Annotated in this window: 115 protein-coding genes and 2 pseudogenes (2 of these 117 only partly in view); 53 read left to right on the top strand and 64 right to left on the bottom strand. The window is 46.5% G+C overall.

Annotation, left to right across the window (positions count from 1 at the left end; genetic code table 11):
* From QMG91_RS20955 to QMG91_RS20940, 4 genes are all read right to left on the bottom strand, one after another.
* On the bottom strand, positions 1 to 268 hold the beginning of the coding sequence (locus tag QMG91_RS20955) for an ABC transporter ATP-binding protein (protein WP_281831928.1). 683 nt of this gene lie to the left of the window's left edge; only the first 268 of its 951 coding nucleotides appear in the window; its start codon is at positions 266 to 268; its stop codon lies beyond the left edge, outside the window.
* Positions 265 to 2,145: a dipeptide/oligopeptide/nickel ABC transporter permease/ATP-binding protein gene (locus tag QMG91_RS20950; protein WP_281831927.1), complete on the bottom strand. Its 1,881-nt coding sequence runs from the start codon at positions 2,143 to 2,145 to the stop codon at positions 265 to 267. Before QMG91_RS20950 ends, QMG91_RS20955 begins: the two co-directional genes overlap by 4 nt.
* Positions 2,142 to 3,089, bottom strand: a complete 948-nt coding sequence (locus QMG91_RS20945) for an ABC transporter permease (protein WP_281831926.1) — start codon at positions 3,087 to 3,089, stop codon at positions 2,142 to 2,144. The genes QMG91_RS20950 and QMG91_RS20945 overlap by 4 nt, the downstream gene beginning before the upstream one ends.
* 90 nt (positions 3,090 to 3,179) lie before the next feature.
* On the bottom strand, positions 3,180 to 4,736 hold the full coding sequence (locus QMG91_RS20940; protein ID WP_281831924.1) for an ABC transporter substrate-binding protein: 1,557 nt from the start codon (positions 4,734 to 4,736) through the stop codon (positions 3,180 to 3,182).
* A 157-nt stretch (positions 4,737 to 4,893) separates the two neighbouring features.
* Here QMG91_RS20940 and QMG91_RS20935 point away from each other — a divergent pair, with 157 nt between their 5' ends.
* From QMG91_RS20935 to QMG91_RS20910, 6 genes are all read left to right on the top strand, one after another.
* Entirely contained in the window at positions 4,894 to 5,553 is a 660-nt protein-coding gene (locus QMG91_RS20935) for a DUF1028 domain-containing protein (protein WP_281831923.1), read from the top strand.
* Positions 5,550 to 6,782: a M20 family metallo-hydrolase gene (locus QMG91_RS20930; protein ID WP_281831922.1), complete on the top strand. Its 1,233-nt coding sequence runs from the start codon at positions 5,550 to 5,552 to the stop codon at positions 6,780 to 6,782. Before QMG91_RS20935 ends, QMG91_RS20930 begins: the two co-directional genes overlap by 4 nt.
* A gap of 761 nt (positions 6,783 to 7,543) precedes the next feature.
* The gene (locus tag QMG91_RS20925) at positions 7,544 to 7,996 is read left to right on the top strand and encodes a hypothetical protein (RefSeq protein ID WP_281831920.1); all 453 of its coding nucleotides are present in this window, start codon (positions 7,544 to 7,546) and stop codon (positions 7,994 to 7,996) included.
* Between the two features lie 149 nt (positions 7,997 to 8,145).
* Positions 8,146 to 8,544: a hypothetical protein gene (locus tag QMG91_RS20920; protein WP_281831919.1), complete on the top strand. Its 399-nt coding sequence runs from the start codon at positions 8,146 to 8,148 to the stop codon at positions 8,542 to 8,544.
* A 133-nt stretch (positions 8,545 to 8,677) separates the two neighbouring features.
* A complete protein-coding gene (locus tag QMG91_RS20915) occupies positions 8,678 to 9,070 on the top strand; it encodes a hypothetical protein (RefSeq protein ID WP_281831918.1) in 393 nt (130 codons plus the stop codon).
* A gap of 179 nt (positions 9,071 to 9,249) precedes the next feature.
* A complete protein-coding gene (locus QMG91_RS20910) occupies positions 9,250 to 11,277 on the top strand; it encodes a hypothetical protein (RefSeq protein ID WP_281870338.1) in 2,028 nt (675 codons plus the stop codon).
* A 260-nt stretch (positions 11,278 to 11,537) separates the two neighbouring features.
* Here the strand turns inward: QMG91_RS20910 and QMG91_RS20905 are convergent.
* Positions 11,538 to 11,688: pseudogene (locus QMG91_RS20905) on the bottom strand (IS110 family transposase); the annotation flags it as partial.
* 75 nt (positions 11,689 to 11,763) lie between these two features.
* Here QMG91_RS20905 and QMG91_RS20900 point away from each other — a divergent pair.
* The 6 genes from QMG91_RS20900 (at position 11,764) to QMG91_RS20865 (ending at position 16,967) form a co-directional block, all read left to right on the top strand.
* On the top strand, positions 11,764 to 12,231 hold the full coding sequence (locus QMG91_RS20900; RefSeq protein ID WP_281831914.1) for a GNAT family N-acetyltransferase: 468 nt from the start codon (positions 11,764 to 11,766) through the stop codon (positions 12,229 to 12,231).
* Between the two features lie 505 nt (positions 12,232 to 12,736).
* A complete protein-coding gene (locus QMG91_RS20895) occupies positions 12,737 to 13,060 on the top strand; it encodes a hypothetical protein (RefSeq protein ID WP_281831912.1) in 324 nt (107 codons plus the stop codon).
* A 154-nt stretch (positions 13,061 to 13,214) separates the two neighbouring features.
* A complete protein-coding gene (locus QMG91_RS20890; protein ID WP_281831910.1) occupies positions 13,215 to 13,538 on the top strand; it encodes a hypothetical protein in 324 nt (107 codons plus the stop codon).
* 254 nt (positions 13,539 to 13,792) lie between these two features.
* Positions 13,793 to 13,999, top strand: coding sequence for a hypothetical protein (locus QMG91_RS20880; protein WP_281870336.1), 207 nt, complete (start codon positions 13,793 to 13,795; stop codon positions 13,997 to 13,999).
* Between the two features lie 368 nt (positions 14,000 to 14,367).
* A complete protein-coding gene (locus QMG91_RS20870; protein WP_022591001.1) occupies positions 14,368 to 14,703 on the top strand; it encodes a hypothetical protein in 336 nt (111 codons plus the stop codon).
* Positions 14,704 to 15,392: 689 nt separating this feature from the next.
* The gene (locus tag QMG91_RS20865) at positions 15,393 to 16,967 is read left to right on the top strand and encodes a hypothetical protein (protein ID WP_281831906.1); all 1,575 of its coding nucleotides are present in this window, start codon (positions 15,393 to 15,395) and stop codon (positions 16,965 to 16,967) included.
* 31 nt (positions 16,968 to 16,998) lie between these two features.
* Here QMG91_RS20865 and QMG91_RS20860 read toward each other — a convergent pair whose 3' ends face one another.
* The 4 genes from QMG91_RS20860 to QMG91_RS20845 form a co-directional block, all read right to left on the bottom strand.
* The gene (locus QMG91_RS20860; protein ID WP_281831904.1) at positions 16,999 to 17,706 is read right to left on the bottom strand and encodes an SDR family oxidoreductase; all 708 of its coding nucleotides are present in this window, start codon (positions 17,704 to 17,706) and stop codon (positions 16,999 to 17,001) included.
* A 1-nt stretch (position 17,707) separates the two neighbouring features.
* A complete protein-coding gene (locus QMG91_RS20855; RefSeq protein WP_281831903.1) occupies positions 17,708 to 19,258 on the bottom strand; it encodes a cryptochrome/photolyase family protein in 1,551 nt (516 codons plus the stop codon).
* Positions 19,259 to 19,384: 126 nt separating this feature from the next.
* Positions 19,385 to 20,068: a hypothetical protein gene (locus QMG91_RS20850; protein WP_281831901.1), complete on the bottom strand. Its 684-nt coding sequence runs from the start codon at positions 20,066 to 20,068 to the stop codon at positions 19,385 to 19,387.
* Between the two features lie 95 nt (positions 20,069 to 20,163).
* Positions 20,164 to 20,616 (bottom strand): c-type cytochrome, encoded by a 453-nt coding sequence (locus QMG91_RS20845; RefSeq protein WP_281831899.1) that lies wholly within the window; start codon positions 20,614 to 20,616, stop codon positions 20,164 to 20,166.
* Between the two features lie 113 nt (positions 20,617 to 20,729).
* On the opposite strand from QMG91_RS20845, the gene QMG91_RS20840 reads away from it, so the two are divergent.
* The 3 genes from QMG91_RS20840 (at position 20,730) to QMG91_RS20830 (ending at position 22,304) form a co-directional block, all read left to right on the top strand.
* Positions 20,730 to 21,353 carry a cytochrome b/b6 domain-containing protein gene (locus QMG91_RS20840; RefSeq protein ID WP_281831897.1) on the top strand — a complete coding sequence of 208 codons (624 nt, stop codon included), beginning with the start codon at positions 20,730 to 20,732 and terminating at the stop codon, positions 21,351 to 21,353.
* Between the two features lie 9 nt (positions 21,354 to 21,362).
* On the top strand, positions 21,363 to 21,800 hold the full coding sequence (locus QMG91_RS20835) for a MarR family winged helix-turn-helix transcriptional regulator (protein ID WP_281831895.1): 438 nt from the start codon (positions 21,363 to 21,365) through the stop codon (positions 21,798 to 21,800).
* A 78-nt stretch (positions 21,801 to 21,878) separates the two neighbouring features.
* Positions 21,879 to 22,304 (top strand): VF530 family protein, encoded by a 426-nt coding sequence (locus QMG91_RS20830; protein WP_022560976.1) that lies wholly within the window; start codon positions 21,879 to 21,881, stop codon positions 22,302 to 22,304.
* A 52-nt stretch (positions 22,305 to 22,356) separates the two neighbouring features.
* On the opposite strand, the gene QMG91_RS20825 is transcribed toward QMG91_RS20830, so the two are convergent.
* The 5 genes from QMG91_RS20825 to QMG91_RS20805 form a co-directional block, all read right to left on the bottom strand.
* Entirely contained in the window at positions 22,357 to 22,800 is a 444-nt protein-coding gene (locus QMG91_RS20825; protein ID WP_022590993.1) for an acyl-CoA thioesterase, read from the bottom strand.
* A 141-nt stretch (positions 22,801 to 22,941) separates the two neighbouring features.
* On the bottom strand, positions 22,942 to 23,289 hold the full coding sequence (locus tag QMG91_RS20820; protein ID WP_038142979.1) for a RidA family protein: 348 nt from the start codon (positions 23,287 to 23,289) through the stop codon (positions 22,942 to 22,944).
* A 114-nt stretch (positions 23,290 to 23,403) separates the two neighbouring features.
* Positions 23,404 to 24,945, bottom strand: a complete 1,542-nt coding sequence (locus QMG91_RS20815; protein WP_281831890.1) for a glutamate synthase-related protein — start codon at positions 24,943 to 24,945, stop codon at positions 23,404 to 23,406.
* Positions 24,946 to 25,214: 269 nt separating this feature from the next.
* The gene (locus QMG91_RS20810; RefSeq protein ID WP_281831888.1) at positions 25,215 to 26,120 is read right to left on the bottom strand and encodes a zinc-dependent metalloprotease family protein; all 906 of its coding nucleotides are present in this window, start codon (positions 26,118 to 26,120) and stop codon (positions 25,215 to 25,217) included.
* Between the two features lie 309 nt (positions 26,121 to 26,429).
* A complete protein-coding gene (locus QMG91_RS20805) occupies positions 26,430 to 27,074 on the bottom strand; it encodes a hypothetical protein (RefSeq protein WP_004406969.1) in 645 nt (214 codons plus the stop codon).
* A gap of 341 nt (positions 27,075 to 27,415) precedes the next feature.
* On the opposite strand from QMG91_RS20805, the gene QMG91_RS20800 reads away from it, so the two are divergent.
* Together QMG91_RS20800 and QMG91_RS20795 are read left to right on the top strand one after the other, a co-directional pair.
* Positions 27,416 to 28,225, top strand: coding sequence for a hypothetical protein (locus tag QMG91_RS20800; RefSeq protein WP_281831886.1), 810 nt, complete (start codon positions 27,416 to 27,418; stop codon positions 28,223 to 28,225).
* A 79-nt stretch (positions 28,226 to 28,304) separates the two neighbouring features.
* Positions 28,305 to 28,778 carry a peroxiredoxin gene (locus QMG91_RS20795; RefSeq protein WP_022560969.1) on the top strand — a complete coding sequence of 158 codons (474 nt, stop codon included), beginning with the start codon at positions 28,305 to 28,307 and terminating at the stop codon, positions 28,776 to 28,778.
* Positions 28,779 to 28,819: 41 nt separating this feature from the next.
* Here QMG91_RS20795 and QMG91_RS20790 read toward each other — a convergent pair whose 3' ends face one another.
* Both QMG91_RS20790 and QMG91_RS20785 read right to left on the bottom strand, forming a co-directional pair.
* A complete protein-coding gene (locus QMG91_RS20790) occupies positions 28,820 to 29,272 on the bottom strand; it encodes a GNAT family N-acetyltransferase (protein ID WP_281831884.1) in 453 nt (150 codons plus the stop codon).
* A 40-nt stretch (positions 29,273 to 29,312) separates the two neighbouring features.
* Complete coding sequence (locus QMG91_RS20785) at positions 29,313 to 30,578, bottom strand: ROK family transcriptional regulator (protein ID WP_281831883.1); 1,266 nt, start codon at positions 30,576 to 30,578, stop codon at positions 29,313 to 29,315.
* A gap of 226 nt (positions 30,579 to 30,804) precedes the next feature.
* Here QMG91_RS20785 and QMG91_RS20780 point away from each other — a divergent pair.
* The 10 genes and pseudogenes from QMG91_RS20780 (at position 30,805) to QMG91_RS20735 (ending at position 40,737) form a co-directional block, all read left to right on the top strand.
* Positions 30,805 to 32,069, top strand: a pseudogene (locus QMG91_RS20780) (ABC transporter substrate-binding protein).
* A 78-nt stretch (positions 32,070 to 32,147) separates the two neighbouring features.
* Positions 32,148 to 33,266 carry a Gfo/Idh/MocA family protein gene (locus QMG91_RS20775; protein WP_281831881.1) on the top strand — a complete coding sequence of 373 codons (1,119 nt, stop codon included), beginning with the start codon at positions 32,148 to 32,150 and terminating at the stop codon, positions 33,264 to 33,266.
* Positions 33,263 to 34,150: a sugar phosphate isomerase/epimerase family protein gene (locus tag QMG91_RS20770; RefSeq protein ID WP_281831879.1), complete on the top strand. Its 888-nt coding sequence runs from the start codon at positions 33,263 to 33,265 to the stop codon at positions 34,148 to 34,150. The genes QMG91_RS20775 and QMG91_RS20770 overlap by 4 nt, the downstream gene beginning before the upstream one ends.
* On the top strand, positions 34,147 to 35,091 hold the full coding sequence (locus QMG91_RS20765; protein WP_281831877.1) for an ROK family protein: 945 nt from the start codon (positions 34,147 to 34,149) through the stop codon (positions 35,089 to 35,091). Before QMG91_RS20770 ends, QMG91_RS20765 begins: the two co-directional genes overlap by 4 nt.
* A gap of 21 nt (positions 35,092 to 35,112) precedes the next feature.
* The gene (locus QMG91_RS20760) at positions 35,113 to 36,186 is read left to right on the top strand and encodes an ABC transporter ATP-binding protein (protein WP_281831874.1); all 1,074 of its coding nucleotides are present in this window, start codon (positions 35,113 to 35,115) and stop codon (positions 36,184 to 36,186) included.
* Complete coding sequence (locus QMG91_RS20755) at positions 36,183 to 37,106, top strand: carbohydrate ABC transporter permease (protein ID WP_281831872.1); 924 nt, start codon at positions 36,183 to 36,185, stop codon at positions 37,104 to 37,106. Before QMG91_RS20760 ends, QMG91_RS20755 begins: the two co-directional genes overlap by 4 nt.
* Complete coding sequence (locus QMG91_RS20750; protein WP_281831870.1) at positions 37,103 to 37,939, top strand: carbohydrate ABC transporter permease; 837 nt, start codon at positions 37,103 to 37,105, stop codon at positions 37,937 to 37,939. The genes QMG91_RS20755 and QMG91_RS20750 overlap by 4 nt, the downstream gene beginning before the upstream one ends.
* A 3-nt stretch (positions 37,940 to 37,942) precedes the next feature.
* Positions 37,943 to 38,653, top strand: a complete 711-nt coding sequence (locus QMG91_RS20745; protein WP_281831869.1) for a 6-phosphogluconolactonase — start codon at positions 37,943 to 37,945, stop codon at positions 38,651 to 38,653.
* A 164-nt stretch (positions 38,654 to 38,817) separates the two neighbouring features.
* Positions 38,818 to 39,438, top strand: a complete 621-nt coding sequence (locus QMG91_RS20740) for a LysE family translocator (protein ID WP_281831868.1) — start codon at positions 38,818 to 38,820, stop codon at positions 39,436 to 39,438.
* Between the two features lie 195 nt (positions 39,439 to 39,633).
* Positions 39,634 to 40,737, top strand: a complete 1,104-nt coding sequence (locus QMG91_RS20735) for a hypothetical protein (RefSeq protein ID WP_281831867.1) — start codon at positions 39,634 to 39,636, stop codon at positions 40,735 to 40,737.
* A 163-nt stretch (positions 40,738 to 40,900) separates the two neighbouring features.
* On the opposite strand, the gene QMG91_RS20730 is transcribed toward QMG91_RS20735, so the two are convergent.
* Both QMG91_RS20730 and QMG91_RS20725 read right to left on the bottom strand, forming a co-directional pair.
* Positions 40,901 to 41,734, bottom strand: a complete 834-nt coding sequence (locus tag QMG91_RS20730; protein ID WP_022590975.1) for a phosphosulfolactate synthase — start codon at positions 41,732 to 41,734, stop codon at positions 40,901 to 40,903.
* A gap of 19 nt (positions 41,735 to 41,753) precedes the next feature.
* Positions 41,754 to 43,127, bottom strand: a complete 1,374-nt coding sequence (locus tag QMG91_RS20725; RefSeq protein WP_281831866.1) for an MmgE/PrpD family protein — start codon at positions 43,125 to 43,127, stop codon at positions 41,754 to 41,756.
* A gap of 209 nt (positions 43,128 to 43,336) precedes the next feature.
* On the opposite strand from QMG91_RS20725, the gene QMG91_RS20720 reads away from it, so the two are divergent.
* Together QMG91_RS20720 and QMG91_RS20715 are read left to right on the top strand one after the other, a co-directional pair.
* A complete protein-coding gene (locus tag QMG91_RS20720; RefSeq protein ID WP_004401648.1) occupies positions 43,337 to 44,284 on the top strand; it encodes a LysR substrate-binding domain-containing protein in 948 nt (315 codons plus the stop codon).
* An 83-nt stretch (positions 44,285 to 44,367) separates the two neighbouring features.
* Positions 44,368 to 45,618 (top strand): DEAD/DEAH box helicase, encoded by a 1,251-nt coding sequence (locus QMG91_RS20715; protein ID WP_281831864.1) that lies wholly within the window; start codon positions 44,368 to 44,370, stop codon positions 45,616 to 45,618.
* A gap of 11 nt (positions 45,619 to 45,629) precedes the next feature.
* Here the strand turns inward: QMG91_RS20715 and cobD are convergent, their stop codons facing one another.
* The 4 genes from cobD to QMG91_RS20695 all read right to left on the bottom strand — a co-directional run bounded on the left by cobD (position 45,630) and on the right by QMG91_RS20695 (position 48,945).
* Complete coding sequence (cobD, locus tag QMG91_RS20710; protein WP_281831862.1) at positions 45,630 to 46,649, bottom strand: threonine-phosphate decarboxylase CobD; 1,020 nt, start codon at positions 46,647 to 46,649, stop codon at positions 45,630 to 45,632.
* Positions 46,646 to 47,599, bottom strand: a complete 954-nt coding sequence (gene cbiB, locus QMG91_RS20705) for an adenosylcobinamide-phosphate synthase CbiB (protein WP_281831861.1) — start codon at positions 47,597 to 47,599, stop codon at positions 46,646 to 46,648. Before cbiB ends, cobD begins: the two co-directional genes overlap by 4 nt.
* Complete coding sequence (locus QMG91_RS20700) at positions 47,596 to 48,195, bottom strand: histidine phosphatase family protein (protein WP_281831860.1); 600 nt, start codon at positions 48,193 to 48,195, stop codon at positions 47,596 to 47,598. The genes cbiB and QMG91_RS20700 overlap by 4 nt, the downstream gene beginning before the upstream one ends.
* 75 nt (positions 48,196 to 48,270) lie before the next feature.
* The gene (locus QMG91_RS20695; RefSeq protein ID WP_281831859.1) at positions 48,271 to 48,945 is read right to left on the bottom strand and encodes an ArsR/SmtB family transcription factor; all 675 of its coding nucleotides are present in this window, start codon (positions 48,943 to 48,945) and stop codon (positions 48,271 to 48,273) included.
* A 149-nt stretch (positions 48,946 to 49,094) separates the two neighbouring features.
* On the opposite strand from QMG91_RS20695, the gene QMG91_RS20690 reads away from it, so the two are divergent.
* Genes QMG91_RS20690 through gcvA form a run of 3 tightly spaced genes read left to right on the top strand, consistent with a single transcriptional unit; the run spans position 49,095 to position 50,750 of the window.
* The gene (locus QMG91_RS20690) at positions 49,095 to 49,442 is read left to right on the top strand and encodes an NIPSNAP family protein (protein WP_004402716.1); all 348 of its coding nucleotides are present in this window, start codon (positions 49,095 to 49,097) and stop codon (positions 49,440 to 49,442) included.
* A complete protein-coding gene (locus QMG91_RS20685) occupies positions 49,439 to 49,783 on the top strand; it encodes an antibiotic biosynthesis monooxygenase family protein (RefSeq protein WP_281831858.1) in 345 nt (114 codons plus the stop codon). Before QMG91_RS20690 ends, QMG91_RS20685 begins: the two co-directional genes overlap by 4 nt.
* Before the next feature lie 58 nt (positions 49,784 to 49,841).
* The gene (gene gcvA / locus QMG91_RS20680; RefSeq protein ID WP_281831856.1) at positions 49,842 to 50,750 is read left to right on the top strand and encodes a transcriptional regulator GcvA; all 909 of its coding nucleotides are present in this window, start codon (positions 49,842 to 49,844) and stop codon (positions 50,748 to 50,750) included.
* 6 nt (positions 50,751 to 50,756) lie between these two features.
* On the opposite strand, the gene QMG91_RS20675 is transcribed toward gcvA, so the two are convergent.
* From QMG91_RS20675 to QMG91_RS20650, 6 genes are all read right to left on the bottom strand, one after another.
* Entirely contained in the window at positions 50,757 to 51,395 is a 639-nt protein-coding gene (locus tag QMG91_RS20675) for a glutathione S-transferase family protein (protein WP_281831854.1), read from the bottom strand.
* 60 nt (positions 51,396 to 51,455) lie between these two features.
* Positions 51,456 to 52,157 carry a cupin domain-containing protein gene (locus QMG91_RS20670; RefSeq protein WP_281831852.1) on the bottom strand — a complete coding sequence of 234 codons (702 nt, stop codon included), beginning with the start codon at positions 52,155 to 52,157 and terminating at the stop codon, positions 51,456 to 51,458.
* Positions 52,158 to 52,253: 96 nt separating this feature from the next.
* A complete protein-coding gene (gene dsdC, locus QMG91_RS20665) occupies positions 52,254 to 53,198 on the bottom strand; it encodes a DNA-binding transcriptional regulator DsdC (protein WP_281831850.1) in 945 nt (314 codons plus the stop codon).
* Between the two features lie 105 nt (positions 53,199 to 53,303).
* Entirely contained in the window at positions 53,304 to 53,936 is a 633-nt protein-coding gene (locus QMG91_RS20660; protein WP_281831849.1) for a hypothetical protein, read from the bottom strand.
* Positions 53,937 to 54,144: 208 nt separating this feature from the next.
* Positions 54,145 to 55,857 carry a glycerophosphodiester phosphodiesterase family protein gene (locus tag QMG91_RS20655; protein WP_281831847.1) on the bottom strand — a complete coding sequence of 571 codons (1,713 nt, stop codon included), beginning with the start codon at positions 55,855 to 55,857 and terminating at the stop codon, positions 54,145 to 54,147.
* A gap of 443 nt (positions 55,858 to 56,300) precedes the next feature.
* Positions 56,301 to 56,930, bottom strand: coding sequence for a class I SAM-dependent methyltransferase (locus QMG91_RS20650; RefSeq protein WP_281831846.1), 630 nt, complete (start codon positions 56,928 to 56,930; stop codon positions 56,301 to 56,303).
* A 167-nt stretch (positions 56,931 to 57,097) separates the two neighbouring features.
* Between QMG91_RS20650 and dsdA the strand changes: the two genes are divergently transcribed.
* On the top strand, positions 57,098 to 58,417 hold the full coding sequence (gene dsdA / locus QMG91_RS20645) for a D-serine ammonia-lyase (protein ID WP_281831844.1): 1,320 nt from the start codon (positions 57,098 to 57,100) through the stop codon (positions 58,415 to 58,417).
* A 33-nt stretch (positions 58,418 to 58,450) separates the two neighbouring features.
* Here the strand turns inward: dsdA and QMG91_RS20640 are convergent, their stop codons facing one another.
* Together QMG91_RS20640 and QMG91_RS20635 are read right to left on the bottom strand one after the other, a co-directional pair.
* Positions 58,451 to 58,876: an RNA-binding S4 domain-containing protein gene (locus QMG91_RS20640; protein ID WP_022590961.1), complete on the bottom strand. Its 426-nt coding sequence runs from the start codon at positions 58,874 to 58,876 to the stop codon at positions 58,451 to 58,453.
* Positions 58,877 to 58,936: 60 nt separating this feature from the next.
* Positions 58,937 to 59,596: an HAD family hydrolase gene (locus tag QMG91_RS20635; protein ID WP_281870333.1), complete on the bottom strand. Its 660-nt coding sequence runs from the start codon at positions 59,594 to 59,596 to the stop codon at positions 58,937 to 58,939.
* Positions 59,597 to 59,771: 175 nt separating this feature from the next.
* Between QMG91_RS20635 and QMG91_RS20630 the strand changes: the two genes are divergently transcribed.
* Positions 59,772 to 60,389 (top strand): LysE family translocator, encoded by a 618-nt coding sequence (locus QMG91_RS20630; protein WP_281831842.1) that lies wholly within the window; start codon positions 59,772 to 59,774, stop codon positions 60,387 to 60,389.
* A 42-nt stretch (positions 60,390 to 60,431) separates the two neighbouring features.
* Here QMG91_RS20630 and QMG91_RS20625 read toward each other — a convergent pair whose 3' ends face one another.
* Both QMG91_RS20625 and QMG91_RS20620 read right to left on the bottom strand, forming a co-directional pair.
* Complete coding sequence (locus QMG91_RS20625) at positions 60,432 to 60,920, bottom strand: GNAT family N-acetyltransferase (RefSeq protein ID WP_281831841.1); 489 nt, start codon at positions 60,918 to 60,920, stop codon at positions 60,432 to 60,434.
* Between the two features lie 18 nt (positions 60,921 to 60,938).
* Positions 60,939 to 62,063 (bottom strand): hybrid sensor histidine kinase/response regulator, encoded by a 1,125-nt coding sequence (locus QMG91_RS20620; protein ID WP_022590958.1) that lies wholly within the window; start codon positions 62,061 to 62,063, stop codon positions 60,939 to 60,941.
* A gap of 165 nt (positions 62,064 to 62,228) precedes the next feature.
* Between QMG91_RS20620 and QMG91_RS20615 the strand changes: the two genes are divergently transcribed.
* Positions 62,229 to 66,197 carry a response regulator gene (locus QMG91_RS20615; RefSeq protein WP_281831840.1) on the top strand — a complete coding sequence of 1,323 codons (3,969 nt, stop codon included), beginning with the start codon at positions 62,229 to 62,231 and terminating at the stop codon, positions 66,195 to 66,197.
* A 180-nt stretch (positions 66,198 to 66,377) separates the two neighbouring features.
* On the top strand, positions 66,378 to 66,734 hold the full coding sequence (locus QMG91_RS20610) for a YibL family ribosome-associated protein (RefSeq protein WP_022560933.1): 357 nt from the start codon (positions 66,378 to 66,380) through the stop codon (positions 66,732 to 66,734).
* 45 nt (positions 66,735 to 66,779) lie between these two features.
* Here QMG91_RS20610 and map read toward each other — a convergent pair whose 3' ends face one another.
* From map to QMG91_RS20560, 10 genes are all read right to left on the bottom strand, one after another.
* The gene (gene map, locus QMG91_RS20605; RefSeq protein ID WP_022590955.1) at positions 66,780 to 67,550 is read right to left on the bottom strand and encodes a type I methionyl aminopeptidase; all 771 of its coding nucleotides are present in this window, start codon (positions 67,548 to 67,550) and stop codon (positions 66,780 to 66,782) included.
* On the bottom strand, positions 67,543 to 67,749 hold the full coding sequence (locus QMG91_RS20600) for a ParD-like family protein (protein ID WP_004407380.1): 207 nt from the start codon (positions 67,747 to 67,749) through the stop codon (positions 67,543 to 67,545). Before QMG91_RS20600 ends, map begins: the two co-directional genes overlap by 8 nt.
* Positions 67,750 to 67,881: 132 nt before the next feature.
* A complete protein-coding gene (locus QMG91_RS20595) occupies positions 67,882 to 68,322 on the bottom strand; it encodes a bifunctional diaminohydroxyphosphoribosylaminopyrimidine deaminase/5-amino-6-(5-phosphoribosylamino)uracil reductase RibD (protein WP_281831837.1) in 441 nt (146 codons plus the stop codon).
* A complete protein-coding gene (locus tag QMG91_RS20590; RefSeq protein ID WP_281831835.1) occupies positions 68,319 to 68,729 on the bottom strand; it encodes a GNAT family N-acetyltransferase in 411 nt (136 codons plus the stop codon). Before QMG91_RS20590 ends, QMG91_RS20595 begins: the two co-directional genes overlap by 4 nt.
* A 72-nt stretch (positions 68,730 to 68,801) precedes the next feature.
* Positions 68,802 to 69,683, bottom strand: a complete 882-nt coding sequence (locus QMG91_RS20585; RefSeq protein ID WP_022560929.1) for a DMT family transporter — start codon at positions 69,681 to 69,683, stop codon at positions 68,802 to 68,804.
* An 11-nt stretch (positions 69,684 to 69,694) separates the two neighbouring features.
* Positions 69,695 to 70,981 (bottom strand): opine metallophore biosynthesis dehydrogenase, encoded by a 1,287-nt coding sequence (locus QMG91_RS20580; protein ID WP_281831833.1) that lies wholly within the window; start codon positions 70,979 to 70,981, stop codon positions 69,695 to 69,697.
* Positions 70,981 to 71,766 carry a nicotianamine synthase family protein gene (locus QMG91_RS20575; protein ID WP_022560927.1) on the bottom strand — a complete coding sequence of 262 codons (786 nt, stop codon included), beginning with the start codon at positions 71,764 to 71,766 and terminating at the stop codon, positions 70,981 to 70,983. The genes QMG91_RS20580 and QMG91_RS20575 overlap by 1 nt, the downstream gene beginning before the upstream one ends.
* Positions 71,767 to 71,784: 18 nt before the next feature.
* On the bottom strand, positions 71,785 to 72,552 hold the full coding sequence (locus QMG91_RS20570) for an ABC transporter ATP-binding protein (RefSeq protein WP_022596056.1): 768 nt from the start codon (positions 72,550 to 72,552) through the stop codon (positions 71,785 to 71,787).
* Positions 72,552 to 73,619 (bottom strand): FecCD family ABC transporter permease, encoded by a 1,068-nt coding sequence (locus QMG91_RS20565; protein ID WP_281831829.1) that lies wholly within the window; start codon positions 73,617 to 73,619, stop codon positions 72,552 to 72,554. The genes QMG91_RS20570 and QMG91_RS20565 overlap by 1 nt, the downstream gene beginning before the upstream one ends.
* Before the next feature lie 3 nt (positions 73,620 to 73,622).
* Positions 73,623 to 74,732, bottom strand: a complete 1,110-nt coding sequence (locus QMG91_RS20560) for an ABC transporter substrate-binding protein (RefSeq protein WP_004407399.1) — start codon at positions 74,730 to 74,732, stop codon at positions 73,623 to 73,625.
* A gap of 165 nt (positions 74,733 to 74,897) precedes the next feature.
* Between QMG91_RS20560 and QMG91_RS20555 the strand changes: the two genes are divergently transcribed.
* Positions 74,898 to 75,827, top strand: a complete 930-nt coding sequence (locus QMG91_RS20555; RefSeq protein ID WP_281831828.1) for a DUF3179 domain-containing protein — start codon at positions 74,898 to 74,900, stop codon at positions 75,825 to 75,827.
* Between the two features lie 70 nt (positions 75,828 to 75,897).
* Here the strand turns inward: QMG91_RS20555 and QMG91_RS20550 are convergent, their stop codons facing one another.
* Positions 75,898 to 76,698, bottom strand: a complete 801-nt coding sequence (locus QMG91_RS20550; protein ID WP_281831827.1) for a class I SAM-dependent methyltransferase — start codon at positions 76,696 to 76,698, stop codon at positions 75,898 to 75,900.
* A gap of 188 nt (positions 76,699 to 76,886) precedes the next feature.
* Here QMG91_RS20550 and QMG91_RS20545 point away from each other — a divergent pair, with 188 nt between their 5' ends.
* Positions 76,887 to 77,597, top strand: a complete 711-nt coding sequence (locus QMG91_RS20545; protein WP_004407403.1) for a Crp/Fnr family transcriptional regulator — start codon at positions 76,887 to 76,889, stop codon at positions 77,595 to 77,597.
* On the opposite strand, the gene QMG91_RS20540 is transcribed toward QMG91_RS20545, so the two are convergent.
* Together QMG91_RS20540 and QMG91_RS20535 are read right to left on the bottom strand one after the other, a co-directional pair.
* Positions 77,594 to 78,214, bottom strand: coding sequence for a hypothetical protein (locus QMG91_RS20540; protein WP_022612698.1), 621 nt, complete (start codon positions 78,212 to 78,214; stop codon positions 77,594 to 77,596). The two genes, QMG91_RS20545 and QMG91_RS20540, sit on opposite strands and share 4 nt — an antisense overlap.
* Positions 78,215 to 78,249: 35 nt before the next feature.
* Entirely contained in the window at positions 78,250 to 79,023 is a 774-nt protein-coding gene (locus tag QMG91_RS20535) for a ferredoxin--NADP reductase (RefSeq protein WP_022590943.1), read from the bottom strand.
* A gap of 158 nt (positions 79,024 to 79,181) precedes the next feature.
* Here QMG91_RS20535 and QMG91_RS20530 point away from each other — a divergent pair, with 158 nt between their 5' ends.
* Entirely contained in the window at positions 79,182 to 79,937 is a 756-nt protein-coding gene (locus tag QMG91_RS20530; protein WP_281831822.1) for a substrate-binding periplasmic protein, read from the top strand.
* A gap of 9 nt (positions 79,938 to 79,946) precedes the next feature.
* Here QMG91_RS20530 and QMG91_RS20525 read toward each other — a convergent pair whose 3' ends face one another.
* The 5 genes from QMG91_RS20525 to QMG91_RS20505 form a co-directional block, all read right to left on the bottom strand.
* Positions 79,947 to 80,678, bottom strand: coding sequence for a substrate-binding periplasmic protein (locus QMG91_RS20525; protein ID WP_281831821.1), 732 nt, complete (start codon positions 80,676 to 80,678; stop codon positions 79,947 to 79,949).
* A 125-nt stretch (positions 80,679 to 80,803) separates the two neighbouring features.
* Positions 80,804 to 81,271, bottom strand: coding sequence for a MarR family winged helix-turn-helix transcriptional regulator (locus tag QMG91_RS20520; protein ID WP_281831820.1), 468 nt, complete (start codon positions 81,269 to 81,271; stop codon positions 80,804 to 80,806).
* Positions 81,272 to 81,287: 16 nt separating this feature from the next.
* The gene (locus tag QMG91_RS20515; protein ID WP_022590939.1) at positions 81,288 to 82,592 is read right to left on the bottom strand and encodes a TRAP transporter large permease; all 1,305 of its coding nucleotides are present in this window, start codon (positions 82,590 to 82,592) and stop codon (positions 81,288 to 81,290) included.
* Complete coding sequence (locus QMG91_RS20510) at positions 82,589 to 83,107, bottom strand: TRAP transporter small permease (RefSeq protein ID WP_004402461.1); 519 nt, start codon at positions 83,105 to 83,107, stop codon at positions 82,589 to 82,591. The genes QMG91_RS20515 and QMG91_RS20510 overlap by 4 nt, the downstream gene beginning before the upstream one ends.
* Positions 83,107 to 84,138, bottom strand: a complete 1,032-nt coding sequence (locus QMG91_RS20505; RefSeq protein WP_281831819.1) for a TRAP transporter substrate-binding protein — start codon at positions 84,136 to 84,138, stop codon at positions 83,107 to 83,109. The genes QMG91_RS20510 and QMG91_RS20505 overlap by 1 nt, the downstream gene beginning before the upstream one ends.
* 269 nt (positions 84,139 to 84,407) lie before the next feature.
* On the opposite strand from QMG91_RS20505, the gene QMG91_RS20500 reads away from it, so the two are divergent.
* The 5 genes from QMG91_RS20500 (at position 84,408) to QMG91_RS20480 (ending at position 88,721) form a co-directional block, all read left to right on the top strand.
* On the top strand, positions 84,408 to 85,541 hold the full coding sequence (locus QMG91_RS20500; RefSeq protein ID WP_281831818.1) for a homogentisate 1,2-dioxygenase: 1,134 nt from the start codon (positions 84,408 to 84,410) through the stop codon (positions 85,539 to 85,541).
* Positions 85,542 to 85,581: 40 nt separating this feature from the next.
* Positions 85,582 to 86,568 carry a fumarylacetoacetate hydrolase family protein gene (locus QMG91_RS20495; protein ID WP_281831817.1) on the top strand — a complete coding sequence of 329 codons (987 nt, stop codon included), beginning with the start codon at positions 85,582 to 85,584 and terminating at the stop codon, positions 86,566 to 86,568.
* Between the two features lie 9 nt (positions 86,569 to 86,577).
* A complete protein-coding gene (maiA, locus tag QMG91_RS20490; protein WP_045965751.1) occupies positions 86,578 to 87,192 on the top strand; it encodes a maleylacetoacetate isomerase in 615 nt (204 codons plus the stop codon).
* 110 nt (positions 87,193 to 87,302) lie between these two features.
* On the top strand, positions 87,303 to 87,713 hold the full coding sequence (locus QMG91_RS20485; RefSeq protein WP_281831815.1) for a hypothetical protein: 411 nt from the start codon (positions 87,303 to 87,305) through the stop codon (positions 87,711 to 87,713).
* A gap of 126 nt (positions 87,714 to 87,839) precedes the next feature.
* Positions 87,840 to 88,721: a LysR family transcriptional regulator gene (locus QMG91_RS20480; protein ID WP_281831813.1), complete on the top strand. Its 882-nt coding sequence runs from the start codon at positions 87,840 to 87,842 to the stop codon at positions 88,719 to 88,721.
* A gap of 5 nt (positions 88,722 to 88,726) precedes the next feature.
* Here QMG91_RS20480 and QMG91_RS20475 read toward each other — a convergent pair whose 3' ends face one another.
* Positions 88,727 to 89,881: a winged helix-turn-helix domain-containing protein gene (locus QMG91_RS20475; RefSeq protein ID WP_281832683.1), complete on the bottom strand. Its 1,155-nt coding sequence runs from the start codon at positions 89,879 to 89,881 to the stop codon at positions 88,727 to 88,729.
* Positions 89,882 to 90,075: 194 nt separating this feature from the next.
* Here QMG91_RS20475 and QMG91_RS20470 point away from each other — a divergent pair, with 194 nt between their 5' ends.
* From QMG91_RS20470 to QMG91_RS20450, 5 genes are all read left to right on the top strand, one after another.
* Positions 90,076 to 91,284, top strand: a complete 1,209-nt coding sequence (locus tag QMG91_RS20470) for an acetyl-CoA C-acetyltransferase (RefSeq protein ID WP_281831811.1) — start codon at positions 90,076 to 90,078, stop codon at positions 91,282 to 91,284.
* 4 nt (positions 91,285 to 91,288) lie between these two features.
* Positions 91,289 to 91,945 carry a CoA transferase subunit A gene (locus QMG91_RS20465; protein ID WP_281831810.1) on the top strand — a complete coding sequence of 219 codons (657 nt, stop codon included), beginning with the start codon at positions 91,289 to 91,291 and terminating at the stop codon, positions 91,943 to 91,945.
* Positions 91,945 to 92,610, top strand: a complete 666-nt coding sequence (locus QMG91_RS20460; RefSeq protein ID WP_281831809.1) for a 3-oxoacid CoA-transferase subunit B — start codon at positions 91,945 to 91,947, stop codon at positions 92,608 to 92,610. Before QMG91_RS20465 ends, QMG91_RS20460 begins: the two co-directional genes overlap by 1 nt.
* A gap of 141 nt (positions 92,611 to 92,751) precedes the next feature.
* Positions 92,752 to 93,531 (top strand): SDR family NAD(P)-dependent oxidoreductase, encoded by a 780-nt coding sequence (locus QMG91_RS20455; protein WP_281831808.1) that lies wholly within the window; start codon positions 92,752 to 92,754, stop codon positions 93,529 to 93,531.
* Between the two features lie 32 nt (positions 93,532 to 93,563).
* On the top strand, positions 93,564 to 94,559 hold the full coding sequence (locus QMG91_RS20450; RefSeq protein WP_281831806.1) for an AraC family transcriptional regulator: 996 nt from the start codon (positions 93,564 to 93,566) through the stop codon (positions 94,557 to 94,559).
* Here QMG91_RS20450 and QMG91_RS20445 read toward each other — a convergent pair.
* The 8 genes from QMG91_RS20445 to QMG91_RS20410 all read right to left on the bottom strand — a co-directional run bounded on the left by QMG91_RS20445 (position 94,556) and on the right by QMG91_RS20410 (position 103,299).
* On the bottom strand, positions 94,556 to 95,065 hold the full coding sequence (locus QMG91_RS20445; protein ID WP_281831805.1) for a MerR family transcriptional regulator: 510 nt from the start codon (positions 95,063 to 95,065) through the stop codon (positions 94,556 to 94,558). The genes QMG91_RS20450 and QMG91_RS20445 overlap by 4 nt on opposite strands.
* A 121-nt stretch (positions 95,066 to 95,186) precedes the next feature.
* A complete protein-coding gene (locus tag QMG91_RS20440; protein ID WP_022590925.1) occupies positions 95,187 to 96,200 on the bottom strand; it encodes an ABC transporter permease in 1,014 nt (337 codons plus the stop codon).
* Between the two features lie 9 nt (positions 96,201 to 96,209).
* Positions 96,210 to 97,712, bottom strand: a complete 1,503-nt coding sequence (locus tag QMG91_RS20435; protein ID WP_022605036.1) for a sugar ABC transporter ATP-binding protein — start codon at positions 97,710 to 97,712, stop codon at positions 96,210 to 96,212.
* A gap of 9 nt (positions 97,713 to 97,721) precedes the next feature.
* A complete protein-coding gene (locus QMG91_RS20430) occupies positions 97,722 to 98,684 on the bottom strand; it encodes an ABC transporter permease (protein ID WP_022560898.1) in 963 nt (320 codons plus the stop codon).
* Between the two features lie 56 nt (positions 98,685 to 98,740).
* The gene (locus QMG91_RS20425; protein ID WP_004400721.1) at positions 98,741 to 99,856 is read right to left on the bottom strand and encodes a sugar ABC transporter substrate-binding protein; all 1,116 of its coding nucleotides are present in this window, start codon (positions 99,854 to 99,856) and stop codon (positions 98,741 to 98,743) included.
* A gap of 177 nt (positions 99,857 to 100,033) precedes the next feature.
* A complete protein-coding gene (locus QMG91_RS20420) occupies positions 100,034 to 100,966 on the bottom strand; it encodes an electron transfer flavoprotein subunit alpha/FixB family protein (protein ID WP_281831801.1) in 933 nt (310 codons plus the stop codon).
* A gap of 9 nt (positions 100,967 to 100,975) precedes the next feature.
* The gene (locus tag QMG91_RS20415) at positions 100,976 to 101,725 is read right to left on the bottom strand and encodes an electron transfer flavoprotein subunit beta/FixA family protein (protein WP_004400723.1); all 750 of its coding nucleotides are present in this window, start codon (positions 101,723 to 101,725) and stop codon (positions 100,976 to 100,978) included.
* 80 nt (positions 101,726 to 101,805) lie between these two features.
* Complete coding sequence (locus QMG91_RS20410; protein WP_281831798.1) at positions 101,806 to 103,299, bottom strand: aldehyde dehydrogenase family protein; 1,494 nt, start codon at positions 103,297 to 103,299, stop codon at positions 101,806 to 101,808.
* Between the two features lie 162 nt (positions 103,300 to 103,461).
* Here QMG91_RS20410 and QMG91_RS20405 point away from each other — a divergent pair, with 162 nt between their 5' ends.
* The 4 genes from QMG91_RS20405 to QMG91_RS20390 are packed head-to-tail and all read left to right on the top strand — an operon-like array spanning position 103,462 to position 108,217.
* On the top strand, positions 103,462 to 104,622 hold the full coding sequence (locus tag QMG91_RS20405; protein WP_281831796.1) for an acyl-CoA dehydrogenase family protein: 1,161 nt from the start codon (positions 103,462 to 103,464) through the stop codon (positions 104,620 to 104,622).
* Positions 104,619 to 105,386 carry a 3-ketoacyl-ACP reductase gene (locus QMG91_RS20400; RefSeq protein ID WP_281831794.1) on the top strand — a complete coding sequence of 256 codons (768 nt, stop codon included), beginning with the start codon at positions 104,619 to 104,621 and terminating at the stop codon, positions 105,384 to 105,386. Before QMG91_RS20405 ends, QMG91_RS20400 begins: the two co-directional genes overlap by 4 nt.
* A gap of 11 nt (positions 105,387 to 105,397) precedes the next feature.
* On the top strand, positions 105,398 to 106,567 hold the full coding sequence (locus QMG91_RS20395; RefSeq protein ID WP_281831792.1) for a dihydrodipicolinate synthase family protein: 1,170 nt from the start codon (positions 105,398 to 105,400) through the stop codon (positions 106,565 to 106,567).
* Between the two features lie 9 nt (positions 106,568 to 106,576).
* A complete protein-coding gene (locus QMG91_RS20390) occupies positions 106,577 to 108,217 on the top strand; it encodes an electron transfer flavoprotein-ubiquinone oxidoreductase (RefSeq protein WP_281831790.1) in 1,641 nt (546 codons plus the stop codon).
* A 55-nt stretch (positions 108,218 to 108,272) separates the two neighbouring features.
* On the opposite strand, the gene QMG91_RS20385 is transcribed toward QMG91_RS20390, so the two are convergent.
* From QMG91_RS20385 to QMG91_RS20365, 5 genes are all read right to left on the bottom strand, one after another.
* Positions 108,273 to 108,638 (bottom strand): VOC family protein, encoded by a 366-nt coding sequence (locus QMG91_RS20385; RefSeq protein ID WP_281831788.1) that lies wholly within the window; start codon positions 108,636 to 108,638, stop codon positions 108,273 to 108,275.
* 93 nt (positions 108,639 to 108,731) lie between these two features.
* The gene (locus QMG91_RS20380) at positions 108,732 to 109,475 is read right to left on the bottom strand and encodes a hypothetical protein (protein ID WP_281831786.1); all 744 of its coding nucleotides are present in this window, start codon (positions 109,473 to 109,475) and stop codon (positions 108,732 to 108,734) included.
* Between the two features lie 322 nt (positions 109,476 to 109,797).
* A complete protein-coding gene (locus tag QMG91_RS20375; RefSeq protein WP_281831784.1) occupies positions 109,798 to 110,652 on the bottom strand; it encodes a sugar phosphate isomerase/epimerase family protein in 855 nt (284 codons plus the stop codon).
* The gene (locus QMG91_RS20370) at positions 110,645 to 112,171 is read right to left on the bottom strand and encodes a CoA-transferase (RefSeq protein WP_281831782.1); all 1,527 of its coding nucleotides are present in this window, start codon (positions 112,169 to 112,171) and stop codon (positions 110,645 to 110,647) included. Before QMG91_RS20370 ends, QMG91_RS20375 begins: the two co-directional genes overlap by 8 nt.
* 60 nt (positions 112,172 to 112,231) lie before the next feature.
* Positions 112,232 to 113,503, bottom strand: the 3' portion of a protein-coding gene (locus tag QMG91_RS20365; RefSeq protein WP_281831780.1) for a GMC family oxidoreductase. Its footprint extends 324 nt past the window's final position; only the last 1,272 of its 1,596 coding nucleotides appear in the window; its start codon lies off the right edge, out of view; its stop codon occupies positions 112,232 to 112,234.

Genomic DNA, 113,503 nt, shown 5'->3' with positions numbered 1-113,503 from the left:
GAATGTGCTGCCCGAGCTGACCACCCGAGTTCGACGGTTCATTTTCAAACGAGAGTTGCCCTTCACTCGGCTCCAGTAACCCCACCAGCATTCTGGCGAGGGTCGATTTCCCGCAACCAGACTCGCCGACGATCCCTAATGTTTCGCCTTTCTCGACCACTAAAGAGAGATTATTGAGCGCCTTAACGCCTTTTTTACTGCGATTGAACCATCCCGCCGATACCCAGTAAGTTTTCGATAGGGACTGTATGTTTAATATCGTGCTCATGCTTGGGAACCCTCTGGGAAGTGACAGCGAACAAATCGATCCGATGATCGTTCTTCTTTCGGTGATTGCTGCCGACAAGTTTCGGTGGCTTTGCTGCAACGGGCAGCGAAATTACAGCCAATCGGTAAATCGCTGGTGAGTGGAGGTAACCCTTCTATCGCATGCAATTGTGTTTTCCCCCGCCCCAATTCAGGTACACATTGGATAAGCCGATGGGTATACGGGTGCTTTGGCGAAGCCAAGACGTTCTGAGTACTGCCCTCTTCTACGATCTCACCTGCATACATCACGGCAACCCGATCGCACAGCTGTGAAACCACACCAAAATCGTGGGTGATGAACAAAATCGCGACACCACGTTCGCGCCTTAATTCATCAAGCAGCGCCAGTATCTGCCCCTGTACCGTCACATCCAAAGCTGTGGTTGGCTCGTCTGCAATGATCAGTTCAGGGTCGTTAATCAACGCCATAGCAATGGCAATGCGCTGTCGCATACCACCAGACAACTCATGAGGGTAGGCGTTAATGCGCTCCGCTGCGTTGGGGATATGTACCGCTTCCATCAGGTCGATGGCTTTCTTTCTGGCTTGTGATTTCGAAATGGAGTGGTGAACGAGAATCGCCTCGGTCAACTGTTCTCCAATTTTCAGTAACGGATGCAAAGTGGACAGAGGATCCTGGAAAATATACGCCACTTTGTCGCCGCGAAGTTGTCGCAAACGCGGGTATGGCATGCCAATCAGTTCTTCCCCTCCCATCTGGATAGACCCACCAGTGATCACACCGGGTGGCGAAGGAATCAGCCCCATAATAGAGAGTGCAGTAACCGACTTACCTGAACCGCTCTCCCCCACTATACCCAGACATTCCCCTGCCTTTATGTGAAAAGACACCCCATTGCTGGCTTTGTACACTCGTTGCCCGATGTAAAAGCGCGTGTGTAACCCCGACACAGAAAGCAGTGCATCTTGCGGTTGGCCGGGCGTGGCTGAATTCGGTTCTTCCAGGTTCACTTTGGTTGCTGCCGCAGGGCGCGACAAAGCCCCGGATTTCAAACGCGGATCAAGAGCATCGCGGATTCCGTCACCAAGTAAGTTCACGCATATAACGATAAGAAAAATCATCAGCCCGGGCACAACACTGGCATGTGGATATGAGATCAAGGCATTACGCGCTTCCCCCAGCATGGAACCTAAATCCGCCTGAGGAGGTTGAGAACCTAAACCAAGAAAAGAAAGCCCGGCCGTTTCAAGAATCATCCATCCGATGGTGGTCGACATCGCCACCACAATAATTGGAATCACGTTGGGCAGCACTTCAAACAGGATAATTTTGAGGTGAGACATGCCCGCCAAACGCGCTGCATCAATAAACTCTTTATGAGCAATGCCTACGGTCACCCCACGAATGTTTCGGGCAAAAAAGGGAATGTTGACGGCAACAACAGCAATCAGCGCGTTCATCAAACCCGGTCCTAGTGCAGCCACAATCGCCAGGGCAAGAAGAATGTAAGGAAACGCCATAAGCATGTCGACAGTCCGCATAAACAGGTTATCGACCCGACCACCAAAGTAACCGGCAACAATACCAATCGCGGATCCAATCACCGCCGCACCAATGGATGCAGAGATACCCACCAGCAGGCTGAGCTGCGTTCCCCACATCAGACGAGAGAAAAGATCGCGCCCCAGATGATCGGTTCCTAAAAAATGATTGGGAGAAAACACGGGCAAAAACTTGTTCGCCGTATTAGTGGCATCCGGATCCTGAAGACCTAACCAAGGCGTCAGGCAAACCAGCAGTATCAAGAAACCAAAAACAATGAGTGCAATGGCGGTCAGAGGGTTCCTGAGCAATAACGAAAAAAACAGCTTCATGAACGAATCCTCGGGTCTAGCAGGCTTTGTAGGATATCCACCAATATATTGAATAACACGTAACACACGGCGACAAACACAACGCCGCCCTGCACTAACAGAATGTCTCGCTGCAAAATGCCGTTCACCAACATGCGCCCGATTCCCGGCCACTGAAACACCATCTCGATGTAAACTGCCCCTGAGATAACAAACCCAGCCTGAATGCCCAGCACAGGAACAATCGAAACCATGGCGCTTTTCAGGGCGTGCTTCCAAATCACCGAACGTTCACTGACCCCTTTCGCTCTGGCTGTGCGTATATAATCCAGCCTAAGGACTTCCAGCATGGCTGAACGAGCCAAGCGCGCAATCACCCCTGTGGCAACAGAAGCCAAGGCCAGTGAAGGCATCGCCAAGTGAGAAATAAGATCGGGCAGGTCGCCCCCGCCATAAATTGCAAACATGCCAGACACTGGGAACCAGCGAAGCTGAATCGCAAACAGCAGAATCATCATCATGCCTAGGAAAAATGAAGGAATAGAAATGCCAAGCAAGACGACGAATGTAGTCAGTCTGTCGGTGAACGAAAACTGACGCGCCGCGGAGATAACACCAACCACCACACCAAAAAACGCGCACAGAACAAAACTGGTTCCAGCCAGAATTAAAGTGGCATTGAAACGTTCTAACACCTCATCCAATACCGGTCGATTCAACGAGTACGAGCGCCCCAGATCCCCCTGTAGCAGGTTAGAAATCCAGATAAAATATTGCTCTATCAGGCTTTTATCGAGCCCAAGTTCCTGATTCAGTTTTTGTACATTTTCAGGTGTTGCGTACGACCCTAATATGGCGGTAGCAGGATCGCCGGGAATCAGAGACATAATCAGGAACACGATCACTGTGATGCCCAACAAAACGGGCACTGAGGAAATCAGCCTGTGCAGCAGGTATTGACCCATACCATTACTCCATTGGTATAAGGGAAATCAGCGCCGGAGCATTGGCTCCGGCTACAATAAGCTTAGTCAGTGAATAACGCAGTAAGTGAATTACTTGCTGACGTTATTCAAAAGTAGGAAGAAAGACGGTTGCAAAGCAAAATCGTTCACCGACGAACTGGTGACGGCATTTTGCTTCCAGTTGGCAACGAAAACCCATGGAGCGTCTTCTTGCACAATTTTTTGCATTTCTTTGTACAGTTTGGCGCGCTCAGCCTGATCCGTGGACTCTCGTGCCGCATTCAGCAATTTATCCACTTCTGGGTTTGAATAGTATCCGGAGTTGAACCCGCCTTTATCTGGCCACGCCTGAGTGCGAAGTGCTAAGTAAGGCAAAGTATCCGGATCGTTGGTCATCCAGGCCATTTCCGCCATGTCTGCTTTGCCTTCAAGACCTGGGTTCACTTTGCCTAAGAACGTATTCCACTCGTAGGTTTCAATACTGACATCCAGACCAACGGCTTTTAAGTCTGCCTGAATTGCGGTTCCCATTGGAATAGGATCCAGCATACCCGAGCCCCCTTCGGTCACATAAAACGTCAGTTTCGCCCCTTCTACACCCGCTTCTTTCAGAAGAGCTTTCGCTTTTTCAGGGTTGTATGGATAAGGCTCTAGCGATTCATTGTATGCCCAGGCAAATGCAGGAGGTGTCGGACCCGCTGCCACTTCTGCCGTTCCTTCCAGAACATTGTCTACCAACGCCTTCTTATTGATGGCGTAGTTTGCCGCCTGACGAACGCGTTTATCTGCAAATGGCCCTTCTTTTGCATTCAGAATAAGGAACCAGACGTGCGGTCCGGCTTGTTGCTTCACAGCAAAACGGTCGGAATTGAATTCAGCCAATGCGTTAGGCGGCACTTCAACCATGATGTCTAAGCTACCCGCCAGCATTTCCGCAACACGGGTGTTGGCATCGGTAATTGGGCGGAAAACAACCGCTTCAAGCTTGGCTTTGTCTCCCCAGTAGTCATCATTTCTGACCACCACGACTTTGGCATTGGATTCCCACTCAGCAAACTTAAATGCGCCAGTGCCCGAAGGGTGACGTCCAAAGTCTTTCTGGTGTTTTTTTACTGCATCAGGAGAAACAATCAACCCTGTAGGATACGCAAGGTTCGACAAGAAAGGGGCGTAAGGCGCGTTAAGGGTAAACTCAACGGTTTTGCTGTCCACTGCCTTAACGTTTTCGATGGCAGAAAAGAAGAAAGAAAGCGGAAATGGTCCTGTATTGTGGTACGGATGTTTCTCATCCAGCATACGATCAAAGTTAAATTTCACCGCTTCAGCATTAAAAGTACTGCCATCGTGAAACTTCACCCCATCGCGTAACGTAAAGGTGTACGTTTTGCCATCCTCACTGATTGTCCAGCTCGTTGCCAGTGCAGGTTCTACTTCTAACGTTCCGCTTTTGTAGCGTACTAAACCGTCGTAGACGTTCATCAGAATCCGGAAATCATTCACGGCTGTCACTGCATGTGGATCCAAACTTTTTGGTTCCGCTATCTGCCCAACAATCAGCACGTTAGGCGGAGTTTGAGCTTGCGCTGTAGGGAGTACTATTCCCATTACCAATACGCAAATTGTAAATAGTCGGTGGAACACGTTCATTGTGTCATCTCCTTCCTTTGTGTGTTTTTTACTCTTCCTGGCTATTGTTTAAACAGATTTATCATGATAAATATAATGTCGCAAGCATTTATTATGATAAATACATTACGAAGATATCTATTGCTTAGATTAATAAGCATAGGAAAGAGGATGGCAGATGACCTTTTCATTGCTGATGAAAGATCCCAATAGCAATATGCTCGGTGGTGTGGCAGCGACCGGCAACTTATGCGTTGGGGGCTGGGTTTTAAGGGCGGATCCTTTGAGTGGTATTTCAGCCTCTCAGGGTTCGGACCCAAGCACATTGTGGGGTGAAAATGTGCTGACACTGATGAAAAAAGGGTTATCCCCAGAAAACGCGCTCGACAAGGTAGTAATGCCCGATATTGGAAAAGAGCACAGACAACTCGCGGCTTTGAACGTTCATGGGCAGACTGCGGTATTCACTGGATCTCAAAACACCCAATACCGAGGCAATATTCAGTTTGACCACGGGGTAGCAGCAGGAAACCTGTTAACCGGTGAAGAGGTGCTGTCTCGGATGGTCGAGTTCGCCCAGTCTTCAACCCTGCCCTTTATTGAGCGCTTGCTGCACAGCCTTGCCATGGGGGAATGTGCCGGAGGAGACATACGAGGGTTGCAATCCGCAGCTCTACTCGTTGTTTCCCCAGATAAGCCGCCGCTCTCACTTCGTATTGACGACAGCGAAGCTCCTGTTAAAGCGCTGCAAAACCTCTACGCCAAAACCTGTGACCCGCAATATCAGCAGTGGTTAACATCCGTTCCTACCCATCTAAAACCAGAGAACCATTCATGAAAAATTACGGCACCAAAGCACAAGACTGGTTAACCCAACTGGCAGAATATTCAGAGACCCAAGAAGGAGTGACCCGCCGCCCCTTCACCAGCGAACACCAACAAGCCATTGATCAGCTTACGCTTTGGATGGAGCAAGCCGGATTAGAGGTAACACTAGACAACGCGGGCACCTTGATTGGTCGCTATAACAGCCCGGTTTCTTCTAAAACCCTGTTGTTTGGTTCTCATCAGGATTCGATTAGAAAAGGCGGCAGGTACGACGGGATCATGGGCGTTGTGTTACCGATAATTGCAATGGAAGAGATTCTTTCACAAAAGGTCGAACTCCCTTTTTCTGTTGAGATCATGGCCTTTGCCGACGAAGAAGGCGTTCGATTCCCTACAGCACTAATCGGACCAAGAGCACTGGCAGGTACTCTAGATACTTCTGTGCTTGATCTTAAAGATGCGCAAGGCATCAGCATTCGTGAAGCCATGATTCAGTTTGGTTTATCAGGCAAAGGTTTAGACTTGCTTACCCGAGATCCAAAAGACCTATTAGGTTATTTAGAAGTGCATATTGAACAGGGACCGGTCCTCGAATCCAATAACCTGGCACTCGGTGTGGTGAGTGCAATCTGCGGTATTGAGCGGCATGAGATCCAATTCGTCGGTGAATCTGCCCACGCTGGCACCTGCCCAATGGAGCTAAGGAAAGACGCGTTGAGTGCCGCTGCCCATGTTATTGCTGAAGCTGAATCCTATGCGCGGCAAACCGCGGATCTCAAAGCTACCGTTGGTCGGTTACATGTCGAACCTAATGTGGTTAATGCCGTACCCAGCCACGCGGCTTTTAGTGTTGAGATACGCTCCCCCGACGACGCAACGCGAACAGAGGCTGGAGAGCATATTCACCGATACGCTGCCCAGCTCGCAAAAGAACGTTCATTGCAGGTCACTACAGAAAAAACCTACCAACAGGTCGCGCAACCCTGTTCGGGAGAACTTCAATCAAGATTGCAAACCGCGCTGACGAATATTGGCCAGCCTTCGTTCACCCTGCCCTCCGGCGCAACACACGATGCTTCCGCCATGGCCGATTTAGTTCCCATGGGTATGTTGTTTGTTCGCAGTGAGAATGGGCTAAGTCACAACCCTGCCGAATTTACTTCTGATGAAGATATGGGGCTGGCAGTCGAAGCGCTTATTGAACTCTTAACCATGAACTCGGGACAAGAGGAAAAATAACTACGGTTCTTGCGCGTTCAATAAAAAGAGACTTTTTTCATTTGGTGCACCAGCACTGTTTTTACGCACAGGCTGATTAAATAACGCGCAATGTCCACTTTGTTTTAAAACGCCTTACATTCTTGTGACCAGCTTCCTGTTCGAATCCACAATAACTCCATGTATTACATAATGTTATGTGCTAGCCTGAAACAAAAATCTACGAGGCGAAGTAGGCGCTTGTGGATGAATTATGTGGACATTTTGTCTGATAATAATTGTTAGTTGCCAATTAGGAAAAGTAACTAAATCAGCAAGTTTAGGGCTAATGTCAGCGTGTGTTTTGCTAGTTTTTGCACTTCATTTTCTAGCTTATAGGGTTTGTTAAAATTGTGCTTTGTTTGGGGGGCGGTTGGACTTTCTGTTTCAGAAGCTAAGCCGCTCGTTGAAAGTCTGCTCTGTTGGTTAGTCTCCCCAAAAGTGTTCCTTGGTGTTTGAAGTCCGTTTTCTACGGCGCTCTGAATTCCAAGTGGTTTCAGTGGCAGTCGCTTTGAAACTGCGCCTGACTTAGTTGCTTTAAAGTACAAAAAGGCGGTGTTTTCAAAGTCTCGATGAATTTCAAAGTAAAGCCATTGGGTAGGCAACTAACAAACAATTTAAGCAGATTCGCAACGCTTGGCATTTTTGGTTTGAATCAGCTTTAGTGATTAGGGCACAATGTTCTGGTTAAGTGGTAGCGTTGCTCACTACTTAATTGGGCGTTATGCGATTGGGGGAATTACGTGGCAGATATAGCAACAATTAGTGCAGTATTGGGAAGTATAAAAACCGCCCATGATCTTGCAAAAGTGATTAAAACAAGTAGCGATAGTCTAGAAAAAGCTGAAATACGCTTCCAACTTGCCGAGCTAGTTTCAGCGCTTGCAGAGGCAAAAATGGAACTTGCTGATATCCAATCTGTGATTATTGAAAAGGATGAGGAGATAAAAGATTTGCAAGATCAGTTGGTGGAACGTCGCTCAAAAATATACGAGGCTCCATATTATTGGCTTGTAGATGGGGATGAGCGAGACGGTCCGTTTTGCCAGAAATGCAAAGATGTAGACAATATTTTTGTGCGTTTGCAAAGTACAGGAGGCGTGGGTCATTGGCAATGCCGGAGCTGTAATCAATATTATAGGGACAGTGACTATGTTCCACAGCCTAGGCGTCATCGTACGTCAGGTATCTTCTGAGTACCACCGCATAACAATCGCTTCAACCTGACTGCCAACCTATGGCATTTTTACTTCGGTTTGGCTTTTGTGATTACGGTTGTCTGTTCAGGTTTGGGGCAATTGGCAGCAAGTTAAGCGGGCGTTATAAGGCAATGGGGATCGCGAAGGTGTTTACGTTCTACATAAATAATAGCATTACTATTAGCTCTGAATTGTTGGAATCTGATGTTTCAATAATTCCTGATGTGAAAGTACATGATATTAAAAATGGGTATATATGGTATACACTTCCACCTTTTGAAATTAATGGTGAGTCTACAATTTTCAATCTATGTTTCTTTAATAAAAAGTTACAAAGCTTAAATATATCTATCTCAAACAAAGAAAAGTATGGTGGTGGTTGGAGTGAATTTAGTGAAGCTAAAGAAAGCCTAAGAGCTAAAGCCACCGAAAAGTTATTATATGGGCTAGGCTACAGAACCGGAAAATTCCCATGGGGAGAAATTTGGTGTGGCTATGATGCAAAGAGTGGTTTGGGGCATGCAGTAGTTAGGTATGCCTTATAACAAACAGTTCAAGCAGACCAAAAACGCATGGCATTTTTAGTTTGCGGTGAGTTTTGTGTTTAGGGTAGTTTGCAGAAACAGCATTTGTATGTTTTTGGCTACTTAACTGGGCGTTTATACATATGGAGGTAAAATGGAAACTTTCGGAACAATTTATGCTAAAGCAATTGATGATTTGTCTTCGAAAATATTCATCCCCGTGTTCATTAGTGCTCTATTTTCCGAGCTTTCACCGTTATTGCATCCAAAGATGGGCTTCTGGGAAATTTATGTTCCGCTTTTTGTAGTTGGCATAATGTTAGCGTCATTGCTCTTGTTGTTGATTTCCTTTGCTGAGGTCTATGTCAGTGAGTTTCGAACTTACGTGGGGATGTTTTGTATGCCACTTGGGGCTATAGGGTTACTGCCACAATATTTCGACGCCATATCAGTTCCGTATACACAGGTGACTGGATTCTCACTGCTAGTATGGTCATTTGTTTTAGCTAATCCTTTGCGGTTTGTTCAGCAGTTATTAGATTATTAGCGCTATAAAATATATGTATAACAAGGCGCTAAAGACGGACTAACAAACGCTTGGCCTTTTCAGCTTGGTTTGGTTGTGTGTTTAAGGTGTTTTAATTGAGCGAGGTGGCAGGTTTGTTAGCCACTTAGCTAATCGTTAGGTGCCTTCGTGGTAAGAATTAAAAATTAGGGTAATATGTAATGGGTCAATTTTTTGAAGAAATAAAGAGAGAACGAATTAAAACACCAACTCAAAAAAACTTTTGTTTAAATAAATGGAACGAAAGTTGGAGTAAACTGAAAAATACTGCTAGTGAAAGAGATGAGAAAATATACAAGGCTGGGGTCATAATTGACAGCTTATTATCAGAAATAAGAGTTAAACTAGCTAGCGCTTATAAAAAAGAAACCCCTAACATTACTAATGAAAAGCTTCTAATGGCTTACATTTCATTATCCAATAGAGATAGAGCTATATCGTCAAAAAGTACAACAGAAAATGTTAACTTACATAGTATTACTAGTTCTAAAAATAAAGTTGGAAATGAGATAACTCTCCAAGAGATTTCGGACGGTGCTGTTGATGGAGTAGCGAAAGCTATTTATTTTTGTAAAGATCGTATTAATAAATCAAAAACTCTTAAATGTGGTAGTAATCCAATTGATAAACTTAAATTTATCGAAGTTGAATCCAGTTTGTCTCAATTGTACGGTATGTACGAAAGCTATTGGCAAGCTATTTTGTGGTCTGATTATGAATTGATTGAATTAAGTAAAGAAGAAAAAATTTATGTGATTAAGCAACCCAAAAACGAGAGTGAAGTTGGTTCACTTGTCAGTCATATCAGAAAGTCTAGGTTAGGTGCTCAATCTGCGGCAATTTCATCAAACCCAAGGATTCAAGCCTTTTATGAAAAAAATAAATATATATCAATGTCGAAAGTAGGGCGTAAAAACAAACTAAAGATATTAACTATACTTAACTCTGATGATGAAATAGCAGCTTATAACTCTGATTGGCAAACTAAAAAGATCTTCTTAACCAATGAGTTTAATGAAGATGCATTAAAATCTGAATTTGAAAATGGGTTTAGCATATATGATGCATTGGAAGTATTTCGACATTTAATGTTACTTTCAATTATTTATACTAGGAAATACCCTGAGGATGATAGTGTTTATAACTTAAATAAATTATATGAGTTTTGTCCTAGAATTAACAAAATAGATTTGTGTAATGCAATTAAATCTGCAACTGGTTTTAGCTTCGAGAAAACAAGAATAATATTGAGGTTTATTGAATTTAAAGCTGGTAAAAACGAAGATTTATGGTGTCACCCGCTTATATCAATATCTGACAAATACTACAGTATTCTTACTAGTTCACTTATTACACCTGTAATAGTAAGGTTGGTAGAACATTGGTTGGTAAGTTTGGGGGTTGAGCTTCAAGACAAAGGAACAACCTATGAGAAAGTCATTATTGACAATCTAAATGAAGCATTAGGAAAAAATAAATATATTTCTGATTTTGATAATGCTGTTTCCCGTAGAATAAAGGTTAATGGAGAAGAAGAAGAAATAGATTTGTTATTGAGAGTCGGAGATTTGATATTGGTTGGTGAGGCTAAGTCAATTGTAACTACAGACTCTGATATCTCTCAATATCGAACAATAGGAACATTAAAAAAAGCATCAAATCAAGTAATAAGAAAAACAAAATTTCTTGAGAGAAATTTAAAAGATGTTTTCGATAAGTTAAATTGGAATTACCAATGCGATAATGAATATAAATTTGTTAGAGTTATAATAAATAGTGGTCGAATGTATGTCGGGTTTAATGTTGATGGTGTTCCTGTATGCGATGAGAAGGTTTTATTAAGATATTTTACTAGCGATACTATTCCTCTATTAAGTTCATTGGATGATAAAACAAGAAAAGAAAAGCATATTGCATGGGTTAAGCTGTATAAGGATATAAGTGGTTTGGAGGATAATTTGAGTTTATATCTTGAAAATCCACCGCAAATATTTGAAAGTGAAAGCAGCTTTGAATATAAGAGGTTAAGAATACCATATATTAAAAATAACTCATATAAAGTAATGATTGATCGACTTGTTCCTAAGGATTTATCAGCAAATGATAGGCTTAATATAAAAACGCCTTTCCAGATTGAGACTGTAAATAACATCAATGAAGAATTAGAAAAGGTGGATTTTGTCATATAGGTAATATGGCACCTAACACATATGAGCCTTCCGCCTGTCAATAGGCAATAACATTCTATTGGCTGCGACAGCAGCCAATCCACCTCGAACAACAAAGTCATCTACTTCGTTTTGTCATTTCGGTCATTAAGCATGGCTTACGACAAACACATATAGCGGCTCTCTTATTGCGGTCTCAGCGCAGCCAACGGCTCTTAGTTGGGGCACTAGACATTTATCGGTTAACCTCATTTAAACCGTATGTATTTCGTTCACAAATCCGCGCCGCTACACGCTTCTAATCCTATACGCATAGGTGGCATATTTGCTATGGTAGTCAGCAGCTTAGGGCGAGTGACGAGTTTTTTGGAAATTGACTTTCTCGTTGGAGTCAACGACATGGATGCTAAAGTGATTTTTCGCTAAATCGATGCTGCCTCAGTGTGGCAGTCTTCAAAGGGGAATCCATGTCATTCGTTATGTATCTAATTCGAAAGGTCACTATATATGCAAGTATCATTAAAACCAATGAATGAAGAAACATTCAGAGAGTATTTAAACTTAGCAATCCCTTCTTATGCAAAGAATAATATTGAATCAGGACGTTGGGATGATAATGGGTCATTAGAGAAGTCTAAAAAAGAATATGACCACCTTTTACCTGAGGGTTTAGAAAGCAAAAATAATTATTTATTTAACGTCATAGAACATAATAACAATAATAATGTAGGCTATATTTGGGTCAAAGTAGATTCAAAATCTGCCTTTATATATGACATAGGAATATTTGAAGATTACCGTAGAAAAGGCTATGCCAAGTCAGCACTTAATTTGATTGAGGGCGTAGTTTCTAAGCTTGGGGTAACTAGCATAGGGCTTCATGTTTTTCATCAAAACTCTGGCGCACTAGACTTATATAATAGCTTAGGATATCAGGTGGTTAGCCACAACATGTGTAAAGCAATCAGTACATAACACATATGACCCTTCCGCCTGTCAATAGGCAATAACGCTCTGTTGGCTGTGTTAGCAGCCAACCCATCTCGAACGACAAAGTCATCTACTTCGTTTTGTCATTTGGGTCATTGAGCTCGGCTTACGACAAACACATATAGAGACTCTCTTATTCCGGTCTCACCGTTACCGACGTTTCTTAGTTAGGGCACTAGACATTTATCGGTTAGCCTTGGTTGGATCTATGCTTTTCGCTCACAAATGCGCGCCTCCGCACGCTTACGACCCTATACGTATTGGTGGTACTTTTGCTATGTTAGTCAGCAGGTTAGGGCACGTGACGAACTTGTGGAGAAAGATTTTGCCGTTGAAGGCCGTAATGTGGATGCTAAAGCGATTTTTCGCTAAGTTGATACCGCCCAATTAGATATGGTGCTTCTAGTATCAATCGATACCACCTCAATATGGCAGATTCTAGGAATGAGGAATCAATGTCATCTGTTAAATCAAAATAGGCTAATAAATTATGAAAAAAATCATGTCATTAATAGTATTAACTGTTTGCCCTATGTTTTCTCAAGCTGGAATTAGTCAGGTTCATGGGGCAAAAATTCAAAACATTGAATTCTATGGAGATCAGTTCACAGTCTTATTGGACAAACAGCACTCTTCTAAAGGTTGTGGGCATCCAGGTAATGTAGTCTCTTTAGATTCTTCAAAAGAACCAGGAAAAACGCACTATTCCGCACTTATGACGGTATGGGTAGCTGGTAAGTCGGTCAATATGAGAATTACGGATGCCATATGTAATGGAGATCGGCCTACCTTATTAAATTGGTCAGCGTACTGATCTAATACAACGATCTGTATAAAGCAGGTTACCAACGCTCGCGAATTTACTTCAATGCTTGTTCTATTTTTACGGTGGCTTGTTTACGTTATGTGTTAATTTATCATCCACTTACCATAGTGTTATGTTAATAATTTAATAAGGAATTAGACCAATGAAAAATAAAATTATTTTGCTACTATCATTACTTTTATCAACCACTGCTCACTCAGCCTCATGGACTGCCAATATTTCTAAGATTCAGGCAGAAGGAATTAAGGATCCCTATAACGTCATCTATTTAAAAACAGATATTAATAGCTCTGCATGTGATAAAAGCAATAGTCAAAATCGTTTAACTCTAGTTAACGAAATCCAGCACAGTACAGCTCTCGCTGCTTTAATGGCAAATAAAGTAGTTACGGTTCAAGGGTCAGGTGTTTGTAATGCTGCTGGTTTAGAAAATATAAACTATGTAATGATTTATAGCGATAAGTAGCATATTTTCTATGGTAGTCAGAAGCTTAGTGCGAGCAACGGATTTCTGGAGAATGACTTTCCCGTTGAAGTAGACGACACGGATAATGAAGTAATTTTTCGCTAATTCGCTAAATAGATACCGCCAAAATAGGAACTATTAGATATGGTGTCTCCAATGTTAATCGATAACACCTCAAATGTCGCAGACTCTAGGGAGGGGGACCCCATGTCATTCGTTATGGTTCCGAGCATAGCTCGACAAATGAGATTGCGATGCTAAGTGAAATATTACATTTGCTGTTTAAAGTGATGAAGCCAGAATATCTAGCCGAATCTGATATTTTTTATGTCGTGTTTGGCTGTCAGATTTTGGTAATGCTAGCTTGTATTTATACTGCTTTGAAAACGTTGTACCTGAAAAAGCTTGAAGTGAAATTCGGTCAGTCTACGGAAACTACGCAAAACAGGTTGGTTTATTAATTCTATTTTTGCCCATTTTAATGGTGCTCGTTTTGTTACTGTTACATAAACTTTTGAGTTCAAATTTAGCAGAAGATATGTCGTCATTTGATCTGTTAGTGATACATTTATTCGCAGTCTGCATATTGTCTTACTTTGGTCTGAAGTTAGTGGTTGTTTTTTCATATAGCCGATTGAAAAAGCAAAATAAAAAAGTAGACTTCTTGTCAGGTAAATAGTTCTGGTATAACAAACACCTTAGGGCTAATTCGCAACGTGTTGCAGTTTTACTATGCGTTGCGTTTAGTGCTTAAGGTGGTTTGCAGAAACATCAGCATTTCGTTGCTCACCACTTAAGTGGGCATTATATTTTTTCTTTGAGGTTAACTATGAAAAAAGTATTTATTATTGTTTTTGGACTATTGTTTTCGCTAAATAGCTTCGCAGCTGCTGGTTGGTCAGGAAAAGCTACGATTACTGGTATTTATGCTCTTGATGGAGATAAAGTGCTAATAAAACTTTCTAGCTTTAACAATCCCGGGGGTTGTGCGGTGAACTCCTCTGGCGATGTAATGATCAACTCTACGACTCATAAAAATTGGTTTTCTATGGCTTTATCAGCATATGCGGCGTCGAAACCAGTAGACTTCTATGTTGTAGATAGTTGCACAAAAGTTTGGGCTAACACTTCATATGCAAATGTCGGTCATATGAGGCTTAGGTAGATATAATAAAAGCGTCAAACTGACAGACAAGATGTAACATTTTGGACTTGCGACAATTAAAGTGTTTAAAGCATTGTGTCTGCTCAATTAAGGGGTAATCTGTAGGAAGACATGAGATGTTCGAGCGAAATGTAAAGTATTTGCGGATTCTCACAACACTTATTTTCCTTTCTTTCTGCGCTGCGATTGTTGGCAATGAGATATTACCTTTTATACAACTAAGAAGTGATAGCCAATCCACTATTTTGTACATAATCATCCATTCTTTTAGCGCTCTTACTATAGTGCCAAGTATATTGTCGTTGTCTTTTGATGTAGGAAAAGTCTGGGGTGCAGCAGCAGGCTGGCTTTTCCTGTTCAGTTCTAGTTTTGTTTCCCAATGTTCTTATGCTGCCATACACTTAGTTGCGATTTCGATGGTCCTTTACTTTTATTGGCAGATTAAAAAAAAACGACATCTAATTTTGAAAGATCAGCTCGCTTGCAATATGAACTAAATGGGTCGATATCACTGGGTAACTGAGACTTTAAAATAACCTAATAATTACATATAAAGCTCAAAAATAAGAAGTTTCGCAATACCCTCTTTCTTGCTGAATGGACATCATAAAAGCCAAATCAGCGAATTGTATGGGCGTATTGGCATATCTAAAATCTATGCTTCTTCAATCACATAGCAAAGGTATTTTGTGAATATTCGCCAATCCATTTTTTCCACACTCATCATTTCTACATCACTGTTTTCCGCTTCGCTATTTTATGCTTCTGAAGCGCACGCGCAGAGTTCAGGAGACTTTCAGCAATATGATTGGGGGTCGATGCCCCACAAGTACAAGGACTTTCTGACTAAGCCTGCTAACCAGCACATTGTTGATGCGATGGTGACTGCGATTGATTCGGAATATTACCTAGAGAAAGCACCGGAACTAAAACAGATACGTCCTTTGGTCGAAGAATGGATAGTCAAAAGAAATGCGTTCTTAACACGAAAAATTGGCGACTCTTTGGAGCTTTTAGAATCTGGTCAGGGTTCACTCATAGACTATAACCCAGAGCAGAACATTCAGAAGTGCGCCATTATTTCTGGTGAAACCTGCTCGGAGAAATCGAAACACCTTCCCTATCAGGAACAACGCAAAGCCAATCTCGCCTGCAAAATTGACCACATTGAGCAAAACTGCCAGGACTGGAAAGAGCACACCACACCGCTCTATAAAACCACGCAGATCATCGCGAGTCACATTGCCTTAGCACTATGGATGGACGTAAACAACCGTGTTCCATGGTCTCTTACCAATAACACTTCTGAAGAACTTCACTCGATGTGGAAAGAGAAAAACGTTCTGATGGCTTACACGTCTTATGAAATGTTGAATACTGCCACCCGACGTTTCACCACCAAGCACCCTTCCCTCGATTCGGTGACGGTTGCTGACATTGCCTCGTTCTTCTCACCTAAGTTTACCTATATCTACAACTCTTCCCCTTACGAGAACTATCAGTGGTTGATGGAAAGCTTTGGCACGAAAATCTCGGCTTCGAGCACTCAGAAAGATGCCTTGAGAGAACTGTTTAAACTGACTCAGAAGTTCGAGCACGGCTCCAGCTCCGACATTTTTTACAAGAACAGAGCCGGGCAATCGACTCCCATTGATGTGGAAAGCAGTATCGATGTACCAAGGTACATGCCAGTTCCGTTTTCTTTTCTTCGATTGAGAACCCCACACATGGCAATTAAAGGCTGTCATAGTGCAACCCGAATTGTTCACTCATTAGCGAAAACACTGAATATTCCTTCATCCATTGTTTTGGGCAATAACGCGCTACCAGCCGCAGAATCTCCGTTTTCTTTGAATCATTCCATGTTGTATTTCCCAACGGTGGATCGCTGGTTAAGTCATGGTGATGACATTTACGGCGAAAGAGATCTTTTCCGATACATTGAAGATAAGCTGGATATCACTATTCCAAAATCGCAGTTTACCAAGGCAGCTGAGCTTGCAGCTTGTAGAGGGCAAGATAGTGTTGGGATGTGCATTTCTTCACGTTGGAAAATCAACAAAACACTCGAAGGTTATCTGACTGATCCAGCGAACTATAAGACTTGTCTGGAAATGGTGCGCGGCACTCTTCCGGGTAACCACGACGCCCATATTTTCAGTAATAGTGAACGCAGTAATATGCTCTCAAAACTTGGTTTTTCAAGCGATGCGTCATATGAACAGGCGTGTAAGGATAAGTGGAGTCATATCTTTGGTAGCTAGAATAATTTGAATAAAAGGTAAAAACGACCTGCTACCAAGGAATCACTGAGCCGTCATACGCCAGCAAAAGACCGGTTTGTGATGGCTCAGCGCTTTCGACAATGCTAACCAAATCCCTTGCTACACGTTCGGGTGTGAACAGTTTTCCCTCGGGTACGTTTCGTTGAAACGGCTCTGATAATGCGGTATCCGTTGTTCCTGGGTGAAGCGCCAGAACCGTGGCTTTAGGGAGGGTCCGGCTCCACTCAATGCTCAGATTTTTGATGATCATATTAAGTGCCGCTTTGGATGCGCGGTAGCTGTACCAACCTCCTAACCGATTGTCACTGATGCTCCCTACCCGTGCAGACAGCGATGCAAATTTGGGCTGCTTACTCTTTCTCAGCAAAGGATAGGCGTGTTTTGCAAGCAACAGAGTTGGTAGAGTATTGGCGCTCATGGTTTCCAGAAAAAAGGCACTGTCGGTTTGTTGAATGTTCTTCTCTGGATGTTTGCTTTGTGAATGGAGAAAACCTGCGGCATTGATCAGCCAATCCAAATCGTCGATTGAATCAAACACAGACTTTACTGAAGTTTCATCCGAGGCATCCATGTTCACCCAGCGAAGGTTTTTCGCTGCAATGGCTGGCTTCTCACGGCGATAGGTCGCAATTACCCTATCGTTTGGGTATGCATCCAAAAGGTGCCTGACCATTGCCAGCCCAATTCCTCCATTTCCTCCTACGACCATTCGGTTCAATTTAAAGCTCCTCAATTCTTTGTAAGTTTTTTTCTGCTGTATCGAGTATCGCGTCCTGAACTTCCAGATCCATATTGTCCCAACTCCGATAGATCATCCCTATTCTGGGGTTTTTGCTGAGTAGTTCGCGGTGTTGATTCATAAATCGCCAGTAAAAACCATTGAATGGACAGGCACTTTCTCCACTGCGCTGTTTCACGTCGTAATGGCAACCTTTGCAGTAGTCGCTCATTTTGTTGATGTAAGAGCCACTGGCAGCATAGGGTTTTGTCGCAATCACACCACCGTCTGCAAACAGAGCCATACCGCGCGTATTGGGCATTTCTACCCACTCAATTGCATCCACGTAAATACCCAGATACCAGTCGTCGACTTCGTCTGGGTGACAGCCCGTAACTAAGGCAAAATTGCCTGTCACCATTAGCCTTTGAATGTGATGTGCATAAGCATAATCCAGTGACTGGTCGATCGCCTGTTTCATGCAGTGCATTCGAGTTTTACCTGTCCAGAAATAGTCGGGCAATGCACGCGTGGCGTTCAGATGGTTCTTTTCAGCATATTCCGGCATGTTCGCCCAATAGACACCCCGGATGTATTCCCGCCATCCGATAATTTGGCGAACAAAGCCCTCAATCTGGTCTAGTGACACATTGCTGTTAGGTTGCTCATAGCGAGTCAGTGCGGCATCGATGACTTCCAACGGCGACAAAATTTTTGCGTTTATCGCAAAGGAAAGCCGGCTGTGATACAGACTCCATTTCGCTTTGTGTTGGCTGGTCATCGCATCTTGAAAGGTGCCAAAAAGCGGCAGGCAGATCTGGCAAAAATGGGCAAGCAAGTTCAGCGCTTGGGAACGATTTACCGGCCAAAGTAATTGTTCACCAATGTTTCCCATCGTCACTACGCCATGGCGCTCTATTCGCTCAAGTATGGTCGTGATGTCGTTGGCAAACATTAGTGGCTCAGGAAGCTGGTCGATATCTGCTGGCTTTAGCTTCTTTCGGTTATTGGCGTCGTAATTCCATTTTCCACCAACGGGCTTGTCATTGGCGTCCATCAGAATGCCAAACTGCTTTCTCATCCGCCGATAGAAATGCTCCATAAGCACATGCTTTCCTTTAGGGAACTGACCGGGAATTAACTCCGCGCTCAGCATGAAATGTTCAGTATCCACGCATGTTATGGAAACACCTTCAATGTCCAGTTCAGAAAGTTGCTGAGAAAGCCGGTATTCATCTGGAGACTGATATTGCAGCTGACTGGCACCTGTTTGAAGGCATAAATTCATGAGCAAATCGGGCAGGTCGGCAAAAGCCTCTGTGTCATCAAGGGTCAGATACTTGACCTGATGACCCGATTCAGCCAACCAAGTAGAAAAGGATTCCATTGCAGAGAAAAACGCGCACACTTTCTGGATATGGTGTTTGGTGTAATCAGTTTCCTGTTTGAGCTCTGCGATCACGTAGAGGATGGAGTCGTCGATGTTTTGATACCAAGAATGTTGGTAATTCAGTTGGTCACCCAGAATTAAGCGGATGGTTTTTGTTTTCATAGAGGCTCGGCGTCGAAATAAGCGAAAAAGAGTGCACCTTTCTTAATACGCTCGCGACTTCTAACCGATCAACTTTTGTCGTTGGATTCTAGTAAAAAAGGCAGCCTCGCTGCCTTATCTATCCTGTTATTGGCTGCCGACCAGATTGTCGAGGTTCACTTTATTACCCAGAGGTTGAACCTGAATCTCAGCATAGCCCATGCGAATGGCTTCAAATTGCTTAGAAAGCTCTTTTACATGAGCTTCATCTTGAGCGGTGAATGCCACATGATAAACCGGGCGAGTCACACCCTTGCTCACTTCTTGGGTATTCAGATACGCAGAGGTTAGAAATCCGGCTTGATTCAGGCTTACGACGCGTTGCAGGTCGATACCCAGAACACGGTCTATTTCAGCAGGGTCAATCCCCTCTTTCCAGGTCATGGTGATTCCGTAGTTGTATACCAGAGGCGTCTTATCCAGCCATTTGGATCCCAAAGGAAGAACATCAACTATCTTAACCAGATTCTGTTTGTACAGTGGCAACTTCTCTAGGGTATTCCGCACCTGATTTGCACTGTCACCGCTGATAACAAACCTGATAAGTCTGGTCGGATTTCCATCTATCTCACTTTCGTAGATGTACATGTCTTTAATCGAACCCTGTTTAATCAGCTGTCCAAATGCCTCTTTCTGTTCCGGCATGGCTTTCAGGACTTTGTCGTGATCCTGTGTGTTCCATTTCAGCTCTACCCCAAAGTCAACTGCATATACGGTAAAAGCTGACAGCATTGCGCCTACCAAAACGATCGCTTTAATCATAATTTTCATTGCATTACCTCATAGTTGTAATGTTTTCGGTCACCTCGTTGAATACAAAGGTAAACGAGATCACCGATCTCCCACGATAAGTGGGAACATGTTGCCTACCAACGTGATCGATAGCTTCTGTGGCAGGCACGACAGGTCTTCTCTGCCTGATTCAGCCCCTGCTCTGCTAGCGACAAATTTTGTTCTTTACTTGCGGTAAGAAGAGTTGCGTAACCTTCTCCAAAGTCGTGCATCAATGAATGGAATTTTTCGGGTTTAGTCCAGACCGAATCTTTCGCTTTACTTCCGGCTTGGCTCTCTGGCGGAAATGCGTTTTTTAACATCGCGCTGTCTTCAGCGAGTTGCTCGCTCACCTCCAGAACCGCTTGCCAATCTGTTTCTCTTTTTCTGAGAAGTGCCGCCACCTGATCGGTTTGTTTTTCGATCAACTCAAAGGCTTCCTGCCGGATAGTAATCCAGTCTTGATGACCCGCTTGCACCCAAGTTGGCACAGTTAGCATCAACCCTGTCATTACCGTTAATGCCATTTTGTTAGACGCTCTCACCATTTAAACACCCCTCTTATCTTTGGAATGGAAAACAATTTACACAACAACTATTGCATTTGCAACAATTGCACTTTAAATTATTAGCAACACAACAAAGCAAGAGGAAACGAGTTATGAAAATCTGGGACTTACCAACACGCATTTATCACTGGCTTCAGGCTCTGCTATTTGTCGCCTTAATGGGGTCGGGGTTCTCGGGAAATGGGCCTCATGTCCAGCTAGGGTTGGCACTATTCACATTACTGGTATGGCGTGTTTTGTGGGGAATCGCTGGCAGCCAAACCAGTCAATTTCGCCAGTTTATTGCCTCGCCTAAAGCCGTTATGAACTACCTAAAATCGGGCAAATCTGCGTCGTTAGGTCATAACCCAGCCGGAGGGTGGATGGTGGTGGTGATGCTTTCTGCCTTACTTTTCCAGTGTATTTCTGGAATGACAATGGCGGGCATGTTGGACGAAATACCCATCGTCGGAAATTTGCTTACCGAGGAAGTGTTCATGATCGTTGAGCAACTGCACATGATCGGAGCGAACGTACTTCCAGGTTTGATCGCTTTTCATGTTGGTACTGTTCTTATCTACAAACTCAAAGGCACGCCATTGACTTGGGCGATGGTCTCCGGGGTACAAAAACAAATCAGCGCGAACACAAGCCTCTATTTTGCGTCGAATGCTCGTGCGTTAATGGTGCTAGTGCTTGCAATTTCCGTTACCATTGCAACAGTTGCATTTGCATAAGAGATAACAATGAGCGAAACATTTGAACGTGAGAAAAGTTTTGGTTGGAAAGTAAACGTCGTCGCATCGCACATGGCTAAGAAGCTTGAACAAGAGCTGGCAAAACATGATTTCCCTAAAAGCTTTTGGCCAACGATGATGTGTCTGTGGGAGCAGGAAGGCGTGACTCAGCGAGAGCTTTCTGACAAATCTCGCATCGAAAATTCCACCACAACGCGAACCCTAGATAAACTTGAAGATCGAGGGTGGGTGGAAAGACAAGCGGATCCAAACAGCCGCAGATCTTACCGAATTTATCTGACTGAAGAAGGCAGAAAGCTTAAAGACACGCTTCAGCCTTTGGCGCATCAAGTTAATCAGGGTGCCCTTTCTCATCTGGAACAGAATGAGCAGCAGGAACTGATTCGCTTACTCACCAAAGTAATGGTTGGGTTTGCGAATAAGTAAATTCATTTAAATTGGTGACAAGAAAACAAAGCCGTGACACCATGCGCCACCCAAGTCCGTATGAACAGGTAAATCGCTATGATGACTGAAGAAGAAAGAATCGAACTTCAAAAAAATAACCCGCTCCATGGTTTAAAAATGGAAACCATGTTGCAGGAGCTGGTGGACTTCTACGGATGGGATATTTTAGACGCTGCGATGCGCTTTAACTGTTTTCACACCAAGCCTACAATTGCCAGCAGCGTTAAGTACTTAAAAAAGACGGATTGGGCGAGGGAAAAGGTAGAAAACTTTTATCTGTATCGCTTTAAGCGAATGCCTCGCGCTTCAGAAGAAGAGTACCAACTTCCGCCGCGCGCTCGCACATTCAGACATGGGCTAGAGCCAAAAGAACCTATGGAGCTGACGGTCGAGTCCATTCTAAAGTCTCAGGCTAAGGCCGCTTCAGCTCACAAAGCCCGATCTTCTGGGCAAAATAAAAACAGACGCCGCCCACGCGACTAACATAGAAAAAGCGAACTTCAAATGGAGTTCGCTTTTTTACTTGCCACAAGCTTTAGAGTGTATTTCCCACTTCACTTTCCACCGACAATATAGAATCCCTGATATTGTCCGGAATGCGGGTTTTCGTGTTGTTCTTAAAATCAAACATCACGCAAGTCGCTTTACCGATTGTGGCTATCTTTCCCCACTTTTCGCTAAACGCATGATATTCCTTGGTGAAGCGGTCTTCCTGAAGATCAATTACCCTGCTACCAATCCAAAGCGTATCTGGAAACGTCACCGGAAGCTTGTAGCGACATTGTGTTTCGCTCAATACCGGACCAATCTGAGACTGCTGAATATCAACAAGCAGACCAATCTTTTTGAAGTAATCCAGCCTTGCGGTTTCGAAATAGCGAAAATAAACAACGTTATTCACGTGCTGAAGGGCGTCCATTTCTCCCCATGCGACTTGTATTTCGGTGACGGTGGGAAATTCTTTGAGTAGTGTTTCCATTTCTACCTTCCTTGGAATAGAACAGCTATTCAATATACCCTGTTTTCAGATAAAGACTGGGGCTGGTTATTTGAAGGTTGGCACAAAAACGCCCAATAATAAGATTGGGCGCTAATTGGAATTTCGGATGGCTTTATCTGGTTATCTTACTGCTGTCACCGTGACTTCAATGAGTACATCCCCTTCCAGGTCGACACCTAAGCACGCTCTTTGAGGCCAGTGATCTGGATTTTCCCCCATCCAGTCACACCACACCTTATCCATTAGGGGTTTGTCAGCCATATTCGCGATATAAACTTGCGCCGACACAATCTGCGTTTTGTCACTGCCGAGTTCGTTCAGATTGTTCTGAATGGTATCTAACGTAAGCTGAGTCTGACCAACAATATCCAACGACGTATCGGAGGACGTAGCAACCGTCCAGACCAGATCTTTGTAGGCGGAAGACTTGTTTCTTCCCTGATAAATACCACGCTTTCTTTCAATCACCTTGTGTTCCCTTCTGACTTTACTTTCTGAAAAGATTGGGATTATACCTAGCAATAGCATTTTATAAAAATGCCCATCGATTGATTCGATGGGCATTCTGTTCCACTCCCGAGGTTAGATGGATTCAAATCCTGAGTACCTCACCCCAGAAAGCTGCGCCATCTCACGATGCCATGTAGCTAAATCTTCTTTGTTAAATTGACTCAAAGAGTGATGCCCACAAGCTCGCGCCATAACCTGCATCAGTTCTGTTGAGGCTTCAAAGAAGTTCTTCAACTGGTTCGATGCTTTGGCAACATTTAATCGCTGTCGCAGATCCGCTTTTTGTGTCGCTATCCCTGCGGGGCAATTATTGGTGTTACACATACGCGCTGCCACACAGCCAATGGACTGCATGGCGCTGTTGGATACCGCAATACCATCTGCACCAAGCGCCATAGCTTTAATAAAGTCCATAGGGACTCTTAAGCCGCCAGTGATAATTAAGGTGACACGTCCACTTGCTCCCTGCTGGTCTAGGTAGCGACGCGCTCTGGCTAGTGCTGGAATGGTAGGTACACTGATATGATCCCGAAACATTTCTGGTGCAGCGCCTGTGCCACCGCCTCGCCCATCTAAAATGATGTAGTCTGCGCTGGCATCCAGTGCGAACTGGATGTCTTTCTCGATATGGTTGGCGCTCAGCTTAAATCCGATGGGAATCCCCCCACTGACTTCACGCACTCGATCGGCAAACTTTTTGAAATCCTTTGCAGAATTCAAGTCTTTAAAGGTTGGAGGCGAGATAGCAGACTCCCCTTCCGGAATCCCCCTAACCTGCGAGATCTTACCAATGTTTTTGGTGCCGGGAAGGTGCCCTCCAGTGCCCGTTTTTGCACCTTGTCCACCTTTGAAATGAAATGCTTGTACCTTGGTGAGTAAGTCTTCTTTGTATCCGAAACCCGCACTCGCCAGTTCATAAAAATAGCGAGAGTTGGCTGCCTGCTCTTCTGGCAACATGCCTCCCTCACCAGAACAGATACCCGTTCCAGCCAGTTCAGCGCCGCTTGCCAACGACACTTTGGCTTCTTCCGAAAGCGCACCAAAGCTCATGTCCGAGACAAATAGCGGTATCTTTAAGGTCAGAGGCTTTTTAGTTTCAGGACCGATTACCAGTTCGGTATTAACTGCCACATCTTCCAAAAGTGGCTTGGTCGCCATTTGCGCTACCATCACCTGCAAATCATCCCAGTGTGGCAGCTGGTATCTCGGCACTCCCATAGACGTCATGGGACCATGATGACCAAGTTTCGACAGCCCCTCTCTTGCCAACTGGTGAATGAATTCCACTGTGGGTTCTTCTTTGGTTGCAGACGCAGTTGGTTCTGACCCAGCCTGTACCTGAACTCCTGGCCCTTCCTGACCTACCTGCTCAGCGGTAAACTGCTTATGGCTGCCATCGCAAAACGGTGCATTGGCGGTGTGCTTGCATTGGCACAGGTAGGCATCTCCATCATTTTCAGCCGTAAAATGTTTTGGTTTGAAGTCTGTCCCTGCGTGTGAGCCATCGCAAAACGGCTGGTTTTTGGAACGCCCGCAGGCGCAGAAGTAGTAATCGTCTCCTTTTTTGAGATCGACTTTGATCGGCTTATTATCCGCTACGATCGGTTTGCTCATCAGATTTTCCTTGTTGTTTCCAGTGTCATATTGGCTAACCTCCGACAGCACAAACAGGGTCGCCTTATTGTTTTTAAAAGCTCATCAGCATTCGCTGTAAGCTCTAATGAAAATATAGGTAGGCTTAGAGGAAATGAACATTCGAATGTAGGAGGTTGAGTGTTTTATTAGTTGGAAACGGGTAATTTGATAAGCAACCGAATTCGCTGAATTGAAAAAGTGCGGGCACAACCCGCACTTGGATATGAGAAGATTGAATTGGGAAGTCGTTAATTTACCTGAGGCTGAGGAACGGGTCTTGTCATTACTTTGGCAACCAATGGCGCAGTATAGCGAAGGGTTTTCACCGCGTTGGCAACCTCTTTCAGACCACAGGGAACGCCATTGCATTGGATATCTGGGTTAGAAAACGTATAGGTACTTTTACTCACCTTAAACTTGTGGTTGTATGCCATAGTAGTTGCTAGCTGACCTTCAACGCCATAACCATATGCCCCCGAGAACGAATATCCATTGGTATGTGGCAGTTTCCCTGAATATTGTTCGCGCGCGTGATAAAGCCCCATATTGTGTCCGAGCTCGTGTACTAAGGTATCGTCTTTACACTCGTTGGTATAAACGTGGCTATACAGCTTACGTTTCACTAGCGCTGGAGCGTTGTCGTGCTCGTATTTCCTTAACGTATGGGCTCTTCCGCAGCTCGTAGAAATAGACGTGTAGGTTTTGTTTCCTTTGGTGATCTTTTTCTTCCTGTGATCGGGTGAGTTGTTCACGTTTAAATTGCGAAACAAAGTCACCATATCAGCGCCCAGCTCCTTACGTTTTCCTTCGACCTTGTTGAACGCTTTGTTGGTGTAACCTTTGGTATCGGGCGTTATGGCACCTAAAGCATCTGTCTGCGAGATCTGTCTTTCCCCTTCATCGTATTTGGCTTCCATGGTTCCAACCAGATTGACATTCACGTCCACCTTACTCATCTCAAACACCATGTTCGCGACATTCACCCTGTGCTGAATGGCAGTTACAGGCTCATCGTTGTAGTGTTTCTTTAAACCCGGGGTATACACGCCAAGCAGATCTATCTGTGTAGTAACGGGAACAGGGGCTTCATTTGCGTGAATAACAGGCGTAAAGACTCCTGCCGCCAAGGCTGCAGCAATGCCTAATTTATACATACTTTTTCCTTTATTATTTGAGGGTTGTCTATACCCAAGTAACCTCAAGATGCTAAGTTCAGCGAGAATTAACTGGCTTTTCAGACAAGACACCGATTTGAAGATCTAGTGGGTCTAAATCAAGAATCGGTAACGCAGTATGAAAGCCAGTTAAACTCGCCCTTGGGAGCCCATATTCTGTCTCATTTCATCGTCAAAGAACTTGGAAAGGACGGGTCATTCCGCTGCGTTCGTTTCCTTGAACTGAAACAGAATATGAGGCTCTGAATCCTGCATCTTGAGGTCACTTGGATATAAATTAGAAAATAGTTAATGAGGGGCTTCAAAATAGTGTTCGGTAGGAACTTCGTATAACCACGCGGTATTTTTAATACCCGTTATTTTGTATTCAGCATCAGGATGACCGATAAATCCAAATACATTGCTTTCACCGAAAGTAAATACAACGGGAAATTGAGAACCCTGTGTTTCAAATATACCTGACCAGGTTTTAATATGATTAGGTTGTTGTTTGGCATGTGTAACGGAGATTAAAATTCCTTCTCCGTTAGGCAGAGTGAGATTCACCTTATCGCCAGAAGCAAGTTCAGCCAGTTCGTCGATATCTTTAAACTCAATAGCCAACAGCGTTTCAATGGCTTCACTTAATGGCTTAAGACTATCAATGGTTAGCGTATCCGTCACTTCGAACCAAGGGTCTGACACCTGAGTGGGTTTTGAATCATAGGAAGGTTCAGCTGACTCAACGGCACTCACCCCTGAATGTATAACGACAGTTGTACCATCGCTTAAGTTATTGCTCGTTTCTTTTGGAGGGGAAGATGGTGCTGTACCATCACTGCTTTCCACGCTTTGTTTTGCCTTTTGGTGATCTTGAGTTTCGTCTTTCTCGTCAATAACGACCAATGCGGCGACACCCAAAATCAAAACAAAGTACAGTATAATTTTGCTCATAGCATTCACCCTTTCTAAGATGAACGCATTATTAATTTAGCTGTGTCGAATTAGAAAAATAAAAATGTGTTTTATTAATACTCTCTGGTTGAAGGTCACACTTTTTAAAAATAGTGTTTTTTATAGTACAGAGTTAGCATTTTCGCTCTTAAATATAAGACAAGAGTCGGTCTCTTTTTCTCTCCATAATATTAATAGGTTGTGAATAGAATCGTAATTTTATCCTACCTCGTTCCTTATATTTTAATAATGAAATGGCAGTTACACAGCCTTACATAACTTTACTGATAAATTTGTATAATCCTTTTCAATAAATGGATTTTCAAACAGTAAGCCCACAGATGACTTATATTCAGCCTTTACTCTGCCTGATTTGTAGAAATCTTTTAAAACAACTGAGCTACTTGCTCGCTTTTATCGGTGTCATTTTTTCATTCAGTAGCTTTGGTTCTCTTGGTCAACACGTCCGAAATGAGGGAATAACCCTGAACCTGAGTTTTTCTCAGAATGCTTCAGATTACGATAAAAGCCGATATCTGGATGCCGCTTCGGAATGGCTAAAGTATGTCAAAGCCATTGATGGTATTTCCCATCATACAATATCAATACACTTCGAATTAACAGATGCCATCGAGTCAGATGGTGATGCTGTTATTGAAGAGTATGTCGATATTGCGAATGCCGCTTTTCCAAAATCGGCAACCATACGAATCCATACCCGTACGCATCACCCCGAATTTGATCCTACCGACTATCAAACTACCCTGCGTCATGAACTGGCACATGTTTTTGGAATCGGGATTTTAACGGGTGCCTATCTTGAAGATAACGCCTTTATGCAAGGACCAGCCTATTGTCTGGAGCGCAGTCAGGCGGTGAGATGGTACAACCACCTCTACGACAACCAGTACCCTTGCTTGCCTTTTTCCCGCACGGGAGACCATCTGTATGACCATGTTCTGATTGATGACCCTGTTCGCTATGACCAAAACGGAAATAGAATCCCGCCACTGACTCATGAAGTAGGCGCTAATGGCGAAAATATTGGGATAATCACTGTCGCCATTCTGGATGATTTGGGTTATCGGGTGGAGTACCCAGAAGTCTCTTTTTTGAATGAGCATGATAACTCGGTGCCACAATCCAATTAACCTCAAAGTCTGAGTGTTTTTACCTCCCCTGAATCGGCGTACACTCAATTCCCCAATACAATGAAAAAGGAATGAAGTAATGATTGAACAAGGACAAAAGCTTCCAGCAGGTTCACTCAGCGAACTGACAGCAGATGGCATGACTAACCACGATGTAGCCGAGCTATTTGCAGGCAAAAAAGTCGTGTTATTTGCGGTACCTGGTGCTTTCACACCAACATGCTCTGAAGCGCACTTGCCGGGTTACGTTGTGCTCGCTGATCAGCTGAAAGCAAAAGGCGTCGATCTGATTGCGTGTGTTTCAGTAAACGATGCATTTGTAATGAAATCATGGGGCGATGCGCAGAACGCTAGCGAAATCAAAATGCTGGCGGATGGCGATGCGTCATTTACAAAAGCACTTGGTTTGGAAATGGATACGGAATCATTCGGCGGAGTACGCTCTCAGCGTTACGCGATGATCATTGAAGATGGTGTGGTGACAACATTGAATGTAGAGCCTCCAAAAACATTCGAAGGCAGCAAAGCAGAAACCATTCTGGCAAGCCTGTAATCTATACCCAGAGTATTTCAAAGGCAGGGCTTCCTGCCTTTTTATTCCACCTGCTTTTTCATATCAAAAAACAGTTCATCCTCTGAAACGCCTTTAAACCCAAGCCCTTGATACAACTTCAACGCGGCAATATTGTTCTTAAAACAACTTAAGGTCACTGGAAGCTGTTTTGAAATCGCATCTTGCTCAATCAGGCTCATCGCCTGCTGCGCAATTCCCTTCCCCTGAGCTTGCGAAAACACCACCAGAAGGTGCACATGAACCGATTCCTCAGTGGTTTTGTGAATCACCACACCTACGTTGTGCCCTTCACTTTCTATCCAGTAGCACCATTCCGGCTTCAAACGGTTAAAAAAGCCGTCAGATTGAAACGCTTCATCCCAGCCTAGCGCGTCATCAATCACTGGTTTCATGTATTCTTTGAAAATGGCGTATGCCTTCGTAAACTCTTCAACCTGAAAAGAAACGAGTCTGATTTGGTTCGCTGTATTCATTCGATTTTAGGTGTTGGCTAAGTAGTTAAGCATTATGTATCTATTCTTCCAAATCAACCACTTTGAATGTAGGAGGGAGTTGGTGCGAGCATTCAAAGAGATCATGGCGATCAGGGTGACACAGCCCAAACAGAGGCAATGAAGCCGCCCCAACAGACACGGAATGATGACTAAGAGTGATCCTTTTTCGCGTTCGTTCATGACGCTCACAAATCGACGGAAACAGGGGCAAAGTGGCATCCACCAGACGATCCATTACCTCACCAGAAAGCCGGCTTCCAACCACGATACTTTCCGGTTCAAACAAGTTTTCCAGAATATTGATGACATACCGAAGGCGCTTTGCTGACTCAACAACCCAGTTCTCACACGCTTTACTGCGTAGGCAGTTTTGATCGATGAAGGCGGGGAGTTCTAAATCGGATCCCGAATAGTTAACCATGGTTTTCAGTGCCTGAACCGACAGATGGGTTTCTATGTACTCCACATCTCCGGAACAGTGCCAGTGGATACGACCAACTTCGCCTGCATTGCTCCACGCCCCTTTGTATGGCTGATTATTGGTAATGATGCCAGCCCCTAAGCCATTACCAATGTAAAGGTAAATAAAGTTCTCTAACCGATCACGACCGCCTCCAAAACTGTGACCAATTGCCGCAGAGGTCGCATCATTTTCCAGATACACAGGGTAGCCAAGCTTCTGGCTAAGTTGCTCGGTAAGGTTAAACTTGTTCCACGACTCCCATTCTGCGCCAACCAGATGTCGCTCGGTGTCGTCCTTGACCAGCGTTGCCACGGCTACGCCAACTCCAACCATACTTTTTCTGGAATCGGGAACGCACTGAATCAGCATTTCAACCAGCGAAGAAAGCTGGCAAACAACATAAGCAGGTTCAAGGCTATCCAGCACAACCTGATGTTCAGCCAACGTTTCCAAATTCAGGTCCACCAGACTTCCGCTAATGAAGCCTTGATCAATCTGCAAACCGATAGACACACAGGAGGCTGGGTTCACTTCAAGTAAAGTTTGTGGCTGCCCTCGCTTACCCTGAACTTTACCGACTTCCAGAACGTACCCTGTCTGAATCAGTTCACGAACCAGATTAGTAATGGTCTGATTGCGCAGACCGGACATTTGCGCCACTGAAACACGGCTAATACGAGGGTTTTGGCGAATGATTTCAAACACCACACTGAGATTAGAACGCTTTGTTTGTACGTGATTCTTTCCTTTCAAAACCGCCTCTTTGCTTCCTTCTTCTGAACTTTTATATGCACTGAAGATCTCTGATATTTGCTTAAGCATATCCTTATGCTCTGATTTTTCACGTTAACAGAAGTCCAGAATCATGCCCAGATACCAATTCGGTTGAATAAAAAATTCGTCCAAATTTTAACCGACTGATTTTTCTCATTATAAGAAATTAAATCATTCCGAGATCACAAATAATCGATCAAAAAATATACAATAATGACAGTTTTATCATTTAATTCCATTTAATGGATTTAATAACGAAGCACATGGAGGTGATATGAAAAAGCTCATACCCATACTAGCTTTGGGTGTACTGGCAAACAGCCTTGCACTTAAAGCATCAGCTGAAGAAGTCACAGTGTTTTGTAGTTCATCCGGAGTGGAGTTACAGCTGTGCAAGGATGGCACAAATGCTTGGGCGAAACAGACAGGAAATACCGTAAATGTGGTCACGTTACCCGCTAGCTGGGACGACGTGTTGCCGCTCTATCAACAACTTTTGGTCTCTAAGTCGAAAGACATTGACGTTCTGATTCTCGATACCATCTGGCCGGGAGCACTTAAATCCCACCTTTTGGATATGCGTGAACACGTTTCTTCCGACACACTGAATCAGCATTTCAAAGCGGCTGTCGACGGCACCACAGTGAATGGAAAAGTCCTTTCTGTTCCTTGGTACATGGACACAGGCATGTTGTTTTATCGCAAAGACCTGCTGGAAAAATACGGTCACCAGCCACCTATCAGGAGCTGACGAAAATCGCTTCGGATGTTCAGAAGAAAGAAAGAGCGGCAGGCAATGCCGATTTCTGGGGCTACGCGTGGCAAGGGCGCTCTTATGAAGGGCTGACCTGTAATGCCATCGAATGGTTCGGTTCGACGGATGGCGGCACCATTATTGACGGCGATGGCAACGTGACTGTAAACACGCCAGCCAATCGCGAAATACTGAGTACAGCCGCTAGCTGGATAAACACCATTAGCCCGCCGGGCACTCTGAACTACGATGAAGAGTCCTCACGTGGTGTATTCCAGAACGGTAATGCCTTGTTCCACCGTAACTGGTCCTATGTATGGAGCCTCGCCAATTCTGAAGATTCAGTAATCAAAGACAAAGTTGGTGTAATGGCGCTTCCGAAAGGTGCGGCTAACGGCATCAATGCAGGTTGTTACGGAACCGCTTTGCTTGGGGTTTCCAAGTACTCTCGCTCGCCAGAAACTGCCGTAAGTCTGGTGGAATATCTGACAGGTATGAAAGAGCAAAAGAGACGCGCGATTGAAGCCAGCTACAGCCCGACGTTACCTGCGCTTTATAAAGACAGCGATGTGCTCAACGCCAATCCGTTTCTTGCAGACATGCAAACCTCATTCGCTAATGTTGTCGCCAGACCTTCACAAGTTACTGGTGACCAGTACAGCAGGGTGAGTAACGCCATCTGGACAAAAGTGCATAAGGCTCTGGCAGGAGACATCAGTGCTGAGAAAGCGCTTGATGAAATGGAAGCCGAGCTCAAACGCCTGAAGCGTCGCGGTAAGTGGTAACCCATAATCATAATAACGGCAGGGGCGAAACTCGCTCCTGCCCAGTCAATCAGAGAACATTAGGGAAACAAGAACAGTATGCTGACATCACCTGTTCGACTGGGGCTCATTGGCTTGGGAGAAGCCGCTCAAAGTTTGCACCTTCCAACCCTGTTTCATCACCCCGACAAATTCCAGGTCACTGCGGTATTTGATATCAGCCAGACACTGGTCACCGAAGTCTGCCAGCGCTATCACGTCGCCAATGGCTACAACAGCGCGGAAGAACTGATAGAGAGTGACAGCGTTGATGCGGTGATCATCATGTCCCCCGACCCGATGCATTTCGCACACACTAAACTGGCCGTGCAGGCAGGCAAACCGGTACTACTGGAAAAGCCCAGTTGTTTACTTCCCCGACATGTCAGTGAGCTCATAGAATTAGCGGCTCAGCATCAGGTCGACGTTACTGTCGGATACATGCGAGTGTATGCCAAAGCGTACGCCCTTGCTCAAACCAAGCTTTCTGAACTAGGCGAAATCAAAAGCGTTCGGGTGAAAGATCTGCAACGCGAAAGCGATTACTTTCTGCCACAAGTATCCGACCTCTATTACCCTTCTGATCATGACGTCAGTCAGATTGAGCGCAGCAAGTTGGAAGAAGATCTCCAGAGGCACGAATTACTCGGGGCAAAAGCGCATTCTGATCTTTTGTGGAAATGTTACCGAGTGCTGACTGGGGCTGCGATTCACAACCTGGTCGCGCTTCGGCAACTGATTCAGCCGCCAAAACGCGTCGTCAGTGCATTTTGTAATCCGACGGGTGAACATATCGGGCTGACGCTGGATTACGGGTCATTTTTCGCAACCTATGAAATCCTGATCGACAACATTCCAAGAGTCGATGCCAGCATAGAAATTACGTCCGACACCAAGCGACTGAAGATCAATTATCCCACCCCTTACATTCGCAATTTACCCACCAGCCTGGAGTTTCAAAGTGGTGAGGGGCATCATCCAAGCGAAATGCACGGTCCGTTCTATCAGGATCAATTCAATTTAGAGCTGCTCTACTGGCACAAAACTCTGACGACCAACGCCCCCGTGCTCACCAGCCTGCAGGATTCACAACAGGACTTAGAATTGGTTCTGCAAGCCATAGACTGCATCGCAGAGAACTTAAACATAGAAGATCGCCAGCAAGAGGGTAAGTCATGAGCAGCAAGATTACCTTAGCCACCTGCCCATGTTCTTGGGGGGTTTGGTATCCCAAAGATCACATGCAACCAAACTGGCAAAAATTTCTTGATGAAGCAAGCTTGTGCGGATTCCGAAACATTGAACTGGGCCCTTACGGCTATCTGCCAACAGACATAGGTCAACTTCAATATGAACTGGATGCCCACCACCTTCAGGTGTGCAGTTCTGCCCATATGTCTGACTTAATCGTCCCCAATGCACTAGACAACATTAAACGAGATATCAATAAGATCTGCCCGTTGTTGGAAGCCTTGGGCGCAAAGTATTTTGTCTTTATGGATGGTGACAGTCTCTATAAACACCCCAGCGACAGAAATCTTAGTCTTAAGGACTGGAAACACGTGGTTTCCGTTATAGGGGAAACCGCCAAAATAGTTAAGGAAGAATATGGGCTGAAATACGTTTTCCACCCACACATCTCCACATGTATTGAAAACGAGCATCAGATTTTACGCTTGCTGAATGACACACACCCTGATTACGTCAACCTATGCTTTGATACCGGGCATCACCTGTATACCGGAGGCGTGCCAGAGGATTTTATTCGCGAGTTTGGGTCCAGAATTCACTATTACCATCTCAAGGACATGAGCCAATCCATTCGCGAAAAGGTGAAACAGAAAAACCTGAGTGATGACGAAGCATTTGAGCTCGGAGTAATGGTGCCTCTTGGCGAAGGCGCAGTAAATTTTCACGCCATCAAACAAGAGTTGGAAAAACAGTCGTTTAAGGGTTTTGCCGTCATTGAACAAGACATCTACCCGGACATTCACAACATGGCGTATACCCATGCCAAAAACAGTTTTGACTACGCCAGACGACTCGGGCTGGGTACACCATGAGTCAACAAGCGGTATACAAAACAGCGGAAGCCTTACCCGATGCCTACGTTGGTATCGACATCGGCGGAACCAAAATGGCGTCGGCATTAGTGGATGTGTCTACAGGAAAAATACTGTGCGAAACCCAGATGGCGACTCAAAAGCAGCGTCCAAAGAAAGACATCATTGCAGACATTCAAAAGCTACTCGCTCATCACATAGAGTTCGCCAGCGTTAAGAGTATTCCGGTCAAAGGATGCGGCATTGCCTTTCCAGAACTGGTGAACAGCGATGGAAAAATCGTGAGTGACTGGAATTTCGATTTACGCTCATTAAGCCAATCAGATTTCCCGTTGGAAAACGTTCTGTTTGAGAGCGACGTGCGGGTTGCCGGGCTTGCCGAGGCCACTCTGGGAGCAGGAAAAGATCACCAGTCTTTTGTCTATGTCTCACTTGGCACTGGGTTGAGCTATACCTTATTTAACAACGGGAAGCCCTGGCGCGGTAAAAACGGGTACGCGATTCACTTCGCCAGCAATACCTTAACTGCCTGCACGCCAGACCTGCGCGCAGTTAACTATTTACCAGAAGCGCTGGTATCCGGTTCAGGGCTGCTGAACTGCTGGAATATGAGCCACCCAGACCAGCGTTACAACACCCTGCCCGAACTGTTGACCAAGGCGGAACTTTCCATCGGTGAAGAAAGGCAATACATAAAATTAGCCAGTGAAGTGTTAGGAAGCTTACTCGCCCAAATGGTCAATATGCTGGATCCAGAAGCGATCGTGATGGGAGGTGGTCTGGGGTGCGCCCACAACATTTACCATATGTTTATGGAAGTAACGCTCCGAGACCGAATCTGGGCGGAAGAGTGTCAGAATATTCCCATTTACAAAGCCAAATTTGGTCATCGCTCTGGCACCGTAGGCGCAGCTTTAGCCATTGCAGAACACATGAGTTAGGGTGAAACAGGAAGACAGTGCATGGAAGTTTTGTCTTTAAAGAATATCTACAAATCCTTTGGTCAAACTGAAGTACTCAAGGACATCAATTTATCCATTGAGCAGGGCGAGTTCATCGTTTTTGTCGGTCAGTCAGGCTGTGGAAAGTCAACGCTATTGCGCTTAATTGCCGGGCTGGAACTGCAATCTTATGGCGACGTGTTCATTGACGGAACAAAGGTCAACGACGTTGCTCCGGGGCAGAGAGGCTTGGCAATGGTGTTTCAGTCATACGCCCTCTACCCTCACATGAACGTCTGGGACAACATGGCATTTGCCTTAAAAACTGCGCGATTACCCAAAGACGCCATCGCCAAAAGGGTCAAAAACGCGGCTGAAATTCTCAAACTGGAATACCTGCTGGATCGCAAGCCCGCCGAGCTTTCTGGCGGACAACGTCAGCGAGTCGCCATTGGCAGAGCCATAGTACGCGAGCCGAAAATCTTCCTGTTCGATGAACCCCTGAGCAATCTGGACGCAGAGCTTCGGGTGGATATGCGGGTCGAAATTGCAACACTCCACAAAAGGCTGGATGCCACCACCATCTACGTGACCCACGATCAGGTCGAAGCCATGACGCTGGCTGACAAAATCGTAGTCATGAATAACGGCGTGATAGAGCAATTTGGATCGCCTTTGGACGTGTACAACAAGCCAAAGAATCGCTTTGTCGCCGGGTTTATCGGCTCTCCGAAAATGAATTTTATTGAAGGTGAAATGAAAGCCGACGGCTTCTATTTTCAGGGCGGGCACCTCGATCTTGTCGAAGGCAAGCTGATGGACAAGAAAATGATGATTGGGGTTCGCCCTAAAGACATCGCGCTTTCTCTCGAACCCTCTTCCAACGATATCAAAGCTCACGTTACACACACGGAAATTCTGGGGGGTGAAAGCTATGTTTATTGCAAAGTCAGTACCCACCTCAAACTCGTGGTTGCCGTCGATGGTCAACACCGCTATCAACCCGGTACAGAAGTCTGGCTGGCGCTCAACTGGGATGAGATTCACTGCTTTGATGCCAATGGTAAAAACATTGATGCGCGGACAAACCCATGAGCGGCGATTTTGACAAAGCGCCGATTGGCTATCGGCTCAGGCAGCAAAAGGTGTATGAAGCTTGGCTATACATTTTGCCCATGGCGCTGGTGCTGGCGTTTGTAGCGCTTTATCCGCTACTGAAGAATTTCTACTTTTCTTTCACTGATGCCCAACTTATGGAGCCCGAACAGGCTAGCTGGGTCGGGTTTGAAAACTACGCCTTTCTGCTGACCGACTCTGGCTGGTGGAACTCTGTCTGGAATACTTTGTACTTCTCGGTTGTATCCGTCGCATTTGAAACAATTCTGGGGTTAGGTATCGCCCTGATACTTAATGCCAACCTCCCCACTAAAGGCATTATGCGTGCTGTCGTGCTGGTTCCGTGGGCCATTCCCACTATCGTTTCTGCCAGAATGTGGGAATGGATGTTCCATGATCAGTATGGTGTGATTAATCAGCTTGCCATGTCGCTGGGTATTATCAGTGAAAAAATCGCCTGGACCGCAGATCCGGAATGGGCAATGACGGCAATCATCTTTGTCGATGTATGGAAAACCACGCCATTTATGACCCTGCTGATTCTGGCAGGGCTTCAGATGCTCCCTAAAGACATTTATGAAGTGGCTAAAGTCGACAATGTTCCCGCCTGGCGCGTTTTCTGGCACATCACCTTGCCACTGCTAAAACCTGCCATCTTGGTTGCTGTAGTGTTCCGCCTGCTTGACGCATTACGGATGTTTGATCTGGCATATGTGCTCACGGGCAGCAGCGAATCCACCATCACTATGTCCATTTTCGCTCGAAAACAGATGGTCGATTTTCAGGACTTAGGGTTTGGTGCTGCGGCTTCAACATTACTGTTTTTTATTGTCGCCCTTGTCACTGTCGGCTACCTCTACGTGTCTCGCAGCAGCCTGACCAGTAAGGAGTCCCGATGAAATACTCCACACAAACAGCACTAAGCCGCACTTTGTTTTATCTCTTGGTTATCATCATCGCGCTCTATACTTTGTTTCCGTTTTACTGGTCAATCGTGTCTTCATTTAAACAAGGTGCCGACCTGTTCAAAGTGGAGTTCTTTCCTACCATTCATTGGGATAACTACATCAGCGTGCTCAGCAATGGCACCTTTATCCGGAACATATTTAACTCCCTGTTTGTCGCAACTGCAGTCGTCGTACTTTCGTTAGTGCTGTCTGTTACTGCCGCATACGCGCTTGGGCGAGTTAACTTCAAAGGCAGAACGGCGATGCTGATGGCGATTCTCAGTGTGTCGATGTTTCCGCAGGTGGTGATTCTTTCCGGTTTACTGGGCATGATCAATCTGCTCGGCTTGTACAACACCCTTTGGGCGTTGATTGTGTCGTACATGATTTTTACCTTGCCGTTTACTGTCTGGGTTATCACCACTTTTATGAAGGAACTGCCACAGGAACTAGAAGACGCGGCACGAATGGATGGTTGTTCTACCATGCGAATCATCACTCATGTGTTCTTTCCGATACTCGCCCCCGCCCTGGTCAGTACCGGATTACTGGCGTTTATCGCGGCATGGAACGAATTTCTGTTTGCGCTTACGTTTGTGCTGAATGACGAAGTGCGTACCGTTCCTGTTGCTATCGCCCTTATTTCAGGAGCCAGCCGCTACGAGCTGCCTTTCGGTGCAATCATGGCTGTGTCGGTCATTGTGACGGTTCCTCTAGTTGTTCTGGTACTGATTTTTCAACGCAAGATAGTGTCTGGTTTAACCGCAGGTGCCATCAAAGGATAAATGATGAATATTACTCATTTGAAAACCCATCAAGATGTCTCCACTTATGTAGCCCGCCAGCTAACCGCGCAGGTTCAGCTAAACCCAGCCTGTAGAATCATTCTGGCATCCGGTGGCACTCCTTCCGACGCCTATCAGATTGCGGCAGAACAACTTCTGTATACCGATACCTCCCGAGTCACCATCATCAAACTGGACGAATGGGTTGGCTTACCTGAAGGCAATGGCAGCAGTTGCGAATATCAACTACAACGGGAAGTGATTAGGCCCTGGGGAATTGAACCTCACCACTATCTCTCGCTTGATGGTTCAGCAACCCCGATTGAAGACGAAGCTAAAAGAGTAAGGGAACGTTTGGCGGACATGCCCTCCTCCTCACTGTGCATCCTGGGTCTGGGGCTAAACGGGCACATTGGCTTTCTTGAACCTTCGCATTCCTTGCCCCACAGAACTTCAGTGGTTGAACTGCACCCGATGTCGAAGAAGCACCCAATGGTGAACAATCAATATGATGTGGAGTTTGGAATCACAATTGGCGTGGGCGACATAATGGAGTGTGACAAAGTGATTTTGGTCGTGACAGGGAAACACAAACAGCAAATCCTAAGCAAACTCCTCGACAGCGACATCACAACCTTACTCCCCGCCAGCCTGCTAAAGCTGCACCCAAATGTAGAGATCGTCGCCGATGACGAGGCGCTTTTGTCGGATTGATATTTAGATGTGAGAGATGGAATTGCAGTTGATGGCATTCATTTCATGAATCTCTTCTGACAATAGCGTACAAAAATCACTCACAGTCTCACGTATGTTGATAGCCGCTTTCCTTTGTGTGAATTACACTCAAAGGTCACTCAGAACTGTTTGAGGACTTAACTATGACCATGGAAGTTTGGGTTGCCTTTGTTACCGTCGTGTTTGTCTTTGCCATTATTCCGGGACCAACAGTGATCTTAGTTGTTGGGCAGGCATTGGCGCATGGTCGAAAATCGGTGACACCATTGGTTTTAGGTGTGTTGTTAGGCGACCTGACGGCGATGACGCTTTCGTTGATTGGTCTTGGAGCTGTTCTGGCAACGTCTGCGAGTTTGTTTCTCCTGTTGAAATGGTTAGGTGTCGGCTACTTGATCTATCTTGGTATTAAAGCGTGGCGCGAAGTTCCGCAAACAGACATCACTCTTAAAGGATCTGGTCTTTCAAGTTTTGGATTGTTTCGATCCTCTTTTCTGGTTACCGCTTTTAACCCTAAAGGTATTGTTTTCTTTGTGGCATTTTTGCCCCAATTTGTTTCATCAACTTCACCTGCGTTACCTCAGTTACTGGTATTGATGGTTACGTTTCTTGGTGTTATTTCCATTACGATCAGTTGTTTTGCTTATTTTTCCGGAATCATCAGTCACAAAATGCAAAGCTATCGCTCCAGAGTCGTACTCAATAAAGTGGGAGGAGGAGCCATGGTGGGCGCTGGGCTTTTAACATCGACCATACAGAGAAGCTGACCACAGATAACCTGACTTCGGGCTAACAAATTTTCTACACAGAAGGCAAAATTTCACGAATATGAAACACTTGTCTATAAACTAGAAAAAAGCGTTTAACTTACATAAAAATCAGCATGTTATACAGTTAAGCTCAAATATCTTAGCCATTACATTCACACAATCAATAAATGGTAGATATTGAAAGGAGTCTTCATGTTGATAGAAATAACTCGTCAGTTTGCAGCAAAACGTAAAACTACTCTGACCGGAATTGCGATTGCTTCGGCTTTGGCTGTTTTCCCAGCCGCTGCCAATCAATTGCCCCCGTTTCCCGATCACTTAAATCCGATACACTTTCAAACAAAAATCATGCTCGGTGACTTGAGAGCGTATTTGAAAGGCATCAATTACGGGTCGAAAGGAGATAATGCCTGGGAGCAGCCTTCAGCTCAGGCTCTTGCGACGTTTAAATCGGCATTTCAGGCGTTGATGGACGGCAACACATCCGCAGCCTCTAACCTGGTTTCTCCACTCGATTACGATGTGATTGAATACCACGACTCGGTTACTGGGAAGCTGTTTTATGTGTTGCAGGAAAAATACCCATTGAGTGATTCTCGTTCTAACGGCGGGGGGACCTACGTTTATGACCCAAGTGGCGTCAGCGCAGTTTTGCAGGCACCACACCCCAGACACGACCTGTTTACCGCTACTCAGTCCATTGACGACTTTTTCTACACCAGCAGTAAATATCTGATGCTGGCGGGTACACACCGAAACAGCAATACCACACTCAGCCAGTGCACCAACGGCAATTACAAAGAGAGCGACGTTGCCCACCAAACATCGTCGTATTTTCAGTCTGTGCATGAAAGCATTGATGAATTTGCGACACCTAACACCGTCTTTATCCAGTACCATGGTTTTGGCTCCACCACCCTGAAAAAGCTGCAAAAGCAGTGTGGCACCACCAGCAGTAAGATGCTCAATATCAGTGAAGGGGTGCGATACGCCACCAGTGACAACAGCACGAGCTTTATGCATGCGTTGCGTCGTCAGGTGGAAAGTGAAAACCTGATTGAAGCCTGTATTTATGGAAATGATACAACCAGCTTAGGCGGAACCTGGAACGTGCAGGGGCGTTTCACCAACCACTCTTCAAACGCTTGCCACACTAATGCCAGCAGTTCGCAGAAACGTTTTGTTCATCTGGAACAAAGCTACAGCGTGAGGAAGTACAACCGCGACGACATGTCCCGTTACCTAAAAAACGCCATGGATGAGTACTTCACAACCCACTGTGACAATTGCATGTAAAGGAACCCTGCAATCATTATTTGACCTTTAAACTCATGGGTCGAATGCAAAAAATCCCCCGAAAAAATTCGGGGGATGACAAAGGCTAAGAGTACATTGTGGAGCGGACGACTCTCTCGCCATGACGTCCAAACAAAGATAGTTTTTCCCGTTGTGTGCCTACCTATCGGTAGCTACTGATGCGCCCCCAGACTGAGTTAGTTCCCCAGATACCCTGACGGTAACATTCAAGCTGAACCAACTGGCTGTGATCTACAAACAGGTTCACGTCGATGCCGTAGTTCTTGATGTACCACTCAAACACTTTCGGGTCGGCGGCTTCAAACATCAGGTTCTCTAACCCAACCTGATTGATGAACTGTGCCGGTACATCCACACGCCACGGATCCGCATTTTCTGTGATGCCCTCAGATTCGATCATGATGATGTAAGCCCCCGCATCCAGGAAGCGCTTGGCTTGCTCTACCGCAAAGCCCGTATCCTGTATGCCTTCACTTTCAAGACCCGCCTGCTCGGTGTCGCCACCCGCACCAAACTGAATGCCTATTTCAGGCTTGGCTTTCAGCCCCGCTTTCTGAACATCTTCAATCACTCGCTGCCAGTCTTCAGTCGGCAAGGAGATAAAACCTGTTGAGATTTCGATAATGTCAAAGCCCAGTTCTTTGGTTTCCTGCACATACTTCTGTACGGCATCACGACCATAGCGAATCACATATTCAATGAATCCCCCCGTAGAAACCTGCACCCCATAATCGTGGGCTAGATCGTTAATCTCACGGATCTTTTTCGGGTTCATAAAGGTGAACGACCCACCGGCAAACTTAATCGAATCCACATAGTTGCCTGAGGCTTCTAGAATGTCTTTGAAATAATTCAGACCAAAGTTGGAATAGTACGCTGCGCGTATTTCAGTTAACCCTACTGTGCGCGGTTTTTCAGGTCGTTTATTACGTTGTAGAAAGTTAAATCCAACGTCATGGGTTTTAATATCAGTCATGTTTAAGTTCCTTCTTGTATCAATCCGCAACGCGGCGGACTTGAGCCAACAGATGTGTTAATTCAGAGATGGAGAAGTCTTCTAATGAAGAGACGACTTCAAAAATATTTTGTCGTAGCTGCGTATCAGCAAACGGGGATGCCAGGCTGTCGAATTTTTCTCGGATGAATCCCCAGCTTGCAGGGCGAGTGTGGAAACCCTCGTAGTCGACTTTTGCGACATCGAACTGAGTGCCATCGTCTAAGGTGATGCGAACTGAGATGGCTTCTTGTGCCGGGAACCTTGCGCTGTAGTCTGGGTTTTCACTCACATGCACTTTTTGCAGCAGTTCCTGAACGTCCGGTTTATCGATTCTTTCAGGCTTGTACTGAGCAGGCAGTACCTGTCCATCCAATATGGCGACCGCCATCATATACGGCAGGCTGTGGTCGGCTTCTTCCTTGGTTCGAATCAGCTTTTTACCGCCCTCTTCACCACCACCGATAATGTGATAAGCCACATCAAACGTTTCTAACTCAATTGAATGGATTCGGGATGGGTCGATGTTATGCTCGTTTCGCCACTCAATCAGACCTTCAAGGGTCGACTGAGAGTGAATTTCGGCGTTGTATTTCTTGATAATGGTATCGGTGACTTTTTCAAGATTCTCATCAGCCCAGTGAATTTGGAAATCTCCGGCAATTGCATCGATAAACCCTTTGTTGCCTTCAAAGACTTCTTCCGGACCGGTGATACCGCGCATCGCCAGAAATGCAGAGTGGGTAGAAGTCCACCCCGTAGAGGGGAACGCAAGCCCTTTCCAGTTCGAAAGGTTGCCTGTTCGGGTAACGCGAAGTGCGTTATAGGCGGTCGCTGAAATGCTGACTGCATTCGCGATTTGTTCCGCATTCAGGTTCAATGCTTTTGCAGCGCCAGCAGCGGCACCGTATGACCCCTGAACGGTATGATCGAAACCTTTATGGCGGACAGGCGCGACATCCGACAGACGGCATTGAACCTGATAAGCCACACCAAGCGCCGTCAGGAAATCGCGACCATGCCCTTTCGCGTACTCCGTAGCTGCCAGCACACTTCCGATGTTGTCAGAAGGGTGACAGGTTTCTTTTTTAGCCAAGTAACTGTCGTTGTAGTCCAGATAGCGAACCAAGGCGGAATTGTAGAGTGCCGCTCGGTCGGGAGAGGTTTTCCCTCCACCAATAAGCGTAACAAGAGGCGATCCGCCAAACTCGTCAATTTGTTCTTTAATTCTTCGAATGGGTGCACCTTCCAGTGCCCCGATAGCACAGCCTAAACTGTCTAAGAGACGTATTTTTAACTCGCGTTTCGCATCGTCGGAAAGCTGGTCAAAGCTTGCATTTTCAACGTATGAGGCAAGTTCATTCACTAAAGCCATAGGTATTCTCCTTAAACTCGATTCCTTTCGGTCACCAAGCATGAAGCAGAACATCAAAGCTCGCTAAATCCCTTTAGCTATAGAGCTCATAGCTAAAGGCTATAAACAACTAACCAATTCTTTTCTGTGCATTTATTAAACAAAACAGTTGACCTCGAAGAAAAAATGCATAGACTCAAATGATAATGATTATCAATTGCATTTGATTTATGAACGTGTCACAACTGAAATACATCGTCTCTGTTGACTCTGAACGTAACTTCGCCAGAGCCGCAAAGCTGTGCCACGTAGCCCAGCCCACACTGAGCAAAGAGATTCAGAAGCTGGAACACAAATTGGATGTGATGATCTTTGACCGGACAAGAACACCCGTCGTCCCCACGCGAAAAGGCGTAAAGCTTATTGAGCAGGCAAGGTGTATCTTAAAAGAAGTTTCCCGATTCCAGATTTTGGCAGAATCCGAACAAAATGACCTTTCAGGCGAATGTATATTAGGAATCTGCCCGAGTATTGCACCTTACTTGCTGCCGTTATTTCTTCCGGATTTTGGCAATACTCACCCCAAGCTCAATATCCACATCCGTGAAATGCCCGTTGGTGCGATTACCCAGGCATTGCTTAATGAGGATATTGATGCAGCCATCTGTTGTCTTCCAGAAAAGGAAAACGCGTTTTATCAGTTTAAGGTAGGCGACGAACCCTATGTCGCCTATGTTTCTGAAGACAACCCTCTATTTGGCGAAGCCAGTGTCGACATGAATATTGCCATTAAGCATGGGCTTCATCTGGCGTCTGATGTTATTGAACAAATCGGCTCTCAGCTTGGGTCTTGTAACCCTTTGATGAATATGGACACCGCGAACCTGATCATGGAATCCGGTTCCCTCGAAACCATGCGACGATTTGTAGAATTGGGCAAAGGCATCACATTGATTCCCCGCCTTGCCTCCCTTTACATGGGGCAACGCCGTCGCCGCTACGTCAGAGATGTACTTCAACCCCTTCCCAAACGGAAAATTGTTCTGGCAACCCGACGTGGATTTCAGAAACGTGATGTCCTCTCCAGCCTCAACAAGAGTGTGAGGCAAGCCTTTGAGCTAGGCATGAAGCAAACAGACCAACTCGACCTGTTCCCAAAGAGAGTCGTGAATAGCTAACCTTAGCGAGTTCGTGTTAGACTCCGCGCCATTCTGACGCGTTAATTTTGTTGACGTGTGCTTCAACTCAATTGGATTTTCACATGCCATTTTCCAAACTCGGTCTTAGCCGCCCTATCACCCAAGCCATTTCTGAATTGGGATACGAAACGCCAACCCCTATTCAGGAACAAGCCATTCCGGTGGCGTTAAAGGGAAAAAATATCATTGCAGCGGCACAAACGGGCAGCGGTAAAACCGCCAGTTTTGTCCTGCCGATTTTGGAAACACTGAGCCAGTCTGAAACTCAAAAGAAAAAGCGTTTTCGTGCGCTGATTCTTGCGCCTACCCGAGAGCTGGCGGTTCAGGTAGACAAAAGCATCAAAGCCTATGCTAAGCACCTTAACTTAAAATCGCTGGCGATCTACGGTGGTGTGGATGACGGTCCGCAAAAGAAAAAGCTGATTGAAGGCATCGACATTCTGGTGGCGACACCGGGTCGTTTATTGGATCTTTACACCCAGCGCGCGGTGCGATTCGACGAAGCAGAGATCTTGGTTCTGGATGAAGCCGATAAAATGCTCGACATGGGTTTTATCGAAGACATCAATAAGATTGTCGAGCGATTGCCTGAAGATGTGCAAAACCTGCTGTTCTCTGCCACTTTATCACGCAAGGTCCGTGAATTAGCTAAAACCGCAGTACCTGATCCGGTTGAAATCTCGCTTCATCTGCAAAACGCGGAAAAGCCCAAAATTGACCAATGGTTGGTTACCGTTGATAAAGACAAGAAATCCGCCCTGCTTAGCCACCTGATTACGGAAAATAACTGGGATCAGACGCTGATCTTCATTGAGACCAAACACGGTGCAGCCAAACTGGTAACACAGCTGGAAAAACGCGGCATCAAAGCCGAAGCCTTCCATAGCGGACGAAGCCAGGGAGCGCGCGCCCAGTTACTGGAAGATTTCAAATCTGGCAAACTGAAATACCTGGTGGCAACAGGGGTTGCAGCGCGTGGTATCGACATCGCCGAGCTAAGCCGCGTTGTGAACTACGATTTACCATTCCCGCCAGACGAATACGTTCACCGTATTGGTCGTACGGGTCGTGCGGGCAAGTCTGGCGAAGCCATTTCTTTTGTCTCGAAAGACAACTTCAAAAACCTTTGCATGATCGAAAGCCTGATTGGCGAATTGATTGCGCGTAAAGAGGTTGAAGGTTTTCAGCCAAAGAAAGAAGTGCCGATTTCTATCTTGAATTACGTGCCAAAGAATCGCCGTAATCCAAAAGATGGCGATGACCAAAAGAAGAGTAACCGAAGACCGCGCCGCAAACCGGCGAACAAGTCTTAGCGCCTACTTCACTATTCAATTACGCATTCCAATACCTTCTCTAATCTCTGCCACTGTGCTTCTTGCAGTGGCAGACCAAAGCGCAGTGCATTTTTCTCATCGCATAACCTAACCAACACCCCTTGCTCGGCTAGTCTTTCAAACAGTTCTGGTGCGCGATCGTTCATGGCGGTGTAAAACAGGGTGTGTCCGTCAACGCTGTCAAAATACTGGTCGAGTAGCGATTTCATGCGCTTTCCCATTTCAAGCAATCGAGTTCGGTTTTCAGTTTGCCATTCCAAATCCAAAAGCGCCTTTTTTGCCGCAAACCGAGCCGGGTTAGAGACAGCCCAGGGTCCCAGTAATTCTTGCACAGAGCGGATATTTGATTCGCTCGCAAACAGAAACCCAACCCTAAGCCCCGCTAAACCAAAAAACTTGCCAAGGGAACGAAACACCACAAGGTTATCTGGCACACTTTGCGGGTAAAAGCGCAGTATGGATTGCTCCTGAGTGATGTCCATAAACGCTTCGTCAACAATCAGTGTTGAGTTATCTGGCATGTCTGTGAGCCATTGCTTTAGCGTTTCACAACAGAACTTAACAGTGCTTGGATTGTTGGGATTGATGACCACCAACACATCTGCACTTTTTATCTGAAGCCTTGTTGGTTCATTGCGGTAAAACTCGATGCTAACTCGACCTGCCTTTTCGAGCTGTTGCCATGCATGTTGATGTTCTTTGTACCCCACTGCGGGCAGTAGCACGGTAAGCGGCTCTGATTTAGGGTGATTGGCAGCAAGAATCTGAGGCACGGTCTGAATACCTGCCTGACTCCCGGCTATCGGCAGACAAGACGTAGAGCCATAGTAAGCTTGGGCAGCTTCCAGCAGCCCATCCTGCTCTTCTGGCAGCCTGTTCCAGACAGCATTGGGAATGTCGCCTACAGGATAGGTAAAGGGGCTTATCCCAGTTGAAAGGTCAAGCCACTCTTCGGAATGGATACCATACTTATCTGCCATTTCCAGCAGCTTTCCGCCGTGATGAATCAAAATAGCACTCCTACTGCACTTACAGCCAACGTCAAACCACACCACAGTATGCTGGTTCGGACGATAAGCTTACACGCTCTTGGGATATCTTCCGCTGTGGCTCTGTCCCCTTCGCCCATGAAGATCTTATCCTGAAGCTTGCCATGATAAACCGCAGGACCACCAATCGTAATGTTGAGTGCACCAGCCCCAGCAGTCATCACAGGACCACCATTAGGGCTAGAACAAGCCGAAGCTTGCTGTTTCCAGCAGCGAAGTGCGATTGACGTGTTTCCCAAAAGGGCATAGCTCAGGGCGGTTAAACGGGCAGGAATGTATCCCATCGCATCATCCAGCCTTGCAGCCACAAAACCAAATTCTTTATAACGCGGATTTTTGTAGCCCCACATGGCATCAAGGGTGTTGGCGGCACGGAACAAAACGGCACCGGGTGCGCCTAATATTGCAAACCAGAACAGTGCGCCAAACACCGCATCATTACCATTCTCAAGAACAGATTCGACGGTTGCTGAGGTGATTTGATATTCCGTCATCTCGCTGGTTTCTCGGCTGACAATCCAGCCTACTTTTTCTCTTGCCCCTTCCATATCACCGTGTTTTAAAGGCTGGAAGATCCAATCTGCATGCTGAATCAGGCTTTTTTGCCCGACACATACGTAAAGAGTCACAACATTCAAAGCAAATAAGGCGTAACCTGAAACATTGGTCAGCCATACAGACAATGCCCCAATAATCAGCACCAAAGGCAGTACCATAATGTGCCATGCAAGTAACCCAGAAGCTCGTGAAGCCCCGTCTTGGTTCAGTTTGTATTCCACCCAGTTCGCTGCATTTCCGAAACCTATCAAAGGGTGAAATTTTTTCGGCTCGCCTAGCCATGCATCCAATAGCAACGCCAGACAAATGGAAAATGGAACGCTCAACAATAGGCTGATTAGCCACTCCATCATTGCACGCCTCCGCTTTCAGAATCATCTTTCTTTCGGATAAAAGAACTTTCTTTGATAAAAGAGCGCTCTTGGACAAAAAAGCTCTCTCCATTTTTTGGGATTTCAAATGCAGCTTGGTGGGTATAGTGCTTTAGGTAAGTACCTATCCATTCACCATGACCAACCACCACTGTAGGATAAGAGCTTTTTCTTTTGGCAATGTCTGACATAACAGATTGAATTCTATCCAGATACTGGCTGTCCGATTCCATAGTTTGGTGAAATGAAGATGGGGGTAGATCACCTATCAGTTTGCCCTGAAACTCACCGTAGTTTCGTTCTCGCAGTCTTTTATCGACCACAAGATATCCGTTGATTTGATTCGCAATAATGCGAGCCGATGCCATGGCTCTGCCCAGGTCGCTGGTATAAATCGCTATCGGTGACTGGCATTGAAGTGCTTGAAGCTTAACCGCTGCGCTTCGAATCTGATTGCGACCTTTAGCCGTTAGCTTACTGTCGAGCCAGCCCTGCATGATCTTTGCCCGGTTCCATTCTGTTTCACCATGGCGAATCAAGATTAATTTTGAAGAAAAAACGGAGTCAGGAACAGGCATTAAATCAAACAAGTAGAAAATTTACAGTGTAAAAGAGGCTATCGGCTGAGCCCATAAATAGCAAGGGGTTACACCCTATATGGACATCTTATATTTCTTACAGAATTGGCTTAGCCCGCGAGGGGTAAACTGTATTGCTCGAGAATCCAGATCTCGAATGGCCCATTCCTTCGATAGCGCATCGTCTAATATCCATTGCCCGAGTTTACCCGCCATATGGCTGCGCCTTTCACTCCAGTCCAGGCAGGCTTTGCAGGTTGGTCGACGGCTTTTGAATTTAGTGTGGTCGAAACCTAATTTCTGGAAATAAGCATGACCATTATCGGTGAGGGTCGCTTCGTCGGCGTTTTCGATGACCCATCCTTGTTCAACCAGGTTATCAAACAGCTGAACACCCAGCTCTCCCGCAAGATGATCATAACAAACGCGCGAACGTCGCAATCGCTCATCATTGGGACCCGTTGAAATGGCTTGCCCCAATGCCGCCGTAATATTGAGAAGCTGTTCCAGCAACTCTGCAATTCTTTGGTCTTTAAGCTGGAAGTACTTGTGCCTGCCCTGTTTTCGCACCACCAGCAACCTGCCTTCCACCAATTTCATCAAATGGCTGCTGGCCGTTTGTGAGGTAACATCCGCCTCCAAAGCCAGTTCTGTAGCGGTAAGGGCTTTTCCTCCCATCAACGCCATCAGCATTTTTGAGCGTGCGTTGTCACCAATCAAACTGGCGATATAAGCAATGTCCGGTTCCATTTGGAAATCCTACCTCTGGTTAAGTTGAAGCTAAAAGGTGGTTGAGATTAGAGGTTACACCAAAATGGGCACCTTTAGTTCGATGAGCATCGAAGCATGGAATATCTGGGCACTTAGACTGTTGGGAAAGCAGTAAGGAGACCAAAACCATGACCATCACATGTTTTATTGAATACCGAATCGACCCATTTAAAGTCAGCCTGTTTGAACAATACGCGGAAAACTGGAGCAAAATCATACCCGAATGCGGTGGCGACTTGCTCGGCTATTTTGTCCCACACGAAGGCACCAACTATTGTGCTTACGGGCTCATCAGTTTCCCTTCATTGTCAGAATATGAAGCCTACAGAAAAAGGCTGAAAGAATCCGAGCTAGGAAAATCCAACTTCAATTTCGCGAAGGATCAGCAGTTCATCATCGAGGAAAAACGGACGTTTCTAAAAGTGGTGTCTTCCACCTATAAACAGGCTCCCAATTCTCTGGGAGGTGCTGCGTGATTGCCGTCATTTTTGAGGTAGAACCCAGAGCAAGCGGAACCGATGAGTATTTTGATATCGCTGGTCAGTTAAAAGAAGAACTGGTTACCATAGACGGTTTTATTTCCGTGGAACGCTTTCAAAGTCTGGTCTCACCCAATAAGTTTTTATCTCTGTCGTTCTGGCGGGATGAACAAGCCGTTAAAAGGTGGCGAACACAGGTTTCACATCGCGTGGCTCAGGAGAAAGGAAGAACCGAACTGTTTTCTCAATACCGCTTAAGGGTTGCCGATGTGATAAGAGATTACGGGTTGAATCAGCGTGAGCAAGTGCCAGCGGACAATCTCGATTCACACAACTAGCATTTCATCGTGAGTCGGGTATAAGATTGATTATTGTCTGATTTTCTCAATGTGAATTATGAACCGATTGGCGCACCTTAATGGGATTCGTGCGTTTGAAGCCACGGCAAGGCACCTGAGTTTTTCCCAAGCCGCGAATGAACTGAACGTTACCCCTGCCGCTGTGGGTCAGCAGGTTAAACAACTGGAAGAATGGCTGGGTGTCCAGCTATTCATCCGTTCCAATTCTGGTCAATCCCGTCTAAAACTGACCGAAGAAGCCAAACTGGCGTACCCAGATATCCAACAGGGATTCAGCAGTATCTTAAGTGGCTTGGGCAAGCTTAACAGCGACATATTCGATAACACGCTGCGTGTGGCTGTGAGCCCATCGATTGGCTCAAAGTGGCTCATGCCGAGAATTGCTGACTTCCAAGCTCAATTTCCAGAATACGATTTAAGAGTAGAAACCCACATCAAGCCGGTTGACTACACCAGTGAAGGCATTGATGTGGGAATTCGATACGGTCGTGGTGAATGGGAAAACGTGCAAAGCGACAAACTTATGGATGAGGCGATTTTCCCGGTCTGCTCCCCTGAGTTTGCTGCGCAACATAATTTATCTTCCTCAACTTCTATCGATTGGTCTGCCTTGCCTCTTCTTCACGACTTATCCGTACCCAACAGCCAGGAATACCCAAGCTGGCAAGAGTGGTTCACCAGAAGCAACATCCCGTCGACCACCTCCACCAGTGGGCTGAAGGTCAATAGCTTTTCTGAAGTCATAGAAGCCGCTATTCGGGGGCAAGGGCTTGCTTTAGGTAGAGAGGCACTGGTTATGAAAGATTTGGAAGAGGGCAAACTGATTCGTCCATTTGGTGACGTCAACTACTGTTCTTCCTACAGTTATTACGTGGTTTCACCAATTAAACAATGCAACAAAGCCAAGGCAAAAGACTTCCGCACTTGGCTAATAACTCAGATATAAGTGTAATTACGATGCGAGGCTTGGGCGCTTAGCCATTCTTTCTCGCCACTCTATAAGGTGGTGATACTCAGTAGGAATGGCTACGCTGGCAAAGTCCGCAAAAGCGAGTCCGTAAAACAAGGTAATGTCTGCCATTGAAAATGTCTCTCCTGCAACATAGGTAGACTTAGACAGCACTTCGTTAAAGTAGCGCATGCCTTCTGTCGCCACTGCGTGCTGTTTCTGTCCCCATTCAGGGCAAGGATTGACTTCAAGATCCGGCCCTAACCCTTCTGTTCCATGGTGAAACCATGCTCCCACCGCATCCATGACCATAGACTCTGCGCGGCGCTGCATCATGTGAATTCGACCTCGCTCGATCGCGCTGCTGCCCGTAAGCGATGGTCCGTCAAAGTGGTGATCAATGTATTCAGTAATCGCCGTCGATTCAGCAAGATATTCCCCTTCTGCGGTTTTCATAACAGGAACCGTCCCTAAGGGATTCTTGGCGTAAAAACTTTCAGTTCGGTGCTCTTTATTCATCACATCCACTTCAACAAAGGTGACGGCTGATAAGGCATTTTTCTCTGCTAGTGCAGCACGGACTCGAGCTGGGTTTGGAAAACCAGTGGTTTCATAAACGGTGATTTCATTTTCTCTAGACATAATGATCCCTCACAGATCGTTGTGATAATGATTGATTTAAGTTTTTATGGGGTGGGAGAACTAACTTCTAACGAAGCCTATCCCGATTTTGCGGTACAGGGTTGCACCGTTTTTAGAGCGTATATGAATGGGCTGTTTCGGTTTTACTCTTGCCCACGAACGTGTATCCAAATGTTCGTCGTTAAGCTGAATACGGCCATCCAATACAAAAAATTCAGTCGCGGCATCAAACTGCTGCTCGGGCAAAACGGAACCAGCAGGTAATCGGATCAATTGCGTGTCTTCGTATTCTGATAGCCACAACTGAAGCGACGCGATTCCGTTGTCTTCTTTTCGCCACTTAGCCTGAGTGGTGTCTAGCACGAAAGAGGTTTGGTTCTCGGATTCGGGCATTTGCCCCAGTTTCACAAATATTTCGCAACCATCTTTGGAGTGGGGTCTGTGTGTCGATGTTACTGGGTTACGAACGTAAACGCCTTTTGGATAATCGCCGTTCTCGTCAGAAAAGACGCCGCTTAGCGTAATGAATTCTTCCCCACCTGCGTGAACATGCGACTCAAAGTAGCTTTCTGGCTGATAACGAACCACGGATGTCGCCCGCTTCACCACTTCGCCACCCAGTCTTTCAAACATAATTCTTTCTACACCGACCATGGGGGTTGGGGCAAACTGCTGCGACTGTGTCGGGACACTGACCGTCTTCTCGAAATCGACATTAAATTCCAGATGGGGCTGAGATGCCGTTTTTGATTTGCTTTCCATACTCGTTTTGCCTTTGTATTCGGTAATGAGTTCACTATAGGAACTTCAAATCCGGCTGACGAATCATAAATTCTTAGCTGGCGATAAAGAATTTCTTTATCGGTGTAACGCCTGCTCTTTTAACCACTCTAGAAACAACGTGACTTTTTTAAGCGTGTTGTCCGGTTCATTTACCGCGTAATACTTCTGCTTGCACGCGATTTCTGTCCCTTCAAACGGGGCGACTAGGGCGCCAGAATCAAGCATCGACTGAACCAGATGCTTTCTTCCCATAGCCACACCCGAGTGATGCATTGCCGCAAATAGCGCAAGGTCAGAGCGATCAAACGACATACTCGGCTGCGAAGAAGAGCTTAAATGAACTTGATTAGCACTTGCCCATTCTTCCCATTCACTTCGACCAGAATCGATATCCCACGCCTGATCATCATGGAGCAAGGTCACGCGCTCAAGGTTTTTGGGACTATTAAACAGGTCGTTCTGATCCGCATATTCTGGTGAGCAAACCGGGAATACGGATTCTGAGAGAATATCAGTGCACTGGAGATTACCCGGCTTCTTGTCGTCGAAGTAAATGGCAACATCAATGCCATATCCTTTGAGATGAATGGTTTCATTTCCCGTCAGGATCTTTATCTCAATCGCAGGGTAACGCTGGTTGAAGTCCTTCAGTCTCGGCACTAACCAGCATTGCGCAAAAGACGGTCTGGAATACACTGTGAGCGTGCCAGATATGTCACCCGCCTTGATATCCAGCAGCTCTTGATTGAGTGCAAACAGGGTGTTTCGAACGGATTGATACATTCGCTCTCCCTCTTCTGTCAGGGAGATTTTTCGGCTAACACGATGAAAAAGCGCTATACCCAGCTCATCTTCCAGCTTGGTCATTTTATGGGAAACGGCGCTCGGGGTAACAGACAGCTCTTTTGCCGCTAGAGAGAAAGAACCATGTCTGGCGGCAGCTTCAAACGTATGCAGCTTAGATAGCTGCGTACTGCTCAGAGTCTGTTGCTTAGAAAATCGGTCTTGTTTTGTGTACACATATCGCTCCATGAAATGCCTGTTATTCCATTATGAAGCTAACACAAAATTCGTTAATTGGTTTATCAGCACACTGGAATTAATGCCTCTGGAGCTTCTTACATCCTACTTCAACGGGAGCAATGCAAAAAATACCGTACTTGAGATAGCCACCAGCCAAAACACAAAGAATGATTTTATCGCTGAGACGTCATTAATGTCAGATATCCAACGATGAAAAGCAAAAACGTAGATGTACATACCATATACACCGATAACAGACATGATCAGTTCATAACCACTAAGAGCCTCTCTAACACTAGGTTTTAGCTTAGAAAGATCCTCAACCACAATCGAAGGCAAAATACACAGCATCACCAAACCATACGAGTAAAAGGCAGCGCTCATGGTTGCCCAGAAATTCAATGGTCTTTTTTCAAAGAAACACAAGGCGTGGTAAAAAACGAAACAGATAGCGGCAATGATAAGAATGGAAAACAGAATCATTAAATCCTGCTCTATAAAACTCAGAGAAGACTGGTCTTTTAGCACCAGTGAAGGCACGACAAAAAGCAATACAATCGCCTCTGCGAAATAGATGATGGACCGTTTTACGCTTTCTGAAGAACCATCAATATAGTCAGAAAAGTCATGAGGGTGACGAAACATTTGATAGGTCGCGGATATGATGACCAAATATTTGGTCAGAATTGTTCGAAGAATTTCCAGCAGTTGCCGACTGTGATGGGTCTTTTCCATGTCGTCTCCATCGATGAAAGTTTTTTAGGAAAACGCTCAACAACTTGCGTGTCATCCGTTTAACCTTACCTTCCACCGACAAAGCAATCCAAGCTCAATAGGTTTCAAATACCTTTCGTTTCATATTTGGGACGTAAATAGTGGCGTAATCATGCTCGGTCTGACGACCGAGCATGTTGAGTCAGAAACTCATTTTTTATGATGATTTCTAATTTGGCAGAGGAGTGTACGTCCATGGGTCTTTGGTAAAGAGCCACTTTTGCCAAACATCTTTAATTTCACATCCAGCGATATAAGTTACGCCATACTCATTCGCCCAGTACAATCCTCCTCTTCGCGAACCTAAACAGTAACCCTCGTTAGCACTGGTACGAATATGTTTGTCTTTTGTCCGGAAAAACGTAGCAAAGGCACCGCTACAGTTCGCGTCAAAAAATGTCTCTGTTGAAGATATGTTGTAGTTTAAGCATTTACCCGTTTTATCCTTAATCTGTATTCTTGTGCCTATACCATCAGAACCAAATTGCGAATCTGCCGTAGGATCAATTGCATTTATAACAAGTTCTGCGGAATAGCCTGCTCTATAGGGTTGAGCTAAAGCACAGGCATACATCCACGAATAACCCGCATTTAAGGTAGGGTGCGGCTCGGTAACACTGGTAGGGTGGTCGAAAATACAGACTGGTCCACCCCCCCAAATTTGACCGCCAGGTTCTCCATCCCATGCAAGGATTGCCACATTAGCTTGGGGACCACCATAATTTTGGGTATTTCTTAACCCCAAATTCTCCAACTCATTGATTGTTTTCGTAGGTGCATCAGTTGTAATTACTGAGAAATGTTGACTTTTCTGACCAAAAAGAAACGTTCTGTCGCCTCGTCTGTCGTCGGTGTCACTTACGCCTTCAAAAGTAGCGTACCTTTCAGACAATTGATAACAACATGTGCCGTTACTATCGTAAAACGCTTTGTTTCTGGGAATGTCTTTCGGGATAGGACCAGGACCGTTGTAGTCCGGTATCGCATTGAAATTACCAAGAGCGACTTTTGCATCATGAGCAGTTTGTACCAAGTTACTCAACAAGCCTTTTGGCTGTTTTAGGTTAATTTCAGCCATTTTGTCTCTGGTTATCCAAGCCTGCAATGAGTCAGAAATATTCCAGCCTTTGTCCTGAAACTCCTGAAGCATATTGGTAGTGTAGATAGGCATCACCATAGGTTGGACAGCGATGTTATGTTGATTAAGGTCTTGAACAAACTCATTAGGGAAAGGGTACATCGTCGCTTTGATCTTAAATATCGTGATATCCGATGCTTTAATGCCCGCTCCGTAATCTCTTGTATCTTCATCGATCAATTTGGCAATAGCGATGGCACTCTCTTTAGACTTGATATCAAAGACTAATACCGTGCTCATTCGCTGCTCGTAATAGTAATCGTAGACTTCTTTTATCGACACCACCTTCTCTGCGGTAACACTGTTCCTATCAGGGCTTAGCAGTTTCAGATTCTTGATGGTTGCCCACGGTAGATCCCCAGATTTAGGATTGGTGCCTGTATTTTTCTCTGGGATAAACTTTGGACCTCCTAATACTTCATAAGCATTTGTTGTTCTCCCCAGAGTAAAGTCGTGCATCAAAAATGGAACATTGTCTTGTGTTTTCCTTACGTCTAACTCCACCGCTTCGATGCACTTACGGTCAGCGGCTTTTAAGGCAGACAAACTGTTTTCCGGCAGGTTATTCGTTTTGTCTCCAGCCCATAACCCTCGATGAGCAACAACTATCGGTTTATGCGTTGTGCCTACCGTTTCTTTCAAAGCCTGAGTGACCAGTTTTGGGTTGAAACACCCGGCATAAGCGGTGTTAGCCAGACCCAATATCGCAGCAGCAGCTATCCATTTCCATTTACGATCAAGCATGATGACCTCCTAGTATTAATTGAATTGCAATACATGCTCGTTTTTAGAACGCTATTTCAATAACGCTAAAATCAGCCTACTCGGAATGTTTCACTCTTATTGCGCAAAATATCACATTTATAAAACACCAATACTTAAGTTGATATTTATAAATTTATTAATAGAAATAGCGAGGATTAATTGAGGTTTTTTGCTCCAAAAGGCGCCTGAAAATCAGCTTTCAACTGGAATAGAAATGCAAAATCGACATGCTCGACCTAGCCGAACATGCATTAGATCAGAGCTATATGATTTGTTTGGTGCTTTTGTAAGGGTCTGAATTTGTTACTTAAGGCAACGATTGGTAGGTTTAATCACTCTGTGTAACGATGAAAACGAGTGATAAAAGAGAAGGCGCGATAAACGCGCCTCTGAGTATTCTACTTTCAAACAAAAGAATGACTCTATGACTCTGAATCCGGCTTTCTTGCCACGATAAACACAGAATCCTTCTCGGGTTGCCATTCATATTCAATTGAGAACCCGGCATTAAGCAGGATTGTGCACAGTTCATCTTTGGTGAAACGGTTGACGTATGGTGCAAAATTTAAACGTTGCATGGCAGGAATGACGAGTTGCCAAAGCATATTTAACTGTCCAATTAACGCCGTACTGGAAACAAAAATGCCATTGGGTTTGAGCAGCTCATAAACTCGCTTTACCTCGTCTTCCAGATTCTCCATTAAGTGCATCACATTTAAACCCAATACCGCATCGAAGCTTGCTGGCTGAAGACCAGTGCTAGCAAGTGTTCCTTCTTTGAACTCTATATTTTCTACGTCGGCTTGTTGCGCTTTGTCTCTGGCAATTTCCAGCATCGTCTCGGCAATATCTATCGCTAAAATATGATTGACGAAAGGTGCGTGAGTAATCGCGGTTGTCCCCGTACCACAACCGAACTCTAAAACATTCCAGTCTTTGTCGAAGTGGTCTTGCGTAATCGCCAGTTTCTTCTGATAAACCGCTTCGTCTCTTACTTTGCGCTTAGCGTATTTAGGGGCACTTTTATTCCAGAAATCTTTTGCATTTTTCATAAACCGTCCTCATCTGGCGCGTGTGCTTGTTTGAATGTACGCGATACCGAGATCTGTTAGTTGAACTGAATTCACACAAACGTGATGAATCATCATTTGTCATTAAGAATCGAAGGCGTTTTAATAACCTCGACGACATGATTCAACAGAGAGTTCAGGGAAAAACCATGATAAATCCCCATCAGTTAATTCAACGTTACCCATTGCTGAAAAAGTTGGTGGATCTGGAAGAGGTGTTTTGGGCAAATCCAAAAGCCACAAGCCTGGAGGTAGCTCTGCCATACGTTGGGCTTAGCGATAAGGACGTTAAAGCCGCCAGCGACCGTTTAGAAAGATTTGCCCCATATCTGGCTGAAGTGTTCCCTGAAACCGCACAGACAGGGGGAATTATTGAATCCGAACTGGTCGCTATCCCTTGTATGCAAAAGGAATTGAGCAATCTGTATGGGATAGAGTTTCCCGGCACTGTTCTGCTGAAGAAAGACAGTCATCTTCCCATTTCAGGTTCCATTAAAGCACGAGGTGGGATTTATGAAGTACTCACTCATGCCGAAAAGCTCGCAATAGAGGCGGGTCTTCTCACTTATCAAGACGACTATCGAGTACTTAATACCGACAAGTTCCGCTCATTCTTCAGCCAACACAGCATTGCGGTCGGTTCTACGGGGAATCTTGGGCTATCCATTGGAATCATGAGCGCTAAACTGGGGTTCTCGGTATCAGTGCACATGTCGGCGGACGCCCGTCAGTGGAAAAAAGACAAGCTCAGAAGTCATGGAGTAAACGTTGTTGAATACGCGCAGGACTACGGAGTCGCTGTGGAACAAGGGCGCAAAGAAGCAGAGCAAGATCCCAACTGTTTCTTTATTGATGATGAGAATTCTCAGACTCTGTTTTTGGGCTATTCCGTGGCAGGCGAACGACTTAAAATACAATTCGAAGAGCAAGGTATCGCACCCGATGAAAACCACCCACTATTCGTTTATTTACCTTGCGGCGTAGGCGGAGGGCCAGGTGGTGTTGCGTTCGGCTTAAAAATGGCGTTTGGCGATCACGTTCATTGCATTTTTGCAGAGCCTACTCATTCACCCTGCATGCTGCTTGGTGTGCATACCGGGTTGCATGATAAGGTTGCCGTACAAGATTTGGGGATTGATAACATCACCGCTGCAGACGGATTAGCAGTAGGCAGAGCTTCCGGCTTTGTAGGAAAAGCCATGGAACGCCTTCTGGATGGTTTTTACACCCTTTCGGATGAACATATGTATCGCCTGCTAAAGTTGCTCAACCAATCGGAATACATTCAACTCGAACCATCCGCTTTGGCAGGGATGGCTGGACCTTCACATGTCATCTCAAACCGCGAGTATCAAAAGCAGATTAGTATTGATACGAGTAAGCTAAAAAACGCAACGCATTTGGTCTGGGCGACTGGTGGCGGTATGGTGCCGAAGGAAGAGATGGCAAAATATTTGAGTAAAGAATAAACGAGCCAGTTGGCTCGTTTAGCGGTGTTCAGATCAAAACTCTATAGAGCCACGACCTGTTTGCCCATCGCGGGAAACGTTAGTGCTCTTCTCTGCTTTCCCTTTATTTGCCGATTTATGGCTTGCCCGTTTTTTATTACCAGAAGCTGGCTTTTTGTTTTTTGGGGCTTCGGCTTTTCGGTTGTCCTGTTTTGCTGGTTTGGGTTCAGCTTCAGTAACAGGCGCATCGCAAATCACAACGTAGTATTCCTGATTGAACTCAATCAAGTCACCGTCATACAGTTTTCGACGTTTGCGGGTTTCCAGCTCACCATTCACAGCAACATAGCCTTCTGAAATAGCGTACTTTGCTTCACCACCACCGCTGACTGCATTCGCAATCTTTAACACTTTATAGAGCTCTATTGGCTGAGACGCGACCTCTACCCCTAGCGCTTCTACTTCAATTTCTTCACTCATTACTGGTTCTCACTAGACATGACGCGACATTGTAACGATTTTTACCAAGATGTGTGGACATTAGTGGCAACCAGAGCATTTATGCTCCAGCAGTTTCAAAATGTCTTCAGGCTTACTCCACAAGTGAGCTGGGTTTTCTGCGGTAAGTTCTTGCTTGGAACCATAGCCCCACAATACCCCTGCACTCTTCAAACCATTTTTATGAGCGGCGGTTAAGTCTACCGCTCGGTCACCCACCATAAGTGACTTTTCAGAAATGATGCCTTTGGCTTTTAGTGCTTCTAATTGTTGCCACTTCTCGGTGCCGATATCCGCACCATCTACAAAGTCAAAAAGGTCTCGAATACCATGCAGTTCCAAAATTTGACTGGCGTAATCAGCGCGTTTGGATGTGCGTAAGCCGATGGAGAATTGTTGTGATTGATGAAGAGTTTTAAGAGCGTGGGTTATACCACTGTAGAGAGAGTTTTCTTTGTATCCGATTTCGGAATAACGTTCGCGATATTTGTCTACTAAGGATTGTATGAGTTTTGGGTCGTTTTGTTTGGTGATGTCATAGAAGGTCAGGTCTAGCGGGGGGCCGATGTAGTTTATTAATTGCTGCTCGGGGTAACTGGGGAAGTTGTGTGCTTGCAGCGAATAATTTATGGACCGTATGAAGCCTTGCCGGGGCTCTATGATAGTTCCGTCCAAATCAAAAATTATGGTTTGATAGTCCAATATTCCCTCCTTGCTATCCAAATTGTCATTGCTTGTTACCGCTTCAGTAACGTATAAATGGTAACCAAGTTGTTAAAAAAATACCAACAAAAATTAAAAAAAAGTTAGTCGGGATATAAAGAAACTACTAACCCGATATAAGGAAGTTAGTAAAAAATAATCTAAGGAAAATCAGATGATAAGTATGGAATTTTTACTCACTTCGCTCATTGTTGTGTTGATCCCGGGCACGGGCGTGATTTACACAATTTCTGCAGGTTTGTTTCAGGGTAGAAAAGCCAGTATTGCCGCTTCCTTTGGTTGTACGCTAGGGATCATACCTGCACTATTGGCTTGTGTGCTCGGGCTAAGCGCCATTTTACACACCAGTGCCCTTGCCTTTCAGGTAGTGAAATACATAGGTGTTGCTTACTTGTTGTATCTTGCCTGGGGAATGTGGCGCTCTAGCTCAGACGGTGAAATGACCTTCGCCAAATCAAACGAAGTCAGCTTCAAAAAAATTGCCATTCAGGGATGCTTAATCAACATCCTGAATCCAAAACTCTCTCTCTTCTTTTTGGCATTTTTGCCTCAGTTTGTCCCGGCTGACAGCAGCTCCACCCTAGGAAGCATGCTTATTCTTGGAAGTGTATTTATGTTGATGACGTTTATTGTCTTTATTGGGTACGGATTGTTGGCCAATACTGTGAGTCAGTACCTTACTCAGTCCAAGCGCGCAATCAGCTATTTGCAGAAAACCTTCGCCGCCAGCTTTGCTGGTCTGGGTGCCAAACTCGCTTTAAGTGATAACTAACCTGAACTCGCGGTAATTTAGAAAAGCAAAGGCTGAGATATTTCAGCCTTTTTCATGCATTTCAATTTCTAACACGGGCAACTGCCGCCCTTCAGGAATCGATGGATAAGTTCCCACCTGATTTGCCCCGTATTTTCGATAGAAGCCTACGGCGTTAGGGTCGGCAACGATGATTACCTTCTTGGCTCCCAGCTCATTAAGCCGAGCAAACAGATCTGTCATGATTTGGTTTCCTAGCCCAAGCCCATGAAACCGAGGCTCAACAAAACATTCTTCCAGCTCGAATACACCGTCTGTGGTTTTACTGAACGAATAGACGCAGCAAATCAGCCCGTCTGGCGTCAACCCTTTATACAGCTCTCGTTCACTTAGGTGAGATTCTCGGATGGTCAGACCCTCCCTCCACAAAGCAAGCAGCTCCGGTGCATAGCCCCAGGAAGCTTTGGAGTCTTGGATCAATGCATTAACAGCGGATAGGTCTTTTTTCGTCGCTTTCATAAAAGAACAGCGAATGGCAGCGGAATAAGTCATAGGCACTCCAGCCGTAAACTACAATTCGAATGGAAGTTGAATTTGCCACACCAGACCGCGCTCATCGGATAAAAGTTTGGCGCTTCCGGCTAAAGATGAATTAATAATATTGGCTGCGACGGTCGCACTCAAGCCCACATGACCAGCACGCCCGCGTTTTGTGGTATAGAAAGGTCGAATGACTTCAGAAAGCGCTTCCTGCTCCACACCGACCCCATTATCCCAGTAAGTTATAGTGAGATGTTGCCCTGTTTTTTGCCAGGCAAGATGAATATTGCGCTTCTCATCGGTTCCGCTATAGGCGTGAACCAGTGAATTCTCTATCAGGTTATTGAATACAATGCCCAGCAGTTTGGGGTCGGTTTTCAGGGTTTCCTGATCGCCATCCAGCTTCACCATAATACCGGATTCTGCGAGCTTGCCATGATAGTGGGCAATCACTTTTTCTATCACTTTTATCAGGCTTATTTCTTCAATATCCAGCTCGTTATCTGTCGCTGAAATCGACTTAAACATCTCCATCATGTCCGCAACGCGGTTCAGGTTATTTAAATTTAGGTCAACACTGTCATGGCAGAATATAATGAAATCTTTAAGTTTCGCGCTGGTAATCTTTTGCTCTCTGAACTGTTGTTCAAAGCTCAAAATAGTTTCTTTCATGTGTGTGGATGTGAGGATACTGGTTCCCAGAGGGGTGTTAATCTCGTTTGCGACACCGACAACCAAATTGTTAAGAGCGGATGTGAGCTCTTTTTTAAGGAGTTTCTTTTGAGCTTCACGCAGGGAAAGTTGAGTCTTTACCCTCGCCAGAACTTCTTGCGGGCGATACGGCTTCGAAATGTAATCCACGCCACCAGCATCGAGCGCTTCAACTATGCTTTCTACATCGGTAAACGCACTGACAAAGATCACCGGAATATCGCTGGTGTCTGTGTTCTCTTTCAGGATTTTACACAGCTCAATCCCAGACATTCTCGGCATTTTAATGTCAGATATGATCAAATCCGGTTTCTGCTTCTCAACCAGTTTTAGCGCAATTTGTCCGCTGGTTGCAGCTCGAATTCGATATTCCGGCTGCTGCATTATCAACTGCAACATCCGCAAATTTTCTGCTACATCATCAACAATCAAAAGTTCGTACATATATCCCGCAAAACCTTGGTTTTTTACTCAAGTATAGACGAGGAAATTGAGAGTTATTGAGCCAAATTAAAATTTCTGAAATCAAACAGTTGTCTTCTTGGGTAAAGTGCACATTGTTAACTATGCTAAGTAAAGATGTGTACAAGATGTCTCCTGGTGTCGCCAATGAAAATGAAAACACTGTTTAGCCTACTGTTTTTACTAATGTTTGTTGTGAACATTAGCATCATTTTTGTGGCTAACAGGACGATAGATGTTTTTAGTGAAGAAGAAAAAATACTCTTACAACAGTCAGAACTCATTAAAATGGGGAATGAACTTAAGCAAAGTTCTGATAATTTGACCAAATTTGCTCGCGCCTATGCCGTCACAGGTGACACAAAATGGAAGCAGCTCTTCCAGCGAGTGCTTGACGTGCGAAATGGCAAGGCTCCTCTCCCACCGGGGCATGAATACGATTACTGGGATGTCATCGCTACCGAAAATAACCTTCAGTTTTCGCTCGAACCCGGTTTTGTAGGCGACACCTTCCTTCAACGAATCAACAAAGCGGGTATGTCCGAAACCGAAGTGAACAACCTCGCTTTGGCGCTCGCAACGTCAGATCAACTGGTAAAACTGGAAGAAGAAGCCTTTAAACAAATTGAACTCGCCACTGCACAAGGCAGGCGCAATGCGCTGGACCTCCTTTACGGACAAACCTACTTTGATGAGAAGTCCAAGATCATGTCTGCTATTGAAACCGCCTATCTTTCCAGTATTGACCGCTTGGCAGTGGAACATAAGAACGCGGCAGACATGGTGGGAACCAGCTCCAATCTGATGCTGCTAGGCGTGTTGATGTTAGGGTTCTTCCTGATGATTTCCTTCCTTCTTTTATGGAGTGTCTATATCGCACCTCTGGGAAGAATGCAGAATCAGGTGATTTCTAAGGTGAATGATCAGGATTACGACTTTACCCTAAGCGAAAAAGTGAAAGGTGACTTGGGTGACTTTTCCAGTGCGATTAATTCCCTGCTATTCAACCTGAGAAACGAATTACGAATTGGGCAAACCGTCCAGAATTACAATGACGTGATTCGTGGTAAAGAGCAGTTAGAAGAAGTCATCTCGGCAACCAAGCAATTCTTAAGCACTCATTTTTCTTTCCCGCTAATCACCTTTTACCAGAACAAAAGCGGTGACTTAGTCGCTATCGACAACTTTGGTACTTTGTTCGACCCAACGCCCGATAGCCACACCTTCCCTTATTACTGCTTAGAAAGCGGGGCTCATCTGGTGGTGGAAGCCAAAAAAGAGACGCCGCTAAAACTTGCCATGGGTGACATGACAGTTGAATTATTGGAGCTTCATGCATTTCCAATTCAGGCAAACAATAAACCACTTGGCGTGCTCCAGATTGGTACCGTAAACAAGCTGACAGGTAATAACCTTCGTATTTTGAACGAGCTGGTTGAAAACTTTAGCATCGCGTTCCAGCTTGGTCTGAACATCGAGCAACAAAAAGAAACCGAACAGGAAGTGACACGCCAGCTAGAGCTTAACCAGCACATTATTGATTCCATTCCGAACCCGACGTATTACCGGAATCGCTTAGGCGAATACCTTGGGGTGAACGAGCAATTCTGTGAGTTTATGGAACTCAAAGTGGAAGATGTTCTGGGCAACCACATAGAAGATCTGTTTAACGAAGACATTGTCCATATCCTCAAACGCTACGAGCTGGAATTGCTTCAAGGAACAAAACGTCTGCAGTTTGAAATGGTTTTGACCAATGGGAAAGGTGAAGACAGAAACCTCATTGTTTACGAAGCACCGTTCTACGATCAGAACAATGGCATCATGGGTATTGTCGGAACCTTTATGGATGTCACGGAAACCAAACGTCTGGAGCGTGATCTGATTGAGTCTAAAGAATCTGCCGATAAGCTCAGTAAGATCAAAGGTGATTTCCTTGCCAACATGAGCCATGAAATCCGTACGCCAATGAACGCCATAATGGGGATGACCCACCTTGTTCTGTCTTCGGATCTTGGTGAAAAGCAGCGCGACTATGTTGAGAAAATCGATTACTCCAGTAAGCAACTGCTGGGCATCATTAACGACATTCTCGACTTCTCCAAAGTTGAAGCGGGCAAACTTCAAATTGAAAACACCGATTTCAACCTAGATAAAGTCTTGGATAACCTCGCCAGCGTGTTGTCAGTGAAAGCCGAAAATAAAGGCATCGAACTGATTTTCAATGTATCTCCGAACATTCCTAACCAACTGATTGGTGACCCGCTCAGACTGGGTCAGGTGTTGATCAATCTTGCCGGGAATGCCGTTAAGTTCACCGACACTGGTGAAGTGATCATCAGCGTATCTGAAGAGTTAAGAAATGAAAAAAGCGCGGTGCTCAAGTTCTCAGTAGAGGATACGGGCATCGGTATGACGCCAGAACAAATGTCTGGCTTGTTCCAGGCATTCAGTCAGGGTGATACGTCTACTACCCGTAAATATGGGGGAACGGGTCTCGGGCTGTCCATTTCACAACAACTCATCCAATTGATGGGTGGTGAGATCATGGTCAGCAGCCACTACGGCAGAGGCTCACATTTCTGGTTCGAGCTGGAGCTTGATATTGGAGAAGAGCGACCAACCAAAGAACGTTACTTAATTACTCAGCACAAGCGTGCATTGGTCATAGACGACAACGACACCGCAAGGCTTATTGTCGCCAGTATGTTGTCGGATATGATGTTTGAAGTTGATGTAGCATCCAATGCTAGTGATGCGTTCCACATCCTTGAACAGGCTCAAAAGCAATACGACTTGCTATTGGTCGACTGGCAAATGCCCGAAATGGACGGTGTGCAGACCATCGAACACATTCGTAAGAACGATCTCAGCCCCGATTCAAAGATGATTCTGATCACCGCATACGGCAATCAGCTCGATTTCAATGACCAGTACGGGCACATTATTGATGGCTTAGTGCTGAAACCCATCAACCCATCGAATCTTCTTGATACCATCGTCGATACGCTTGGCAGTTACATCAGCAAAGAAGAGATCAAGGAAGCAGCAGAATCGCCAGAAGTGGTGCACGACATCTCAGGCACCCGTATTCTGTTGGTGGAAGACAACATCACTAACCAAGAAATTGCATCCACAATTCTTGAAAATGAAGGGGCACAGGTCAGCATCGCCAATCATGGTATAGAGGCGCTGGACATGCTCGATAACCATACCTTCGATGTTGTCCTTATGGACATGCAAATGCCTGTTATGGATGGTCTGACAGCCACAAAAGAGATTCGTAAAATATACGATGACAAGACCTTACCCGTTCTGGCCATGACGGCAAATGCCATGCGTGAAGACGTCGAAAGCTGCATGAATGTGGGTATGAACGCGCACATTGCCAAACCGATACACGTACCGAGCCTGTTGGCAAAAATCAGCGAATTTACGCAAAGTCGAAATGGTAAAGAATCCAATGCGGCTCCATCGAGCACAGAACGTGCGGGTTCCATCGAGATGAACGGGAACAGCAACAAGGCTGCCAACATAAACGGCGAACATACATTCCCAGAGGTGGAAGGTATTGACCTCGAAGGTGGCTTGAAGCGCCTTTCCGGTAATACAGAGATTTATTTCTCCACGCTGAAACGATTCTTTAAATCACAGGAATCTGATCTGAAGGAATTGCTCGCGATGATTCAGGATCAGGAACTGGATCAGGCGAAGGACAAACTGCACGCCATCAAAGGAGCTTCTGCCAACCTTTCGGTCGACTATATTCACCAGATGTCGCGATTCATGGAAAAACAAATCAAAGGTGGCGAATCCCCTGCAACTGATGATGTGAAGAAGATGATGGCGTTTGTAGAAATGGTGAATTCCCAAATCAAAGAAACGGAAGAAAAACCTCAGGACAAAATTGCTATCGACAGTAGCTTTCATAAGCTTTTGGAACAGCTAAACACTGCGCTACTGGAAGCCGATACTGAAGCACTGACGATTGTCGAGGAATTGCAGAAATATCAACTGGCGGATTCTTCACCTTTGAATGAAATGAGCGAGCTGCTGGATAATTTCCAGTTTGATCAAGCCGCCGACATGCTGGCAAGGCTCAGGCAGTCGATTTAATCTGAAACCGATAAGCTTGGCTCTCTTTGGATAACAAAACACCTTGTGATTTCGACCTCACGGACAGGCTAAACCCTCTCGTCTTTCTTCCAATAAAAGACACGAGCATTTATATCTAGGGCAGTAGTGGAAGCTTATGCTACACTCGCCGCCCTTTCTGTTTTCAATGAGATGATCACCATGAGCCTAAAGCAAGAACTTCAAAAGCTTCACAACCGTATAGACAACTGCCAGCGTAAATTAGATGCGGCGAAAGGGCGCGGTGATCAGGCAATGATTTCAAAGTTCGCTGATGAAATAGAAAAATTGAGTAAAAAAGCGAACTCGATGAAGCACAAGCAGCAATACGACATGAACAAAGAGCGTAAAAACTTGCTTAACATGCCATTCTCTCGTGAAATCACCAAAGCTGAACAAGCGGATATGGGGAAACTGAAGAAATCGGTGAAAGGCTTGGTTGTCGTCCATCCAATGACAAAACTGGGTAAAGAACTGAAACTGCAAGCAATGACTGGCTACGCTCCGAAAAAATTCTAATCTTCGGAGCCTATTCGATAACTATATTCCCATATATGGATGTAGTTAGGCTTCGTCAGGGCGTAAAGTCAGCACTTCATAGCCTGTCTCGGTCACCAAAACAGTATGCTCCCACTGTGAAGAGAGTTTTCTGTCTTTGGTGATCACCGTCCAGCCATCCGATTTCAATTTAGTTCGGTGAGTACCCTGATTCACCATCGGCTCGATGGTAAACGTCATGCCTGCTTTCAGTTTCAACCCAGAGCGTTTGCGACCGTAATGCAATACATGGGGGTCTTCATGCATTTCACGCCCAATCCCGTGCCCGCAATACTCCCGAACTATGGTATAGCCCATTTCTTCAGCATGACTCTGAATCGCATGCCCTACATCCCCCAATGTCGCTCCCGGCTTAACCTGTTCAATGCCTTTCCACAAGGCATCGTAGGTTGCTTTGACTAAGCGATGAGCCTGAGGGGATGCCCCCGGCATAACGTACATTTTACTGGAGTCCGCAATAAACCCATTTTTCTCAAGCGTGATGTCAATATTAACGATGTCGCCGTTTTGTAAGATGTCGTTTTCGTTTGGAATACCATGACAGACGACGTGATTAATCGAACTGTTCAGCGCGTATTGGTAATCATATTGCCCGATGCTGGCGGGACGCGCATCCAGCACTTCAAAAATATACTCTTCTACCCATTCATTTATGTCATAAGTAGAGACACCCGGCTCGATTTTGCTATCGAGGTAGGTAAACACCTTTGCTAGCAATCGACCAGACTCGCGCATCCATTCGATTTCCTGCTCCGTCTTAATCGGTACACTACTCATTAATCACGCCTTTAAGTTCAGCAGGTACCTGGTGCATCTGCTCTAGAATCAATTCCTGAAAAGTTTTTGTCGGGTTCAGCTCTGCCAGCCTACCCATCTTTATCCAGAATTCAGCCTGCGCATTAATGGAGCGGTTCATGACACTGCTGGATCTTCGGATCTCTTCATGCAGTTCATCGCCAATCTTAACAATTCCCATAATTTGCTCTCTTTATACGATTTATATGCGAAATATATATGATTCGTATAAATGTAGCATTAATTCGATAAAAAAGCCGCTTCTTTATGAGGCGGCTTTAATATCCATATCCGGTCAAGATTAACTTTTGATTCAGTTCTTTATCAGGTAGGGTTCGAGAAAGCTGGACACGTCTTCACCACACAGCCCTACTTCCACATCAATACCGGCATCCTGAAGAATTTTAATCCCAGCACCACTGTTACGAGTGTCCGGATCCAGAATAGCGACATACACTTTAGCGGGTCTGACTTTAACAAGTGCTTTGGCACAAGAAGGCGTTCGACCCTGAAAAGAACAGGGTTCAAGCGTGACGTAGGCTACCAGCCCATCATACGATCCTTTGTATCGGGCAATCGCTCCAGCTTCTGCATGGTGATTCCCCGGAGGTTGAGAGAAGCCTTCGCTTACTATCTCCCCATCTTTAACAAACACACAGCCCACTGGGGGGTTAGGTCGGCAGCCTGGAAGCGCCTGTCTGGAAAGCTCAAGCGCTTTTCTCATGTAGCGCTCGTGAACAGAACCATCGGTCATAAGCTTCGCCCCATCTTGTAGTACTCCACTCCAGACTTATAGAAAGCATCACCCTCGGCAGACATGCCAAACTTGGTGTAGAAATCCATGGCAGATTCACGAGCATCGCACCAGAAATATTCAATGCCCTGCTCAGGTAACTGGGTGAGCACATATTCAATGATAGCGCTGCCATACCCCTGATGACGATGTTCAATTAAAGTGGCGAACTTTCGCAGCCTTGCAGACTTTGCCACCGCATCAATAAAAATGGACGCCACACAAACAATATTGCCATCGACTTCCACACCGTAGTGCAGCGCATCTTCATCGCCCGGTACATGACAAAAGTCTGGTGGCATATCTGGCCAAAGTACCTCATGTCGCACAGGGATGGTCTGTTGCCACCCCAGCTTAACTATCTTCATTTCTGCCCCTACATTCCATGTTTTTGCTAACTATAGCGTGAACGAGAGGCAATTCAATGTCTTATACTCAAGCTACGCTTTAGCGTCTGCTGGTTTTGGTTCTTCGTTTGCTGGTTTGGCTGGCTGCTTCTTCCAGGAAAGTGCAATACACGCCACAACGATAGTGGCTCCACCCAGCGTGGTCATCCAGTCTGGAATTTCGTGCCAGAAGATAACGCCCCAAAGCACGTTGAACACAAGACCGATATAACGTGTTACCGCGACTACCGCTGCGTTTTCATGGGTAAACGCCTTGGTCAGGAAAATCTGTCCAATCAAAGAAACCACACCAATGGCGATCAGGTAAACCCAGGCAATACCTTGCGGAATGACAAACTCGTCTTTCATCAGGTAACCCGACACCAGCATAGCGGTGAACAGGAAGTAGAACACAATTTCGTAGGTGTGATGCTTCTTGCTCAGATGACGAATGGTGATGGAGGCACCCGCCGCAAACAACGCACTCGCCACACCCGCAAGAGCGTAAATGTTAAACGAATCGAAGTTGAACGGGTTCACGACCAAAGCCACCCCGACTAGCACGGTAGGCAACAGAAACGCAGCTTTTTTGGGGAGTTTTTCTCCCAGAACCAGACTGGACAGCAATATCACGAAAAACGGAGACAAGTACGCCAGAATTGCCGCATCCGCCAAAGGAATGTGTGCAATGGTGTAGACGAATGCCAGTAGATAGAAAGCTCCAAACAGACCGCGAAGCACCAGAAGCGGAACCCCAGAGGTTGAAAAACGGACGTTTGCCTGCCACATCAGCCCCAGAATCAGCACTGTACCAATGACACTTCGGAAGAAGACAATTTCAGAGCTTGGGATGGTTAAACTGGCCGCTTTAATAAGTGCATTCATCACACTAAAAATAAACGCAGAAAATATGGCTAACGCCACACCTTTATTCATTATGGTTTCCTCTAAAGATCGGTCGATCGTCTCACCCAGTGAAGGCAGTTGCTCGCCTGAGTGTGAAATTCTTCAATTAAATGGTTTGGAAGGTCATGCTCACTCAACCAGGACTCGAATATGCCAAGCACACGATTCACCGTCGGGAGATCAATTCCCTGCTCGTCCGCCAGTGCTTTAAACCAGTACAGAGTCTGTAGGTCTTCTTTGGGCACACGAGGCAGATGTAGCTTTCCATTCTCTACTTTGCCTTTCGCGTAAGGCACCGCAGAGAAATCGAAGTAGCGACCATTTGCATCTGGCGTAGAAAACGGGTCGATCAGAATCGCGCTGTATCGGACATAAATCAGGTATTCCTGCTCAATGGCACTAAGAGACATGAACTGATCAATTTGATCACGACGAATGGTTTCCGGGTGCACGGGATAGTTGTCGTCATTCAGGAACTGGAGCAAGTTGAACGGTGTGCCATCAAAGTGCTGTGTCAATGTCGAAATATCACGCCATAGCTCAACCAGAGTATGGATGGTTTCTGTCGTAACTGGCCCTTCTGGGAACAGCTTGTACATGTACTTAATGTCTCCCGAGTCACTCAGAATGTGATTGAGAGAGAAAGGAGTAATGAAAAACGCGGGGTGAACGTAAGAAGTGATGTTTCTCCCCTCTACGCTATACCCATTGTCTAGCTCAACGACTTCAACACCCACTTCCGCTAACGTTTGAGCCAACAAATTCAGCACCGCACATCCACTTTGGCTCGAATAAGCGCTGGAATAAGCATAGATACGCTTTTTCGCTGCTTTGGTTGTCACACTGACACCAGCTTCACTGGCACTGAATTTGGTTGCTGCAAAGTAATTGGAGAACACCAGCACATTCGGCGCTAAACCCAGTTCTGCAAAAAAGCCTTTCACCAGCTTGTGACCACCAAACAAGGAGGAAATCAGCATCACTTGTTTTACAGACCCCAGACAAGATTTAGGCAACGCCGCCAGTACGTCTGAATAGGCATGAGACGGTGTCGCGAGAACCAAGGTATCCCACTGACCATCCGTTGCCGTTAAATCGTCAAACACCAGATCGAACTTAACTTGTCCGGCGAGTGGTTCCAAAGAGGGTTTTGCGGCAATCACCTGCGCCGAACCTTCACTGTTCAGGCATTCAAACATTGGCTGCCATCGCTTTGAAGAGCGGTTGACGATACCAAGTTGTTCGCACTGATTCTTGATGATTCTGGCAGTCTGAAATGCTGCCGGACCAGCACCAGCAATAAGTACTCTGCCTAATGATGCTGCCATTACGTTCTCCCCATCAACACGGTGTCATACACCGCGGCTTTGTTGTGAATCAACTGCGTATCCCAGCCTTCCATCAGGTTAGGATTGAATGGGTAATTGAACGCGGATTTCAAACCATTACCAAATCGCACCAGTACACGGTGAGAGCAATCAAGATAAGGTTTAAGTTGGTTGAGCAGTTCCCATTTATGTTCAACCAGAGAAGCCACCACAACATGAGTCGGGCGAAAAGACTCAAATTCCGTGATCAAGTCCTGACACCCAAAGGTGGTAGACAGATGAGACGAATCTAACTGGTTTGCCAGCGCGACCGCCTGCTCGTCAATGTCGATACCATGAACCACGGCACCCGTCAGTTGAGAGATAGTAAACGCTGAAAGCGGGTAAGAGCCTGAACCGATAAACAACACTCGGGAGTGGTTTTCAATTCCCGCACTCCGCAGTTCAATTTGCGCGTTTTCGGAAAGCTGACACAAGTACTCACTGACGCTGAGCTGATGCTCTCTGGCACATTGAGACTGGTGTTTTTCCAACATGCACAGCGCTTTTACCGCCGTTTCACGCAGTCGCTTGACCTGACGATCGTGCTCTGGGTTAAACCCGAGTTCATCACTGATAGTTTGCTGTTTTTCCTGCAGAATCCAGGAGCAGAGCTCGTCCAGTTTTTCCTGCAAAAGCGTAAAACACTCGCAACTTTCAATGCTGTAATTGGTTAATGTATGAATTTGAGATTCAAAGGTAGATATGGCAACTAATAATTGATAGTGCCTGCTAGTCATTGTCATAGTAAATCCTGATAATGCTTACTCAGTTTCGAGAGCTCGAACTGGGGTTACGTGAGTGTGCCCATGTATGCAACAACCTACGTCCACATGTACCTGATATATCCGGCTGAGTTTTTCAGAATCGAGCACGTCGTCTGGCTTACCGCTGTGTTGCACCACGCCATCGTCCAGTAACAGAAGATGGTCGCAGTAGCGAGCAGCAAGAGACAGATCGTGCAGCACTGCAATGGTGATGGTGTTTTTTGCTCGGGTATATTGACGAGCAAGGTCTAAAACCTGAACCTGATGTTTGAGGTCCAGAGCACTTGTTGGTTCATCCAGTAACAATACGTCTGGCTCAGAAACCAGCGCTTGTGCCAACGATACGAGCTGTTGCTGACCGCCACTCAGCTGAGAAAACTGTCTTGTCGCAAGATGAATCAGACCTAAATCATTAAGAATGGCTTCCGCTTTTTGTTCCTGCTCAGAGGTAATGTTCCAGCTCAGTTGATGAACTAAGCCCAGTAACACCACTTCAATCACAGTTAATTGACTGGAAGACTTATTGAGTTGGCAGAGATATGAGAAAGACTTAGGTGGTATCGCCTGCCCGTCTCTGCCGCGTGAACTTACCTTACCCTTGTAAGGCATGATGCCCATAATGGCTTTGAGTAATGTGGTTTTACCTGCGCCATTCGGTCCTAAAATGGCGGAAAACTCTCCGCCACTAAAGCTTGCTTCTACCTTCTTCAAAACAGGCTTTCGCCCAACTGTTACCGCAAGATTTTCTATTGAAAGCGACTTCATTAGCTAAACCTCCTGCTTACCAGCAAATAAAGAAGAAACGGTACGCCCACCAAAGAGGTGACAATACCAATCGGGATGATGGTGCCCGGCACGATCAACTTGGCAACAAGGGATGAAGCACAAAGAAGCAGTGCACCCATCAAGGTTGCCAGTGGCAAATAGAAACGTTGATCTTCACCCACCAGCATTCTGGCTAAATGAGGGGCAACCAGACCGATAAATCCTATGGTTCCGACAAACGACACCGCACCCGCTGTTAGCAATGAACACAGCAGGAACATTTGTAATCTGAGTCTGCTGGTATTTATGCCCAGAGCCTGTGCGCGCTCTTCACCTGAAGACAGAGCCGTCAGCGCCCACACCTTAGGCAAGGCAAACGCAAGACCGAAAAGCAAAATGGATCCGGAAACAAAGAAGGACAACCAACTTGCTTTAAGCAGGCTACCGAACAGCCAGAATACAATCTGCTGTAGCACTTCCGGGGAAGCCAGATACTGAACCAGAGATTGCAAGGCCTGGAAAAAGAACAGCACAACGATACCGGCAAGTATCAGTACTTTGGCATCCATGTTTCGGCTTCGACCTATCATGTAGATCGCCATGCTCGCGAGTCCAGAGGTGACAAACGCAGCAAATGGTACGCCTAACCAATGAAGACCAAAGACAGAAAAGCCTGACAATAATGCCAGTGCAGCACCGAATCCGGCTGCGGCAGAAACACCAAGGGTATAGGGACTTGCTAGCGGGTTGGCAAGTAAGGTCTGCATCAGACCACCAGCCAGACCAAGTGATGCGCCAACCACAATACAGGTGAGAGTAACTGGCAGCCGAAGCTGCCAGACAATGGTCGTTGATAAGCTGTCACCAGACGGTCCGCCTATGAGCGCCTCAACAACTTGATCCACACCTAGCCACGATGAGCCAGTACCAATATCGAATAAAACGGAAACGCCCACCGCCAGCAATGTCGCCAGCAGAACTTTGATCCGCCGCTTTTGCATTCGCTGATAGATGCCGCTGCCTGAACTAAGATCAGACGGCAACGACGCTTTGACCGCTTCGCTCATGACTTAGCCTTCCACCTGAATCATGAAAGTACCTTTAAGAGCTTGCGGCATGTAGTTGTTAAAGAAGTTCTGGTGCGACTTCTTAGGGTCAACGTCTTTAAATGCTTCTGGGTAGATAGATTTCGCCAGGTATTGCAGGAATACGTGATCGTAAATAGTACGAGTACCTGAGTGATACATGCCGTAAACGTCGCCGTTCTTCACCGCTGTCAGTTGTTTCCAGCCAGCACGGTTCAGGTATGGACGGTATCTTGCCTGCGCTTCTTCCATTGTGGTACCAAAACCAAGCAATGCACTGTCGCTGTGTTTCGCCCAGTGAGCACCGGAAACAAAGATAACTTCTGGATCTTTGCTTAGTACGTATTCAGGAGTCAGGTGAGCAGAACCTTTGAATTTGCCGTTTGCGATGTTATCCGCACCCGCCATGTTCAGGATGTTACCCCACATCGCGTTAGAGTAAGACTTGCCAAACTCATTTGGACCGCCGGTACCAATTTCAACATACACACGGCGTGCATCGTGGTTTTTCAGGTACTTTGCAACGCGTTGTTTTACGTCGTTAACTGTATTTTCGTATTCTGTCGCAATCGCTTCAGCACGCTTTTCTGTGCCCATCACTTTACCGATAACACGAGCACTGGTTACGTGCTTTTCAAGCGTTTGAGCATTGAAGTCCACAACAACCACTTTGATTCCGCTTTTTTCAAGGATCTCAACTTTTTCGCCAAGAGACTTGTATTGCCATGCCGCAACCAATGCCACATCCGGCTTAGTCGACAGCAGTTTTTCAAAATCAAATGTGCCTGTGTAGATGGAGCCAGAATCAACGATAGTTTCTAGTTCAGGAATGATTTTGCTGTAAGTTTCCCACTGAGACTGGCGGTAATCTTTCCAAGAGTGACGAGGGAAAATAGATACCTTCTTGTATGCATCTGGTCCGGCAATCGCCAGATAATCTTCAAAATAAAAACCTAGGAAAATGCTTTCTGCTGGTTTTTCTAAATGTATGTCCCTACCGATTACGTCCTTGAAATGAATGTCAGCAAAAGCGCTCGTAACACTGCCTAAAGCCAAAGCAGCTACACCAAGTGCTTTCAAAAAACGTCCTTTCATTAACCTATCTCCAACTGTGTTTATTAATTAAAGTGTTATTGTATAACATCACAACGGCACGCAAGGTAATGGAATTGAGAACAATTATCAATAGCTAAAAGCATGAAATTTCACCGTCATTTGTACGGTCTCTCTCTAGGATAAAATAGCGTCGAGGATACGGTTATGAAGCTTTCTACACTAGGGACGGTGCTGCTAATTGGGTGGTTTACCTTGATTATTCAGGCAAATGCATACTCACTCAATGGATTTGAGCTCTCTGATGCCACCATTGAAACCAGCGAAATTTTGCACGGTGGACCACCGCGAGACGGTATTCCATCAATCGATGAACCAAATTTCATTGCTGCGAGCAAGGTCGACTATTTGCAAAATGATGACATAGTGCTTGGAGTGGAAATCGATGGCGTTGCTCGCGCTTATCCCACCCGAATTTTGGTGTGGCATGAGATAGTAAACGACCAAATCAAAGGAACACCGTTTGCAGTGACCTACTGCCCACTTTGCGGCACCGGGATGGTCTTTGATGCCAGGGTAAACGGCAAAGCCCGAAGCTTTGGCGTGTCTGGGTTACTCTATAGAAGCGACGTTTTAATGTACGATCGCGAAACTGACTCTTTGTGGACACAGCTAGGTTTAACGTCCGTTAGCGGCAAAGAAGCAGGCACACGCCTTAAGTGGATGCCGTCGCAGCACATGACATGGAAAGCGTGGAAGGAAAGAAACCCAAATGGCGAAGTCCTATCTCTGGATACCGGATTCCACCGAGATTATTTTGGTCAGGCATACGCCCGTTATTTCGCGTCTGACACTCCGATGTTTCCTGTCCCTAATACTCGCGATGAACTGTCTCAGAAAGAATGGGTTGTTGGTGTGATTGTGGATGGGAAAGCCAAAGCTTATCCAATATCAGAATTAGAGAGTAACCCGGAATTTAGCGACACCTTAGGCGGCAAAAAACTTGAGGTGCGTTATCAGAAGAATGCCCGCCACCCTGTCGTGAAAGACAGTAATGGAAACCTGATTCCATCGGTGATGGTGTTCTGGTTCGCTTGGCAGGCGTTCTATCCGGAAACCGAGCTTTACCAGAATTAGAACAAAGTGCGGAGGCAACATTGCCTCCGCTTTACTCTTTCGTCTTTTATTCTTTTATTCTTTTATTCTTTTATTCTTTTATTGCGACAATGCTGATTGCTCCAAGGTGTTGTCTATGCTTACGAAATACCTTTCGCATCCCAATCACCCTTTTACGTGCCTCCTTATCCAGAATTAAGTTTTTAAGCACTCTCAAGAACCCCGATAATCCTTCATCGTCGATCATTCTCTTAGGTTCCAGCAAGTGCATAGGGGCGAGGTGTGTAGCCTGAATTTTAAATCCATGAGAATGCAAATGCGCAGCCCACTCTTCGGGGGTAATGGGTTTTGCTGGCGCTTGAATTGCCTGAGCGATGTCTCGTTGAATTTCACGCTTCAGATCTTCATCAATTTCATTTGGCATTAAACAGAGCTCATGTATTCCGTAACGACCATTGCTTTCCAAAACGCGAGCCGCCTCTCCGATGATGTCTGCCTTTCTCGGTTCAGGCTGCATCGTCAACATGGCTTCTCCATACACAACGGAAGCCGATTCCTGATCCAGATCCGTCGACTGTGCGTTTCCGACCAGACATTGTTGATTGGGTGAAGCCAGATAACGCCTCACCAGTTCGGCCGCCTGTTCGTTCTGTTCAATTGCCGTATAAGACGCCGGATTCCGAGACAAACACAACCTAGCGGTAAAGCCCAATCCGGGCGCAAATTCCACCACAGAATCCGACGATTGTATGCTGAGCGAATCGATCATCTTCTCGGTCAGTGCTTTGCCTCCGGGTCTCAATACTTTCTTTCCTAAGCGCGCTAACACCCAGTGACCGGGCATTTTATCGACGGATCTTTCCTCGCCCGGCATAACAGTTCTTTCGGTCATTTGGCGCTCCTAGGTAAAAACTATGATAGAAAGTAGGAATAACAAAAAAGAGATGATGGCGATCCAGCGAAATGGTGCACTGATACTTTCCATGTAGCCGCCCCTTCTTTTGATAATGATTGTTATTTACAATCTATAATGAACGACTTTGATCCGCGCTTGACGATCATCAATCTGAGGTAACCAAAATGCCCGACACCATTCTTTCTCTGCTGGATAGCGAGAAAAAATCCGACCTGCTCAACTGCCGAAAAGAAAAAACTTACTCAGCGGGTGCTGTGCTGTTTGAACGGGGTGATCAGGCAAAACACATGTTTCGGGTGGAAAAAGGCAAAGTTTCGCTGTTTCGGTTGATGCCCAATGGCGATGAAAAGCTTTTTAAAGTCTTTATGTCGGGTGGATGGATAGCAGAAATGGCCATGTTTATGAATCCGCGCCAGTACCCGATGAGCGCGCGAGTAGATCAGGACACCACTTTATCGCTGTTTCATCACAAAGATGTGGCAAGAGTGTTCACCAGCGAACCCGAAATTTCGCTCAAAACGATGCATTTTATGTCTAATAAGATTCACGAACTGATGAACACCGTTGATATCCTCACGCAAGTAAGTGCACCGCAAAGATTGATCATGAAACTCGCCGAGGTATATCGAAAAGAAGCGGCGAAGTACGAAGGAAAAATCCCCTTACCTGCTTCTAAGAAGCTGATGGCAACTCAATTGGGAATGACACCAGAAACCCTGTCACGAACCCTCACCAAACTCAAGGATGAGGGTTACATCAGAGAGACGGGGCATTGGATAGAAATAGAGGATATTCCTACCCTTTGTGAACACGTTGATCTTTCTCCAGACATCTTTTCGATATCTTCGGAATTGAGCGAGAAACCGGGAGCTTAGCTCTCCATGGTCATCATCAGAAAACCACAGAATGCCGCGTTGTTAGGGGAGAGATCCTGACTGACGTGTTTACGCATTTCTAAAATCTGCTTGCGGTATTCTTGGTAGAAATCCCAGGTAGGTGCAGGTTTGTATTCCAGCCCTTTCAGCTCAAAAAACTTAATCACACCCTTGGCAGTGGTGGGTTTTACAAACACCTCATCCAGCGGTGCATAGTAGTTAGGCAAGATGGTGACCAGCGACCATTTGGCAAGCTTTACAGGTCTGAGCAAGTCCAGCATGGTGTTAAAACCGTACTCCTGATCGCCATGAAGTATGTCTTTCAGGGAGTAAGCTAAAGCCTCTCGTTCCTGATGAGTCATGGCTTTGACGTAATCCCGGAATTTTGGTTTTTCAAACATTGAAACCATGGAAGAGCGACTGACCATTTTGGTCATCATTTCCGCAGTGCCCTGAGCATCCGTAAATTTTTCCTCGCTGAATGCCTCCTGCGCCTGCGCGATCATCTGATCCATTTTGTGCTTTTTGCCAATCTCGATCATCTCCGGACTGTTAAACCCTCCCGGCACACGAATCAAAAAGTCTGTCTCTGCCGCCTTAAGCCTGTCAATGTTCATGCATTCCCTCGCTGAGTTTTCATCGTTTTTCTAAATTACCAGTAATTTTCGTAGCTGAAATGTCCAGGTTTGCGACGTAAGTGTTTTTCAAATCCCAGTTTTTTTAGCGCTTCTGATGTGTCTTTCACCATAGCTGGGTTGCCACACAGGTAAAAGAAGCTCTTACTGGAATCCAAATCTAAGTTGGTCGCCTGCAATAACTCCCCGTTCAATAACAGCTTTGGAATTCTCCCTCTCAGGGCTTGAGGGTTATCTTCTCGGGAAACCACAGGAACATACATAAACTTACCACCCAGATCATGGTGGACCTTTGCGATCTTATCCTGATAAATCAGCTCCTGACTGGCGCGAACTGCATGAACCAGCACCACCTTTTCGTATTTATCAAACTCTTCTTTATCTTCCAGCATCGCAAGAAATGGACCCACCGCTGTGCCCGTCGATAAGAACCAAAGCTCTTTCGCGTACTCGGGGATCTCGCTCATTATCATAAAACCGGAAGGCCGTTTATCGACATAAACTGAGTCGCCGACCTGCAATTCAAAGAGCTTTGGAGAAAGCTGACCTTCGGAATCTGAGATGATAAGAAATTCAAGAAAATCGGGACCTTGAGGTTGATTCGGTGAGTTCACCATTGAATATGCCCGGCGTACCCAGTCTTCGTTATCGATCTTTAATCCAAGTTTAGTGAACTGACCTGCCACATAAGATTCGATACTCGCCTGCACCTGAATCGTGAACATATTGTCTGTCCAATCAACACGTTGAGTAACTATTCCTTCTGTTAATCCGTGCGGAACATCTTGCATTCACACCTCCCAGTCTGGTGTTTATCTACTGACCACAAAAGCGACTTTTCGCCGATTGCGGTTAACTTAGGTTTACCTGCACCACATACAAAACGCAAGTACGTTTTTTAACCAGCTCCTATACTTACTAAAAAAACAAAGAACCCGGAACACACGTTATGTTGGTTATTAGACCCTTATTTATCGCTTTTATTTTCGCATGCTCATTTTTTTCTGTTGGTGCTCATGCCAGAACCGTAAAAATGGTGACGGTAGACTGGGCCCCTTTCTACGGCTCTGAGCTCAAAAGAAATGGTGTTGTGACTGCAATAGTGCAGGAAGCATTTCTGCGTTCTCACTATTCGAGCAGCATAAGATTCACTCCGTGGAAACGGGCTCTCGCAGTGGTAGAAAAAGGAGAATACGATGTCGCAATGGGCGGTTATTACTCCGAAGAGCGTGCAGAAAAATATTTCTACAGCGACCCAATTTTCAATGTAGATGTTGGGCTAGTCGCACTAAACAAATTGGGCGTGAAGCGCTACGAATCGTTAGAGGATTTGAAGCCTTATCGAATCGGAGTCAGCTTAGGCTGGGCAAACGGGAAAGAGTTTGACCGTGCGGATTACCTCACCAAAGAAGAGGCTTCAAATCAGATTCTGAATGTGAGGAAGCTGTTTCGCGAACGCGTCGATATGATCGCGGTTTCCTTCGCCGTCTTCCGTTATGAAGCTAGAGCCCTGAGCCACAGCAAACTGGATGATGTGGTTTACATTCAGCCGCCACTCAGCCGTTCCCCTCTTTACCTGCTTGTGTCCAAAAACATTCCAGACGGACAGGAAGTGGTGCACGCTTTTAACAAAGGATTGAGTGAATTGAGAGCAGATGGCACTTATGACGCCCTGCTCAAAGAGTTTAATGTTTATGAATATTAAAGCGTTAAGCTAAGGAAGCCTGACACTGTGGCGATCTAATATCGCTTCATAAGTGCCGTCTTCTTTCATCTTATCCAGTGCTGCCTGCCATTTCTCTACAATGCTGTCGGGAATGTCTAGCGAGGCAGCGACATACATCTCAATGGGCAGATCATCGTAGGCGACTTTGAACGGCACGCCTTCTTTCCCCATGTGAGACTGAATCATCAGCCGTGTGGAGTACCAGCCATCAATGCGTTTCGCCTGTAGCATTTTCACGTTGGCGGATTCACTTCGGGCTTCGTTTAAGTTTTCAAAACCCATCTTCTTCAGCCTGCCTGCCGTTGGCGCACCGCGATTCACCCCGATGGTTTTGGCTTTGAAGTCATCCGAACTTAGGTAAGTTGCTTCATCCGATTCCAGTGTCGCAAAGGAAAAGCTGTCTTGCAGGATAGGTCCTATCCATTTGTATTTGCCCTCACGTGGCGGAATTCGGGCAAATGGGAAAGACAGTCTCCCAGACACCGATTTGGTGACGGTCCGTTTCCAAGGCTCCGTTCGAATCGGCTTTTCATGACCTACCCGACGCATGATTTCGCGAACGATATCAGTCGCTACGCCTTCTAATCTTTCGTCTTTTACATAGGCATAAGGGGGAAGGTTACCTGTGACGACCTGAATTGATGCCGAAGATGCGCTGGTCGCCATTGCATGAGAATGAACAAGCATAGCCAGCATTATTCCGAGAAAACGTAAAACCATAACAACCCTTACCTAAACGACAACAAATAAAAAAGTAATGACGAGAATTCATCATCACTTTGAGCATAGCAGAGGGTGTTAAAACTCGTGGCTGACTGGTGTTTACATGACGGATGTTTGCGTAGTTAGCCTTTACCTGAGTGCTTTTGGTAAACCGCATCGGTAGACTGTTTTAATGCATCCAGTGCGCGAAACAGATCGCGATACTGAGAGCCCGTTAAACCATCAAGTATTTCGGACTCCCACTGCAAAGCACGGGGAATGATTCTTTCATACAACTCCTGACCTTTCTCAGTCAGTTGAATGTGCGTCGCACGTTGATCGTTCTCGGTTTTTTCACGGGTGATGAGTTCTTTTTCTTCCAGCCTGGCTAAGGTTCTGGACACTTTGACTTTGTCCAGATTAGTGACATCCGAGAGGTCACGGGCAATCACATCTTCACGAGCACCTAAGTTGGCAATAATGCGCCATTCCGGTCGGGTTATGCCAAACTCTTTTTGATAGAGTTCTGCCAGGCTATCCGCGACCTGCTCTGCGGTTCTGACGAGCTTGTAGGGTAAGAACTCGTCAAGTGAAAATGTAAACTGCCCCATAAGATGTATACCTCAATCAACCACTGTACAACCAATTCGGCAGAGCCAGAGACAACGCTGGGATCAGTGCAATCAGCACCAGACGCAGCATGTCGGCAGTCCAGAATGGGACTATTCCGCGAAATATAGTTTTGGTTTTAATGTCTTTCATTACGCCAGACAATACAAACACATTCATCCCGACGGGTGGCGTGATCAGGCTGATTTCTGTGACTACGACCACCAGAATACCGAACCAGACCAAGTCAAAGCCCAAACTTTGTACAAGTGGGAAGAAAATGGGCACGGTCAGCAGCAACATCGACATGCTCTCGAAAATGCACCCCAGCAAAATGTATATCAGCAGAATCACTGCCATGACCATGAAAGGGGTCATATCCATACTGGTCACAAATTCCAGCAGTGCATCGGTAAAACCTGCACGGTTGATGAAGTTGGAGAAGATCAGCGCTGAAATCACCACACTGAACAATACCGCTGTGGTTTTCGCAGAATCCAGTAACACTTCATGCAGAACCTTCCGGTTAAGCTGACCTTTTAGCCCTGCGATGACTAGCGCGCCTGCCGCACCAATACCCGCCGCTTCGGTTGGGGTAAAGATACCTGCGTATATTCCCCCCATCACTAGCACAAAAAGAGCAATCGTTGAGAAGACGCCTTTCAGTGCCAGCCAGCGCTCGCGCCACGGCAGTTTTTCCATTGGAGGCGCAGAATTCGGATTTCTGAATACCGCCCATCTCACCGCCGCCAGATAAAGCCCGACACCTAACAGACCGGGGATCAGCCCTGCGGCAAACAGCTCTCGAATGCTAGTTTCTGTCAGCAAGCCGTACACCACCAGCATGACACTGGGCGGAATCAATATCCCCAAGGTGCCACCCGCGGCAATGGAAGCGGCTGCAAGGCTGTCCTGATAGCCGTATTTGCGCATTGGCGGCATAGCAACTTTGGACATGGTAGCCGCTGTTGCCAGGCTGGAACCACAGATGGCAGAGAATCCGCCACACGCCAGAATGGTCGCCATCGACAACCCACCTTTCCGGTGACCAACAAACGCATTACTGGCTGCATACAATTCCTGAGAGAGACCAGCTCGATTGACAAGGTTACCCATCAGAACGAAGAGTGGGATCACCGACAGGCTATAATCCTGTCCTGTATCGATGATGCGCCTTGCTGCCATCGAAAGTGTGGCTGTCCAGTTGTAGTCGACCAGAACGCCGAACCCGACAAACCCAACGATGCCCATCGCATAAGCGAGAGGAATGCGGAACAGCACCAACGCGAGAAGAACAGCAAAACCAATTAATGTCACTGTCATGGTTGCTCTCCTTCTGCCGATTGCGCCGACATTGGTCCTTTCTTAGCCAAATACAGCACCGCAAGCAGTAGCGTCATTACCATCGATAGCCATCCGGTTATCGAGATAAAGTACATCACGTAGCCCAGTGGAATAGCCAGAATATCTGTCTCTTCCTCATAAGAAAGAGAGCGAGAGCCTAACCCCCACACTTTCCATGCCACCAGACCAAGAGCAAACGCGCACCCCAGACTGATGACAAACTGGCGCAAATCGATCATCGCACGAGGAAACCAGTCATCCAGTAAATCCACGCAGATGTGTTCTTCATTCCAGGTAATCAGAGGAAAAGCCGCAAACACCACCAATGCCAGTAAAATTTCTACCAACTCTACTCCGCCGGGTAAGGGAGCATTGAAAAAGTAACGCCCGACCACATCAATCACTGTCACCACCAGCATCATTAGTAGTGCGAGTGACGCCAGTACCTCCAGACACCGACGTATTCCTCCTGCAAGATTCAGTACAGGGCTCATTATTCAGCTCCCAGAGACTTAACCTGTTCGCGATAGTAGGTCAGAGCACCCTCTGGGTCGGAGATACGGCGCTTTTTGGCTTTTTTCAGCCAGGCTTTTTCCAAACCTTCTGCATAGGTTTTCGCCTGTGCAATCATTTCCGGTGTTGCTTCCTGAATGTTGCCCTGTTTTGCCAGTGTGTCTTTTACCCCGGCTTCATCTGCCTGATCCATCATTTGTCCAAACAGACGAGACAGCTTCTCGCCAGATACAGACAATAGTGCTTTGCGATCTTCTTCAGACAGACCATCCAGCGTATCCGGGTTCATCAAAATGCTGAAGCTGCCGCGATATAAGCCCCCCGGAAAGGTCACGACATTAGGTGCCACTTCATTTAGGCGGAAGCTTTTGAGGGTTTCGAGTGTAAAGAATGCGCCGTCCACCACTCCTTGCGACAGAGCTTCGTAAACTTTAGTTGGGGGCAGCGCCACTGGGGCAACACCCATGTTCTTACCTATGGTCGACATGACATCGCCCGCAATGCGCATTTTCTTGCCTTTTAAATCATCGAACGTCGACACTTTCTCGCGGGTAATGATCGAGCCGGGTCCATGTACACCAACACCTAACACGACCAGTCCACGGTGTTCTTTCCCCTTTTTCAGGTATTTATCGAACACTCGCCAGTAGGCAATGGAAGCGTCTTCTGAAGACAGGGTGTTATCGAAAGTAGGAATTTCTGGCAACTTAGTCAGTTCAAACCGACCGGGCTTAAATCCGTGGAAAAACCAGGTCACATCACCAATACCATCAGCAATCATATCGGCTTGAGCTGGGGGTGGACCCATATTGTATTCCACTTTGACTTTCACTCGCCCGTCAGTGGCATCGCTTACCCACTGCCCCCACGTTGGCCACACGATCTTGTTAATCCCGTGATTCGGGGATGCCCAAGAACTAATAAGAAGGGTTTTATCCGCAGCAATTGAAGGGAATGATGCACTTACACACACCGTGGCCAGAGCGCCCACAGCCCAGTTTAACTTCCTCATGTCGAACTCCATTTGGTTTCATTTGTAATTTTATTTATAGGTGTTGGTGTTTCCATTTCTCCGAATCAAACCTTAGGTCAATTCGTAACCAACGTTAAAAATACAACCACACGAAAGTATCAAATGCAACAGAAAAGTAACCGATATGATAAATTTTTGTTGATTTAACGGTTAAATGATGGCTAACATACATACAAATTAGTTACATTTGAAACTATAATTCGATCATCAATCTTATAAATTGGTTGTCGAAAACCAAGGAGAAGGTTATGCGTAAATGGTTTTCTTTCCCTTTAAAAGAAGGGGAAGCGTCGGTACAGGCTCACTGTGATTTGCCAGAGAATGCGTTTGAACGTGAAGTGGGAAAAGAAGGCTTTTTTGGTCCGGCTACTCACATGTATCACGAACACGCCCCAACCGGGTGGACAGAATGGGAAGGCGAATTACGCCCTCATGCATTTGATACCAACAAGGTTGAAGTCGATGAAAGCTGTCCGCTTTCTGCGCCTAACCTGCTGGAAAATGCCAATGTTCGGGTCCGGATCTGGAAGACCAGTGAAAGCATGAAACATCTGGTAAGAAATGGTGATGGCGATGACTGCCTGTTTATCCACCAAGGGGAAGGTTCACTGTTTTGCGATTACGGGCATATCCGTTTTAGTGAAGGGGATTATCTGGTGATCCCAAGATCTACATCATGGCGAATAGAAACCGAAGATCAGGTCGTGATGCTAATGATAGAAGCCACCAACAGCTCTTATATGAGTGCGGATCGCGGTATGGTGGGCGATCATGCCATCTTCGACCCGGCGGTATTGGTTCACCCGAAAATCGATGATGCATTCAATCGCCAGAAAAGCAGCAATGAAAGCTGGAAAGTGCACATCAAAAGCCGCAACAAATTAAACCGTGTGACTTATCCGTTTAACCCACTCGACGCCGTTGGCTGGAAAGGCAACCTAACCGTGTTTCGCCTGAACTGGCGCGAAATTCGCCCGTTGATGAGCCACCGCTACCATTTGCCACCTTCCGCCCATACTACATTTGTGGCAGACGGTTTTGTTATCTGTACCTTTGTCCCTCGCCCGATCGAGACCGATCCGGGTGCGCTTAAAGTGCCGTTCTACCACAACAACGACGACTACGATGAAGTGCTTTTCTATCACAAAGGTGACTTCTTCAGCCGAGACAATATTGATGCTGGCATGATCACACTCCACCCCTGCGGTTTTCCACATGGCCCGCACCCTAAGGCATTAGCCGCAAGCCAGAGCAACCCTAAAAAGGAAACCGATGAAGTGGCAGTCATGATAGATACTCGGATCCCACTGGATATGACAGACACTGCCAAGTCGGTAGAAAACCCGGATTACGTTTATTCCTGGCGCACCCCGGCCAAGTAAATAACCTATAACAACATCATAAAATTGAGGAGAACACTGGATGAAACTCGCATCACTCAAGCACGGAAGAGACGGGAAACTGGTCGTTGTGTCTCGCGACCTGACGCATGCTGCGCTGGCAACAGATATTACGCCTACCCTTCAATCTGCTTTGGACAACTGGACAGAAATTTCGCCTAAGCTGGAAGCTCGCTATCAGGCACTGAACGCAGGCGAAGTTCCAGAAGCCTTTCAGTTCAACGAGCAAGATTGCGCTTCCCCACTCCCCCGTGCCTTTCAGTGGGCTGATGGCAGTGCATATGTAAATCACGTCGAGCTGGTTCGCAAGGCAAGGGGCGCAACCATGCCGGAAAGCTTCTGGAGCGACCCTTTGATGTACCAGGGGATGTCAGATGGTTTTCTCGGTCCCCGTGAAACAATTCAACTCGCTGATGATAAATGGGGTTGCGATTTTGAAGGTGAAATTGCGGTCATCACCAACGATGTACCGATGAGCACCCAACCTGAAAACGCAGAAAAACACATCAAGCTACTCATGCTGGTTAACGATGTGTCGCTGCGCAACCTGATTCCGGGTGAACTCGCCAAAGGGTTTGGCTTCTTCCAGTCAAAGCCAGCTTCAGCATTTTCGCCCGTAGCCATCACACCTGATGAACTGAATGACGCATGGAGCGAAGGTAAGGTACATCTCCCACTTCATGTTCACCTTAACGGCGAAAAATTTGGCTCACCAGAAGCTGGGGTAGATATGACATTCAACTTCCACCAGCTTGTTGCTCATGTTGCGAAAAGCCGACACCTTGCTGCGGGCACCATCATTGGTTCTGGTACTGTTTCCAACATTGATCGCAGCAAAGGATCATGCTGCTTGGCAGAAAAGCGTATGCTTGAAATCATTGATTCAGGTGAGGCTTTAACTCCGTTTATGACGTACGGTGATAGAGTGGAAATTGAAATGTTCGATAAAGACGGCAATTCATTGTTCGGAAAGATTGATCAAACGGTTGCCAAATATCAATTGGATTAAGGAAAACCAATGAAACTGTACGATTACATTCGTTCCAGTGCGGCATACAGAGTGAGGATTGCTTTGAACCTAAAGGGGGTGGACTGCGAGTCTATCCCTGTTTCTTTGCTGGATGGTGATCAGAAAAGTTCAGAGTATCTGGATGTGAACTCGGCAGGATTAGTGCCCGCCTTAGAAACGCAGGGCAACATCATCACTCAGTCTTTGGCCATCATCGAGTACCTTGATGAACTCTACCCAGAGCTTCCACTTTTACCTGAGCACCCGGTTGAAAGAGCACAATGCCGCGCACTGGCTTACGATGTTACCTGCGACATTCACCCGCTAAACAACCTCCGCATACTGAAACACCTGACTAGTGAATTGGGGCACAGCGAGGAAGAAAAAATGGCATGGTATCACCATTGGTTAAAAGAAGGTTTTAATGGCTTGGAGCAAAAGCTGTCTAAATCTGATTCAACTTTCTGCTGTGGTGAGAGCCCAACGCTTGCCGATATCTGCCTGATACCGCAACTCTTTAACGCGCACCGCTTCGAGTTCAATCTGGCGGCGTACCCAAGGCTGAAAGAAATAGAGAGCAACTGCCTTGCCCTATCAGCCTTTTCGGATGCGAGCCCGAAGTAAGAATTTAAATTGAAAACGTCTACACCTGATCGCAAAACAGCATGGTTAGTTAAAAGCCATGCTGTTTTTGATTTAGAGTAACGCTCCATAAAAATGACTTTGGAATTGTGATGAAAATTGCCTTTGCTACATCGCTCATTATCTTGTTCGCAGGATTTTCCGCACCAAGTGTTTTTGCATCACAGATTAGCTGTGCGCTATTAAACGAAGGTTACTTACAGGGCGAAGGAAAGATGGTTATTGCCAAACCTGTCGCTCTAAAGCCCGACTATAAATCAGAAAGCTATTCGCTATTTTCATACCCAGATATTGAAGTTTCGTTAGCGAACGCAGTCGTTGTTGAACATTCCGTTTCTAAGCCGTTTGTCAGTGCGTTTAACACTATCATCAAGAGAAACGATGAAGTGCTCATAACACGAAGTTCAATTCGGGAACAAAGCGAAGGCAGTATGTCGTCTCACATTACACTTCGAAAAGGTAATAACAAACTTCTTATCACGTGCGATTCTATCCCCCAATAACCGTTTTTTACGCCCTGCTTTGCAGGACTGAACACCACTCAAATTCACATTTTCACTCTCTTCTGAACCAAGAATTCGCAGTTTCGTTTAAAGTCCAGATAAAGGTTTCAGTATCTAGGGTCTGATATGCTCGACAAAATGGCGTTCTTTGTTTCGGTAATTCGCACTGGCTCTATTTCGGCAGCTGCCAGAGAATTTGAACTTTCTGTATCGGCTGGGAGCCGTTGGTTGCAGGAACTGGAACAACACTTTGGGATGACGCTGTGCCATCGCTCCAACCGGCTGCTCACTCCCACCCCAGCAGGTCAGACTCTGTTTGATGAATTTGCTCCAATTGTCGATAACACGGAACAAATTCGTCGCAAACTGGAAGGTTTTCAAAGTGAAACCAATGGGCATATCAATGTGGCTTGTACTCCTGTGTACGCCAACCACTTCTTAATGGACAAAATTTCTGAGTACATGAAAACGCACCCCAAAGTAACATTCAACCTGAATGTGACCCCCTGGGCGTTGGATTATTCTGATAAAGCAGATCTCATCATCAGCGCAAACGCCCATTATCAGGGATACCGAGACAGAGACGTTCACCTTGTCCGCCGAGAGTTGATGTCCGATCCTTTTATTCCTGTCGCCTCACCGAAATATCTTGAGAAACACGGTAAACCAAACGATCCGACCGATATATCCGAACACCAGTGCCTGTTCGCAACCACGCTGACAGGCAGTAACGACTGGATATTCAAAAAAGATAAAGAGACTCTGATTGTCAAAGTGCCAAAATCGCTGGAGGTGAACGACAGCGATTTATTGTTGCAGGGCGTGTTGAAAGGAGCGGGCATTGCCTATCTGCCGGAATTCATTGTTCAGCCCAAACTGGAAACAAGGGAGCTGGTTCAGCTATTAGAAGAGTACCAAACCAGCCAGTGGAGCCTTAACCTGTATTATCAGCCTCAGCATAAGGCTTCCCCAGCCGCCAAACTGTTTAAGTCATTCTTGCTGGAGTAGCAGGCTTACCTGCACTCCGAGATCTTACAGATTTTAAAGTGTTCGCATTGATTGAACGCACTAAAGCTCGCTAGCTCTTGCTCCAACGCCTCCAGAAAATCCGCTTTCTTTTTGAGCGAAGATTCGAGAAATAAATGAAGCACATTTAGTGTCGCGGTTTTTTTATCGACTTTACAGTCAGCTCTTGCGACAAGCGAACCATTCCAGAGAATGGGTAGACAGAAATACCCGTACTGGCGCTTGCCTTCAGGGACATAGCATTCAATCAAGTAATCGAAATTGAACAAAGTACTGGCGCGCTTTCTTTGGATCAGCAGATTATCGAACGGCGACAGGATTTTCGCTTGCTTGCGGTTAAGCCTAGCGTCTAGCAAAGACAGAGACTCCGAAAGCCCCCAAAACGAGCTCCCTTCTACGTCCACCTCAACAATCAACCGTTCTTCATTCAATTGCTGAATGGCACTGACCACCTCTGTTTTTACGTTTTTGAGTAGGTAAACAAACTCGGGAATGGTCCCTAAACCGTGGGCTTTCAGGTAGTTCAGAACCAGAAACCGCGCGTGTTCTTGAGGAGAAGGAACAGAAACATCAATATCAGACGGCAACACGCGCTCAGTGAGGTCATACACTTTTTGAAAACCTCGACGCTCGGGAATCATTAAATCCCCCTGCATAAAGAGATACTCAAGCGCTCGTTTGGCGGGTTTCGCGCCCCAACCGTTAATTTTGGTGCCTTTTGATTCGAAATCTTTTGCGAGTAAAGGTCCCTCTTCCTGAATACGTGTAATCACGTGGTTCATTAACTTGTGGTCTTTCTTATACCAGTGAGCTTGCTCGCCAGATTTGATGGCGACTTTGCGTGGCAAAGTATAACGATAGTTCTTCATCGGAAGGAAAGAAGCAGCGTGTGACCAGTATTCCACCACTTTTTTGTCGGCTATCAGTTTATCGAGATGCTCCGGTCGGTATTTAGGGTTTCGGCTCCACAATACGTGGTGATGCGCCCTCTGAACCACCGAAATAGTATCAATCTGTACGTAACCGATTTGCTCCATCACATTCAGTGTGTGGGCAGGAGAGTTAGACTTAGGAGACTTGGGCGGTAACCCTTGTGAAAGTAATGCGAGTTTTCGGGCTTGGGGTTTGGATAACGACATCATATCCCGACATTCCCCAGATGTTCTAAACACATTATTCTTAAATTCCTTTTCAAATTCTGGCTTTCTTTTTTTGAATCCCTAGTAGACCTCGAAGTTTGCAAATATGCAAAGTGGCTTTGAATTTCTGCTTGTAACACCTACATCAATAACTTCCCTACACTGGAAAAAATACGATCCGGAAGAAGGGAAATCAGATGGAACCCATTTATATCGTCGCTGCGAAGCGTACCCCTATAGGCAATTTCAACGGAGGGTTATCCTCACTCAGTGCGGTTGAACTTGGCGCACATGCGATGAAAGCGGCTATTGAGCAATCAGGTATTGCCCCCGACAAAATAGATGAAGTGATCGTCGGGAATGTGCTCTCCGCAGGCAATGGAATGGGAACGGGAAGACAAGCCTCGATCCACGCTGGGATCCCGTCATCAGTCCCGGCTTATACCCTTAACATGATTTGTGGCAGTGGCATGAAAGCCCTGACCGATGCCGCCAGCCATATTCGTGCGGGTGATTGCGAAGTGGTGATGACCTGCGGTATGGAAAGCATGTCCAACGCCGGGTTTGTGCTTTCTGGTGATAATCGCCGCGGGCACCGCATGGGGCATCAAACGGTGGTCGATACGATTTTAAAAGACGGTCTGACCGATGCTTTTCATGATTACCCTATGGGTATCACGGCAGAAAACATTGTCGATAAGCTTGATATATCACGCCAGCAGCAGGACGAATACGCTCTCAGCAGCCAGCAAAAAGCCATTAAAGCTCAAGACCAAGGGCGCTTTGATGAAGAAATTGCCCCCGTCACCATTGCCACTCGCAAATCCGAAATCACCATAGCGAAGGATGAATTTCCCAAGCGCGACTGCACTCTAGAAAAGCTGGGCGGTCTTCGTCCTGCTTTCGATAAACAAGGCAGTGTAACGGCTGGCAATGCCTCAGGGATTAATGATGGCGCATCCGCTATTTTGCTGGCTTCCGCCAGTGCGGTGAAAATACACAACCTGATGCCGCTGGCTGAGTTGGTGGAATACGGTCAGGCTGCCATTGAGCCAGAAGTAATGGGGCTTGGTCCTGTTAACGCCATTGCCAATACGCTGCGAAAAGCCGATATGTCACTCGGGCAGATAGACTGTTTTGAGCTCAATGAGGCTTTTGCTGCTCAGTCACTTGGCGTGATTAAACAGCTTAGCGAGCAACATGATGTATCGGAACACTGGATAACTGAACGCAGTAACCCAAATGGTGGAGCCATAGCACTCGGTCACCCCATTGGGGCTTCTGGTAATCGCATTGTCACCACCTTGGTTTACCAGCTAAGAAGAGACAATAGCGAATTCGGTCTGGCGTCTTTGTGTGTTGGTGGTGGCATGGGCACCGCTGTGATTGTGAAACCATGTAGGTAAGCCAATGAAAAAAAGCATCGACAAACAAGGCGTTGCCTCACTGCTCAAAGACGACATGACCATCATGATTGGTGGCTTTATGGCGACAGGTGCGCCAGAAGGTTTGATAGGCCTGCTTATCGAGAATGACATCAAAGGCATCACCCTGATCAGCACCGACACTGGTTATCCGGAACACGGCGTCAGCCGACTGATCGCGCAAAAGCGAGTAAAAAAGCTCTACGCTTCCCACATCGGGTTAAACCCTGAAACCGGTGCACAGATGAATTCGGGTGATTTGGAAGTTGAACTTGTTCCTCAGGGTACTTTAGCGGAAAGGATAAGAGCGGGCGGGGCTGGCTTGGGTGGAGTATTAACCCCGACTGGGCTGGGTACCTTAGTAGCAGAGGGAAAGAGAACAGTAGAAGTTGATGGGGAAACCTTTCTGTTAGAAACCCCACTTAAAGCTGATCTGGCTTTGATTCGTGGCTCCAAAGTCGATACACGTGGCAATGTCTTCTACAACAAAACCACTCAGAACTTTAACCCTATCATGGCGACCGCCGCAGAGACCGTGATTGTTGAAGCCATAGAGCTGGTGGAGATTGGCAGCATACAGCCGGAAGCCATTCATACTCTGAGCTTGTACGTCGACCACATCTACCAGAAAGAGGCATCCTGATGAGCATATCCAAACAGGCAATCAGACAACGCATCGCCAAGCGTGTAGCCCAAGAGTTTAACGACGGTGATGTGGTGAACTTAGGCATTGGTTTACCAACACTGGTTGCCAATGAAATCAGCCCGGAAATAGAGATTCTCTTTCAGGCTGAAAACGGTTTACTCGGTATTGGTGAAATGGCGGATGAAACCAATAAAGACTGGGATTTGGTTAACGCCGGTGCCCAATACATCACCGCTGTTGAAGGGGCTGGGTATTTTAATAGTGCCGACTCGTTTGCCATTATCCGCGGTGGACATGTCGATGCCACCGTTTTGGGTGCACTAGAAGTGGACGAGCAAGGCAACCTGGCCAACTGGATAGTGCCGGGGAAAATGGTGCCGGGAATGGGAGGGGCAATGGATCTGGTGGTCGGGGCGAAAAAGGTCATCATTGCCATGGAGCACACCGCCAAAGGCAAACCCAAACTTCTTAAACAATGTACTCTTCCTTTAACCGCCACTGGTCAGGTCGACATGGTGGTGACAGAACTGGGGGTATTTGAAATCACTTCTCAGGGAATGGTCATGACTGAAATCGCTGAAGGTGTCCGTTTCGATGAGGTTCAGAGCCAGACTGAAGCCCCGCTTATTCCTTCCCCTTCGATGAAAATCATGAACGGCTGACCGCTCCAATTGTCATCATTCCATAACCAAGTTGCGCCATTTGCTAGCGAGTTGTCGTCTTTCGCTAGTGAGTGGCGCGATTGGAATGGCTAAGATACTCCTACATCAACGAACAACGCATTCGACATTAGGAGACACATCATGGCAAACACAGCACTTATCACAGGCGCATCAGGCGGTATTGGTTTGGAACTGGCGAAGATTCACGCAGAAAAAGGCGGCGATGTCGTTTTGGTGGCTCGCTCCAAAAACAAGCTAGAAAACCTCGCCTCTGAACTCAAGCAAAGCCACAAGGTTGAGGTGCATGTGATTGCCGAAGACCTGTCTCAGCCAGATGCCGCTAACAAGGTTTTTGAGCAGACAGAATCTCTGGGCTTGCAGATTGACACCTTAATCAATAACGCTGGTTTTGGTGGTCATGGGCTTTTTCATGAACGAGAACTTGCTGCCGAGCAGTCGATGGTTCAAGTCAATATCACCACATTGATGAACCTCAGTCACCTGTACCTAAAAGGCATGGTGGAACGTAACCAAGGGCAAATCCTGAACGTTTCTTCCACTGCTTCCTTTATTCCCGGACCACTTCAGGCGGTCTACTACGCGACAAAAGCCTTCGTGACGTCTTTTTCACAGGCATTGGCAGAAGAACTTTCAAACACCAAAGTGACCGTTACCGCACTTTGCCCGGGGGCAGTCGCCACTGGTTTTGTAGCTGCTGGCGACCTTGAAGGCGTGGATGTATTCAAGAACGCTAAGTCACCTCGTTCCGTCGCGGAATGTGGCTACACTGCGATGGAAAAAGGTGAACTGGTGGCTTTCAATGAGGGCGGGCTTAAGTTTATGCTAAATTGGATCACCCCATTTTTGCCGCGTAAAACAGTATTGAAGCTGTCGCGCAAAACCATGGAAAAGACCGCTTAATACAACGCCATTAATAAGAGAGAAAACAACCAATGAAAAGAGCCAGCAAGTTCGTTGTGTCTCCTTCCTGGAAGGTACTGGTTACTGACATGGGCATTGACGTTGCCGCAGTGCTGGCGTATTCGGGCTTACCTGCGGACCTTTTCAGCCGCCCAAACTCAACGTTGACCCCACTGGAGTATTTCCAGCTATGGGAGGGGTTAGCCAAAGCAGCAGGCGAAAGAGCATTTCCGCTTCTTATTGCGAAGCACTTGTCTGTGGAGGCGTTCGATCCACCGCTTTTTGCCTCCATATGCAGTCCTAACCTCAATACTGCGTTGAAACGCATCCAGCAATACAAACCACTGATTGGTCCCATGATTCTGGATCTGGATTTCTCAAAATCCCACACTACCCTGAACATCAGTTGTTACGGGCACGTTGGCGCTTTACCAGAATCGTTAGCGTTAACTGAAGTGGTGTTTTTTACACAACTCACAAGGTTAGCCACTCGCGAACGAGTGCAACCCACCAAAGTCATTTTGCCCAAACTACCTCCAAGCGTTCAGGAATATGAGGAATATTTTGGCTGCAAGCTAACCCAAGGAGAGCTGGTGCAAGTTCAGTTTTCAGCCGAGGACGGGCTGAAACCCTTTATAACTTCCAACGCCGCGATGTGGGCATTTTTTGAGTCCAGCCTGAACCAGAAACTGATCGATCTGGATTCAACTGCCACCACGACGGAGCGTGTTAAAGCGGTATTGATGGAATCTCTGCCCGCAGGCAACAGCGCCATTGAAACAGTCGCAGAAAAACTGGTGATGAGTAAACGCACTTTACAGCGAAAACTGACCGCCGAAGCGGAAAGCTACCAGTCGGTGTTGCAGTCGGTTCGCGCTGAACTGGCGGATCACTATTTGGAGAAATCCCAGATGTCGTTGGGCGAAATCTCGTTCTTACTGGGTTTTCAGGAAGCCAATTCCTTTATTCGCGCGTTCACCACCTGGAAAGGCGTATCGCCGGGAAGCTATCGCGAGCAGTATCATTAAAGGTCACGAATGCGCTTTATTTCCTCGTCATCGATGCCGAGTGACTGCAAAAATTTATGATGTTCACTCGGCTCCATGGCTTCAAATTTCTGATGCCACGTGACCATGTCACTTTCACTGAATCCTGCGGCTTCCATAATCTGTACCCACCGCGCTTTTGTCACGATGTTCTTCGTCAGCATTTCCGGTTCCTGTAACAAGGTAACGATCGCTTTTTGCTGGTTTCGGAGGGTCTGAATTTCTTGCTCAAGCTGAGAAAAGTGCTCTTTGAGGATCTGCGTCTGAGATTTGCCTTTCTGCTCCAGCAATACGCGAATACGGGAAACGGACAATCCATAAGATCGATAAGAAGTAATGGCTTCCAGCCTTTCCACTTCCTTAGTACCATACCATCGATACCCGTTTTCAGAACGGTTGGCAGGGAAAAGCAGCCCTTCTTTTTCGTAATACAAAATCGTGGCACGCGAAATACCAAACTCTCGCGCCAGTTGTGTCACCGTCAACATAACTCACCCTTCACTGTCTCTTAACTTCTAAGTTGAACCCTGTTCCTATAGTCGGGTCAAGAAGAGAGTAGAAGGAAAAATCAGGAAGATCTTATCTTCCTGATTGTATTTTTGAAGGGGGTTACTTCAGAACATCGATTTTGCTTCTGTCGATGGTCAGCGCAATGGCAACTATCAACACAAGACCAAAGAAGATCTGTTGTGCCTGTGCGGGAACATGCAGGTAGGTCATACTGGTGCGCACTACGGCAACAATCATGGCGCCCACTAAGGTATTTAACACCCCGCCAACGCCGCCTGTCAGTGGTGTTCCACCAATCAGCACCGCCACCAGTGCGGGAAGCAGAAACTGATCCGCCATGGTGGGTGAGCCGCCCGACAGCCTGGCTGCCAGCATCACTCCGGCAAAAGCAGCAAGTGCACCTGAAAGGGCAAACGCGGCGATCTTGATTCGGTTAACACGTAATCCACTGGCAACCGCTGCCAGCTCCCCTGCTCCAACGGCTTTGAAGCTTCGACCTAAAATGGTGCGCTTTTCTATTACCAGACAAATGATAAGCAGTGCAGCCGCCACCAGAATCTCGTGAGGAATACCCGCTGTATTGCCCACGATCCAGCCAAAGCTGTCGTTTCTTGCCGCGGCGTCCATATAACCTGAACGCTGACCCGATACGACCTGACCCGTCGAGTACGCAATACCTCCGATTGCCAGCGTGGCAATGAATGAGGCAATGCGGAACCGAACGTGAACCCAACCGGAAATCAAGCCAAACAAGGCACCCACCACTACCGCGGCTAACGCGGCTCCCACACCTAACGTCGGCAGAAGCAGCGTAACAATCACCGTGGTCATACTGGCGACCGACTGGGAAGACAGATCAATACCGCCGATGTAGATAACAAAGGTCATCCCCAATGCCATGACAAACAGCGTTGAGATATCTTGGGTGAGCTGCAGCAAGTTCTGAATACGTACAAAGTTCGAATCGTACAAGCTCACCAGCAAGACAAGAATCAACAAGGTAATCAACGGAAAATAGGCCGACAACTTTCCTGTCCCTTTAAGCGATTTCCACATGTTTTTCCCCGGCTCCTTTTCCTGTCTATCTGACAACATTACTTTCGTTCTAGACATCCGTTATCCTTAAACCATATAAAACAGCAGTGCCTGCTGATCCGGTTTGCCATCTGCGCTGTCATAGCGTTGCGTGACCTGACCGTCTTTCATCACCAGCAGAGTATGGGAAAGCCCGATGGCTTCTTCCAGGGTGTCGGCAATCAGGATCACACCACAGCCATCATCACAAAGGGCACGCACCATTTCGTAAACGTCTTCCTTAGCGCCGATGTCCAGCCCACGAGTTGGGTGGTCGAGCAAGATGATTTTCGCCCCGCTATTTCGCCATTTCGACAGCACGACTTTTTGCTGATTTCCTCCCGACAAGCGGGAACATAAGGTGTCGATGGTCGGCGTTTTAATGGAGAGGTTTGATACCCATTTCTCGGCGACTGCCCGCTCCTTCGGCACATCCAATACGCCCGACTTGGCGTAATTGTGCATGTCGGACAAGGTGATGTTTTCGAATACCGACATACCACCAACTATGCCTTCGATCTTGCGCTCACGTGGAATGTACCCCACTCCAGAACTGACCGCCTGCGTGACACTCTCTGCCCCTTTGCCTGAGCCAGAGATGAGGACTTCACCTGCATCCTGTCTCTCCAGACCAAACAGTGTTCTCATCACCGCTTCGCTGCCACACCCTTCAGTGCCGACCAAGCAAAGAACTTCACCTGCGTGCAGTTCAAAGTTGATGTCCTGATACGCCTGACTCTTGGATAGCTGGCTCACTTTTATAAGTGGTGTCTGGCTGTCATAAGGCTTTTGCTTGTTTTCGCGGTAGTATTCCTGATCGACATCCCGCCCCACCATTTTGCGTTGAATGTTTTTGATGTCACATTCTTCGCGCTTTAGGTGCTCAACCACTTCGCCATCTTTCATCACATAAACTCGATCAGACAGTTCGATTACCTCATCCATTCGATGAGAAACAAACACAAAAGAAGCGCGTGATGTCAGCTCTCTGACCAAGGCAAACAGCAGTTCAATCTCTTTTCTTGGTAACACCGATGTAGGCTCATCCAGCAAGATCACCAGATCGCCATCCACGCGCTCTTCAAGTGCCAGTACCTTTGCCAGCTCCACCAGCTGCCTTTGGGTAAAAGAAAGGCTCGAAGTAATTACGCTTGGGTCAATATCCAGCTTCACTTTTTTAAGCTGAACACGGGCAGCTTCTGCCATGGCTTTCCAGTTCAAAATGCCAAAGGTCTTGAACTGGTCTTCAAACCCTAAGAACAGGTTTTCCATCACACTCAGATTAAGGATGAGGGACTGCTCCTGGAATACCATTCCGATCCCCTGAGTCATCGCCTGTCTTGGGTTTTCAAATTTAACGGGCTGTCCGTCTATCAGAACCTGGCCGCCATCATGTTGATAAGCGCCGTAAATCACCTTCATCAGGGTCGATTTACCCGCTCCGTTTTCCCCGACTAACCCAACTACTTCACCGGGGTGAATTTCGAAGTTAATTTTTTTCAGGGCATGCACGCCAGGGAAGGTTTTATCTACGTCTACAAACTGCAACATCAGAAACTCCTATTTGACGAGCTGCGCCAGTTGGCGGTTAGTGGCAAGTGCGACGGCAAGAATCACCATCAGCCCGAGAACGCCTTGCTGGATGTAGGTAGGGAAGCCCACCAGAACCATGCCATTGTTGATAACGTTGACGATCAGTACACCAATCAGGCTTTGCCAGACACCTCCGACACCCCCTGTAAGTGCCGTACCCCCAACAACCACTGAGGTAATGGCAATGAACATGTATCCGTCTCCGAGGTTACTGGCGACAGAGCCAATACGCGCCACCGCAAATATTGCGCCTGCGGCAAAGAATGCCCCGGCCAGTGCGAACCCCAGCACGCGAACTCGGTTCACTTTCACACCCGATGCGTGTGCCAGTTCTTCCCCTCCTCCTATGGCGTAGAAGTGTCTGCCTAATGACGTGTGATTCTGAATAAACCACGCCAGAACCAGTGCCGCGAGTGCGGCGTATACCATCAGTGGGAAGCCCCAGAATCGCTCGGTCAGCAGCATTCGAAATACGCTGTCTTTGGCTTGAATACGGTTTCCGTCTGTCAGGAACATGGTTAACCCGATGCAGGTAAACCCCATACCCAGACTGGCGAGAAACGAAGGGATTCTGAGCATCACGTGCAACAAGCCGTTCACCAGACCCAGCGCAGCACCAATAAGCAGTGCCAGTGGAATGGCAAGCCAGCCCCAGGATTCGAACCCGCCGAAATAGCCAATCAAGATGGCGAGCATGGCTCCACTGAATGCGACAATCCCTTCCATTGACAGGTCAATCGACCCCATCAGAATAATGAAAGTCACGCCAATCGCGACCATAAGTGGCGCAGCAGAGGCTGTGGCAATACGCGCAAAATTGCGAATCGAAAAGAAATTGGGATTGATGGCGGTAAGTATCAAACACAACACCACCAGCACCAAAACGGGCGCCCAGCGTTGCAGTGTCGACTTACTGATATTCAATGACATATCACTTCCTTATGTTCTTACTTGGGGCATTTTCATGCCCCATGAAATGTCAGTGGTTAAAACGTTCGGTACTTAATCTGACCGCTTGTGAGCGAGAAGTAGTCTTCCCAATCATAGGTCGGAATTTTGGCTACGTTTTCCTCGTACCACTTTTTCGCGTCTTTTTGAGTAATGATGACGGCAGGACCATAGAACTCGCGATGCTCTTTTGGCTCTTCCGAAGGCTTGTATGTGCCAATCGCAGCGTGATACGCCAGAGACAACGCAATGCCCCCCGCCCAGTATGGGTTGGTGCTCACGGTACACAGCACTTCACCGTCGATCACAAGTTTGACGACATCAGGAGTGCCATCGTAGGAGACAATTGGAATTTCTCCTGCCAGACCTTCCGCTCGAAGGGCTTCCAGAATACCCAGCGTCATACTGTCGTTGGATGAGAAGATGCCTTTAATGTCGTCGCCAAAGCGAGTCAGCATGGTACTCATTACATCAACGGCTTTTGATGTACTCCAGTCGGCTGCCTGCCAGTCAAGAAGTTCAACATCCGGGTAGCTTTCCATTGCTTTCAACAAGCCCGCTTTACGCTCAATCGCTGGCACATTGGAAGCAATACCACCGATACCCACGATGCCACCTTTACCGCCAATGGCGTCGAGCAGGATCTTGGCTGTCATTTGTGACGGTTCATAGTCCGACCAACTGATGTGACACACGTAGTTGTCGCCGAAATCCCAAGGATGAAGATCGTCAGTTTTGTTCCAGATGGTACTGACAAATCCGTTAGCATCTTTACACGCCTGAACGACAGCACGTGCGTTTGGAGAATCGTTCGCATCCACCGCCAAAGCAAGACGACCTTTAGTCAGGGACAGCAACGATTTGGTGTCGGCAACAACTTTTTCGTTGTTTCCGCCGTGAATGATATGGGTCAGGTCCATACCTAAAGATTCAGCAAACGCTTTACCGCCAGACACAATGGTGTTCCAGTAAGGGTTATCTGGTGTGCGATAGCCCCAAGCCAGTACGGGAGCCGTTTTTTGCCCTGCAGCAAAAACTGACCCTGCACCAAATGTGGATGCCGCTGCCAGACCGCCCACTCCATAGGCGCTGCCGATAATGAAGTTGCGTCTCGATATGGTTTCCTTTTCCAGGAATGTCTTGATGAATGACATAACAAAATCCTTCTTTCAGATACGCTTTTGATCAAGTGTAGATGATCTTATTTTTAAGTAACCATCTAGTTACATACTTTTAACACACACCCTTTGACCTCTCAAGAAAAATATGGTGATTTTATGTGCAAATGTGATATTTATGTTAATAAGGACAGGGCAAGATAGCCCCATCATTCATTGTGCTTTCAGTTCAGCTTGCAACTGAGGCAAGATCTCGAACAAATCGCCACACAAACCGTAGTCGGCAACCTCAAAAATGGGGGCTTCTGGATCTTTATTGATCGCAACAATTACACCGGAATCTTTCATTCCAGCGATATGCTGAATAGCGCCAGACAAGCCGACTGCAAAATAAAAATCAGGAGCGACAATCTTCCCTGTCTGACCAACTTGCCAGTCGTTGGGAGCAAAGCCTGAATCGACTGCTGCACGTGAAGCACCAACCGCCGCGCCCAGTTCATCCGCAAAAGGCATCAAAATTCGCTGAAATGCCCCTTCCGAGCCAATCCCGCGACCGCCAGAAACCACAATCTCAGCCGAGGTCAGATCTGGGCGTTCGCTCTGGTTCAACTGCGTTCCGACATGACGAGTCTTAGGTTGAGGCTGCTCATTTTGAATCGTTTCGATTTGAGCATTTGGCGCATCATTTGTATTCGCTGCACTAAAGCTGGATGCACGAATGGTACATAGCTGTTTATCATCGTGGCTTCTCACCGTTTGCAGAGCGTTGCCAGCATAAATAGGGCGAACAAAGGTCTTGCTGTCGACCACTTCCACCACATCAGAAACCTGCATCACGTCCAGTAGCGCCGCGACTCGTGGCAATACGTCTTTGCCAAAGCTTGAGCTTGATACCCACACGGCGTCATAAGGTTGTGCAATCTCAGCAATCGCCGGAGCAAGGCTTTCGGCCTGTTGAGAAACAACTTCCCAGCTCAGGACTTTTGACACCCCTTCGATACTCGCCGCCTGTTCGGTTATGGCTGAATCGGTTTCCGTCAGCAAAACATGAATATCTTCGGCAACCGAAGAAGCGGCACTGACCACTTTTGCTGTCGCATCGCTGAGCTTGTCGTTGGCATATTCACCAATCACTAGTAGTTTCATTTTGACTCCTTACCAAACGGCTTTATGCGATTTCAGTTTGTCCACCAGCGCAGAAACGCTTTCCAGCATTTCACCGCCACTTCTCTTTTCTGGCGGCACTACAGAAAGTACCTCCAGCTTAGGTGAAACATTCACACCAAAACCGTCAGCAGATTTGTGCTCCACAGGTTTGCGTTTGGCTTTCATCAGGTTTGGCAGGCTGACGAAACGAGGGGTATTCAGGCGCAGGTCGGTGGTGACCACACCCGGTGCTTCAAACGCCACAGTGTCCAGTCCGCCGTCTACTTCTCGTGTCACCTTGATGTCTCTGCCTTCGATTTCAATCTCCGAGGCAAACGTCGCCTGCGGACAATTCATCAACGCCGCTAGCATTTGCCCGGTTTGGTTGCAGTCGTCGTCAATGGCCTGTTTACCCATAATCACTAGGTCACAGGGGTTTTCTTCACAATACGCCGCCAGCAGTTTGGCCACTGCAAGTGGCTCTGGCGATTGATCGCATCCAATCAATACTGCGTTATCTGCCCCCATTGCCATGGCATGACGCAGCTCGCTCTCGCATTCTTTCTCGCCAATCGATATCGCGGTCACTTCCGTAACCTTCCCCTGTTCTTTCAACGCGATCGCCGCTTCTACCGCGATTTCATCGAATGGGTTCATGGCCATCTTTACGTTATTCAGTTCAATGCCCGTTTGTTCATCATTCACCCGAACCCGAACGTTGTGGTCCACCACTCTTTTTACCGGAACCAATACCTTCATACTTCAACCTCAAGTAACTAATTAGTTATTTCGATTTCTAAAAAGAGGCGGCTCTCCGCCTCCTCACTTAATTCAATAGATTACGATACCCACATATCGCGCTTGCCAGTAAATACATGGATCGATTTCACCTCGGTGTACTCGTCAATTCCGTACTTACCTGTTTCTCTTCCTAAACCAGACTGTTTCATGCCACCAATAGGCATATCCGGACCGCCAGTAATGGTGGTATTCACCCAGACCCGACCGGCCTGAATATCACGCATTGCCTTGGTTGCGGTGCTTAAGTTCTGCGTCCAGATACTGGCAGACAGACCATACACCGAATCATTCGCCTGCTTTAGTGCGTCCTGATAATCGTCGAACTCACTGACGGTTAAAATCGGACCAAAGATTTCTTCCGAAGCTATGTCGGCTTCAGGCGGCACATCTCGGAAAACCTTAGGAGAGAAATACAGCCCTTTTTCCGGAACGTCAGTACACGCACCGAAATCGTAGGCACATGTCGCGCCTTGCTTGGTGCCACTTTCCAGGAACTTATTCACTTTGCCAAAATGCGTTGGGTCAATCATTGAACCTACCTGCGTATCTTCATCCAGAGGATCGCCGATCTTCACTTTGGCAAGCCGATCTTTTAAACGCGAGATAAAGTCATCCGCCACTGAAGATGCCACCAGAAGTCGGCTTCCTCCTACACAGCACTGACCCGCATTAAAACAAAGGGCAAATGCGACGCCATCGGCGGCTTCATCGAGGTTGGCATCCGCAAACACCACATGAGGGTTTTTGCCACCCAGCTCCAAACCCACCTTTTTCATGTTGACTTTAGAACCTTCAAGTACGCTTTTGCCGACCTGGGTAGAACCCGTAAAGGAGATCATGTCGACGTCATCGTGATGGCTCATGGCATTGCCAAGCTCTGAACCCGGACCGGTCACGATGTTCACTACCCCTTTGGGAATGCCCGCCTGCTCTATCAGCTTGCCCAGCATCAGAGTGGTGCCCGCCGTCAGTTCGCTCGGCTTAATCACCACACTGCACCCTGAAGCCAAAATAAAAGGCAGGCGCTCACACAATATAAAGAAAGGAAAATTCCATGGCGTGATCAACCCCACCACACCGATAGGTTCGCGAAGCACCAAACCGAGCGTGTCTTCTCCCTGTTGGTTGAAGCTTTCTCCTTCCAGTGCTCTGGCTTGCCCTGCCGCGTAATCCCAGAAACCCGCCGCGCCCATCACTTCTCCCCGGCTTTGAGAAATAGGCTTACCCGTTTCTAATGTTTCGCGGTAAGCGATGTCTTCCTGGTTGGCTTTAATCAACCGTGCAACTTCTGCCAGTTTGTCTGCTCTTTCTGCGCCAGAGCAGCGAGACCAAGCGCCATCGTCGAAGGCATTTCTGGCGGCGCTCACCGCATCGAATACATCCTGTTTCGTTCCTCGCGGATAGACAGAAACCGCCACGCCGTGACCGGGGCTTTGTCGCTCAAATACGTTATTAGACGAGCCTAAAGTCCACTCGCCATTTATCCACATCTGATAGTGTGTTACTTCCTTTGGTAAACTAAGAACTGCCATATTCCACTCTCAACGTAAATTTATCTTTCTGTTTTATAAGTAGTTTTACTTAACCAATTAATAATTCATTTATCATTATCAGTTATTTTTTAACCGATTTATGTTTGACCTTAGCACAAGATTTCATTATAAGTAACTATATAGTTACAAGGAGAGTGAAAAATGTTAGTGACTCCACAATTACCTTTGGACGTCTATGAAGACATAAAGCAAACCACCCGTCGGTTTGCACAGGAAGTGGTAAAACCAAGAGCAGAACAACTGGACAGAGACTCTGCGTTTCCAAGTGATATCTATAAGCAAATGGGAGAACTCGGATTACTGGGGATCACCGCCCCGGAGGAACACGGAGGTATCGGCTTAGATACATTAAGCTACGCCATCGTAATGGAAGAGTTGTCGCGCGGTTATGCGTCTATTGCAGACCAGTGTGGCTTAGTAGAGCTGATTACTTTCTTACTGAGTAAGTATGGCAATCAGGAGCAGCAAGACCGGCTTTTCCCTCAAGTGTTGACCGCTGAGAAGTTCGTCGCCTACTGCATTACAGAAGCCGAAGCCGGGTCGGATGTGTCGAACATTCGCACCACGGCGACTAAAACGGATCAAGGCTGGCAGCTAAATGGTGAAAAGATCTGGATCCATAATGCTCCTGTTGCGGATTACGCCTTTGTATTGGCAAGAACCGATTTGGATGCGGGTCACCGTGGGATGAGTATTTTCATTGTGGACTGCGCACTTGAAGGCGTAACCAAAGCGCCGAAAGAAGAAAAGATGGGGCAACGTGCCTCGCAGGTTGGTTCTCTGCTTTTTGATAATGTTCAACTGGATCAGAGCGCATTACTTGGCGAAGAAGGTCGCGGTTTTTACATGATGATGAGTGCACTGGATAAAGGAAGAGTGGGCATTGCTGCTCTGGCGACAGGCATTGCACAGGCGGGGTTAGAAGCCTCGGTTGAGTTTTCTCAGACCCGTAAACAATTCGGTAAGCCCATTAGCGACAATCAGGGTTTGCAGTGGATGATGGCCGATATGGCGAAAGAGATTGCGGCGGCAAGAGCACTGGTTCATCAGGCTGCGATGTTGTTAGACGCAGGCAAGCCCGCCACAAAAGCGTGTTCCATCGCCAAATGTTATGCCGGGGATACGGCGGTTGCCCAATCGGCTAATGCGGCGCAAATTCATGGCGGCGGCGGTTTTATCCGCGGGGTTGAAGCAGAGCGCTTGTATCGTGATGCCAAGATCACTCAGATTTACGAAGGGACTAACCAAATCCAGCGAACCATTATCGCCCGCGAGCTTCTGAAAAACGGAGCGGAATCATGAGTTCGCCTGTCGCACTAGTGACGGGTGGTGCTCGCGGAATTGGTAAAGCTATCGCGTTGGCGTTGGCTAAATCGGGATACCGTGTTGCGGTGAATGACCGCGAAGATTCCCCTGCACTACATGAAACGCTGGCTGAGCTGGAAAAGATCAGTCAACCCCATATGGCGCTTTGCGGCGACGTTTCAGACATTGATTCTCACGCGAACTGGCTCAAAGAGGTGGAAACCAGCTTGGGCAGCATAACCACTTTGGTAAACAATGCAGGCGTTTCGGTACAAAACCGAGGCGATCTTCTGGATGTAACACCAGAGAGTTACGACCGATGCCAGCTCATTAACACCAAAGCAATGTTCTTTCTTTCGCAGGCATTCGCTAAGGTGCGTGTCGCCAATCCGGTGAGCGATCATCCGGTTTCGATCATCAACATCACCTCTTCCAACGCCAAGGCGGCGAGTGAAAACCGTTCTGAGTATTGCGTATCCAAAGCGGCTGCGGCGATGGTATCTAATTTATTTGCGGTTCGGTTAGGGCGCGAAAACATTGCGGTGTACGACATTCAGCCAGGTCTTATTGAGACCGAAATGACCGCGCCTTCCATGCACCTCTATAGGGAACGGGTGGAAAATGGGTTTACTCTTCTGCCTCGAATTGGGGTACCGGAAGAGGTAGGAAAAGTGGTCACCTCTTTGGCAACAGGGCAACTGCCTTATACCACAGGACAAACTATTTCGGTTGATGCTGGCATGCTGGTCAGCCGATTTTAAAAGGACTTTTTATGACACATATCATCTTGCCTGATGAGCAGCAGAAGCTAAGCAAGTATCAGGTGATTGGGAACACGCTTGACGAAAGCGCCATCAACTCTGGGGTATTTAACCGCATAGCTTTTTCAGCGGCGCACGTTGTGGCAAACCCGTTAACGTCGACTGAACCTTCTGGGCGAGCTTCGCTGGATTGGGAGAAAACACTGGCTTACCGTCACTATCTGATGTCGATGGGATTCGGTATTGCTGAAGCGATGGACACAGCACAACGCGGAATGGGATTAACCTGGGACGATGCGCTGGCGCTGATTCGTCATACTCAGGAAGCGGTTTCAGATATGCCTGACGCGTTGATTTATCACGGTTGCGGTACGGACCAACTCGACGATAACCAACATTACTCTCTGGATGAAGTCATCGCTGCGTATCGAGAGCAAATCGATGCGATTCAGTCTGTCGGCGGGAAACTCATCTTGATGGCAAGTCGCGCTCTGGCGAAAACAGCTAAATCAGAGCAAGACTATTTTAAGGTGTATCAAAGCGTGCTCAAAGACGCGGACAACCCTGTGATTCTTCATTGGCTTGGCGACATGTTCGACCCTCAGCTAACAGGATATTGGGGCTCCGCTGATGTCGACAAAGCCATGGATACGGTTGTTCACATGATTCATGAAAATCAGGACAAAATCGACGGTATCAAGATTTCACTATTGGATGCAGAGAAAGAAATCCAGTTGCGCAAAAGGCTGCCTGCTGGCGTGAAAATGTACACGGGTGATGATTTCAACTACCCCAAACTGATTGCTGGTGACAGCACCCATTATTCTCATGCGTTACTTGGAATATTCGATGCTATTGCTCCGGCAGCGGCGCTCGCTTTGACGGAACTGGGGAAAGGAAATCAGTCGGCATTTATGAATATTTTAGAGCCCACCGTGCCACTTTCTCGCCTGATATTCAGTGCCCCTACACGCTTCTACAAAACTGGGGTTGTCTTTTTGGCATACCTGAACGGCTTTCAGGATCACTTTGTGATGGTGGGCGGCGCACAATCCATGCGACCAATAACCTACTTCACAGAGCTGTTTAAACTGGCGGATCAAGCCAGCCTGCTCAGAGATCCGGATTTTGCTGCTGACAGAATGAAACGTTTTTTGAAGATTTATGGCGTAACTAACTAGATATTTATTATGGATGTAATGGAATACGATGTGCTGATTGTAGGGGCAGGACCAAGCGGTCTTGCCAGTGCCATTCAGCTTAAAACACTCGGTGAAGCGCAGGGAAAAGCGCTGTCTGTCTGTGTATTGGAAAAAGGTGCAGAAGTTGGGGCACACATCATTTCTGGTGCAGTGCTTGAACCCCGAGCATTGGATGAGTTGATCCCCGACTGGCGGGATCAGTCACCGGATTTTGGTCACCCTGTTACTCAGGATGATTTCTACTGGCTTAAAAACACCGATGACAAGCTTCGTATTCCACACATGTTGCTCCCTAGAGAGCTCGATAACACGGGAAATTGGGTGATAAGCCTTGGCGCTTTGTGTCAGATGCTGGCATCTCATGCCGAAAACCTTGGGGTCGAGATCTTTACAGGCTTTACCGCCGACTCCATCGCGTTTGATGAGCATGGCGCAGTTGACGGTATCATTACAGGGGAAATGGGCTTAAACGAAGACGGTTCTGAAAGCCCGAATTACGTACCCGCGATTCACATCAAATCTAAGCAGACGCTTTTCTGTGAAGGGGCGAGAGGTCACTTAGGCAAGCAACTGATCCGCCATTTCGAATTGGACAAAGGCAAAGATCCAAACCATTTTGCGTTGGGTTTTAAAGAGATATGGAAAATCTCGAAAGATAAGCATGTCCCAGGAAAAACGGAGCACGCCATTGGCTGGCCACTCAGCCAAAAGGCGAATGGCGGCGCGTTTTGTTACCACTATGGCGACAACCTTGTCTCTTTGGGTTTAGTGATCGATCTGGATTACAGCAACCCCTCTTTACAGCCATTTATGGAATTCCAGTCCCTTAAACACCATGCCTGGTTAAGCGACCTCCTAGAAGATGCGGAACGCATCAGCTACGGTGCGAGAGCCATAAACAAGAGCGGATTTCATGCGCTTCCGGCAATGAGTTTCGACGGCGGGTTCTTGTTAGGCTGCGATGCAGGCACGCTCAATGTTGCCAAAATAAAAGGGACTCATACGGCAATGAAGTCCGGCATGCTTGCCGCGCAGTCCATCATTGAAAGCTGGGAGAAAACAGAGCAGGACAAATCACAGTGTTTTACCCAGTTATTCGAAAGTTCGTGGTTACACCAAGAGCTTTATGCTTCCCGTAACCTCATACCTTCGATTAAAAAATGGGGAAGCTGGGCAGGCGGAGCAGTGCAAACCATCGAAAGCCGATTCTTCAAAGGCAACGCGCCGTGGCAGTTGCATCACCAAAGTGAAGATGCCAAATCACTGCAAACCTTATCGACTGTTGAGCCCTACACTTATCCAAAACCGGATGGCAAACTCAGCTTCGACCGATTGTCTTCTGTCTATCTGGCAAACCTGTCTCACCGGGACGACCAACCCAATCATCTGAAGCTGGAAGACGCGACCATACCGATCAGTACCAACTTACGGCTATTTGGTGAGCCAGCACAGTTTTACTGCCCTGCCGGTGTCTACGAAGTGGAGTTTTCAAAAGATGCAGAGCCCGCTTTTCGAATCAACAGCCAGAACTGCATTCACTGTAAAACCTGCGACATAAAAGATCCCAGTGAGAACATCACCTGGACACCACCAGAAGGTGCAAGCGGACCAAATTATTCGGGGATGTGACTTTCCAGGTTTCGGCTATCTGAGCCGAAGCCTGATTAACTCTATACTTGCTAGTTCAAGATGAGTGGAGTGCTATACAGTTGCCTTCAATATCTTCAAATTCGGCAACCCAGCCTAACTCTCCAATCGATGTTTTGGGGTAAAGAACTTTACCTCCTTGAGACAACACTTTAGCCAATGTTTCTTCTATATTTTCTGTATTGAAATAGAGCCGTGAACCGTCTTTTGAAGGGACATAACTGTCTCCCTTAACCAAAGCTCCGGTGATCCCTTCCCACTGATCGCTGGATAAAAAAATTGCCATTTCATTAGCATCAATTACAGCTCGTTCAAATTGATGACCAAACACGACCTCATAAAATTTTATGGCTCTGTCAATGTCGCGCACAGGAATTTCAAAATAGCCAACTGGGTTCTTCATCTTTGACTCTCCTTCCTTTTTAGAGCCCAGTTATATGAAGCATATAGCTCACCACTTTTAATGATGAGACCGCAGCGAGATCCTCTGTAATGCTTAACGTGATTCACCAGTATTTCCGTTTTGATAGCAATACATTTCGCCAAACTTGAAAAGTTCTTGTCGAATACGCTTATCTATATGCTCCCTAGGTCCCAGGCTACCTGTATGACGCTCACACATTAAATAACGGTGCATAGATAAGTCGTAGCGAGTACGAAAACCCATAACACCTAAAAGGCTTTCAACATCTCGAGATTCAAAGAACAAGGACAATGGAATCCGCTGCTTTTCGTGATAATCAAACCCAGAAAGCGATGCCAATACTTTGATTGCAGATTTCTCCTGTATTTCAGAACCTAATATCCCCAAAGCCATGGCAGTAAGTAACCAAATGTCGGTATAGAAGTATTTAATATGTACAATCTCATTTTCTAGCCGAACTTGTTGAACAACCACTCCACCTTCAATACCCGAAATATCGATGTGAGACCATGCATTCAACCTTCTTTGGTTCTCCATTGATGGTTTAATTAGCCCTTTGGAGATATACCATGCGTTGGTTGAACTATTGACCATCACAGACTTTACTTGAAGTTTTTTTGTATACATTTCCGAATCGATGATTACGTCATAACCGTTATCATCGACATCCGAAATATAAACTTTCAGGTAATAGTTATTAAATGCAGCAGCGAGCTGAAAATCATATGAGAGGCGATTAAGTAAAAGTGCTTCTCTACGGGTAGTATTTTTAGGTTGGCTGAAGAACTTTTCTAATTGATTTTCAAATACTTTCATTGCTGTTTACCTTGCTCTACTACTCACATTTATTAGATGAAAAAATTCCCATATATTTCATCCTAAGCCTGTTTTTTCATACGTTGAAAACATAAAGAATAGCACGCAATGAATTGATAAATAAAAAGAAAATATAAATAGGCAAACACTAATTCTGACAATGAACGGATAGTTTAGGAAATGGGTAAAGATGATGATTAACGTTCAGCCATATTAGAATTTGTTTCACACAAGGAAAGTCTTAAAGAGCAAGACTTGAACTAACCGATAAAATTGGCTGCGAGCGCAGCCAAACGGAAGTGGTTGTTTTTTCGGTTTGAAGTCAACAGCTCTTAAACCGCTCTACACATATCTCCAGTACTTTTCGGGGGTGCTGGCTCCACCAGTATTCAGAGAATATTTCGATTTCGCACAGTCCCTGATAGCCAGCGACGTCCTCGACGATTCGGCGTATTTCTGGGATGTCGGCGACACCATCACCCATCATGCCTCGGTCCAGAAGCAGGTCTTTGGTTTCAGCCAGCCAGTCACACAGATGGAAGGAGAACACTTTATCTGTGCCTTTAAGGGAAGCTTCTAACTGGGAATCCCACCACACGTGGTACACATCAACGGCAATACCCAGATTTTGCGTACCTACGTTTTCGCAGATGGTCAGTGCATCTTTTACGGTCACAATGCAGGAGCGATCGCCGCCGTACATTGGGTGTAAAGGCTCTAACGCCAGTTTGACTCCGCTTTGGGCGGCATATTCCGCCGCTTCTGCGAGAATGGATTCAATCAACTCCCACCCAGCTGTAATGCCTTTCATCCCAATCGGCACGCCCCCGGTCAGAATCACCAGACATTCTGCCTGAAGTTCGGCAGTCTGGTCGATGGCGAGTTTAAAATCATCCTTCACCTGCTGCACATCGGGTGCAAAGGGTCCGCAAAAAAATGGGGAGCGGCATAGTCCCGACACCGACATGCCTGCCCCCCTAACGGCTCTACCTACTGAATCTAAATTCTGATGCTGGCTGAACTCCTGACGCCAGAACGTGATGCCTGAAAAGCCAAGTTCTGCACAGTTATCGATAAGTGCTTCTGTGCTCCAGCCAAATCCTTTACCCGGAACGTTGTGCCCCAATGTTGCTGTGTTCAGTGCTAACGCCTGCATGCTGGATGAGAAATTACGCATTGGCGCTCTCCAGTGCGATCACAGGTTTAAAAGGAAGCCTGTCGAGCACATCTTTCTGAAGGTCGACTCCCTTGGCTATCTCTATCAGTGTTAAACCCTGCTCGGTCAGTTTGAACACCGCACGTTCGGTCACGTAGATAACCTGTTGTCCGTTTTTAAACGCCTGCTTTCCGCTGAAGGTAATGTGCCCGACTTGTTCAACCACTTTTGGAACGCTGCCATATTGATCAATAATCAAGCTGTTTTTCGCATCTTTGTGAACCTTTAGCCCCTTGGCTTCGAAGGTGCCGCAGAATACGACTTTTTGAGCACCGGAGGTGATGTCGATAAACCCCCCTGGACCAACAAGGTTGTCGCCAATTTTAGAGACATTCACATTGCCCTCCAGGTCGACTTCTCCCATACCAAGGAAGGTGATATCAATACCGCCGCCAGTAAAAAAGTCGAACTGCTCCGGCGAACTGATGATGACCTGCGGGTTTCTCGCCGCGCCAAACATTTCACCATCTAGCATGTCGCCGTTGTGAATGCCCTGTTCTACGGTTCCCCAGTAACGTACGCCTCGCTTAGCGAGTACCGCCGGAATGCCCCCCGAAATACCAAAACCAAAGTTGGCTGAGCGTGCACCGTTGATTTCATTGGCTGCGCGTTCGCAGATATACAGGCGAACGCCAGAAGGAAGTTCATTCAGTTCAGGATTGCTGCCTTCGTCGTAGCTCCATTGTTCACCACTGATGGAAGGGTCGTACTCCGATATCCGGCACTGCTCCTGACTGGGTTCAACAAACACATGATCGAGAATAATGCCGGGCACAGTGACGGCTCGGGCAGGCAAAATGGGTGAATCGGTCAGGCTTTTGACCTGCGCAATCACCTTACCGCCGCAGTTGTGGGCGGCTAATGCCATGGTGTACGCATCCAGATCCACCGGTTCATGACGAGTGGAAAGATTGCCATTATTGTCGACCACACTGCCGCGAATAAAACTGAAATCCACTTTTATGGGTTTGAAGTGCAATATGTCTTCACCATCCACGTTCAGCTTTTCAACTAAATCCTGCTTGGTGACGTCGTTGCTTTTTCCGCCACCGTGGTCCGGGTCCACAAACGTACCCAACCCAACCTTGGTAAAAAAGCCGGGGCGACCAGCGCCAGTCTCGCGCAGCACCCCTGAGATCACCCCGGCAGGAAACGTATAAGCTTCAATGTGGTTATTACGACACAGTGCCTGCATGTTGGGTGCCCAGCTCCAGTGTGCCCCAATCACCCTTTTCACCATGCCTTTGTGAGCAAAGCGCTGTAGCCCTTTTTCCTGAGCGTCGCCAATCCCTAAAACATGGACCAAAGTGAGATCTTTAGGGTGTCCTGTTGTCAGAAAGCTTTGTTCCAATTCTTTGAACAGAGCATCGGCTTCCAGCAAACCTCCTCCAGAACCACACAATGCGATGGTTGCCCCGTCAAATATCAACGGAGCGACCTCACCCACCTGCAATTGTTTTGATTTTCCTACGTGCTCCATGAACACCTCAATATATAACCAACTAGTTAGTTAATTTAAATTCAAATAAAAAGCGCGCTATCAGGCGCTTTTTCCTAGCACTAAATCTGCGCCTTTCTCTGCCACCATAATGGCTGCAGCATTGGTGTTTGAGCTGACAATGGTTGGAATGACCGATGCGTCAATCACACGAAGGTTTTTGATGCCTTTCACTCGCAGGTCGGTATCGACCACCGCCATGGCATCGTCCTCTGCACCCATCTTGCACGTCCCGACTGGATGGTAAGCGGTACGACCATGATCGCGGCAGAACTGGATGATCTGTTCATCAGAATCCACTTGCGATCCTGGGAAATGCTCACGCTCAATCAAGCCATTGAAAGCATGCTGATTGATCATATTTCGACATAACTTAACCCCTTCAATCGCGACCTGAACGTCGTAAGGGTCAGACATGTGATTGGTATTCACTATCGGATTATCAGCAGGATTAGTACTGGCAAGTTCCACTGTGCCACGGCTACGTGGTCTCAGTTGGTAGAAGTTTAACGTCACGCCGTAACCAGAAGGCACTTCTGGAATACCCGCTTCAACACCAGCGCCAGGCAGGAAGTGGAACTGAATGTCTGGCGTTTTTTGCTCCTTGTCTCCCCACCAAAACGCCCCCGCTTCAGCGATGTTGGAAGTCACAGGACCCGTTTTAAAAATCAGATATTGCAGCGCAACCATCAGCTTGCTGAGCGGCTTGTTGTAGCGCTCCATGCTGTAAGGTCCGTTCAGCTCGTGAATCGTATCGATGTCATAATGGTCTTGTAGATTCTTACCAACACCCGGCAACTCCTGAACCACATCGATACCATGTTCTTTCAGCCATTCTGAATCGCCAACACCACTTAGCATAAGGATTTTTGGTGACGCTATCGCCCCAGCAGCGAGAATCACTTCCTGATTTGCCTTGTAAGTATGCTTCTTGCCACCATGTTCACATTCCACACCAATGGCTGACTTGCCTTCAAACAGCAGCTTATGAACCATACAGCCAGTAATCACCGTTAAGTTTGGTCGCTTGAGCGCTGGGGCTAAATAACCAGCTGCGGCACTGCAGCGTTTACCATCTTTTTGAGTTACCTGATAAAAGCCCACACCCGCTTGCTTGCCGTCGTTAAAATCTGGGTTGTAAGGCAACCCCGCCTGTTGAGCACTTCGGATAAATCGATGAGAGAGTGGATCTTTATAAATAAGGTTGGAGACCGATAAGGGACCTTCGGTGCCATGATGTTCGTTGGCAAACGTCTGGTTGGATTCGGAGCGTACAAAGTAAGGTTTTACGTCTTCGTATGACCAGCCAGCACA

The organism is Vibrio nigripulchritudo (assembly GCF_027924785.1).
In the GTDB taxonomy this organism is placed as follows: domain Bacteria; phylum Pseudomonadota; class Gammaproteobacteria; order Enterobacterales; family Vibrionaceae; genus Vibrio; species Vibrio nigripulchritudo.
The sequence above is the reverse complement of the archived record's forward strand: the minus strand, read 5'-3'. Positions and strand labels throughout refer to the sequence as shown.

What these genes read in the sequence shown, in the direction of transcription:
- QMG91_RS20405 (WP_281831796.1), top strand. Translation starts at nt 103,462, where the DNA reads ATGTTAGTGACTCCACAATTACCTTTGGACGTCTATGAAGACATAAAG.
- QMG91_RS20595 (WP_281831837.1), bottom strand. Translation starts at nt 68,322, where the DNA reads ATGACCGATGGTTCTGTTCACGAGCGCTACATGAGAAAAGCGCTTGAG.
- QMG91_RS20715 (WP_281831864.1), top strand. Translation starts at nt 44,368, where the DNA reads ATGCCATTTTCCAAACTCGGTCTTAGCCGCCCTATCACCCAAGCCATT.
- QMG91_RS20785 (WP_281831883.1), bottom strand. Translation starts at nt 30,578, where the DNA reads ATGCTTAAGCAAATATCAGAGATCTTCAGTGCATATAAAAGTTCAGAA.
- QMG91_RS20675 (WP_281831854.1), bottom strand. Translation starts at nt 51,395, where the DNA reads ATGTCTAGAGAAAATGAAATCACCGTTTATGAAACCACTGGTTTTCCA.
- QMG91_RS20700 (WP_281831860.1), bottom strand. Translation starts at nt 48,195, where the DNA reads ATGCCTGTTCCTGACTCCGTTTTTTCTTCAAAATTAATCTTGATTCGC.
- QMG91_RS20825 (WP_022590993.1), bottom strand. Translation starts at nt 22,800, where the DNA reads ATGGAAACACTACTCAAAGAATTTCCCACCGTCACCGAAATACAAGTC.
- QMG91_RS20425 (WP_004400721.1), bottom strand. Translation starts at nt 99,856, where the DNA reads ATGTCATTCATCAAGACATTCCTGGAAAAGGAAACCATATCGAGACGC.
- QMG91_RS20455 (WP_281831808.1), top strand. Translation starts at nt 92,752, where the DNA reads ATGGCAAACACAGCACTTATCACAGGCGCATCAGGCGGTATTGGTTTG.
- QMG91_RS20745 (WP_281831869.1), top strand. Translation starts at nt 37,943, where the DNA reads ATGAATATTACTCATTTGAAAACCCATCAAGATGTCTCCACTTATGTA.
- QMG91_RS20620 (WP_022590958.1), bottom strand. Translation starts at nt 62,063, where the DNA reads ATGTACGAACTTTTGATTGTTGATGATGTAGCAGAAAATTTGCGGATG.
- QMG91_RS20550 (WP_281831827.1), bottom strand. Translation starts at nt 76,698, where the DNA reads ATGACCGAAAGAACTGTTATGCCGGGCGAGGAAAGATCCGTCGATAAA.
- QMG91_RS20790 (WP_281831884.1), bottom strand. Translation starts at nt 29,272, where the DNA reads ATGAATACAGCGAACCAAATCAGACTCGTTTCTTTTCAGGTTGAAGAG.
- QMG91_RS20890 (WP_281831910.1), top strand. Translation starts at nt 13,215, where the DNA reads ATGAAAAATAAAATTATTTTGCTACTATCATTACTTTTATCAACCACT.
- QMG91_RS20375 (WP_281831784.1), bottom strand. Translation starts at nt 110,652, where the DNA reads ATGCGTAATTTCTCATCCAGCATGCAGGCGTTAGCACTGAACACAGCA.
- QMG91_RS20440 (WP_022590925.1), bottom strand. Translation starts at nt 96,200, where the DNA reads ATGTCTAGAACGAAAGTAATGTTGTCAGATAGACAGGAAAAGGAGCCG.
- QMG91_RS20850 (WP_281831901.1), bottom strand. Translation starts at nt 20,068, where the DNA reads ATGAAAATTATGATTAAAGCGATCGTTTTGGTAGGCGCAATGCTGTCA.
- QMG91_RS20580 (WP_281831833.1), bottom strand. Translation starts at nt 70,981, where the DNA reads ATGGCAGCATCATTAGGCAGAGTACTTATTGCTGGTGCTGGTCCGGCA.
- QMG91_RS20855 (WP_281831903.1), bottom strand. Translation starts at nt 19,258, where the DNA reads ATGAAAACAAAAACCATCCGCTTAATTCTGGGTGACCAACTGAATTAC.
- QMG91_RS20740 (WP_281831868.1), top strand. Translation starts at nt 38,818, where the DNA reads ATGACCATGGAAGTTTGGGTTGCCTTTGTTACCGTCGTGTTTGTCTTT.
- QMG91_RS20760 (WP_281831874.1), top strand. Translation starts at nt 35,113, where the DNA reads ATGGAAGTTTTGTCTTTAAAGAATATCTACAAATCCTTTGGTCAAACT.
- QMG91_RS20845 (WP_281831899.1), bottom strand. Translation starts at nt 20,616, where the DNA reads ATGGTGAGAGCGTCTAACAAAATGGCATTAACGGTAATGACAGGGTTG.
- QMG91_RS20510 (WP_004402461.1), bottom strand. Translation starts at nt 83,107, where the DNA reads ATGAGCCCTGTACTGAATCTTGCAGGAGGAATACGTCGGTGTCTGGAG.
- QMG91_RS20950 (WP_281831927.1), bottom strand. Translation starts at nt 2,145, where the DNA reads ATGAAGCTGTTTTTTTCGTTATTGCTCAGGAACCCTCTGACCGCCATT.
- QMG91_RS20570 (WP_022596056.1), bottom strand. Translation starts at nt 72,552, where the DNA reads ATGAAGTCGCTTTCAATAGAAAATCTTGCGGTAACAGTTGGGCGAAAG.
- QMG91_RS20795 (WP_022560969.1), top strand. Translation starts at nt 28,305, where the DNA reads ATGATTGAACAAGGACAAAAGCTTCCAGCAGGTTCACTCAGCGAACTG.
- QMG91_RS20895 (WP_281831912.1), top strand. Translation starts at nt 12,737, where the DNA reads ATGAAAAAAATCATGTCATTAATAGTATTAACTGTTTGCCCTATGTTT.
- QMG91_RS20945 (WP_281831926.1), bottom strand. Translation starts at nt 3,089, where the DNA reads ATGGGTCAATACCTGCTGCACAGGCTGATTTCCTCAGTGCCCGTTTTG.
- QMG91_RS20395 (WP_281831792.1), top strand. Translation starts at nt 105,398, where the DNA reads ATGACACATATCATCTTGCCTGATGAGCAGCAGAAGCTAAGCAAGTAT.
- QMG91_RS20815 (WP_281831890.1), bottom strand. Translation starts at nt 24,945, where the DNA reads ATGAGCAAACCGATCGTAGCGGATAATAAGCCGATCAAAGTCGATCTC.
- QMG91_RS20805 (WP_004406969.1), bottom strand. Translation starts at nt 27,074, where the DNA reads ATGAGCAAAATTATACTGTACTTTGTTTTGATTTTGGGTGTCGCCGCA.
- QMG91_RS20720 (WP_004401648.1), top strand. Translation starts at nt 43,337, where the DNA reads ATGAACGTGTCACAACTGAAATACATCGTCTCTGTTGACTCTGAACGT.
- QMG91_RS20465 (WP_281831810.1), top strand. Translation starts at nt 91,289, where the DNA reads ATGAAAAAAAGCATCGACAAACAAGGCGTTGCCTCACTGCTCAAAGAC.
- QMG91_RS20495 (WP_281831817.1), top strand. Translation starts at nt 85,582, where the DNA reads ATGAAACTCGCATCACTCAAGCACGGAAGAGACGGGAAACTGGTCGTT.
- QMG91_RS20585 (WP_022560929.1), bottom strand. Translation starts at nt 69,683, where the DNA reads ATGAATAAAGGTGTGGCGTTAGCCATATTTTCTGCGTTTATTTTTAGT.
- QMG91_RS20410 (WP_281831798.1), bottom strand. Translation starts at nt 103,299, where the DNA reads ATGGCAGTTCTTAGTTTACCAAAGGAAGTAACACACTATCAGATGTGG.
- QMG91_RS20765 (WP_281831877.1), top strand. Translation starts at nt 34,147, where the DNA reads ATGAGTCAACAAGCGGTATACAAAACAGCGGAAGCCTTACCCGATGCC.
- QMG91_RS20560 (WP_004407399.1), bottom strand. Translation starts at nt 74,732, where the DNA reads ATGAAAGGACGTTTTTTGAAAGCACTTGGTGTAGCTGCTTTGGCTTTA.
- QMG91_RS20610 (WP_022560933.1), top strand. Translation starts at nt 66,378, where the DNA reads ATGAGCCTAAAGCAAGAACTTCAAAAGCTTCACAACCGTATAGACAAC.
- QMG91_RS20835 (WP_281831895.1), top strand. Translation starts at nt 21,363, where the DNA reads ATGAGCGAAACATTTGAACGTGAGAAAAGTTTTGGTTGGAAAGTAAAC.
- QMG91_RS20775 (WP_281831881.1), top strand. Translation starts at nt 32,148, where the DNA reads ATGCTGACATCACCTGTTCGACTGGGGCTCATTGGCTTGGGAGAAGCC.
- QMG91_RS20690 (WP_004402716.1), top strand. Translation starts at nt 49,095, where the DNA reads ATGACCATCACATGTTTTATTGAATACCGAATCGACCCATTTAAAGTC.
- QMG91_RS20390 (WP_281831790.1), top strand. Translation starts at nt 106,577, where the DNA reads ATGGATGTAATGGAATACGATGTGCTGATTGTAGGGGCAGGACCAAGC.
- QMG91_RS20445 (WP_281831805.1), bottom strand. Translation starts at nt 95,065, where the DNA reads ATGTTGACGGTGACACAACTGGCGCGAGAGTTTGGTATTTCGCGTGCC.
- QMG91_RS20800 (WP_281831886.1), top strand. Translation starts at nt 27,416, where the DNA reads ATGACTTATATTCAGCCTTTACTCTGCCTGATTTGTAGAAATCTTTTA.
- map (WP_022590955.1), bottom strand. Translation starts at nt 67,550, where the DNA reads ATGAGTAGTGTACCGATTAAGACGGAGCAGGAAATCGAATGGATGCGC.
- QMG91_RS20670 (WP_281831852.1), bottom strand. Translation starts at nt 52,157, where the DNA reads ATGGAAAGCAAATCAAAAACGGCATCTCAGCCCCATCTGGAATTTAAT.
- QMG91_RS20660 (WP_281831849.1), bottom strand. Translation starts at nt 53,936, where the DNA reads ATGGAAAAGACCCATCACAGTCGGCAACTGCTGGAAATTCTTCGAACA.
- QMG91_RS20625 (WP_281831841.1), bottom strand. Translation starts at nt 60,920, where the DNA reads ATGACTTATTCCGCTGCCATTCGCTGTTCTTTTATGAAAGCGACGAAA.
- QMG91_RS20470 (WP_281831811.1), top strand. Translation starts at nt 90,076, where the DNA reads ATGGAACCCATTTATATCGTCGCTGCGAAGCGTACCCCTATAGGCAAT.
- cbiB (WP_281831861.1), bottom strand. Translation starts at nt 47,599, where the DNA reads ATGATGGAGTGGCTAATCAGCCTATTGTTGAGCGTTCCATTTTCCATT.
- QMG91_RS20530 (WP_281831822.1), top strand. Translation starts at nt 79,182, where the DNA reads ATGTTGGTTATTAGACCCTTATTTATCGCTTTTATTTTCGCATGCTCA.
- gcvA (WP_281831856.1), top strand. Translation starts at nt 49,842, where the DNA reads ATGAACCGATTGGCGCACCTTAATGGGATTCGTGCGTTTGAAGCCACG.
- QMG91_RS20615 (WP_281831840.1), top strand. Translation starts at nt 62,229, where the DNA reads ATGAAAATGAAAACACTGTTTAGCCTACTGTTTTTACTAATGTTTGTT.
- QMG91_RS20415 (WP_004400723.1), bottom strand. Translation starts at nt 101,725, where the DNA reads ATGAAGGTATTGGTTCCGGTAAAAAGAGTGGTGGACCACAACGTTCGG.
- QMG91_RS20575 (WP_022560927.1), bottom strand. Translation starts at nt 71,766, where the DNA reads ATGACAATGACTAGCAGGCACTATCAATTATTAGTTGCCATATCTACC.
- QMG91_RS20370 (WP_281831782.1), bottom strand. Translation starts at nt 112,171, where the DNA reads ATGGAGCACGTAGGAAAATCAAAACAATTGCAGGTGGGTGAGGTCGCT.
- QMG91_RS20500 (WP_281831818.1), top strand. Translation starts at nt 84,408, where the DNA reads ATGCGTAAATGGTTTTCTTTCCCTTTAAAAGAAGGGGAAGCGTCGGTA.
- QMG91_RS20655 (WP_281831847.1), bottom strand. Translation starts at nt 55,857, where the DNA reads ATGCTTGATCGTAAATGGAAATGGATAGCTGCTGCTGCGATATTGGGT.
- QMG91_RS20640 (WP_022590961.1), bottom strand. Translation starts at nt 58,876, where the DNA reads ATGAGTGAAGAAATTGAAGTAGAAGCGCTAGGGGTAGAGGTCGCGTCT.
- QMG91_RS20695 (WP_281831859.1), bottom strand. Translation starts at nt 48,945, where the DNA reads ATGGAACCGGACATTGCTTATATCGCCAGTTTGATTGGTGACAACGCA.
- QMG91_RS20545 (WP_004407403.1), top strand. Translation starts at nt 76,887, where the DNA reads ATGCCCGACACCATTCTTTCTCTGCTGGATAGCGAGAAAAAATCCGAC.
- QMG91_RS20750 (WP_281831870.1), top strand. Translation starts at nt 37,103, where the DNA reads ATGAAATACTCCACACAAACAGCACTAAGCCGCACTTTGTTTTATCTC.
- QMG91_RS20915 (WP_281831918.1), top strand. Translation starts at nt 8,678, where the DNA reads ATGGAAACTTTCGGAACAATTTATGCTAAAGCAATTGATGATTTGTCT.
- QMG91_RS20725 (WP_281831866.1), bottom strand. Translation starts at nt 43,127, where the DNA reads ATGGCTTTAGTGAATGAACTTGCCTCATACGTTGAAAATGCAAGCTTT.
- QMG91_RS20505 (WP_281831819.1), bottom strand. Translation starts at nt 84,138, where the DNA reads ATGAGGAAGTTAAACTGGGCTGTGGGCGCTCTGGCCACGGTGTGTGTA.
- maiA (WP_045965751.1), top strand. Translation starts at nt 86,578, where the DNA reads ATGAAACTGTACGATTACATTCGTTCCAGTGCGGCATACAGAGTGAGG.
- QMG91_RS20380 (WP_281831786.1), bottom strand. Translation starts at nt 109,475, where the DNA reads ATGAAAGTATTTGAAAATCAATTAGAAAAGTTCTTCAGCCAACCTAAA.
- QMG91_RS20810 (WP_281831888.1), bottom strand. Translation starts at nt 26,120, where the DNA reads ATGTATAAATTAGGCATTGCTGCAGCCTTGGCGGCAGGAGTCTTTACG.
- QMG91_RS20525 (WP_281831821.1), bottom strand. Translation starts at nt 80,678, where the DNA reads ATGGTTTTACGTTTTCTCGGAATAATGCTGGCTATGCTTGTTCATTCT.
- QMG91_RS20730 (WP_022590975.1), bottom strand. Translation starts at nt 41,734, where the DNA reads ATGACTGATATTAAAACCCATGACGTTGGATTTAACTTTCTACAACGT.
- QMG91_RS20870 (WP_022591001.1), top strand. Translation starts at nt 14,368, where the DNA reads ATGAAAAAAGTATTTATTATTGTTTTTGGACTATTGTTTTCGCTAAAT.
- QMG91_RS20930 (WP_281831922.1), top strand. Translation starts at nt 5,550, where the DNA reads ATGAAAAATTACGGCACCAAAGCACAAGACTGGTTAACCCAACTGGCA.
- QMG91_RS20565 (WP_281831829.1), bottom strand. Translation starts at nt 73,619, where the DNA reads ATGAGCGAAGCGGTCAAAGCGTCGTTGCCGTCTGATCTTAGTTCAGGC.
- QMG91_RS20420 (WP_281831801.1), bottom strand. Translation starts at nt 100,966, where the DNA reads ATGAAACTACTAGTGATTGGTGAATATGCCAACGACAAGCTCAGCGAT.
- QMG91_RS20450 (WP_281831806.1), top strand. Translation starts at nt 93,564, where the DNA reads ATGAAAAGAGCCAGCAAGTTCGTTGTGTCTCCTTCCTGGAAGGTACTG.
- QMG91_RS20900 (WP_281831914.1), top strand. Translation starts at nt 11,764, where the DNA reads ATGCAAGTATCATTAAAACCAATGAATGAAGAAACATTCAGAGAGTAT.
- QMG91_RS20475 (WP_281832683.1), bottom strand. Translation starts at nt 89,881, where the DNA reads ATGATGTCGTTATCCAAACCCCAAGCCCGAAAACTCGCATTACTTTCA.
- QMG91_RS20935 (WP_281831923.1), top strand. Translation starts at nt 4,894, where the DNA reads ATGACCTTTTCATTGCTGATGAAAGATCCCAATAGCAATATGCTCGGT.
- QMG91_RS20430 (WP_022560898.1), bottom strand. Translation starts at nt 98,684, where the DNA reads ATGTCATTGAATATCAGTAAGTCGACACTGCAACGCTGGGCGCCCGTT.
- QMG91_RS20480 (WP_281831813.1), top strand. Translation starts at nt 87,840, where the DNA reads ATGCTCGACAAAATGGCGTTCTTTGTTTCGGTAATTCGCACTGGCTCT.
- QMG91_RS20630 (WP_281831842.1), top strand. Translation starts at nt 59,772, where the DNA reads ATGATAAGTATGGAATTTTTACTCACTTCGCTCATTGTTGTGTTGATC.
- QMG91_RS20460 (WP_281831809.1), top strand. Translation starts at nt 91,945, where the DNA reads ATGAGCATATCCAAACAGGCAATCAGACAACGCATCGCCAAGCGTGTA.
- QMG91_RS20830 (WP_022560976.1), top strand. Translation starts at nt 21,879, where the DNA reads ATGATGACTGAAGAAGAAAGAATCGAACTTCAAAAAAATAACCCGCTC.
- QMG91_RS20485 (WP_281831815.1), top strand. Translation starts at nt 87,303, where the DNA reads ATGAAAATTGCCTTTGCTACATCGCTCATTATCTTGTTCGCAGGATTT.
- QMG91_RS20385 (WP_281831788.1), bottom strand. Translation starts at nt 108,638, where the DNA reads ATGAAGAACCCAGTTGGCTATTTTGAAATTCCTGTGCGCGACATTGAC.
- QMG91_RS20600 (WP_004407380.1), bottom strand. Translation starts at nt 67,749, where the DNA reads ATGGGAATTGTTAAGATTGGCGATGAACTGCATGAAGAGATCCGAAGA.
- QMG91_RS20650 (WP_281831846.1), bottom strand. Translation starts at nt 56,930, where the DNA reads ATGAAAAATGCAAAAGATTTCTGGAATAAAAGTGCCCCTAAATACGCT.
- QMG91_RS20515 (WP_022590939.1), bottom strand. Translation starts at nt 82,592, where the DNA reads ATGACAGTGACATTAATTGGTTTTGCTGTTCTTCTCGCGTTGGTGCTG.
- QMG91_RS20555 (WP_281831828.1), top strand. Translation starts at nt 74,898, where the DNA reads ATGAAGCTTTCTACACTAGGGACGGTGCTGCTAATTGGGTGGTTTACC.
- QMG91_RS20880 (WP_281870336.1), top strand. Translation starts at nt 13,793, where the DNA reads ATGCTAAGTGAAATATTACATTTGCTGTTTAAAGTGATGAAGCCAGAA.
- QMG91_RS20735 (WP_281831867.1), top strand. Translation starts at nt 39,634, where the DNA reads ATGTTGATAGAAATAACTCGTCAGTTTGCAGCAAAACGTAAAACTACT.
- QMG91_RS20590 (WP_281831835.1), bottom strand. Translation starts at nt 68,729, where the DNA reads ATGAAGATAGTTAAGCTGGGGTGGCAACAGACCATCCCTGTGCGACAT.
- QMG91_RS20840 (WP_281831897.1), top strand. Translation starts at nt 20,730, where the DNA reads ATGAAAATCTGGGACTTACCAACACGCATTTATCACTGGCTTCAGGCT.
- QMG91_RS20520 (WP_281831820.1), bottom strand. Translation starts at nt 81,271, where the DNA reads ATGGGGCAGTTTACATTTTCACTTGACGAGTTCTTACCCTACAAGCTC.
- QMG91_RS20755 (WP_281831872.1), top strand. Translation starts at nt 36,183, where the DNA reads ATGAGCGGCGATTTTGACAAAGCGCCGATTGGCTATCGGCTCAGGCAG.
- dsdA (WP_281831844.1), top strand. Translation starts at nt 57,098, where the DNA reads ATGATAAATCCCCATCAGTTAATTCAACGTTACCCATTGCTGAAAAAG.
- QMG91_RS20940 (WP_281831924.1), bottom strand. Translation starts at nt 4,736, where the DNA reads ATGAACGTGTTCCACCGACTATTTACAATTTGCGTATTGGTAATGGGA.
- QMG91_RS20435 (WP_022605036.1), bottom strand. Translation starts at nt 97,712, where the DNA reads ATGTTGCAGTTTGTAGACGTAGATAAAACCTTCCCTGGCGTGCATGCC.
- QMG91_RS20770 (WP_281831879.1), top strand. Translation starts at nt 33,263, where the DNA reads ATGAGCAGCAAGATTACCTTAGCCACCTGCCCATGTTCTTGGGGGGTT.
- QMG91_RS20540 (WP_022612698.1), bottom strand. Translation starts at nt 78,214, where the DNA reads ATGAACATTGACAGGCTTAAGGCGGCAGAGACAGACTTTTTGATTCGT.
- QMG91_RS20910 (WP_281870338.1), top strand. Translation starts at nt 9,250, where the DNA reads ATGGGTCAATTTTTTGAAGAAATAAAGAGAGAACGAATTAAAACACCA.
- QMG91_RS20535 (WP_022590943.1), bottom strand. Translation starts at nt 79,023, where the DNA reads ATGCAAGATGTTCCGCACGGATTAACAGAAGGAATAGTTACTCAACGT.
- QMG91_RS20400 (WP_281831794.1), top strand. Translation starts at nt 104,619, where the DNA reads ATGAGTTCGCCTGTCGCACTAGTGACGGGTGGTGCTCGCGGAATTGGT.